At 43.8% G+C, this 114114-nt stretch carries 125 protein-coding genes, 3 pseudogenes and 1 riboswitch (2 of these 129 running past the window's edge); of the genes and pseudogenes, 78 read left to right on the top strand and 50 right to left on the bottom strand.

Annotated features, from left to right (window positions below):
- Positions 1-296: the 3' end of a glycosyltransferase family 2 protein gene (locus tag R7E29_RS19195; protein WP_258631588.1), read on the top strand. It extends 580 nt beyond the left edge of the window; the window shows 296 of its 876 coding nt (coding positions 581-876); the start codon falls outside the window, past its left edge; the stop codon is at positions 294-296.
- Between the two features lie 37 nt (positions 297-333).
- On the opposite strand, the gene cysN (R7E29_RS19190) is transcribed toward R7E29_RS19195, so the two are convergent.
- The 13 genes from cysN (R7E29_RS19190) to R7E29_RS19130 form a co-directional block, all read right to left on the bottom strand.
- Positions 334-1749 (bottom strand): sulfate adenylyltransferase subunit CysN, encoded by a 1416-nt coding sequence (gene cysN / locus R7E29_RS19190; RefSeq protein ID WP_054576847.1) that lies wholly within the window; start codon positions 1747-1749, stop codon positions 334-336.
- Positions 1750-1761: 12 nt separating this feature from the next.
- On the bottom strand, positions 1762-2391 hold the full coding sequence (gene cysC, locus R7E29_RS19185; RefSeq protein ID WP_132936690.1) for an adenylyl-sulfate kinase: 630 nt from the start codon (positions 2389-2391) through the stop codon (positions 1762-1764).
- A 2-nt stretch (positions 2392-2393) separates the two neighbouring features.
- On the bottom strand, positions 2394-3308 hold the full coding sequence (cysD, locus tag R7E29_RS19180; protein WP_049534422.1) for a sulfate adenylyltransferase subunit CysD: 915 nt from the start codon (positions 3306-3308) through the stop codon (positions 2394-2396).
- A gap of 29 nt (positions 3309-3337) precedes the next feature.
- Positions 3338-5074, bottom strand: a complete 1737-nt coding sequence (locus R7E29_RS19175) for an SLC13 family permease (RefSeq protein WP_318082890.1) — start codon at positions 5072-5074, stop codon at positions 3338-3340.
- Positions 5074-6318, bottom strand: coding sequence for a lipid IV(A) 3-deoxy-D-manno-octulosonic acid transferase (gene waaA, locus R7E29_RS19170; RefSeq protein ID WP_258457962.1), 1245 nt, complete (start codon positions 6316-6318; stop codon positions 5074-5076). The genes R7E29_RS19175 and waaA overlap by 1 nt, the downstream gene beginning before the upstream one ends.
- Complete coding sequence (gene waaF, locus R7E29_RS19165) at positions 6312-7367, bottom strand: lipopolysaccharide heptosyltransferase II (RefSeq protein ID WP_203345726.1); 1056 nt, start codon at positions 7365-7367, stop codon at positions 6312-6314. Before waaF ends, waaA begins: the two co-directional genes overlap by 7 nt.
- Entirely contained in the window at positions 7364-8086 is a 723-nt protein-coding gene (locus tag R7E29_RS19160; RefSeq protein ID WP_203345725.1) for a glycosyltransferase family 25 protein, read from the bottom strand. The genes waaF and R7E29_RS19160 overlap by 4 nt, the downstream gene beginning before the upstream one ends.
- A complete protein-coding gene (lpxM, locus tag R7E29_RS19155; protein WP_017634970.1) occupies positions 8083-9069 on the bottom strand; it encodes a lauroyl-Kdo(2)-lipid IV(A) myristoyltransferase in 987 nt (328 codons plus the stop codon). Before lpxM ends, R7E29_RS19160 begins: the two co-directional genes overlap by 4 nt.
- A 126-nt stretch (positions 9070-9195) precedes the next feature.
- On the bottom strand, positions 9196-10137 hold the full coding sequence (gene rfaD / locus R7E29_RS19150) for an ADP-glyceromanno-heptose 6-epimerase (RefSeq protein ID WP_046874091.1): 942 nt from the start codon (positions 10135-10137) through the stop codon (positions 9196-9198).
- A 141-nt stretch (positions 10138-10278) separates the two neighbouring features.
- On the bottom strand, positions 10279-12477 hold the full coding sequence (locus R7E29_RS19145) for a YjbH domain-containing protein (RefSeq protein WP_270054951.1): 2199 nt from the start codon (positions 12475-12477) through the stop codon (positions 10279-10281).
- Between the two features lie 2 nt (positions 12478-12479).
- Positions 12480-13241 carry a YjbG polysaccharide synthesis-related protein gene (locus tag R7E29_RS19140; protein WP_318082886.1) on the bottom strand — a complete coding sequence of 254 codons (762 nt, stop codon included), beginning with the start codon at positions 13239-13241 and terminating at the stop codon, positions 12480-12482.
- Positions 13238-13912 carry a YjbF family lipoprotein gene (locus R7E29_RS19135; RefSeq protein ID WP_262644793.1) on the bottom strand — a complete coding sequence of 225 codons (675 nt, stop codon included), beginning with the start codon at positions 13910-13912 and terminating at the stop codon, positions 13238-13240. The genes R7E29_RS19140 and R7E29_RS19135 overlap by 4 nt, the downstream gene beginning before the upstream one ends.
- 73 nt (positions 13913-13985) lie before the next feature.
- Positions 13986-14210, bottom strand: a complete 225-nt coding sequence (locus R7E29_RS19130; RefSeq protein ID WP_020904330.1) for a hypothetical protein — start codon at positions 14208-14210, stop codon at positions 13986-13988.
- 642 nt (positions 14211-14852) lie between these two features.
- On the opposite strand from R7E29_RS19130, the gene R7E29_RS19125 reads away from it, so the two are divergent.
- The 22 genes and pseudogenes from R7E29_RS19125 to R7E29_RS19045 all read left to right on the top strand — a co-directional run.
- Positions 14853-15368: a porin family protein gene (locus tag R7E29_RS19125; protein ID WP_017634964.1), complete on the top strand. Its 516-nt coding sequence runs from the start codon at positions 14853-14855 to the stop codon at positions 15366-15368.
- Between the two features lie 66 nt (positions 15369-15434).
- A complete protein-coding gene (locus R7E29_RS19120; protein WP_318082884.1) occupies positions 15435-18137 on the top strand; it encodes an SLBB domain-containing protein in 2703 nt (900 codons plus the stop codon).
- 122 nt (positions 18138-18259) lie between these two features.
- On the top strand, positions 18260-19255 hold the full coding sequence (locus R7E29_RS19115; protein ID WP_318082883.1) for a Wzz/FepE/Etk N-terminal domain-containing protein: 996 nt from the start codon (positions 18260-18262) through the stop codon (positions 19253-19255).
- A gap of 184 nt (positions 19256-19439) precedes the next feature.
- Positions 19440-20564, top strand: a complete 1125-nt coding sequence (gene wecB / locus R7E29_RS19110) for a non-hydrolyzing UDP-N-acetylglucosamine 2-epimerase (RefSeq protein WP_318082882.1) — start codon at positions 19440-19442, stop codon at positions 20562-20564.
- A 17-nt stretch (positions 20565-20581) separates the two neighbouring features.
- Positions 20582-21850, top strand: a complete 1269-nt coding sequence (gene wecC, locus R7E29_RS19105; RefSeq protein ID WP_318082923.1) for a UDP-N-acetyl-D-mannosamine dehydrogenase — start codon at positions 20582-20584, stop codon at positions 21848-21850.
- A 3-nt stretch (positions 21851-21853) separates the two neighbouring features.
- A complete protein-coding gene (locus R7E29_RS19100; RefSeq protein ID WP_318082880.1) occupies positions 21854-22813 on the top strand; it encodes a glycosyltransferase in 960 nt (319 codons plus the stop codon).
- Complete coding sequence (locus R7E29_RS19095; protein ID WP_318082878.1) at positions 22800-24086, top strand: UDP-N-acetylglucosamine 1-carboxyvinyltransferase; 1287 nt, start codon at positions 22800-22802, stop codon at positions 24084-24086. The genes R7E29_RS19100 and R7E29_RS19095 overlap by 14 nt, the downstream gene beginning before the upstream one ends.
- A gap of 1241 nt (positions 24087-25327) precedes the next feature.
- On the top strand, positions 25328-26350 hold the full coding sequence (locus R7E29_RS19090; protein ID WP_318082877.1) for a glycosyltransferase: 1023 nt from the start codon (positions 25328-25330) through the stop codon (positions 26348-26350).
- 5 nt (positions 26351-26355) lie between these two features.
- Positions 26356-27240 carry a UDP-N-acetylmuramate dehydrogenase gene (murB, locus tag R7E29_RS19085; protein ID WP_318082875.1) on the top strand — a complete coding sequence of 295 codons (885 nt, stop codon included), beginning with the start codon at positions 26356-26358 and terminating at the stop codon, positions 27238-27240.
- On the top strand, positions 27233-28471 hold the full coding sequence (locus R7E29_RS19080) for an oligosaccharide flippase family protein (RefSeq protein ID WP_318082873.1): 1239 nt from the start codon (positions 27233-27235) through the stop codon (positions 28469-28471). The genes murB and R7E29_RS19080 overlap by 8 nt, the downstream gene beginning before the upstream one ends.
- 13 nt (positions 28472-28484) lie before the next feature.
- Positions 28485-30128, top strand: a complete 1644-nt coding sequence (locus R7E29_RS19075; protein ID WP_318082871.1) for an alginate lyase family protein — start codon at positions 28485-28487, stop codon at positions 30126-30128.
- A gap of 3 nt (positions 30129-30131) precedes the next feature.
- The gene (locus R7E29_RS19070) at positions 30132-31367 is read left to right on the top strand and encodes a glycosyltransferase family 4 protein (RefSeq protein ID WP_318082869.1); all 1236 of its coding nucleotides are present in this window, start codon (positions 30132-30134) and stop codon (positions 31365-31367) included.
- A gap of 700 nt (positions 31368-32067) precedes the next feature.
- A complete protein-coding gene (gene tnpA, locus R7E29_RS23090) occupies positions 32068-32208 on the top strand; it encodes an IS66 family insertion sequence element accessory protein TnpA (protein WP_411912756.1) in 141 nt (46 codons plus the stop codon).
- Positions 32209-32261: 53 nt separating this feature from the next.
- Positions 32262-32408, top strand: coding sequence for an IS66 family insertion sequence element accessory protein TnpB (gene tnpB / locus R7E29_RS19065; protein ID WP_318082867.1), 147 nt, complete (start codon positions 32262-32264; stop codon positions 32406-32408).
- Between the two features lie 99 nt (positions 32409-32507).
- Positions 32508-32726 (top strand): IS66 family insertion sequence element accessory protein TnpA, encoded by a 219-nt coding sequence (gene tnpA, locus R7E29_RS23085; RefSeq protein WP_411912755.1) that lies wholly within the window; start codon positions 32508-32510, stop codon positions 32724-32726.
- 32 nt (positions 32727-32758) lie between these two features.
- Positions 32759-33031 carry an IS66 family insertion sequence element accessory protein TnpB gene (gene tnpB / locus R7E29_RS23080; RefSeq protein ID WP_411912754.1) on the top strand — a complete coding sequence of 91 codons (273 nt, stop codon included), beginning with the start codon at positions 32759-32761 and terminating at the stop codon, positions 33029-33031.
- Positions 33032-33113: 82 nt separating this feature from the next.
- Positions 33114-34484 (top strand): annotated as a pseudogene (tnpC, locus tag R7E29_RS19060) (IS66 family transposase).
- Between the two features lie 27 nt (positions 34485-34511).
- A complete protein-coding gene (gene tnpB / locus R7E29_RS23075; RefSeq protein ID WP_411912752.1) occupies positions 34512-34727 on the top strand; it encodes an IS66 family insertion sequence element accessory protein TnpB in 216 nt (71 codons plus the stop codon).
- A 151-nt stretch (positions 34728-34878) separates the two neighbouring features.
- Positions 34879-35475 (top strand): IS66 family transposase zinc-finger binding domain-containing protein, encoded by a 597-nt coding sequence (locus R7E29_RS19055; RefSeq protein WP_318082865.1) that lies wholly within the window; start codon positions 34879-34881, stop codon positions 35473-35475.
- Positions 35457-36206: pseudogene (locus R7E29_RS19050) on the top strand (IS66 family transposase). Before R7E29_RS19055 ends, R7E29_RS19050 begins: the two are co-directional and overlap by 19 nt.
- Positions 36149-36283, top strand: coding sequence for a transposase domain-containing protein (locus tag R7E29_RS23070; protein WP_411912751.1), 135 nt, complete (start codon positions 36149-36151; stop codon positions 36281-36283). Before R7E29_RS19050 ends, R7E29_RS23070 begins: the two are co-directional and overlap by 58 nt.
- 117 nt (positions 36284-36400) lie before the next feature.
- Positions 36401-36553 (top strand): annotated as a pseudogene (locus R7E29_RS19045) (IS5/IS1182 family transposase); the annotation flags it as partial.
- A gap of 47 nt (positions 36554-36600) precedes the next feature.
- Here the strand turns inward: R7E29_RS19045 and wecA are convergent.
- On the bottom strand, positions 36601-37680 hold the full coding sequence (gene wecA / locus R7E29_RS19040; protein ID WP_318082863.1) for a UDP-N-acetylglucosamine--undecaprenyl-phosphate N-acetylglucosaminephosphotransferase: 1080 nt from the start codon (positions 37678-37680) through the stop codon (positions 36601-36603).
- A gap of 355 nt (positions 37681-38035) precedes the next feature.
- Between wecA and R7E29_RS19035 the strand changes: the two genes are divergently transcribed.
- Positions 38036-38371, top strand: a complete 336-nt coding sequence (locus R7E29_RS19035) for a transposase (RefSeq protein WP_411912753.1) — start codon at positions 38036-38038, stop codon at positions 38369-38371.
- 31 nt (positions 38372-38402) lie between these two features.
- Here the strand turns inward: R7E29_RS19035 and R7E29_RS19030 are convergent, their stop codons facing one another.
- Positions 38403-38798 (bottom strand): hypothetical protein, encoded by a 396-nt coding sequence (locus R7E29_RS19030; protein WP_318082861.1) that lies wholly within the window; start codon positions 38796-38798, stop codon positions 38403-38405.
- Positions 38799-39271: 473 nt separating this feature from the next.
- Between R7E29_RS19030 and R7E29_RS19025 the strand changes: the two genes are divergently transcribed.
- On the top strand, positions 39272-40438 hold the full coding sequence (locus tag R7E29_RS19025) for a nucleotide sugar dehydrogenase (protein ID WP_318082859.1): 1167 nt from the start codon (positions 39272-39274) through the stop codon (positions 40436-40438).
- A gap of 68 nt (positions 40439-40506) precedes the next feature.
- A complete protein-coding gene (galU, locus tag R7E29_RS19020) occupies positions 40507-41385 on the top strand; it encodes a UTP--glucose-1-phosphate uridylyltransferase GalU (protein WP_042771721.1) in 879 nt (292 codons plus the stop codon).
- Positions 41386-41538: 153 nt separating this feature from the next.
- Here the strand turns inward: galU and R7E29_RS19015 are convergent, their stop codons facing one another.
- Positions 41539-42888 (bottom strand): MBL fold metallo-hydrolase, encoded by a 1350-nt coding sequence (locus R7E29_RS19015; RefSeq protein ID WP_318082856.1) that lies wholly within the window; start codon positions 42886-42888, stop codon positions 41539-41541.
- A 390-nt stretch (positions 42889-43278) separates the two neighbouring features.
- The gene (gene tpiA / locus R7E29_RS19010; protein ID WP_104975795.1) at positions 43279-44049 is read right to left on the bottom strand and encodes a triose-phosphate isomerase; all 771 of its coding nucleotides are present in this window, start codon (positions 44047-44049) and stop codon (positions 43279-43281) included.
- A gap of 270 nt (positions 44050-44319) precedes the next feature.
- On the opposite strand from tpiA, the gene R7E29_RS19005 reads away from it, so the two are divergent.
- A complete protein-coding gene (locus R7E29_RS19005) occupies positions 44320-44667 on the top strand; it encodes a 5-carboxymethyl-2-hydroxymuconate Delta-isomerase (RefSeq protein ID WP_017820736.1) in 348 nt (115 codons plus the stop codon).
- A gap of 162 nt (positions 44668-44829) precedes the next feature.
- A complete protein-coding gene (locus tag R7E29_RS19000) occupies positions 44830-45252 on the top strand; it encodes a DUF805 domain-containing protein (RefSeq protein WP_005384868.1) in 423 nt (140 codons plus the stop codon).
- A gap of 57 nt (positions 45253-45309) precedes the next feature.
- Here the strand turns inward: R7E29_RS19000 and R7E29_RS18995 are convergent, their stop codons facing one another.
- The 3 genes from R7E29_RS18995 to glpX all read right to left on the bottom strand — a co-directional run bounded on the left by R7E29_RS18995 (position 45310) and on the right by glpX (position 47663).
- Positions 45310-45660, bottom strand: coding sequence for a DUF3135 domain-containing protein (locus R7E29_RS18995; protein ID WP_064353565.1), 351 nt, complete (start codon positions 45658-45660; stop codon positions 45310-45312).
- Between the two features lie 160 nt (positions 45661-45820).
- On the bottom strand, positions 45821-46441 hold the full coding sequence (locus R7E29_RS18990; RefSeq protein WP_005379532.1) for a helix-turn-helix transcriptional regulator: 621 nt from the start codon (positions 46439-46441) through the stop codon (positions 45821-45823).
- 214 nt (positions 46442-46655) lie between these two features.
- On the bottom strand, positions 46656-47663 hold the full coding sequence (gene glpX, locus R7E29_RS18985) for a class II fructose-bisphosphatase (protein ID WP_318082854.1): 1008 nt from the start codon (positions 47661-47663) through the stop codon (positions 46656-46658).
- A 348-nt stretch (positions 47664-48011) separates the two neighbouring features.
- Here glpX and zapB point away from each other — a divergent pair, with 348 nt between their 5' ends.
- On the top strand, positions 48012-48254 hold the full coding sequence (gene zapB, locus R7E29_RS18980; RefSeq protein ID WP_005379536.1) for a cell division protein ZapB: 243 nt from the start codon (positions 48012-48014) through the stop codon (positions 48252-48254).
- 135 nt (positions 48255-48389) lie between these two features.
- On the opposite strand, the gene rraA is transcribed toward zapB, so the two are convergent.
- From rraA to R7E29_RS18965, 3 genes are all read right to left on the bottom strand, one after another.
- A complete protein-coding gene (gene rraA / locus R7E29_RS18975) occupies positions 48390-48896 on the bottom strand; it encodes a ribonuclease E activity regulator RraA (RefSeq protein ID WP_005379537.1) in 507 nt (168 codons plus the stop codon).
- 76 nt (positions 48897-48972) lie between these two features.
- Positions 48973-49890 (bottom strand): 1,4-dihydroxy-2-naphthoate polyprenyltransferase, encoded by a 918-nt coding sequence (locus tag R7E29_RS18970; protein ID WP_213911472.1) that lies wholly within the window; start codon positions 49888-49890, stop codon positions 48973-48975.
- A gap of 128 nt (positions 49891-50018) precedes the next feature.
- Entirely contained in the window at positions 50019-50822 is an 804-nt protein-coding gene (locus R7E29_RS18965; protein WP_169644245.1) for a hypothetical protein, read from the bottom strand.
- A gap of 408 nt (positions 50823-51230) precedes the next feature.
- Here R7E29_RS18965 and R7E29_RS18960 point away from each other — a divergent pair, with 408 nt between their 5' ends.
- Positions 51231-51887 (top strand): inovirus Gp2 family protein, encoded by a 657-nt coding sequence (locus tag R7E29_RS18960; RefSeq protein ID WP_046874062.1) that lies wholly within the window; start codon positions 51231-51233, stop codon positions 51885-51887.
- A 375-nt stretch (positions 51888-52262) separates the two neighbouring features.
- Here the strand turns inward: R7E29_RS18960 and R7E29_RS18955 are convergent, their stop codons facing one another.
- From R7E29_RS18955 to radC, 4 genes are all read right to left on the bottom strand, one after another.
- The gene (locus R7E29_RS18955) at positions 52263-53420 is read right to left on the bottom strand and encodes a hypothetical protein (protein WP_318082851.1); all 1158 of its coding nucleotides are present in this window, start codon (positions 53418-53420) and stop codon (positions 52263-52265) included.
- Entirely contained in the window at positions 53417-54208 is a 792-nt protein-coding gene (locus tag R7E29_RS18950; protein ID WP_152913541.1) for a helix-turn-helix transcriptional regulator, read from the bottom strand. The genes R7E29_RS18955 and R7E29_RS18950 overlap by 4 nt, the downstream gene beginning before the upstream one ends.
- Before the next feature lie 148 nt (positions 54209-54356).
- The gene (locus R7E29_RS18945; protein WP_140362774.1) at positions 54357-54788 is read right to left on the bottom strand and encodes a DUF2787 family protein; all 432 of its coding nucleotides are present in this window, start codon (positions 54786-54788) and stop codon (positions 54357-54359) included.
- Positions 54785-55258, bottom strand: a complete 474-nt coding sequence (radC, locus tag R7E29_RS18940; protein WP_064353570.1) for a RadC family protein — start codon at positions 55256-55258, stop codon at positions 54785-54787. The genes R7E29_RS18945 and radC overlap by 4 nt, the downstream gene beginning before the upstream one ends.
- A 403-nt stretch (positions 55259-55661) precedes the next feature.
- On the opposite strand from radC, the gene R7E29_RS18935 reads away from it, so the two are divergent.
- Positions 55662-55886 carry a hypothetical protein gene (locus R7E29_RS18935; RefSeq protein WP_140374189.1) on the top strand — a complete coding sequence of 75 codons (225 nt, stop codon included), beginning with the start codon at positions 55662-55664 and terminating at the stop codon, positions 55884-55886.
- A gap of 163 nt (positions 55887-56049) precedes the next feature.
- Here the strand turns inward: R7E29_RS18935 and hslU are convergent, their stop codons facing one another.
- The 5 genes from hslU to priA all read right to left on the bottom strand — a co-directional run bounded on the left by hslU (position 56050) and on the right by priA (position 62378).
- The gene (gene hslU / locus R7E29_RS18930; protein WP_017633435.1) at positions 56050-57381 is read right to left on the bottom strand and encodes an HslU--HslV peptidase ATPase subunit; all 1332 of its coding nucleotides are present in this window, start codon (positions 57379-57381) and stop codon (positions 56050-56052) included.
- 23 nt (positions 57382-57404) lie between these two features.
- Positions 57405-57956, bottom strand: coding sequence for an ATP-dependent protease subunit HslV (gene hslV / locus R7E29_RS18925; RefSeq protein WP_005383176.1), 552 nt, complete (start codon positions 57954-57956; stop codon positions 57405-57407).
- Between the two features lie 115 nt (positions 57957-58071).
- On the bottom strand, positions 58072-58620 hold the full coding sequence (gene ftsN / locus R7E29_RS18920; protein WP_025998522.1) for a cell division protein FtsN: 549 nt from the start codon (positions 58618-58620) through the stop codon (positions 58072-58074).
- A gap of 222 nt (positions 58621-58842) precedes the next feature.
- Entirely contained in the window at positions 58843-59871 is a 1029-nt protein-coding gene (gene cytR / locus R7E29_RS18915) for a DNA-binding transcriptional regulator CytR (RefSeq protein WP_257978021.1), read from the bottom strand.
- A 302-nt stretch (positions 59872-60173) separates the two neighbouring features.
- Positions 60174-62378, bottom strand: coding sequence for a primosomal protein N' (priA, locus tag R7E29_RS18910; protein WP_205390687.1), 2205 nt, complete (start codon positions 62376-62378; stop codon positions 60174-60176).
- Between the two features lie 295 nt (positions 62379-62673).
- Here priA and rpmE point away from each other — a divergent pair, with 295 nt between their 5' ends.
- The 29 genes from rpmE to rplQ all read left to right on the top strand — a co-directional run bounded on the left by rpmE (position 62674) and on the right by rplQ (position 77010).
- Positions 62674-62895: a 50S ribosomal protein L31 gene (gene rpmE, locus R7E29_RS18905; protein ID WP_005379546.1), complete on the top strand. Its 222-nt coding sequence runs from the start codon at positions 62674-62676 to the stop codon at positions 62893-62895.
- 455 nt (positions 62896-63350) lie between these two features.
- Complete coding sequence (gene rpsJ / locus R7E29_RS18900) at positions 63351-63662, top strand: 30S ribosomal protein S10 (protein ID WP_004410492.1); 312 nt, start codon at positions 63351-63353, stop codon at positions 63660-63662.
- A 14-nt stretch (positions 63663-63676) separates the two neighbouring features.
- Positions 63677-64306: a 50S ribosomal protein L3 gene (gene rplC, locus R7E29_RS18895; RefSeq protein ID WP_005379555.1), complete on the top strand. Its 630-nt coding sequence runs from the start codon at positions 63677-63679 to the stop codon at positions 64304-64306.
- 17 nt (positions 64307-64323) lie between these two features.
- Positions 64324-64926 (top strand): 50S ribosomal protein L4, encoded by a 603-nt coding sequence (gene rplD / locus R7E29_RS18890; protein ID WP_005379556.1) that lies wholly within the window; start codon positions 64324-64326, stop codon positions 64924-64926.
- Positions 64923-65225, top strand: a complete 303-nt coding sequence (gene rplW, locus R7E29_RS18885; RefSeq protein WP_004398471.1) for a 50S ribosomal protein L23 — start codon at positions 64923-64925, stop codon at positions 65223-65225. The genes rplD and rplW overlap by 4 nt, the downstream gene beginning before the upstream one ends.
- Positions 65226-65240: 15 nt before the next feature.
- Entirely contained in the window at positions 65241-66065 is an 825-nt protein-coding gene (rplB, locus tag R7E29_RS18880; RefSeq protein ID WP_005383168.1) for a 50S ribosomal protein L2, read from the top strand.
- Positions 66066-66086: 21 nt separating this feature from the next.
- Positions 66087-66365, top strand: coding sequence for a 30S ribosomal protein S19 (gene rpsS, locus R7E29_RS18875; RefSeq protein ID WP_004394525.1), 279 nt, complete (start codon positions 66087-66089; stop codon positions 66363-66365).
- Between the two features lie 10 nt (positions 66366-66375).
- Positions 66376-66708 carry a 50S ribosomal protein L22 gene (gene rplV / locus R7E29_RS18870; protein ID WP_005383164.1) on the top strand — a complete coding sequence of 111 codons (333 nt, stop codon included), beginning with the start codon at positions 66376-66378 and terminating at the stop codon, positions 66706-66708.
- An 18-nt stretch (positions 66709-66726) separates the two neighbouring features.
- On the top strand, positions 66727-67425 hold the full coding sequence (gene rpsC, locus R7E29_RS18865) for a 30S ribosomal protein S3 (RefSeq protein ID WP_005383161.1): 699 nt from the start codon (positions 66727-66729) through the stop codon (positions 67423-67425).
- 11 nt (positions 67426-67436) lie between these two features.
- Entirely contained in the window at positions 67437-67847 is a 411-nt protein-coding gene (rplP, locus tag R7E29_RS18860) for a 50S ribosomal protein L16 (protein WP_005379577.1), read from the top strand.
- Complete coding sequence (rpmC, locus tag R7E29_RS18855; protein WP_005379576.1) at positions 67847-68038, top strand: 50S ribosomal protein L29; 192 nt, start codon at positions 67847-67849, stop codon at positions 68036-68038. The genes rplP and rpmC overlap by 1 nt, the downstream gene beginning before the upstream one ends.
- Positions 68038-68292 carry a 30S ribosomal protein S17 gene (gene rpsQ, locus R7E29_RS18850; RefSeq protein WP_140367210.1) on the top strand — a complete coding sequence of 85 codons (255 nt, stop codon included), beginning with the start codon at positions 68038-68040 and terminating at the stop codon, positions 68290-68292. The genes rpmC and rpsQ overlap by 1 nt, the downstream gene beginning before the upstream one ends.
- A gap of 162 nt (positions 68293-68454) precedes the next feature.
- A complete protein-coding gene (gene rplN / locus R7E29_RS18845) occupies positions 68455-68826 on the top strand; it encodes a 50S ribosomal protein L14 (RefSeq protein ID WP_004410450.1) in 372 nt (123 codons plus the stop codon).
- A gap of 13 nt (positions 68827-68839) precedes the next feature.
- A complete protein-coding gene (gene rplX / locus R7E29_RS18840; RefSeq protein ID WP_005379574.1) occupies positions 68840-69157 on the top strand; it encodes a 50S ribosomal protein L24 in 318 nt (105 codons plus the stop codon).
- A gap of 23 nt (positions 69158-69180) precedes the next feature.
- The gene (rplE, locus tag R7E29_RS18835) at positions 69181-69720 is read left to right on the top strand and encodes a 50S ribosomal protein L5 (RefSeq protein ID WP_005379573.1); all 540 of its coding nucleotides are present in this window, start codon (positions 69181-69183) and stop codon (positions 69718-69720) included.
- A gap of 17 nt (positions 69721-69737) precedes the next feature.
- Positions 69738-70043: a 30S ribosomal protein S14 gene (gene rpsN / locus R7E29_RS18830; RefSeq protein ID WP_004410442.1), complete on the top strand. Its 306-nt coding sequence runs from the start codon at positions 69738-69740 to the stop codon at positions 70041-70043.
- A gap of 29 nt (positions 70044-70072) precedes the next feature.
- Positions 70073-70465, top strand: coding sequence for a 30S ribosomal protein S8 (gene rpsH / locus R7E29_RS18825; RefSeq protein WP_005379572.1), 393 nt, complete (start codon positions 70073-70075; stop codon positions 70463-70465).
- Between the two features lie 13 nt (positions 70466-70478).
- Entirely contained in the window at positions 70479-71012 is a 534-nt protein-coding gene (gene rplF, locus R7E29_RS18820; RefSeq protein ID WP_005379570.1) for a 50S ribosomal protein L6, read from the top strand.
- Positions 71013-71021: 9 nt separating this feature from the next.
- Positions 71022-71375 carry a 50S ribosomal protein L18 gene (gene rplR, locus R7E29_RS18815; protein WP_005379568.1) on the top strand — a complete coding sequence of 118 codons (354 nt, stop codon included), beginning with the start codon at positions 71022-71024 and terminating at the stop codon, positions 71373-71375.
- Between the two features lie 14 nt (positions 71376-71389).
- Complete coding sequence (gene rpsE, locus R7E29_RS18810) at positions 71390-71893, top strand: 30S ribosomal protein S5 (protein ID WP_004745894.1); 504 nt, start codon at positions 71390-71392, stop codon at positions 71891-71893.
- A 7-nt stretch (positions 71894-71900) separates the two neighbouring features.
- The gene (gene rpmD, locus R7E29_RS18805) at positions 71901-72077 is read left to right on the top strand and encodes a 50S ribosomal protein L30 (protein WP_005379565.1); all 177 of its coding nucleotides are present in this window, start codon (positions 71901-71903) and stop codon (positions 72075-72077) included.
- A 5-nt stretch (positions 72078-72082) separates the two neighbouring features.
- Positions 72083-72517: a 50S ribosomal protein L15 gene (gene rplO / locus R7E29_RS18800; RefSeq protein ID WP_005383155.1), complete on the top strand. Its 435-nt coding sequence runs from the start codon at positions 72083-72085 to the stop codon at positions 72515-72517.
- A 20-nt stretch (positions 72518-72537) separates the two neighbouring features.
- A complete protein-coding gene (secY, locus tag R7E29_RS18795; protein ID WP_005379562.1) occupies positions 72538-73872 on the top strand; it encodes a preprotein translocase subunit SecY in 1335 nt (444 codons plus the stop codon).
- 38 nt (positions 73873-73910) lie between these two features.
- Positions 73911-74024 (top strand): 50S ribosomal protein L36, encoded by a 114-nt coding sequence (gene rpmJ / locus R7E29_RS18790; protein ID WP_000868186.1) that lies wholly within the window; start codon positions 73911-73913, stop codon positions 74022-74024.
- 149 nt (positions 74025-74173) lie between these two features.
- Entirely contained in the window at positions 74174-74530 is a 357-nt protein-coding gene (gene rpsM, locus R7E29_RS18785; protein ID WP_005383154.1) for a 30S ribosomal protein S13, read from the top strand.
- A gap of 18 nt (positions 74531-74548) precedes the next feature.
- On the top strand, positions 74549-74938 hold the full coding sequence (gene rpsK / locus R7E29_RS18780; protein WP_001118870.1) for a 30S ribosomal protein S11: 390 nt from the start codon (positions 74549-74551) through the stop codon (positions 74936-74938).
- 27 nt (positions 74939-74965) lie between these two features.
- Positions 74966-75586 (top strand): 30S ribosomal protein S4, encoded by a 621-nt coding sequence (rpsD, locus tag R7E29_RS18775; RefSeq protein WP_005383146.1) that lies wholly within the window; start codon positions 74966-74968, stop codon positions 75584-75586.
- Positions 75587-75610: 24 nt separating this feature from the next.
- Positions 75611-76603 (top strand): DNA-directed RNA polymerase subunit alpha, encoded by a 993-nt coding sequence (locus R7E29_RS18770; RefSeq protein ID WP_005383143.1) that lies wholly within the window; start codon positions 75611-75613, stop codon positions 76601-76603.
- 26 nt (positions 76604-76629) lie between these two features.
- The gene (gene rplQ, locus R7E29_RS18765) at positions 76630-77010 is read left to right on the top strand and encodes a 50S ribosomal protein L17 (RefSeq protein WP_005383141.1); all 381 of its coding nucleotides are present in this window, start codon (positions 76630-76632) and stop codon (positions 77008-77010) included.
- A 135-nt stretch (positions 77011-77145) separates the two neighbouring features.
- On the opposite strand, the gene R7E29_RS18760 is transcribed toward rplQ, so the two are convergent.
- Both R7E29_RS18760 and R7E29_RS18755 read right to left on the bottom strand, forming a co-directional pair.
- Positions 77146-77625 (bottom strand): DUF2780 domain-containing protein, encoded by a 480-nt coding sequence (locus R7E29_RS18760; RefSeq protein WP_017820297.1) that lies wholly within the window; start codon positions 77623-77625, stop codon positions 77146-77148.
- Positions 77626-77778: 153 nt separating this feature from the next.
- The gene (locus R7E29_RS18755) at positions 77779-78399 is read right to left on the bottom strand and encodes an FKBP-type peptidyl-prolyl cis-trans isomerase (protein ID WP_005383137.1); all 621 of its coding nucleotides are present in this window, start codon (positions 78397-78399) and stop codon (positions 77779-77781) included.
- Positions 78400-78631: 232 nt separating this feature from the next.
- On the opposite strand from R7E29_RS18755, the gene R7E29_RS18750 reads away from it, so the two are divergent.
- Positions 78632-79228: a LysM-like peptidoglycan-binding domain-containing protein gene (locus R7E29_RS18750; RefSeq protein ID WP_017820296.1), complete on the top strand. Its 597-nt coding sequence runs from the start codon at positions 78632-78634 to the stop codon at positions 79226-79228.
- 91 nt (positions 79229-79319) lie between these two features.
- Here R7E29_RS18750 and R7E29_RS18745 read toward each other — a convergent pair whose 3' ends face one another.
- Complete coding sequence (locus R7E29_RS18745; RefSeq protein WP_017820295.1) at positions 79320-79781, bottom strand: GNAT family N-acetyltransferase; 462 nt, start codon at positions 79779-79781, stop codon at positions 79320-79322.
- 142 nt (positions 79782-79923) lie between these two features.
- Between R7E29_RS18745 and dbpA the strand changes: the two genes are divergently transcribed.
- Entirely contained in the window at positions 79924-81303 is a 1380-nt protein-coding gene (gene dbpA / locus R7E29_RS18740) for an ATP-dependent RNA helicase DbpA (RefSeq protein WP_054576628.1), read from the top strand.
- A 54-nt stretch (positions 81304-81357) separates the two neighbouring features.
- Here dbpA and R7E29_RS18735 read toward each other — a convergent pair whose 3' ends face one another.
- Positions 81358-81936, bottom strand: a complete 579-nt coding sequence (locus R7E29_RS18735) for a Crp/Fnr family transcriptional regulator (protein WP_017820293.1) — start codon at positions 81934-81936, stop codon at positions 81358-81360.
- A gap of 97 nt (positions 81937-82033) precedes the next feature.
- Positions 82034-83995 (bottom strand): 2',3'-cyclic-nucleotide 2'-phosphodiesterase, encoded by a 1962-nt coding sequence (cpdB, locus tag R7E29_RS18730; protein WP_318082846.1) that lies wholly within the window; start codon positions 83993-83995, stop codon positions 82034-82036.
- 275 nt (positions 83996-84270) lie between these two features.
- Here cpdB and cobA point away from each other — a divergent pair, with 275 nt between their 5' ends.
- From cobA to cysC (R7E29_RS18705), 5 genes are all read left to right on the top strand, one after another.
- The gene (gene cobA / locus R7E29_RS18725; RefSeq protein ID WP_258634548.1) at positions 84271-85146 is read left to right on the top strand and encodes a uroporphyrinogen-III C-methyltransferase; all 876 of its coding nucleotides are present in this window, start codon (positions 84271-84273) and stop codon (positions 85144-85146) included.
- A 59-nt stretch (positions 85147-85205) separates the two neighbouring features.
- A complete protein-coding gene (gene cysD / locus R7E29_RS18720) occupies positions 85206-86114 on the top strand; it encodes a sulfate adenylyltransferase subunit CysD (protein WP_005379592.1) in 909 nt (302 codons plus the stop codon).
- Between the two features lie 18 nt (positions 86115-86132).
- On the top strand, positions 86133-87563 hold the full coding sequence (gene cysN / locus R7E29_RS18715; RefSeq protein ID WP_017633444.1) for a sulfate adenylyltransferase subunit CysN: 1431 nt from the start codon (positions 86133-86135) through the stop codon (positions 87561-87563).
- A gap of 251 nt (positions 87564-87814) precedes the next feature.
- The gene (locus tag R7E29_RS18710) at positions 87815-89539 is read left to right on the top strand and encodes an SLC13 family permease (protein WP_318082843.1); all 1725 of its coding nucleotides are present in this window, start codon (positions 87815-87817) and stop codon (positions 89537-89539) included.
- 24 nt (positions 89540-89563) lie between these two features.
- Complete coding sequence (cysC, locus tag R7E29_RS18705) at positions 89564-90181, top strand: adenylyl-sulfate kinase (RefSeq protein ID WP_005379598.1); 618 nt, start codon at positions 89564-89566, stop codon at positions 90179-90181.
- A gap of 89 nt (positions 90182-90270) precedes the next feature.
- Here cysC (R7E29_RS18705) and R7E29_RS18700 read toward each other — a convergent pair whose 3' ends face one another.
- The 7 genes from R7E29_RS18700 to R7E29_RS18670 form a co-directional block, all read right to left on the bottom strand.
- Positions 90271-91176, bottom strand: a complete 906-nt coding sequence (locus R7E29_RS18700) for a TIGR03899 family protein (RefSeq protein WP_318082841.1) — start codon at positions 91174-91176, stop codon at positions 90271-90273.
- A gap of 321 nt (positions 91177-91497) precedes the next feature.
- Positions 91498-91992 (bottom strand): DUF3299 domain-containing protein, encoded by a 495-nt coding sequence (locus R7E29_RS18695; protein ID WP_005379600.1) that lies wholly within the window; start codon positions 91990-91992, stop codon positions 91498-91500.
- A 4-nt stretch (positions 91993-91996) separates the two neighbouring features.
- Positions 91997-93256: an ABC transporter permease gene (locus tag R7E29_RS18690; protein ID WP_017820287.1), complete on the bottom strand. Its 1260-nt coding sequence runs from the start codon at positions 93254-93256 to the stop codon at positions 91997-91999.
- The gene (locus R7E29_RS18685; RefSeq protein ID WP_017820286.1) at positions 93253-93981 is read right to left on the bottom strand and encodes an ABC transporter ATP-binding protein; all 729 of its coding nucleotides are present in this window, start codon (positions 93979-93981) and stop codon (positions 93253-93255) included. The genes R7E29_RS18690 and R7E29_RS18685 overlap by 4 nt, the downstream gene beginning before the upstream one ends.
- 52 nt (positions 93982-94033) lie before the next feature.
- Positions 94034-94687 carry a zinc uptake protein ZrgA gene (gene zrgA / locus R7E29_RS18680; protein WP_158173619.1) on the bottom strand — a complete coding sequence of 218 codons (654 nt, stop codon included), beginning with the start codon at positions 94685-94687 and terminating at the stop codon, positions 94034-94036.
- 134 nt (positions 94688-94821) lie between these two features.
- Positions 94822-95121 carry a DUF2607 family protein gene (locus tag R7E29_RS18675; RefSeq protein ID WP_158173620.1) on the bottom strand — a complete coding sequence of 100 codons (300 nt, stop codon included), beginning with the start codon at positions 95119-95121 and terminating at the stop codon, positions 94822-94824.
- A gap of 227 nt (positions 95122-95348) precedes the next feature.
- A complete protein-coding gene (locus R7E29_RS18670) occupies positions 95349-95900 on the bottom strand; it encodes a YtfJ family protein (protein ID WP_005383122.1) in 552 nt (183 codons plus the stop codon).
- A 215-nt stretch (positions 95901-96115) separates the two neighbouring features.
- Between R7E29_RS18670 and R7E29_RS18665 the strand changes: the two genes are divergently transcribed.
- Entirely contained in the window at positions 96116-96316 is a 201-nt protein-coding gene (locus R7E29_RS18665; protein ID WP_005379612.1) for a DUF1107 domain-containing protein, read from the top strand.
- Between the two features lie 70 nt (positions 96317-96386).
- Here R7E29_RS18665 and msrA read toward each other — a convergent pair whose 3' ends face one another.
- Positions 96387-97025 (bottom strand): peptide-methionine (S)-S-oxide reductase MsrA, encoded by a 639-nt coding sequence (gene msrA / locus R7E29_RS18660; protein ID WP_005379620.1) that lies wholly within the window; start codon positions 97023-97025, stop codon positions 96387-96389.
- Between the two features lie 167 nt (positions 97026-97192).
- Here msrA and R7E29_RS18655 point away from each other — a divergent pair, with 167 nt between their 5' ends.
- Genes R7E29_RS18655 through R7E29_RS18640 form a run of 4 tightly spaced genes read left to right on the top strand, consistent with a single transcriptional unit; the run spans position 97193 to position 103470 of the window.
- Positions 97193-98905, top strand: coding sequence for an autotransporter assembly complex protein TamA (locus R7E29_RS18655; protein WP_005383121.1), 1713 nt, complete (start codon positions 97193-97195; stop codon positions 98903-98905).
- Positions 98902-102666 (top strand): translocation/assembly module TamB domain-containing protein, encoded by a 3765-nt coding sequence (locus R7E29_RS18650; protein ID WP_258631428.1) that lies wholly within the window; start codon positions 98902-98904, stop codon positions 102664-102666. The genes R7E29_RS18655 and R7E29_RS18650 overlap by 4 nt, the downstream gene beginning before the upstream one ends.
- A gap of 44 nt (positions 102667-102710) precedes the next feature.
- Positions 102711-103058 carry a gamma-glutamylcyclotransferase gene (locus R7E29_RS18645; RefSeq protein WP_054576638.1) on the top strand — a complete coding sequence of 116 codons (348 nt, stop codon included), beginning with the start codon at positions 102711-102713 and terminating at the stop codon, positions 103056-103058.
- 49 nt (positions 103059-103107) lie between these two features.
- Positions 103108-103470 carry a DUF2799 domain-containing protein gene (locus R7E29_RS18640; protein WP_017633454.1) on the top strand — a complete coding sequence of 121 codons (363 nt, stop codon included), beginning with the start codon at positions 103108-103110 and terminating at the stop codon, positions 103468-103470.
- 73 nt (positions 103471-103543) lie between these two features.
- Here R7E29_RS18640 and ppa read toward each other — a convergent pair whose 3' ends face one another.
- The gene (gene ppa, locus R7E29_RS18635) at positions 103544-104074 is read right to left on the bottom strand and encodes an inorganic diphosphatase (RefSeq protein ID WP_005379635.1); all 531 of its coding nucleotides are present in this window, start codon (positions 104072-104074) and stop codon (positions 103544-103546) included.
- A 127-nt stretch (positions 104075-104201) separates the two neighbouring features.
- The gene (fbp, locus tag R7E29_RS18630; protein ID WP_005383114.1) at positions 104202-105218 is read right to left on the bottom strand and encodes a class 1 fructose-bisphosphatase; all 1017 of its coding nucleotides are present in this window, start codon (positions 105216-105218) and stop codon (positions 104202-104204) included.
- Positions 105219-105530: 312 nt separating this feature from the next.
- Between fbp and mpl the strand changes: the two genes are divergently transcribed.
- From mpl to thiQ, 5 genes are all read left to right on the top strand, one after another.
- Positions 105531-106889, top strand: a complete 1359-nt coding sequence (gene mpl, locus R7E29_RS18625; RefSeq protein WP_054576639.1) for a UDP-N-acetylmuramate:L-alanyl-gamma-D-glutamyl-meso-diaminopimelate ligase — start codon at positions 105531-105533, stop codon at positions 106887-106889.
- Between the two features lie 5 nt (positions 106890-106894).
- Complete coding sequence (locus R7E29_RS18620) at positions 106895-107533, top strand: flavin prenyltransferase UbiX (protein ID WP_033906022.1); 639 nt, start codon at positions 106895-106897, stop codon at positions 107531-107533.
- Between the two features lie 37 nt (positions 107534-107570).
- Positions 107571-107707, top strand: a riboswitch (TPP riboswitch).
- 72 nt (positions 107708-107779) lie between these two features.
- Positions 107780-108772: a thiamine ABC transporter substrate binding subunit gene (gene thiB / locus R7E29_RS18615; RefSeq protein WP_054576640.1), complete on the top strand. Its 993-nt coding sequence runs from the start codon at positions 107780-107782 to the stop codon at positions 108770-108772.
- A 41-nt stretch (positions 108773-108813) separates the two neighbouring features.
- The gene (thiP, locus tag R7E29_RS18610) at positions 108814-110400 is read left to right on the top strand and encodes a thiamine/thiamine pyrophosphate ABC transporter permease ThiP (RefSeq protein WP_258631368.1); all 1587 of its coding nucleotides are present in this window, start codon (positions 108814-108816) and stop codon (positions 110398-110400) included.
- Positions 110400-111104 carry a thiamine ABC transporter ATP-binding protein gene (gene thiQ / locus R7E29_RS18605; RefSeq protein WP_005379648.1) on the top strand — a complete coding sequence of 235 codons (705 nt, stop codon included), beginning with the start codon at positions 110400-110402 and terminating at the stop codon, positions 111102-111104. The genes thiP and thiQ overlap by 1 nt, the downstream gene beginning before the upstream one ends.
- An 18-nt stretch (positions 111105-111122) precedes the next feature.
- Here the strand turns inward: thiQ and R7E29_RS18600 are convergent, their stop codons facing one another.
- Positions 111123-112070 (bottom strand): LysR family transcriptional regulator, encoded by a 948-nt coding sequence (locus tag R7E29_RS18600; protein ID WP_005379650.1) that lies wholly within the window; start codon positions 112068-112070, stop codon positions 111123-111125.
- 92 nt (positions 112071-112162) lie between these two features.
- Here R7E29_RS18600 and R7E29_RS18595 point away from each other — a divergent pair, with 92 nt between their 5' ends.
- Entirely contained in the window at positions 112163-113239 is a 1077-nt protein-coding gene (locus tag R7E29_RS18595; RefSeq protein WP_054576642.1) for an alkene reductase, read from the top strand.
- Positions 113240-113302: 63 nt separating this feature from the next.
- Here R7E29_RS18595 and R7E29_RS18590 read toward each other — a convergent pair whose 3' ends face one another.
- Together R7E29_RS18590 and R7E29_RS18585 are read right to left on the bottom strand one after the other, a co-directional pair.
- Positions 113303-113740 (bottom strand): universal stress protein, encoded by a 438-nt coding sequence (locus tag R7E29_RS18590; protein ID WP_017820275.1) that lies wholly within the window; start codon positions 113738-113740, stop codon positions 113303-113305.
- A gap of 45 nt (positions 113741-113785) precedes the next feature.
- Positions 113786-114114 carry the final stretch of a TRAP transporter permease gene (locus R7E29_RS18585; protein ID WP_017820274.1) on the bottom strand. 2251 nt of this gene lie beyond the right edge of the window, so 329 of the gene's 2580 nt are visible here — the last part of the coding sequence; its start codon lies off the right edge, out of view — the gene reads right to left on this strand; the stop codon is at positions 113786-113788.

The following is a 114114-nucleotide window of genomic DNA, read 5'->3' as shown; positions in this document are numbered from 1 at the left end:
TTATGTCTTCTGTAAAAGGAGGCGGAGTCTACTTACCTGAACCAATGTCTGTATATAGAATTAATCAAAAAGATTCTTTTTCAACAAGGATGTCCTCGTCCTCTCACGAAGATCAGAGAGACTTTTTGTTAGCAATGGCCAACAGTTTGGAGTCACTAAAACAAGACTTGGATGGAGTTAACTTAAAGTCATTTAGCAATCGAATAAGAAAATATAAAAAAAGAGCGCGAAAATCTCAGAGGAAAGCGATAAAGGAGAGGATCAGAAATCTAATATTCTCTAACCCTTCCCAATAAAATAGGTGAGCGATATGTTTATGGCTCACCTATTTATTTAGTTTATTTTTACACAGCCCCACTCTGGGAAGTGCTTACATACATAAGCATTGAGCTCTTTCTCTGCTTCTGAGTAAACACGAGCTGGTTCTTCAGTATGGTTTAATTGTATCGATGACACCATACCCGCGCCGACAGTCACGTTACTAATGCGGTCAATAATGATAAAAGCGCCAGTTTGAGGTAGCTGCTGATAAACATCCATTGCAACTTTATCGGTAAGCTTTATTGAGGCGAGTGCAATCTCGTTTAACTCAAGGCGCGTATTTTTATGATCATGCTGCTTAAGTGTATTGACATCAACCTTATGCTCAATTTGAGAAACCTTACCTGTACAGGTTTTAGTCGCAAATTTGAATAGGTATTCTTTATGCGTTTGCATCGGGGATTCATCCATCCAAACGATATGAGCTTGGTAAGCGTCTACAACCTCCGGAATGTTGTTGGAATGGACAAGCATATCGCCGCGTGACACATCGATTTCATCTTCAAGCGTTAGGGTGATGGCTTGACCCGGCATTGCTTCTTTTAGCTCACCATCGAAGGTAAAGATAGATTTGATGCGAGAAACTTTGTTCGATGGAAGAGCAGTAACCTCATCACCAACCTGTACAATGCCTGAAGCAAGGGTGCCACAAAAACCACGGAAGTTTAGGTTTGGGCGATTGACATATTGCACTGGGAAGCGCATGACTTCAGTGTTGATGTCTTGGTTAATCTTAACTGTTTCAAGCAGCTTCATTAATGTAGCGCCAGGGTACCAATCCATGTTCTCACTTGGAGTGACAACATTGTCGCCTTTTAGAGCAGAGATTGGCACAAAGCGGATATCCTTGATGTTGAAGTTCTTTGCCATATCTCGGTAATCGGCTTTGATTTTCTGATACACCTCTTGGCTGTAGTCCATCAGATCCATTTTGTTAACGGCAACGATAACGTGCTGAATTCCAAGTAGACTACAGATATAGCTATGACGACGTGTTTGCGTCTGGATACCGTGGCGAGCATCAACCATTACAATCGCAAGATCACAGGTAGAAGCACCCGTAACCATATTACGAGTGTACTGTTCATGTCCTGGAGTGTCGGCGATGATGAATTTACGCTTGTCGGTTGAGAAGTAGCGGTAGGCAACATCAATCGTGATGCCTTGTTCACGCTCGGACTGTAGACCGTCGACTAGTAGTGCTAAGTCGAACGCTTCATCTGTCGTATTGAACTTTTGAGAATCTTTTTCGATCGCAGCCATTTGATCTTCATAAATCAGCTTGCTGTCGTATAGTAGGCGACCAATCAGTGTAGATTTGCCGTCATCAACGTTACCACAAGTTAAGAAACGAAGTAGGTCTTTGTTTTCATGTACGTTTAGGTACGCTTCAATGTCTTTAGCGATAAGCTCAGAGCTATGAGACATAATGACTTCCTTTTAAATGTATTCTTTTTCAGTGAGCGCTTGAATCACTTGGTCGGCACACGCTTCGACAGACAGCTCAGCTGTCTTGATGTGAATTTCTGGAGATATAGGCGCTTGGTACTCAGAGTCGATGCCAGTGAAGTGTTTAATCTCACCTGCGCGTGCCTTTTTATACAGGCCTTTAGGATCTCTTTGCTCGCAGATTGCGAGTGGAGTATCAACAAACACCTCTAAAAACTCGCCTTGCTGCATTAACTGGCGCACTTGCTTTCTATCTGAGATAAATGGCGAAATAAACGCGGTCAGAACAATGTTCCCGGCATCGACAAATAGTTTAGCCACCTCGCCAATGCGGCGAATGTTCTCAATACGGTCTAGATCACTAAAGCCAAGATCTTTGTTTAGACCGTGGCGCACATTGTCACCATCAAGAAGGTAACTATGTTTACCTAACGCTAATAGCTTGCTTTCTACCGCGTTAGCGACGGTCGATTTTCCTGAGCCACTAAGTCCGGTAAACCAAAGTACAACAGGCTTTTGCTGCTTAAGCGCAACACGATCTTCATGAGTTACGCTGGTGTTATGCCAAACCACATCGTCACTCACAGACTCATTGTGCTTCTTTTGATACGGCGAGGTCATAGTTAGAAGTAACCCTCACGTTTCTTTTTCTCCATGGAGCCAGAGCTATCGTGGTCAATGGCACGGCCTTGGCGCTCAGAAGTGGTTGTAAGCAGCATCTCTTGAATGATCTCTGGTAGCGTTGTTGCTTGAGATTCAACCGCTCCCGTTAATGGGTAGCAGCCTAGTGTACGGAAGCGAACCATGCGTTGTTCTACCGTCTCCCCTTCACGAAGCTCCATGCGATCATCATCTTTCATGATCAACATACCGTCACGCTCAACGACGGGACGCTCTTTTGCAAAGTACAGGCTTGGAATCTCGATGCTCTCTAGGTAGATATATTGCCAGATATCCAGCTCAGTCCAGTTAGAAAGAGGGAATACGCGAATGCTCTCGCCTTGGTTTACTTTGCCGTTGTAGATATTCCAAAGCTCAGGGCGTTGATTTTTAGGATCCCAGCGGTGATGTTCATCACGGAAAGAGTAAACACGCTCTTTCGCGCGAGACTTTTCTTCGTCACGACGAGCACCACCAAAAGCAGCATCAAAGCCATGATTATCTAAGGCTTGTTTTAGGCCTTGTGTCTTCATGATATCAGTATGTTTTGAGCTGCCATGCACAAATGGGCTGATGTTCATCGCAAGCCCTTCTGGATTTTGGTGCACAATCAGCTTCATACCAAGCTTTTTCGCCATGTAGTCACGAAACTCAATCATTTCTTTGAATTTCCATGTGGTATCAACATGCATAAGTGGAAACGGGGGAATGCCAGGCGCAAAGGCTTTCTGCGCAAGGTGTAGCATCACTGAAGAGTCTTTACCAACAGAGTAAAGCATCACTGGGTTATCAAACTCGGCAGCTACCTCACGCATAATATGGATAGATTCTGCCTCAAGCTGCTTAAGGTGAGTCATTCGTTGTGGAGAAAGTTTCATTCCGGTCTCTCTTTGATTCGATGAGGGAGTTAAACGCCATAGATAGTTGTGATAGCCGTTAATACTAAACCGCTATACGTAATACTCATCGGCACCCCAATCTTTATATAATCCTTGATACAGTACTGACCTGCATTGTAAACCATTAAGTTGGTTTGGTATCCATATGGGCTAATAAAGCTTGCACTTGCGCCGAACGCGACAGCTAAAATATAGCTGTGAAGATTTGCATCTAGACTCGTCGCGAGGGCATAAGCAACGGGGAAGACTAAGGCCGCCGCCGCATTGTTGGTGACCAACTCCGTTAGCAATAAAGTGACCAAGTAAACCATGATAAGCCCTGACAATGGGCTCATAAATTCAGCTTGTTCTGTCATTGCGCTCCCCAGGAGGTCGACTGCTGTACTATTATCTAATGCCTGAGACAGCAAAAGTGCAGATGAAATTACTAGCCATATCTGGACTGGTAGCCTTCGTATAATTTCATTCGTTTTCAGTGCTCCAGTTAATAGTAGAACACCAAGCAACAAGATCAGGTTGTGCAGCAGTGGAGCTATCTTCATAGCTGCAAGAGCGATAGCACTAAAAAAGCCAAGAACAGCGATAATTTCTTGCGGTCCTTTGAGTAGCCTATCTGCTTTTAGCGCTTGGAGCTGTATAAAGTTTTTAGCGATGTTATTTCGCTGGTGATAGTCATCACCTACAGCGAGTACCAGATAGTCGCCAGCTCTTAAGGTAACTTCACCGAGCTTTCCGGAAACCGTGTGACCATCGCGTCGGATCGCGACCACTGCAGCGTTGAACATAGCGCGAAAGCCAATTTGTTTTAGGGTCTTATTTACTAAAGCACTTTCAGGGCGTAATACGACCTCTTTGAGATCATGACTTAGCCTTTCGCCTTTATGAGCAAAGAGTGATAAGCCCGTGAATTGATTCAATTGGGTTACTTTTCTAATCTCTCCACAGAATAATAGGCGATCATTTTCCTCTATTAACTCATGTGGTGATACTGGTGAAATAGTTCTTCCTTGGCGATGAATCTCGACTAAAAACAGAGAGTTTAGATTTCTCAGCCCGTTGCGCTGAATAGTTTTACCGATAAGTGGGGAGTTTGGTTCTACCTCAGCATCAATGAAATATTGAGCTTGAGTATCTGCTCGTTCAATGTTGCTAGGTAGCCAATGGCTAAGTAAAAACAGGGTGAGCCCGCACCCAAGTACAGCAATGCCGCCAACAAGTGAAAAATCAAAAAAGGAGAGACTAGGTAGCCCAGCATCGAGCACCATACTATTGACGATTAAATTCGTCGAAGTGCCGATCAGCGTTAGTGTTCCGCCAAGGATGGCAGCAAAAGATAGGGGAAGTAGCAGTTTGCTGGCTGGGTGAAGGGTATTGGCACGTATTGGGGCGATCATGGTGGAGACCACCGCTGTGTTGTTTAGAAATGCTGAAGACAATGTGGTTATCGAGAACAGTCGAACCCAGGTAGATTTATAGCTAGGTTTGATGACTAATTGCGAGATTCTACGAAGTAGTGAGGTCTTTTCTAAAGCTAGCGAGCAGATGATAAGTAGTACCAGCGTAAGTACGCCAGGATTGGCAATACTGCTAATGAGTTGCTCTGTCGATACGGATCTGCTGCTATATAAAACAAGCAAAACTACTCCAAAAACCTTTTCAGGTTTGTTTTGATACCTTGTGACAAGGGCAATTATTGCAATCACAAAAACGGTAATGACAAAGTAGGCTGAATGGGTCTGTGGCATTATTTAATTGCTTCAATTGTTTTTTGAGTCGAGTTTAAATAGCCTTGAATAAAATCACTCATTTGCTGAGAGTTACTATGTTGAAAGCGCTCTAGTACTTTACTCGCTAGCTGAGTTTTATCGGTAATGTCTATAATATTCAGAGCAATCATGTCTTCTACAATCGCTTTGAAGTTGAAGTAACTAGGGCCTGATATCACTGGAACGTTGAGTGCGACTGGTTCAAGCACATTATGTCCACCAACTTTATCCCCAAGCAAACTCCCAGCCATAAAGCAAACATCACTGGCACCAAGGAGAATCAGCATTTCACCCATAGTATCAGCAAGGTATACCTGTGTATCGGCGTTAACTATTGCAGCATTGGTTCTTCTGGTGCTATTGAAGCCGGAATTTTGGCAAAGCGCAAACACATCATCAAATCGTTCCGGATGGCGAGGAACCAAAATAAGTAATGCATTTGGATGAGATTTTAAAACTTGTCTATGTGCATCTAATACCTGTTCGTCCTCGCCTTTGTGGGTGCTAGCTGCAATCCAAATTGGACGATCCTTTCCAAGCTGGGCTCGAAGCTGCTGTCCTTGCTGTTTCACTTGCTCTGATATTTGAATATCGAACTTAATCGAACCAGTAACGGATAGTTTCTTTTTCTCAACGCCTAAGCGTTCGAAGCGCTCTGCATCTGAATCCGTTTGGCAGAGTACTTGAGTTAGGCATGGATGAAGCTGGTTAAAAAGCCGCTGTATTTTGGCGTAGTTCTGACACGATTTTTCAGATAGGCGAGCATTCACGACTGTTATAGGGATACCCGCTTTGTAAACATGGTGAAGCGTGTTTGGCCACAGCTCAGTCTCAATGATCAACATTTGTTTTGGTTGTACTGCTTTAAGAAAACCTTTGATAGCAAACCCAAAGTCAATTGGCATATAGCGGTGTTCAATTAAATCACCCAACTTAGCAATCTGTTCAGCTCCCGTACTTGTTGTTGTTGTAACTAGAATAGATTGTTCGGGGTTTTGTTCCTTAAGGGCTTTGATTAAAGGTGTTGCTGCTATGCTTTCACCAACAGATACGGCATGTATCCAAATAGGTTTGTCGTTGCTTTTTAACTTGGGGGTTATGCCAAAGTGCTCTTTCCAGCGAGAGCCGAACTTAGGCTTATTTGGTTTGCTCTTGTACAAACCAAACAAAAGCAGCGGTGACGCTAGGGCGAGTAGTAAGGTATAAATAATGCGAACTAACATGAGCTTATCGTAATGGCGTCAAGTTTTTGGATACTATCTAGCACTTGCTTAGGCGAAAGTTCTGTCAAGCACTTAAGGTGTTTGTACTGACATTCACGCTGGAAACAAGGGCGACAATCAATATCGGTATGAACAATCTCCACTTTTTCTGCGAGTGGGGGGGTGTACTTCGATGAAGTTGAGCCATACACGGCAACAACATTACAACCAACCGCAGCTGCCACATGCATTAAGCCTGAGTCATTCGCGACAACAGTCTTACATGCAGCAAGTAAGTCGACCGCTTCAATTAAGCTGGTTTGGCCTGCTAGAACGTGAATGTCCTCATGGAATTGCGTCGGAACAAGTGCGCGAATATTGTTACAAGTCTCTAAGTCCTTTTGAGAACCAAACAACCAGATTTGATGCCCAGAACGAGCCATTTGCGTCGCAACTTCAGCGTAGTGTGTTTCGGGCCATTTTTTGGCAGGACCAAACTCTGCTCCTGGGCACAGTCCAATAATTGGTTGGTCTTGCGTTAAGTTGAACTTTTTGAGCGTGGCTTGTTGCTCTGCTTCGTTGATTGCAAGGCGTGGGCGAGGTAAAGTTTCAAGCCCGCCAAGAGAGTTAGAATCCACCATTTCTGCTTTTGGATAAGCTAACGCTACATAGCGCTCTACCATGTACTGAAAAGACTTCATGTTAGGGCGTAAGTCATTCAATAAACCATAGCGCATTTCTCCTTTCCAGCCAGTACGAAGAGGAATGTTGGCAAACCATGGGATCAGTGCTGATTTCGCTGATTTAGGCAAGATATAGGCGTGGTCATATTGCTTTTCACGTAATGATTTACCAATTTCCCTGCGGCCTAATAAGTTAAACTCACCATGACCGATAGGCATTTCAATCGCTTGGTGGATTTCTGGCATACGATCAAGAATCGGTTTACACCATCCTGGAGCGATAACGTCAATTTGGCTATCTGGATGGCGTTGCTTTAATACGATATATAACGATTGCGACATTACCATATCGCCGACCCATGCAGGGCCAATGATTAAAATCTTCATGCTTTGTTTTTCCAGTATAGGAATTTCAAAATTGACTCATAAGTTCTAAAAAGTTCAGCGTATATTTTATTCGCAAGAGTCATTTTGGATTTATCTTTTCTTTTACCACCAATCGTCGAAGCAATCTCTGCTCTAGTAAAGAGATCTGGAGACACGCTGTAAACTTGAACACCATGTCTCCATGGTTTTTCCATGTAGTCATCGACTGGTTCAATAAACTCTTGAGCATGCATAACAAACTTTGAGGCTGCTTTAGGTGTGACGATATAAGCGGTGGTACCACAAGTGCCTGCTGAGTATCCCCCTAGCATATGATTATCATCAATAGGTACGATTGGGGTGAATACACGCTTCTGAGTGGCAGACAACTTGATGTAGTCATAATTAGAAGTCAATGGAAGGGTATATTCGAGTACTTGCTGCAGCCCCTCTACGGGGTCGACGTTGTCTTCTAAGATGACGAGCGGTTCATTAAGCTCAACACAGCGAACCCACAACTCGTAATGGCTTGCAAAACAGGCGACTTCACTGGTTTTTAATTGATACCCTTTGCGGCGTAGAGTAATGGTTGGACGACTTTTTTCTGAATGAAGAAAACGGTCAACAGAGCCATCTACTGCATCAAAAAATTCAAACGTAATGCCTTGTTGTTTTAACTTTTCTTCAATACGTTCTCGGCGATCTAGCGATCGAGCCAAGCTTACGACAAATACTTTCACTGTACTTTCCAGTCGCTGTTATATCTTGGTTTAAACAAATTGTAATAGTTATTGCCGTCTTCTTGAGAGTGCAGCAACTGTAGTACCCACATATATTGTTCGGGTTTATCACCGACAAAATATTCAATGGCTTCATTACAGGTACGAGCGTCTTGCTCTTCGCCTTTATCCAGCTCAAACGCTGGTAAAATCTCAATATCAAACGTACCATCTTCAGTGTTCATCGACGCAAATAGAGGCAGTACTTTTGAGCGTGATAGTTTCGCAATTTTGCCTAAACCAGGTAGTGTTGCTTTACGTGTAGCAAAAAAATCTACAAACACACTATGCTCTGGGCCGTGATCTTGATCGGGTAGATAATACCCTACATAGCCATCTCGAATGGATTTCAGAAAAGGCTTAATGCCACCTGAGCGTTCATAAACACGACCACCGTATTGGACTCTTTGCTTGTGCATCAGCCAGTCAGCAACATCATTCTTTTGTTTCTTCGCCATTGCAGACACTGGCATTCCCATTGAAGCGAGCAAGATAGCAGGCACATCAATTGCCCAAGAGTGGGGAACCATTAAAATCACATTTTCGTTGTTATCAATGTGCTGTCGTAAAATGTCTAGGCCGCGAATTTGGCAACGGTTCTGAAGCCACTTTGGTGAGCGTAAACTTAGTAACCCGAAGCGAAAAAAGAACATGGCTGCTGTGTAGAGTGTTTTTTCTATCAAAGCTTCACGTTCTTGGAACGACTTTTCCGGAAAACACAGCTCAAAGTTCACCCTCGCTCGGTGAGCTGGACCTTTGTGGGATTTAGACAGTTTTTTGGCTATGGTTTTCGCCAACCACTTTTGTAAACCCAGTGGCATTAATGATAAAGGTAAAAATAAGATAACACCTAACCACGTGCCCCAGTACTTAGGCGACAGAAAGTGGCGCTTAAACTCAGGGTTATATGCTTTAGGGTCGAAGTCATCACGTTTTATGGTCATGGCGTGTCTAGTTACCTATTCGTGTACGGGCGAAGTGGTTTAAATGAGAAAAAGATAGTTAGGAATGATACAGGCTATTGCACTTGAGTAAAGGTGGCAGGTTATGGTTCTACCACCTTGTGGTGCTTAACTGTTTTGGATAGTTAAGTATTCGGCAACGCCTTCTGCAACTGTCTTGAATTCAACATCACAACCTGCGGTGCGCAGTTTGGTCAGATCCGCTTGTGTGAATTCTTGGTAAGCGCCTTTTAGGTGCTCAGGGAATGGGATGGTTTCAATTTGGCCTTTGCCATGATGCTTGATAACTGCTTTTGCTACCTCTTCAAAAGATTCAGCACGGCCAGTACCACAGTTAAAAATGCCTGATACGCCGTTTTCTAAGAACCACAGGTTAACTTTACATACATCACCAACGTAAACGAAGTCGCGTTTGAATGATTCGCTGCCCGCGAACAATTTAGGATTTTCACCTGCGTTAAGTTGGTTGTTTAGGTGGAACGCAACTGATGCCATGCTACCTTTGTGGTCTTCACGTGGGCCATATACGTTGAAGTAGCGGAAGCCAGTGATTTGAGAAAGGGTCTCACCATGTTCTTCAGCATCTTGCCATAGGCGACGAACGTAGTTATCAAACTGCTGTTTCGAGTAACCGTATACATTCAGTGCGCCTTCGTATTCGCGTTCTTCAACGAAAGTCTCTGTATCGCCGTAAGTGGCTGCTGAAGAAGCGTATAGGAATGGAATCTCGCGATCTAAACAGTAATGCAGCAGCTCTTTAGAGTACTCGTAATTGTTTAGCATCATGTACTTACCATCCCACTCAGTCGTTGCAGAACAAGCACCTTCGTGGAAAATTGCCTCAATCGGACCAAAATCATCGCCCGCCATAATTTGGGTCAGAAAGTCGTCACGATCCATGTAATCTGTGATGTCCAGATCAACTAAGTTCTTAAACTTTTTACCATTTTTTAGGTTGTCGACAACCAGGATATCGTTAATACCAGTTTCGTTTAGTGCTTTAACAATGTTGCTGCCGATCATGCCAGCACCACCAGTTACGATGATCATAAGACTTCCACCATAGATTAAAATTTTCTCAGGAATTCTAGCAAGAAACAGAAATTAGCGCTATTGGAAGGAAAAGGAAAGGTATAGAGCACTTGGGGGAGGAATAAACAAAAGGGAGCCGAAGCTCCCTCAAGTAGGCTGTTATTTAGCGTTTGACGTATTTGGGCGTTGATACCAAGGATTACGCTCATCCGTCAGCTCAATCAAGCTGTACTTACGACCTAGCTTCTGACCGCCATCGCGAGTCAATGGTTGCCAGCTAAAGAACGCACGGTTGTTGCTTGGCTTAACGGTCATGATGTCGAATGGAATCGAAATGTAGAAGCCTTTAGTAAAGCTACCTTCACCGAATTCGTCAGCCGACAAATCACTGATTGATGCGAATGCACCTGCAATGACACCACTCTTGAACTGTTTAGATACATTCACTTGTGTACCGATATCACCCGCTAGGAACTGACCAACATCAACTTGAATCATCAAATCTTGTAGGAAATCCCATTGAGGGTAGTAATAACCCGACACAAAACCAGTAAAGCCTTTATCTACAACTTGGAACGGACGTCCATATTCTGGCACATTTTGCCATTTCTCATCGTAAACACCGAAGTAACTTTGTGGATCACGTTGAGAAATTAAGTTGACGTCAGCGCCAATCGCCCAGTTAGCTCCTTGTGGTCGGTAAAGAAACTCGGTACCGACTCCGGCAAACATGCTCTCCAGATAGCCCGCGTAGAATTGCTGGTCCATGGTATCTGAATACTCTTGGAACCAAGTTAACTGTAGGTTGGACATGGTTACCGCGTGTTCATTTTGATAAGCACGGAACATGGTACGTACACGAGGAATCGAAGTGCCGTCTGGTGGGGTGACGTAGTTAAACTTGTCGTAGTTGTTGTACCAATCCCAGTATAGCGAGCCACCAATTTCTAGGTTATCTGTCAGCCAGTAAGACGCGCTACCACTTAAACCGACACTGAACAGATAGAACTCTTCTGGGTTGCCCAAGGTCTGAGCCAGTTTTGGTGAGAAGCCCCAATCAAAGCGCTCAAAACCATCGTAAGCAGGTTTACCTTGCGGTTTATCGCTCGAGGTTGATGTTGCATCTTCGATATTTGGATTGATGTAGTTAACTTCTGCAAAGTCACGGTATTTCTCTTTGGAGATAACCGTTTGATCGCCGATCAGACCACGACTGCGTTCATTGATAGTAAAGGTATCAATGTTGTCTGGCATTTCGTTATAAAGGACTGCCGCCGCTTTTTCATGAGCTTCTTTGCGATCACGATACTTTTTCTGCTCGCCAACAACCGAAACGGTATTATCTTCAACATAGAGTTGGGTATTTTGGTAGCCAGCAATTTTATCCAGCTCCTCGGTAACACGTTCCCAATCTACATCAGACAGTTGTTCTGGTTGCTTGTCTTCAACTTCTGGTGTTGGTGTATCACGCCAGAAAGATGGCATATCATTGAAGTTAGTGTAAAGACTAACGCCAGCAACTAACGTATCTCCGCGCTCGTAGCTCAAGCGCAAATCTGCCATGTGTCCTAAACGATATAGAACACCAAAGTTCCAAGGCGTATGAGGTGTCATGTCTACACCACCACGTACCACTGGGAAATCTTCGCTGTAATCGTTGCTGTCGTATTCAAGCTTAAATCGCAGTGGTGCATGTAAAGTTTGATACTCGACACCACCAAAGAGTGCAGCAGGACCTTTGAACCAGCGTTCAAAATCAACACTACCGCCATTACCTTTAAAGTCTGAAGGGCGTTCACAGAAACTATCGGACAGCTTACAAGCTGGGTTGCTGATGTTGTCGCGCGTACCTAAGTAGCCCCAGCCCATACCTAAAGTGAAATCAAAGGTACCAAGGTTTGGGTTAGAGTAACGTTTTGTTGCAGCAATAAACTCACCATCAAAAAGGCCGGTACCTGCAAAATCACGCACACCAACAGAAAGCTCTGGCAGGTACTCGGATTCTTCTAACAAGCGAACTTTAAAGTCGATTCCCTTGTCGGTGTACTTGGTATCACCCGAAAAGCTCGGATCGTTACTGTAGAAAAGATCGTTCACCATGGTGTAACGAATGGTCGTTTCTAGCCATGGCATCACTTGCAAAGTCACATTGTAAAATAGGTACTCGTCGCTACCGGTAACAGCAAAGTTAAACTCGCCTTCAGGTGCCATACGACCTGTAGGCATCTGCATTAAGCCGACACCACCAAAGTCCATTTGTGATGGTTGCAATGGCGGTGCTTCGAAAGGTATGTCTTGAGCCCACACCAACGCTGGACCCATTAAAGAAAGGGATAAACTGGTTCTGATCAGGTTCATGTCTAGTTCTTCGATGAGGTTGGTTTACGTTGTGCAAGCAGAGCGACAATGTCTTTATCCATTTGTGATGTTTCGAACTCATCAAATGGGATGTACACCATGGTAAGTGGTGGTAAGTAATATTGAGTGGTTAACCAACTGCCATGGTGAGGATGAACGACCTTGCCATCCGGGTAAATTAGGATTGGCGGATAGGCGAGCTCACCAATGTCACTTGAACGTAGATTCTCGACCTGTTCATGCAGAGCGATACCCGCTTGGTTTTCTACCGCGTAGACTTTTTCTAAGTTACCCACATACAACACTTTCTCTTCACGTTTTGGTGCACTTAACGCAAGTTGACCTTGTAAAAGAGGGTTATCAAATTTATCCAGACGGATGCGATCAACATCAATAGCCGACAGCACGCGAGGTGCAAACTGGCTTCGTTGGATAAACTTGTAAAATGGGTGCGCAACTAAATTATGTTGAATCATTTGGTTTAACACCGAATTCTTTAAGGCAGTACTTCTTTGCACTGCTGATTCGGAATTATCAAATAGAGTCACAGCTAAAGGGTATTGCAGGGCGATTTGTTGTTCTTGTGCATGCTTAAGTACGCTCTCTAAACGTGCCGCTTGTTGGAATTGCAATGCTTTGCCCGTTCCGACAAGTTCTATATTGAGCGGTGGTGAGGTGTGATTTTGAGCTTGAACGGTAGTCGGTGTCGCCAGAATCGTTGCCGTTAAACTTAGGCTTAATAAAGATAGCAGTCGCTTATTCATGATTTGCTGTACCCTTTCAAAATCGTCAGTTCAACAGGCACCATGTTTGGACCTAAGTGTTGACGTGTTTTCACTACTTCTCCTTTACCGTTTACCCAGTATTGGTTCTCTACACTTTTTTCTAAGCTGGTAAACGTTACAACCTCGGTATAAACATCAGTAGAGGTAGATGAAATAGGGGTTATGACGGTTTCTTTACCTTGACGAGAACGTTGGACTTTAGCCGGGAACCCATAACGGTATTTGTCAGCCCAATCGTAAGAAAGAAAATATTGCATAGAGTGCGCTGAGTAGGCAGGAACGTTGCCATAAATACCCGCTAGATTGGTCGTTTGTAAACCAATGGTTTTAACAATATGTCCGTTCTCTGTTACTACCATTGCTTTGTCTGCACTGACCCACTTTAGTTGGGTATTACCAGTTAATGGGTTTTGCTCGGCGAAGGCTAACACTACAAAAACCTGTTTTTGGTTGCCTATTTTTAAGTAAGCACTGGCATAAGGTACCGCTTCAATCTCTTCTGGCGTTAGTTCGACATCGATGTAGTTGCCATAAGCTTCTTGGACTGTCGCCGAGACATCATTAAACTTTTGTGTACAGCCAAAGATTGAGCTCAGTAATGGTAGGGCAATAAGTAAGCGCATCCATTTTCGCGATAGAAAGGTGTTCATCATTCCCTCATTACAAATAAAATCGCCCTGAATAGATCAGGGCGATTGTTTCAATATCTACAAAACTAAAAAATTATTTAGTTACTGAAGTAGAAGTAGAAGTAGAAGTAGACGTTGAAGTTGAATCGCTGTCTGACGCTGCAACTGCTACTACAGTTACTGCTGCTGCTGCACCTACTGCTACTGCAGTTGTACCAGTTGCAGATGCTGCTGCTGTACCAGTAGTGCCAGCTTCAGTCGCTGCAAATGCAGTTGATGCGCTTAAAGCCATAAGAATAGCTAGAGCTGTGTTCTTCATTATTAATCCTTGTATTTCAGATTTTAAAACATCGATGTTTGGTCTGTTTAGAACATACCATTAGTCATTTTAGTTAAAAAACAATCAGCATGTAAATAGTTTCCTATGTGAATTTACCTAACGTTAAAGAAGGATTGTTGCAAAACTGAGAATTGAGAACTGCTTAGGTTTGATAGTTGTACTGAATCAAAATGCGCCTTCGACTGCGTTATTTCCGGTCACCTCTGAATTTACGCAAACGTTCACATTTTTTACTCAATGCATCCGTAATGGTGTTCTGTTTTAAGAGGCTGGCAGCCAGTGTTTTTCTCATTTGTGAGAATTTACGAGCCATAAACGGAAATCTGAGACGTTTTTGCCCCCTTGCCGTTTTGCGCTAATACATGCATAATTTGCCAGCTTTTGTGTTGCGTTTATAAAAGATTGTTTTTTTTGAACGGTTAGTCGCAAAAGTGAGGCTTAAAAAGAATATTTATATCAATAAACCGAATGAATCGGGAATCAGCGAACAGTGGCTAACGCGTAATGCCGCCGGGCGGTAGCGTGTAAACGCACAAGCGAAATTGACAAAAGTTAACAGACATTCACTGCGCGCGTCGTTCATAATGTGCAGCGGTCAGTCGACACCCAAGGAACACTTACGTGATTAATAAACGACCATGGCTAGGGGCGTTGAGTGCAATCAGCTTAGGCTTGTGCTCATTTTCTGCCTCAGCAGATTTTTATGCTGGTGCGTTAGTAAGTTACTCTAACGCTGAATTTCATCATTCCTCTTCTCCAGTAACCGAGGGAAACCCTTTCCTTCTTCAAGCGCAAGCTGGTTACTTCTTCAATGATTACCTCGCTTTTGAAGCACGTTACGGAACTTCTGTACAACGAGATAGCGGACTTGCACTAGATAGTCTTGCGAGTGGTTTTATTAAGTTGAATATGCCTGTCTCCGAGCGTGTAGCACTTTACGGACTTGCCGGTTATTCTAGTGTCCAGATCGACCAACAAAATGTAGGCTCTAATAAAGATCAAGGTTTTAGCTTTGGCTTGGGTATGCATTATGCTTTGGACAAGCAGAATGCAGTTGTTTTTGAGTTTGTTGATAGCACATCTGAAGACCAGGCACGCTTGAACGCACTTACTCTTGGCTTTCAACACCGATTTTAATTAAAGACCTAGCGCCTAGTTTTGTGGCTAGGATTTTTAACTCCTGACTTTAAATAGCGAATTATCATGCTCAAAGGATATTTCTCGATAGGTGCTTGCATTCTAGCAAGCCTATTTGCGCCGCTTACTAATGCGCAGACTCCAACCCCAGAACAAATTCAAATGTTTCAGAACTTGCCAGCTGACCAGCAACAAGCATTGGCGAGTAAGTATGGTATCTCTATTCCTTCCGGCGCTTCTTCTCAGCCAAGTAGTTATCAGAATCCTCAAGTGATTGAGCAACGCCCGGCTGCTAGTAGTGCTATTGAGGCAAAAGCTAACGACTCAGAAGACTCAGAAAAAGGTGAACAAGGTTTAAAGCGTTTTGGTCTAGATTTATTTGCAGGTTCACCTACGACGTTTGCACCAATCAGTGACGTACCTGTTCCGGCTGACTACACGGTAGGAGCTGGTGATGAAATCGTTATCCAACTTTTTGGTAAAGAGAACACGACGCATCGCCTTCGCGTTAATCGCGCTGGTATCATTAATTTTCCTTCTCTTGGTCCTGTTCAAGTAGCCGGCATGACATTCCCTGACGTGCGCGATTCTCTAAATCAGCGTGTAAAAGAGCAAATGATCGGGGTTCGCAGTGATATTTCGTTAGGTGAAATGCGTACCATGCAAGTTTTTGTTATGGGTGATGCCTTCAAGCCAGGTGCTTACACGGTTAGTGCACTAACCACAATCTCTCAAGCGATTTACTATAGTGGTGGCTTTAGTGAGAGTGGTGCCCTGCGTGACGTGCAACTTAAGCGTAATGGTCAGGTAATTCGTAAACTGGATATGTACGACCTGTTACTTAAAGGTGATGCGCGTAACGATATCCGCTTGCTACCAGGAGACGTGGTCTTCATCGGTGCACTGGGTAACACGATTTCGATTGATGGCGAAGTAAACCGTCCGGCAATCTATGAAATCAAACCAGGTGAAACCTATAAGCAAGCGATTCAAATGGCTGGCGGTTTTACGGCTAACGCTTATAGCGATCAAATCGAAGTGAAGCGCTACGCCGCTAAAGGTGCTCGCGATGCATTAACACTGAACTTTAGCCAGTCACATGCCCAACAAACCAAGGTTAAAAATGGCGATGCGGTTATTGTGCTTAAGAAAAATGAAGAACTGACCCGTTACGTACAAATTGAAGGTGATGTTCGTCATCCGGGCTTTATTGAGTGGAAGAGCGGTCTGCGAATTGCAGATTTATTCCAATCTGTTGATACCTCATTCAATTCTACTGCAGATGTAAACTATGCTGTCGTTGTTCGTGAGATTAACCCACAACGTGACATCGAGGTTTATCAAGTAAATCTTGCTAACGCGATTCTTTCGCCGAGCAGCAAAGATAACCTAAAGTTAAACTCACGTGACCGAGTGCTGGTATTTAACCGTTTCAATAATGAAGATTTAGATACCCTTGCAAATCAAGATACGGTTACGAAAGCGAAAACGCTTGAGCAAGCACAGTTTAAAGCCGAGCTGGATCAACAAAAAGAGCAAGAAGTTATGAGCTCTTCTGTTGCAATATCTTCAGCGACAGGCAATGTGTCGAAGGGGCTATCTTCAACTGAAGAATCAGAACAGCCGAAAATCATATTCCGTGGTAAAGAAATTACCAAAGAAGATTTTGAAGCATTAAAACAAAATACGCGCCGCACGTTACTTGCTCCTGTTTTGCTACAGCTTCAACAGCAATCGCGTTTGGGTTTGGCTCCGCAGATTGCAGAAGTCTTCGGTGAGGTAAAACACCCTGGGCGTTATCCAATCACCCCACGTATGACGATTTCTACCTTAATTGAAGCTGCTGGTGGTCTAACTTATAACGCATTCACCATTAACGCCGAGTTAGCTCGTACAGTAATAAATAGTAGAGATGAGCGCGCTTCTATTAATGTTGAGCGTATTGATTTACGCCAAGCAATCAAGGGTAGTTCCGCTGACGATGTCGTTATTGTTGGTCGTGATCGCCTAAACATTCTTGAGAAGCCCAACGTAACACTACAAAGCACGGTAACACTGCAAGGTGAAGTTCGCTTCCCAGGTACTTATACTGTTCGTCAAGGAGAGACCTTAGGCGAGTTACTTGAACGTGCTGGTGGTCTAACCGAATTTGCGCATCCGCAAGGGGCCATCTTTACTCGTGAGGCTTTACGCCTTAAAGAGCAAAAACTACTAAACCAATATGCCGCAGATATGCGCGCTGAAACCGCGAAGAAGACCTTCCGCGCAGACAGCAATATGAGCTCGGTGATTTCTGACCCAGATAAAACATTGAAGTTTGTTGAAGAGGCAAGCCGTAGTAAAGCTCTTGGGCGTATGGTTGTACAGCTGAATCGTATCCTTAAAGACGAGCGTTCTGCGGACTTTATGTTAGAAGATGGTGACTTCCTATTTGTTCCGACCTTCCGAAACACGGTTTCGATTATGGGCGAAGTTCAGGTACCAATTACCTACTTGTTGGATAACAAGCTAGATGTGGATGATTACCTGAACAAAGCGGGGGGCGCTAAAAAACAAGCAGACGAAGACCGTATCTTCGTTGTACGCGCAGACGGGTCGGTTTACAAACCAAGGTCGGGATACTGGTTTGGTAACAACCATGAAGAGCTAAAAGCTGGCGATACTATTGTTGTACCAATTGATACTGACTACCGTGATGCACTAAGCACCTGGACTGCAGCAACGCAGATCCTTTACCAAACAGGTGTAGCGATTAACGCGTTGAAATAACGTAAAAGAAAGGTCCTAGGAGCCTAGGACCTATTAATTATTTTATCGATCCTACCCATAGCCCTAGATTCAAATTTTGAATCTAGGATCTAGAACCTAGGATCCTAGGACCTAATACATTAATGGAACCACAAAAAGAACATCCACAACATTACCTACCGTACCCACCACACCGTCAGCAACCTGCAGATGACGAAATCGAATTGCGCGAGCTGCTCGGCGCATTGTGGAAAGGTAAGTGGATCATCATTGCGACTACCTTTATTTTCGCAGTCGGCGCAGTACTTTATGCGCTAAGCATACCAAACATTTACAAATCTGATGCGCTACTTGCACCTGCAGAAAGCTCTGGTGGTGGCGGTCTTTCAAAAATGGCAGGCCAACTTGGCGGCTTAGCGGCACTAGCTGGCGTTAACTTGGGCACAGGCGAATCTTCTCAAACGGATTTAGCTGTTCAGGTGATGAAGTCTCGTCAGTTTGTTGAAGCATTTATCAACAAACATGATTTACTTGTACCTTTAATGGCAGCAAAAGGTTGGGATTTAAAGAACAATAAGCTGATTCTGGATGAAGAGCTTTATAACCCTAATACTGGTGCGTGGTTGCGTGAACCTGATGGCTTACGTGGAACAACTCCAACAGCGCAAGAAGCGTTTGAAGTGTTTAGTAAAGAGGTTTTGAGCGTTAGTCAGGATAAAGAGAGCGGCTTATACACAGTATCAGTTAAAAACTACTCACCTTATATAGCTAAGCAATGGGTCAATTGGTTGATTGAAGACATCAATAAAGTGATGCGTGAGCGTACAATAGCGGAAACTTCACAAAACCTTGCATATTTGAACACTCAGTTACAAAAAACGGCAGTGGCCGATATGCAAAGCACGTTCTATAAGCTGATTGAAGAGCAAACCAAAAGCTTAATGCTGGCAGAGGTTCAAGAAGAATTTATCTTCAAAGTTGTTGATCCAGCTGTAGTCCCAGAGCTAAAAGACGGGCCGAAACGCGCACTGATTTGTGTCTTAGGGACATTGCTTGGTGGCATGTTAGGTGTGGCGATTGTACTAGTACGCTTTGCGTTTCGAAATGAAGATACAGAGGACCTAGGATCTAGGACCTAGGCTTTTGCATTACCTATTGGAACTAGTTTGGTAAAATAGGTGAAATCAAGATATTACAGTTAGATGGCAAAATGGAGTTGTCTCATATTGAATGAAAAGCCTCTCAGAGGGTGAAAAATCTGAGATGGCGAAGTGAGATAGCTCACGCATAAAACATATTTTAGAATTAAGATTAGGCTAGAAAATGTCCAGAAAAAAAGTCCTTACGGTGTTTGGTACACGTCCAGAAGCTATCAAAATGGCACCACTTGTTCATGCATTAGCTACAGATGAAAGGTTCGAAGCGAAGTGCTGCGTGACTGCTCAACACCGTGAAATGCTTGATCAAGTGTTAGAGCTTTTTGAAATTGTGCCAGATTATGATCTGAACATCATGCAAACGGGTCAAACCCTTAATGATGTCACTGCCCGTATTTTGTTAGAGCTTAAGCCTGTATTGCAAGAGTTTCAGCCAGATGTAGTGTTAGTGCATGGTGATACTGCGACCACATTTGCTGCAAGCTTGGCTGCTTATTATGAGCAGATCCCAGTTGGTCATATAGAAGCAGGGCTGCGCACTGGCAATATTTATTCACCGTGGCCAGAAGAAGCCAATCGCCGTTTGACAGGAGCGTTGGCTAAGTATCATTTTGCCCCAACGGAAACTTCAAAACAGAACTTATTGAAAGAGAACTTCGCAGAAGAAGATATTTCAGTGACGGGTAATACCGTAATTGATGCTTTGTTGATGGTACAAGATAAAATCCAATATGATTCCGAGCTTAATGAAAAGTTGCGTGCGGAATTTCCAATTTTAGACAATTCAAAGAAACTCATTCTTGTAACAGGGCATCGCCGTGAAAGTTTTGGCGGTGGGTTTGAGCGGATTTGTGAAGCTTTAGCCCAAACTGCAAACGCTCACTCAGATGTGCAAATTCTTTATCCTATGCACTTGAACCCTAATGTGCGTGAACCTGTTAACCGTATTCTAGGTGATATAGAGAACGTTTTACTTATAGAGCCTCAGCAGTATCTGCCCTTTATCTACTTGATGAGCCGTGCACATATTATCCTAACCGATTCGGGCGGCATTCAGGAGGAGGCACCATCACTAGGTAAACCAGTGCTTGTAATGCGAGATACTACTGAGCGACCTGAAGCTGTTGAAGCTGGAACTGTAAAACTCGTCGGAACAGGTGTAGAAAAGATTATGTCAAACTTACATGTACTTCTTACTGACAATAATGCTTACCAGGAAATGAGTTTTGCTCACAACCCATACGGTGATGGTAAAGCTTGTCAACGAATCTTGAACAAATTAATAAATTAAGTAGTGGTATTAATATTATGTCATTTGAAACAATTTCAGTAATTGGCTTAGGTTATATTGGCTTGCCCACTGCGGCGATGTTTGCGTCGCGCAAGAAAAAAGTGATAGGTGTGGATGTCAACCAACATGCAGTTGATACTATTAATCAGGGTAAGATTCACATTGTAGAGCCAGAATTGGACATGATAGTGAGTGCGGCGGTAACAGAAGGTTACCTGAAAGCCGTGACAGTGCCTGAGCCGGCGGATGCGTTTCTGATCGCCGTGCCGACTCCGTTTTTACCTTGTAAAGATGGTGAAATACCAGATCCTGACTTGTCTTACATTGAAGCAGCAAGTAAAGCTATTGCACCAGTTCTTAAAAAAGGTGACTTAGTGATTCTGGAATCAACCTCTCCAGTGGGTGCAACAGAGCAAGTGGCAGCCTGGCTGTCAGAAACACGCCCTGATCTCAAATTCCCGCAAACGGCAGGTGAAGACGCTGATGTGAATGTTGCGCACTGCCCTGAGCGTGTACTTCCTGGTCACGTTGTACGTGAATTAGTAGAAAACGATCGTGTGATTGGTGGTTTAACATCGAAATGTTCAGAACGCTCTGTGGAGCTTTACAAAACATTTGTTCAGGGTGAGTGTGTTATCACTAACGCTCGAACTGCTGAGATGGCAAAGCTTACAGAAAATAGTGCTCGTGATGTACAAATAGCATTTGCCAACGAGTTATCTGTGATTTGTGACAAACTAGGCATTGATGTTTGGGAGCTAATTGCACTTGCAAATCGCCACCCGCGTGTAAATATTCTACAACCAGGACCGGGAGTTGGAGGGCATTGCATTGCGGTCGACCCTTGGTTTATCGTATGTAAAACCCCAGATCAAGCTCAACTCATTCATACAGCAAGAAAGGTGAATGATTCAAAACCAGATTGGGTTGTAGATAAAGTCAAGTTATCTGTTGCGAATTATCTACAATACAATTCAGATAAGACGGCTAAAGAAGTAACAATAGCGTGCTATGGACTAGCATTTAAACCCGATATTGATGACCTAAGGGAGAGCCCTGCTTTAAGTATCGTGCAAAAATTATCTGATACTCTTACAGGACGTATTTTAGCGATAGAGCCAAATGTTGAAATGTTACCAGAAAACATTTCTGAAAATGTTGAATTAGTTAGTCTTGAATTCGCTCAGAAAAATGCTGATATACATGTTATCCTAGTTGACCATCAACAATTTAAGGGACAGAAATTTAATTCTGACTATGTGGTCGATACAAAGGGTTTAAACTAAGATATGAATAGAGAAGCTGTATGCTTTGACGAAAAAGAACGCGATGGGTCAGTGACTATAATATCGGTTTATTATAATAGAGAAAAATCTGTTGATGAATCCGTTAATAGTCTCATTAATCAAAAGTATAACAACTACAAAATAATATTAGTTGATGACGGTTCTACTGACAATACTTTTAATGAACTGAAGAAGTTTGAATCTGAAAATTGTATAGTTTACACAAAAGAAAATACAGGTTTTGTAGACTCTATCACTCGAGCAATTGATAGCACTAACTCTGAGTTTATCGCAATTCATGGTTCGGGGGATATTTCATACGATGAAAGGATAGAAAAACAGGTCGAAGTCTTTCGTAAATATAGTCAAGTAGGAGTTGTTGGTGCACACTGTGAAGTTTATAACGAGATAACCAAGCAAGTCTCACTATTCAACATTAAATCAGGTTTAATTCCAGATTGTGAAACAGAGCTTATTAAGAATAACTTCCTTACTCAGGGTGAAGTTATGTTCAGAAGATCTGTTTATGACGATGTCGGTGGATACAGTTCATTATATACATTTGCCCAAGACTATGATCTTTGGTTAAGAATGTCTAAGGTCACAGAGTTCTATGTTATTCCGAATGTGATTTATCGTAGGATTTCAAAACCAGACGGTGTAAGTGGTAATATATCAAAGCTAGTTATGCAACAGTATCTTGCAAGTTTTGCTCGACGAAATAGAAGCAAAGATATATATAACCAAGAGCACTTACAACTTGCTATTCATAAGGTAGATCATAAGTTTAGAAAGTTTATGTTAAGACAAATAGCAAAATCCCACACGCGTAAAGTAAGTAAATCTGATATGGACGTATTGGAAAGGTTTCTAAGTTCAGAGTTTGGTAAGTTATTTTCTAAGCTTTCATTGCTATCAATTAAGATAACTCAAAAGTTAAGGTTCAAACATGGCGCTATATAATGATAAGCTAACAATTGTTGGAGGTCAGATTCCTCGTGGAGATGTCATTGTCAGTGGGGCAAAAAACTCGGCAACACGTTTGCTAGCTGCTTCATCTATCTGTGATACTCCTGTAAAATTGACAGGTTATCCGACAAATTTAGTTGACTCGAAGCATAAGCAACGTTTCCTGCAAGCCAATGGTGCAAAAGTAGAATGTTCTGAAGACAGTATACTTGCAGATTATTCGAACTATCTATCGGTTGATTTAGATGACTACTTCTTTCCCATAAGAACCACTTATCTCCTTGTAGCTGGCCAGTTAAAAAAATCAGGAATAGCACGAATCCCCTACCCTGGTGGCTGCAATATTGGTGCTAGAAAATATGATATGCATATAATGGTTTGGGAATCATTTGGTTGTGTAGTCACAGAAAAAGAAAACCATATTGAAGTTAGAGCTCCAGATGTTATCCTGGCTACCAATATAGCGTTTCCAATTTCGACAGTTGGTGGAACGGAAAATGCGCTTCTTTGTGCAAGTATAGCCGAAGGTACAAGTATAATAACAAATGCCTATATTACTCCTGAGATTGAAGATTTGATTGCATTTTTAAATCAATGTGGTGTTGGGGTTAGCGTTATTGGCGGCTCTGAAATACATGTGAAAGGCTCACCTTATATATCAGGAGGGGAGTATAAGGTAATGGCTGATAGGATAGAAGCTATCACATGGATCGTTTACGCTGCATTATCTGGGGGAAGCATAACTGTTCATAATGTACCTTTCGATAGCATGACAATCCCCTTGATGCATCTTAAAAACTGTGGACTTGATTTTTATCAAAACACAGACTCGATACATGTTAGTAGCAATTGTTTTAAAAATGGTATACATAGCTTTGAAGTTGCATGTGGTACTCACCCAGGGATAATATCTGATATGCAACCTTTCTTTGTTATGCTTGCTTTAGTAGCAAAAGGCATATCTAGAGTACATGACTTTAGATACCCAGAAAGAGTAACTTATGTTAAAGAATTAAATAAATTGCTTGAAAATGAAGTAGCTTACGAAAATGGTTTAATTACCATAACTGGAGATAACAAATTTATTTCAGGTGAAGCTAACTCAAGTGACCTCAGAGGAACGATGGCTGCAGTTATCGCAGGTTTGTGTGCTAAAGAAGGAACAACCACAATAAACGGTGTTTCAATGGCTTTACGTGGATATAATGATCTACCTCAAAAATTAAAGACACTTGGAGTTGAGGTTACCTACTCTGATTCAGAATAGTGATTCTTAGTTGATATTAACTCATAGCCACTTACTCGTAAGTGGCTTTTTTGCAATTTTCGCAGAGATGAAATTGAAATTTTCAAAACTAGAAACTTCAAACCTTTTGTTCAATGTCTACATTTCCTTTTCGATATTATTCCTAGTAATTAGCAACCTTATTGCGCCGCTATTAGGGAAATACCCTTTATATATTGTCTTAGTAACTGTTATTACAGGTTTATGCTTTGCTCCATATTTATTTAATATAAAAAGAGCAAAGGTGGCGACTTTCTATTCATTGATGGTGTTGTCTTGTTGTTATCTGTGGATGCTTATAGTTATATTTTTTCACTCTGATTATGTAGATATTACTGGTACTAATGCTATAAAACATCATCTATATCTAATTGGGGCCATACCTTTTTTTGTTATTGTTGGTTACCATGCAGTTAAGTCAATAGAACTTAATCAAGGACTTTCCAGTTTAGATAAGATTTCCTTTTTTATTACAGCTACTATACTGTTATCTAACGTGAACTTTTCTTATTTTCGAATAGAATACGAGAAGTTTTTAGGAGCAAAGTCCATTTACCTTGTTTTAGGGGATCTAGTTGCTTTACAAGGTCTATACTACCTAATTAAAACAAAGAGCTACAAATTTACAATTTATGTTATCTACTGTGCTCTAACTTTTTACGTAACCTCGCGAACCAGTATGTTCTTTTTTGCATTTGTAGGTTACTTATACTTATTAAGAGTTAGTGTGACAAAGTCTATTTTATTGGTTTCAAGCTTTGTCGGAAGCTTTCTATTTTTACTTCTTATCCTCAAGTTAGACTTTAGTAATATGGGGTATACCATATCTCGAATGGTTGGCCTGTTTATGGGTTTTGAAGATAACTCCCAATCAGGCAGGAATGAAATATTAACCGTTCAATATTCAGATGTTACGTCAAATATATTTTTTGGTAATTTTGGCGGTCAACTTAGATACTTTGGGGCTTGGAATTATTATATTCATAGCGCATTATCTTACGTGAGACAGTTTGGTATAATTTGGTTTTCATTCTTCATATCACCAATATTTATATACGTATATTCAATTTTTAAAAGAAAGATAAAGTCAGAGTGGAGTTTTAATACAGCAAACCAATATTCAGTCTTTTGTATGTTATTTATAATTTTGATATCAGCCTTTTCAAGGTCATACATGTACCCTCATCTATTTATAATATTTGGGATTATTCTCAGAGGTCTTTATGTCAAAAGTACTAATGATCGGTAGTTTTACCGGTGTTAATGGTCAACTAGGTGGGCAGATCACGAAGAGTAAATTTTTCTTCGATCTACTCAAAAGAACAAATTTTTTTACAAAGGTAAGAAAAGTAGATTGTTCAGCTAGCAAGGTTAAAGTATTGGCTAGTTTATTAATGTATATACCTGTGTCAGATAGAGTATTTATTGGTTTAGGCAGAAATGGGATGCCTACGCTTGGATTGTTGTCATTAGTTTGGTGCAAAATCTTTAGAAAAAATGTTAGTTATTTAGTTATTGGTGGGTGGCTTGGTGAAATTTTGAAGAATAAACCTTTTCTTCGATGGGCATATTCAAATTTTGACGGGATACTTGTTGAAACTATTTCATTAAAAAATCAACTAAATGAGCTTGGTCTAAATAATATAACCGTATTCAGTAACTACAGGGATAGTGGAGATTATATTCCAATTGAGAAAAAAAACATTAACTTTGATAACCCTATTAAGACGATATACTTCTCGAGAGTAAATTCTGATAAAGGTATATACAGAGCGATAGATGCCGTACAAAAATATAATAAGAAATTCCCAGGTTCTATTTATTTAGATGTCTATGGTCCGTTAGAAGGGATAGAAGAAGAGCATATAAAAAGCGATATGGTGACTTATAAGGGAGTTGTGGATGGAACAAAAGTAAATGTATATGAGCTCCTTGAGTGTTATGATTGTATGCTATTTCCAACTAAACATGAAGGAGAAGGTTTTCCTGGAGTAGTTGTTGAGTCTTTTATTTCCGGAGTGCCAGTTATTGCAAGTGATTGGAAGTATAACTCTGAAATAATATCAAATGGCGTAAATGGCCTCATTTTTTCACTTCATGATAAGGATGGGTTATATAGAAGTATTTGCCAGCTTTTTTCTGATGAGAAATACTACAATAACTTAAGGAAGATAGCTATTCTTAGTGGTGAAAAATTCAAAGTAGAAGAAGCTGAACGAGTGTTGAATAACTATTTGGTAGGGTGAGTTATATGTTAGGAAGAGATATTACCACGTGGAAGGTGGGTGGTAAGGTTAATGACTATGAGGAAGTTTCTTCAATAGATAGCCTAAAAAAAGTAATTGGAAATAACCCATTGGTCTTAGGTAATGGTAGTAACCTACTTTTTAACGATGATCATGTAAAGAGAAAAGTAATCAAATTAAAAGGCGACTTTGATAATATCGAACGGATTGGTGATGAGCACATTGTCGGGAGTGGTATTTGGATGCCAAGACTTGTGCGCCATCTTTCTAAAGAAGGTTTTGGTGGACTTGAGCATTGTGTAGGTATACCGGCAACTTTAGGCGGTTTAGTCTTTATGAATGGAGGAAGTCAGAGGAAATCTATATCAGAATATCTTTTGTCAGTTACTGTCATGAATCAAGACGGTCAATGTGAAGTAATCGAAAAGGACGATTGTTTGTTTTCTTACAGGAGTTCGGTGTTTAAGAATAAAAATGTAGTAATTATATCCGCACGTTTTTCTTTTCCAAAGATCCGCAGCAATGAAAACAGAAGTGAACTATTAGAAATTTTATCAAGTAGAAGAAAAAAATTTCCACGAAAGTTACCAAGTTGTGGCTCTGTCTTCTTGTCAACAAAGGAACTATTTGAATCAGTGGGAGCTCCCGGATATGTCATAGAGCGCCTAGGTCTAAAAGGTAAAAGTATAGGGGATGCCCAAATATCCCCACTTCATGCAAATTTCATTGTCAACAATGGTAACGCTAAAGCCAAAGAAATAGTGTCTTTGGTTCAGCTAATAAATGAACACGCGTTTAGAGAATATGGTATTAAATTGAAAAGCGAGGCGTTATTTGTTGACATCGAAGGAGAGCTTACGCCTTTGGATAAGGTTAGTATAAGTGAATAGGAATATTTTCTACTCAATTGCTACAAAAGTGTTGGCTTCTGGGTCAGGTTTTTTACTGACAGTCGTTTTAGCACAAGGGTTAACAGTTGAAAATAGGGGGATTCTTGCTGCTGTCTTAGTTTTGCCAATGATTCTTATTTCCGTTTTTGAAGGTGGAGTAAGACAATCTGTTACTTATTTAGTCGGAAAGGGAGAGTCCAGAAATGATGTAATCTCTTCAATGTTTATATTTTGGATGTTATCATCCTTACTTTCATTTCTTGTATGCTATCTTTGTTTACTAAGGTATGTTCCAGAAATAGGTATATTTGATAGAGTTGTTGTAGCTCTATTTATGCCAGTTAATTTGATGATCAACTTGTCAAGAGGGTTTTTATTAGGTACTGAAGATATCAAAGTTTATAATTACAGTATACTTATTCAAAAGATAACTTTAGTCTTTTTTGTTTCCTTAATTTTTTATTTTGGAAAAATTGATGTAGGATTTATTTTGATTTGCTATCTTGTATCATATTTTTTTTGTGCTGGCACAGTTTTTACGATATTAGTTAGACAAATAAAGAAAACAAAATTTTCGCTTTCGTTCTCGGTTGATATATTTATCAAATTGATAAAATTTGGTGCTATTTTTGGTGCTGCTCTTACGCTGATTCAGTTGAATTATCGTATTGATACTATTTTTATTAAAGAGCTTTCTGATGATTTACAACTAGGTTACTATTCTGTTGCTAGTCAATTTGGCGAGCTATTGTGGCAAGTACCAGCTGCTGTTTCAGTTGTTTTATTTTCTAGATCTAGCGCTACAAAAGTGAATGACCATGTTTTCATTAGAAAAGCCCTCAGTATTATCAAATTAGTTTTTGGTTTCAGCGCTGTCATAAGCTTGCTTCTATTTTTCTTCTCAGAAAAATTATTCGTTCTATTCTATGGAGCGGACTATAGCCCTTCATCTTTAGTTTTGGTATATCTTCTACCTGGCTTATTGTTCATGATCCTGTTTAAAATGCTCTATGTCATATTGGCCGGTGATGGTGCTCCAATTTTGGGAATAATTTCCGCGTTACCTTCCTTAGTTGTGAATTGTGTTTTGAACTATTACCTTATACCAGTTCATGGAGCTATAGGCGCCGCGATTTCATCCAGTATTAGTTATACCATATCGGCTTTGATTATGGTTGTTCTTTTTTCTCTTAAAACTGGGTTAAAGCCAAGTTTTAAAACTGAATTTTAGTAGAGGTTTAACCATGAAAAACTCTAGGTGGAATAAGATTCTAAGACTAATAAATACTGTTAAGTATCTAAGGTTTATTCAAATATTTAATCGAATATATAGAAAGGTTGCTGTTGTTACTATCAAGTTTGATTCTGAATATAAAGTAAATGAAAAATTCTATACTATTTGTCATCATAATACGACAGCTAAAGTAGTTTCAGATGATCTTGACTTTAATTTTTTGAATAGAACTTCAAAAATTGAATCATGGAATGATGCTAAATTTGAAAAATTATGGCTTTATAATCTTCATTATTTTGATTATCTAAATTCAAATGATTGCAAAAATAATACTCTAAAGTATAAGAATATAGTTGAAAGTTGGATTGACAAAAACCCCCCTTGTGTTGGTAATGGCTGGGAGCCCTATCCTACATCTTTAAGAATTGTAAACTGGATTAAATTCATATCATCTTCAAAACATTTAGATAGACGTAATCTTGATAGTTTATATATTCAAGCGAAGGTGTTAAGGCAAACATTAGAGTATCATTTATTAGGCAATCATCTTTTTTCTAACGCTAAAGCCCTTATATTCGCTGGTTCTTTTTTTTCTTCTCCTGAATCCAACGAGTGGTTAAGAAAAGGGCTGAAAATATTGGACATTGAAATTCATGAGCAGATTCTAAAAGATGGAGGCAACTTTGAATTAAGTCCAATGTATCATAATATAATGCTAGCTGATATGCTGGATTTGTATAACTTAGCCAAATCTGAAGTAAACTCTCAATTGACTGCTAAAATCGAATCTTGGAAAGTTCTAATTGAGGGAATGATTACTTGGTCAGTCAGGATGTCACATCCTGATGGCGATGTTTCGTTTTTCAACGACTCAACTACAGGGATTGCTCCATCACTAGATTGGTTGCTTGATTATTCAAATAAACTTGGCATCAAACTTTCTCCAATTGAAAATTCAGGTAGTATGAGTCACACATATTTAAAAGACTCAGGTTACTTGGTTGTTGTTGATAAAAATATAAAAGCAATTTTAGATGTAGGTAAAATTGGACCCGATTACATCCCTGGGCATGCTCATGCAGATACACTATCTTTTGAGATAAGCCTCTTTGGTGAGAGAGTTTTTGTCAATTCAGGTATTAGCGAATATGGTTTATCGAAGGAAAGACTGAGGCAGAGGAAGACTTCTGCTCATAACACAGTAGAGGTTGACCTCGAAGATTCTTCAGAAGTATGGGGTGGGTTCCGAGTTGCAAGACGAGCCTACCCTTCAAAAGTTAAAATTAATAACACAAATAATATTTTATCTGTAAATTGTAGCCATGATGGGTACAAACGGCTTAGTGGTAAGGTAACTCATTTAAGAAAGTGGTCTTTTTCACGTAATGAGGTTTGTGTTTCTGATCAAATTATTGGCGGGTTCAACTCTGCAATATCAGTATTACATCTCCATCCAACTGTAAAGATTGAGGTTGTTTCAAAAAATGAAATGTCATTACAATTATCTTCTGGAAATACAGTATTAATTAGATTTTCCTCTCCATTTTATGTTGAAGATTCAACTTGGCATCCTGAGTTTGGTCTGTCTATACCTAATAAACGGATTGTTATAGATGTATCAAATGGTTACTCAGACTATACAATCGGATTTTAAATCATGCATATTTTATTTTTAACAGATAACTTTCCACCAGAGGGGAATGCACCTGCAAGTCGAACATATGAACATGCTGTAAGGTGGGTTCAACAGGGTCATCAAGTAACAATAATTACATGTGCACCAAACTTCCCGGAAGGAAAGGTCTTTGAAGGCTATAGTAATAGATTATATAGCTCGGAGAACTTAGAGGGGATTAAAGTTGTCAGAGTCAAAACATATATTACTGCTAACGAGGGTTTTATCAAACGCACGCTCGATTACTTATCTTTTATGTTCAGTGGCTTTATTGCAAGCCTTTTTCAAAGGCGAGCGGATGTAGTCGTTGCTACTTCTCCTCAGTTCTTTTGCGCTTGTGCTGGTTGGGCAGTATCGGTCGTAAAAAGAAGACCATTTATTTTTGAGCTAAGAGATATATGGCCTGCTTCTATTACAGCTGTAGGGGCAATGAAAGATAGTAAAGTTATTCGTTTACTGGAAAGTCTTGAATTATTTCTGTATAGGCGAGCAGACGCAATTGTTTCTGTTACTAATTCTTTCAAAGAGGAGCTTATTAAAAGAGGCGTTGATGAAAGTAAAATAGAAGTCGTTAGAAATGGTGTAGATTTAAATTGTTACAAGCCTCAGATTAAAGATAAGAAGTTGACAGTATCTTATGATCTTACAAATAAGTTTGTTGTCAGCTATATAGGCACTCATGGTATGGCACACGGTTTGGAGCATATTGTCACAGTGGCCGAAAGGTTAAAAGATCATGATGGTATAAGATTTTGTTTTGCCGGAGGGGGAGCGTCTAGAGAAAAAATCGTCAAATTGGTTAAAGATAGAGGCTTATCAAATGTTGTATTAATAGACAGACAACCAAAAGAAACGATGCCTAAGCTATGGTCTACTTGTGATGTGTCATTGGTTCCATTGATTAACAATAGCTTGTTTTCAACGGTTATTCCGTCTAAGATTTTTGAATGTATGGCAATGGGTATACCAACGATCATGAGTGTGCCGAAAGGGGAGGCTACTTCTATCTTATTAGAATCAGGAGCTGGCTTAGCAGTTGATAGTGAGAATGTAGATGAAATAGTTAACGCTATTCTGACACTTTATAATGATCCTGTTCTGTATGATCAATATAGACGGAACAGTTTGTCTGCTGCTAAGAATTTTAGTCGAGATGTTTTAGCCAATGATTTATTATCTGTATTATGCTCTGTGCATTATAGAAATAAGGATGTGTAGTTTTATTATTATCTTTGGTTAATAAAATAGCCACAATAATTTTTGTGATTTATTCAATGCTTATTTATAAGAATTAGACTTTAATAATTTTCGTTTTCGTTCAAGGGGGTTGTATATTTCAAGTGTTCAATAAACGTGCTTGATTATTCGATAATTACAGAAGTGTGAATTTAGCACTGATTCTTCAACAGAGATAAATGTCCGCGCAGAGCACGATCCAGTTCGTGACAGTCGGGTATGACATCGAATAATGTGCATTAGTGTGACTACCAAGGGAGACTGACGGTATCATTACCAACCGACTTTGCCGTAGTCACACTAGCTGCGATATTCCAAGTTGGCAACTCAGCCGACTTGGGAAGCAGCTCTAGCTTAGCCAGTCTCATGCTGCTGTATTCATGTTTTCTCTCAACCATATATACCTGACGTCATTAGGGCTGATTTCCACAGAGTATTTGACTTTTAACTGCCGTGAGACTTGAACCTGACCCAAGTGAGGGCTTTGCAAGCTAAACTCTGTGAGAGTAAGCGCCCATTTAGCCACACATTTCCCCAAGTAAAATCAAATAATATTGGTATAGGTCTTCTATCAAGGAGCTATACCATGACTCATAAAGATAAGAGTCATCTCTGGCAAGAGCGCCTTCAGCAGCAAAAAGACAGCGACAGCACTATCAACGACTGGTGAGCGCAACAGCAGCTGTCCGTACTGACCTTCTACTATTGGCAGAAGAAACTCGCTACGCCCAAAAAGCAAAGCAAAACCATCATCGTTCCTTTGCCAACACTCACTCCGCAAAGCCCGATTGTCATCGAAACGCCAACAGGCTACCGGGTTTAAGTTAGCAATGAATCGCTACTCGACTTGCTCCCTCAGTTGTTAAAGATGCTCCCATGATTACGTCACTAAGGAGCCAATTCAACCTCGCCACTGGTGTGACCGATATGCGTAAGTCACTCAACACACTCGCTCTGTTAGTTGAAGATGTGTTGGCGCTCGACTCTATCGGTCCACATTGGTTTGTTCGGGTAAGCGCTTAATAAACCCCACATACCAATAATGCCGACGCTTTGACATAGTGTCTTTTTCAATGGAGGCATTATAAACCAAGCACAAAACGCGCGCACTGGACATCCGTCATCGAGCAACAAAAGCAAAGTCAGCTATCTATCAAGCAGTTTTGCGAAGACAACGGTATTAGCTATCAAACCTTCTTCTACTGGTCTAAGCGACTGCGCTCCCCTGAGACAGTGCAGAGTTGCCAGCGGCGCTCAGTCCCGCACAAATCAAACATTGGGTCGATGTGTTGCAATGACACATTCCGGCAAGGTCTTTCTGGTTTCTGGTTTCTGGTGTGACCGATATCCACAAGTCCATTGATAGGTTGTAGCTGATTGTCGCCGATCAACTGAACATGGATCCGTTCAGCGAAGCCTGGTTCATCTTCTGCAATCGCGGACTCGATAAACTCAAAATATTATTTTGGGATACCAACGGGTTTTGGCTTTACTATCGCCGTTTGGAGAAAGGCACTTTCAAGTGGCCACGTCCGAACTCCCAGGGCGTGATTGTTATCAGTAAACCGAAGCTTCACTGGTTGCTCTCTGGGCTCTCACTCGAGAGCAGCAAAGCCCATCGGCCCTTACATGGGCTGGAAGTGTGACGCCAGATACTGATCGTCACTTTGCTCTTGAACGATCCTAGCCGCTACACTGGGCATCATTCCATGCTGTAGATGACACCCAATGACCGACTTCCCTGACGATGTAGAACAACTTAATGCCATACTGCTAAAACTCGAACAGGAAAAGCAAGCTATGGCGGAAGAAGTCGTGGCCCTGAAAACCCAGGTGCAATTACTTGTTGAGCAACTCAACCTCAGCAAATCCAAACGCTTTGCTTCCCAAAGCGAAAAGGTCGCCAAAGGTACGTTTAACGAAGCGGAACAGCAAGACGCGTTACCTTCCTCACCCAAAGCGCGCAAAAAACCGGCCGTAAGCCACTGCCTGCCGACCTCACGCCTTAAATGTCCCGTACTTGGACGGCTGTGACGCGCTGTTACACGAATGCGGCAAGGAAGTCAGCGAAACCCTGAAAATCCTGCCTCAGCAAGTGAGTGTCATCCGCCACGAGCGCACCAAGTATGCTTGTCGCCAGTGTGAGCAAACAGCAGAAACCAGCAAAGTAGTCACCGCCCCGAAACCGGTGAGCATGATCCCAAAAAGCCTTGGCAGCGGCGAGGCCTTCGCCACCTTCGTCACCGCCAAATACGTCGATGTGCTGCCGCTGTACCGTCAGGTCGATATCCTCTACGTTCCGGCATCGATATCAGCCACGCCACAGGTGTTGAGAGAAGAAGACAGGCAAGCGCAATCCAAATCCTATATGTGGGTCTATCGCAGCGGCGAGTTCACCCCCAATCCTGTGGTGATTTACGACTATCACCCCAGCCGAGCGGGCGCGTGTGTGCGCGAGTTCCTTGGTGATTACCACGGTTATCTGTTGTCCGATGGTTACAGTGGTTATGACACCGTAGACGGTGTCACCCAAGCCGTGTGCATGGCACATGTCCGTCGCAAGTTCACGGACGCGCAAAAGGCATCCCCTTCGAAAAACGCAGGGAAACCCGAAAAAGCCCTGACGTACATCGCCAAACTGTACGGCATAGAGAAGCGAGCCAAAAACCTGTCGCCCGAAGCACGCCAACAGATGAGGATACAAGAAAGTCTGCCCATTCTGAATGACTTAAAAGCGTGGCTGGGTAGCCTGAATATCTTGCCCAAAGGATCATTGGGCCAGGCCATCACCTACGCCAGAAATTAATGGCCCAAACTGCTGACTTACCTGGAAGGTGGACATATCAGCATCGACAACAATGTGACAGAGCGGGATATCCGGCCGTTCACGACAGGCCGAAAAACTGGATGTTCTCAACGTCAGTCGGTGGCGCGAAAGCCAATGCGAATCTGTATAGCTTGGTGATGACCTGTCGGGCCAATGACATCAATCCTTACTATTACTTCCGGCTTCTGTTCATCGAATTACCGAAGCGTTCACTCGCCGATGACATGTCGGATCTGATGCCGTGGAATATTGATCTGAGTAGCGTTGACTGAGGCTTCACTGGTTTACTTACCGCTTACGTGTTCGGCAATCGTGGGCGTGACAAACTAAATATTATTCAATGGGATACCAATGAGTTCAGGTTCCATTATCGGCGGTTGGAGAAAGGACGGTTCAAATGGCCAACCCGCCCCAAAGACACCGTCGCACTCGAGGTGACGGCGAGACAATTACGTTGGGTGCTCGGTGGATTAAACTGGCAAAATGCCGTTGCTCAGAGCTGCGAATCGGTTTGAATTATTGTAAAAAAGTAATAAATCATGCATATGTTTATGTTTTTAATATACTTAATGTATGGAAAAGGAACTCAGCAAGCCTTGCGGGCATCACCCCAGAAATCCAAGCGTACATCGATAGCTTGGTTGAAAACACATCGCATGCGGATATGTGGAAACAATTTCGCCGTGCTCAGGACAAGCGTATCTTCCTCAGAGTGTAAAGTTCCCAGCACAAGGTTACTCATTCAATGAGGCTGAGCAACTTAACGATGCCCCTGTTGACAATGATGAGCCTGAAACCGAAACCATCATCTACACTCTTAAAAGAGGCCGCAAACCTAGCAATCTAGATTTGTCTCGTGAAGTGATTGAGCATGATTTACCGGACAGTGAAAAAGTCTGCGATTGCTACCAAAGCTCACTACAAGCTATCGGCGTAGAAACGTCAGATCAGCTTGAGATCATTCCTAAGCAACTCAAAGTGCTTCGCCATGAGCCTAAAAAGTACGCTTGCCGTCACTGTGAGCAACAGGGCACAGGTAGCAAAGTGGTTAATCAGCAGCCATTACCAGGAAATATCGCCACAGCTGGGATCTTAGCAACCTTTGCTGTAAGCAAATATGTAGATGGCTTCCGCTCATCGTATAGAAAAAGAGCTGTTCCTAGTGGGCTTAGATATCCAACGTACCACTCCGGCGAACTGGATGATCAAAACTGCCGAACTCTTGTCTCCCATTTATTAATGCCTTGCACCAAGCTTTACTGAAAGAGCCAGCTATCCATGGTGATGAGACGACGCTTCAGGTTCTCAAAGAACCCAATAAGAAAGCGGAAAATAAGTCTTATCTGTGGGCCTATGCCAGTCCAGAGCACAGCCTAACGCCAGTTACTTTATTCGAGTATCAACCCAGACGAGAACATAACTACCCTAAGCAGTTCCTCAACAAATATGCTGGAAGCATTATGGCGGATGGCTATTCAGCACGGCGAATGTTGGATAACGTTCAGCATCTGGGTTGTTGGGCTCGTGTCAGAAGTAAGTTCAAAGATGCATTAGATCTGAGTCCTAAAATAGCGGGACAGGCTAAGCTGGCACTGAGCTATATCCCAAAGTTGTACACTGTAGAGAAGAAAGGCAAAAACTTATCTTCTGATGAACGATGCCAGCTCCGGCAAAAAGAGGCAGTTCCAATACTCACCGCCTTCTACGCTTAGCTAGACAAAGCCGCGGCAAACCTACTTCCCAAAAGTGCGATGGGAAGAGCGGTCGGTTATGTGCTTAACCAATGGTCCTATCTTAAGAGATATGTAGGACATGGGCTATACCCGATTGATAATAATCGGCTTGAGAGATCCGTCCAGTGGCCGTTGGTCGAAAAGCGTGGTTGTTCAGCGACACACAAAGTGGCACCAACGCCAGTGTTGTATTGTTCAGTATCGTGCAGACTTGCCGAGCAAATAATGTTGAACCTTGTGCTTATCTACGGCACGTACTGACAGAGTTACCGCAACGAGAACCGAGTTGTGACGTCAGTGACCTTCTGCCATATAGCAACAGACCAGCTAAAAGCTAGGTGGGTGGAAATACCCGCTTACAACTTTTTCTTACTTTTGTTAAGGAACATGGTGGAGAAACGGTAATTGTTAAACGCAATTACGGGCAAGATATAGACAAAGCCAGCATGGATTAGTGTCTATACAAGTATCGTCACTTGGAAGAAAATGCTTTTGCGAGAATTAAGCATTATTGAGCAATTTCAGGTAGATATGACAAGCTAGAAAGGAATTATGCCAGCATGTTATCGCTAGCATTTATGTTAATGTGGCTACCGATGTATTGCTGAATACGAAATGTAGAGCAAAGATCAACACGCCCTAGTCTTTAAGTCGATTAAGAGCTTGAACCTTGCGCTTGAGTTGATTTACCAAACTTGCTTCTTAAATAGCTAGTAATGCGCCACACATAAGCCAGAGTTGTTGCGTAGCCAACAAAACACCCAATGAATAAACCAAACATTACTACTTCAGGAAAGATGGCATTTTCACCATAGATACCGAAAGCGGCAAAGGCTAAAGCAATGGTGCAAATAGCGACTAACGTTTGGCGTGGGCCAAGGCCTAAGCGCTGGAAGATATGGTGCAAGTGCTCTCGGTCAGGTTTAAACGGTGAATCCCCACGGCGTACACGGCGGATCATGATCGCAGCCATGTCCATCAGTGGTAGCGCGATAAGCCAAAGCGCGGTAACTGGGCGCATTAGTGGCTCTGTTTGTTCCGCCTGGCTAACACCAAGAAGTAGCCAAATCACGGTAAAGCCGATCATCATGCTGCCCGCATCCCCCATAAACACTTTTCGCTCGCGGCCTAAAATTCCTAAGTTCATGAAAATGTAAGGTAGCATCGCGACAATAATGACTATACATAAGTAAGCGGCGCCATGTTGGCTGTCGACTTGCAATAAATATGCAAGAGCACCAAGAGTGACAATCGAAAGTCCACCGAGTAAGCCATCAATCCCATCGACCATATTAAACGCATTGATTGCGCCAATGACTGCAAAAATGGTCATAATGGTGCCTAACCATCCGAGAGATATCTGGCCTAATCCGAACATATCTCCAAGGCTATGAAGTTCAATGCCAGCGACTTTCATCATCACAATAGAAAGTAGAGCTTGAACACCCATACGGATTTTAAAACTCAGATCGATTTTATCGTCAATCGCGCCGGTAATGGTCAAGATACAAATACATAATAAGTATAACCAACTGTGTTCAATCGTATCGGGTTTGAATGTTAGATACTGTGCGAGAACTAAACAGATTGAAATGCCGCCAACTAACGGCACTGCACCATCATGTAGTTTTCTTGCATTTGGTTTGTCGACCAAACCAATTTTTTTTGCCACTTTACGCATTAAGAACAGCGTGGTAAAAGAAGAAAAGAAGATAAAACTAAGCTCTAGAAACATAAACTGCCAACAAATTATTTTTAATTATAACGCGGTGATTCTAGCCTAAATGCAATAATTTCAAAAGATCGGATTTGTAACAGCTGTGAGGCATTACGCTATTCTTATTAAATAGTTGAGAGCTTTCTTGCTCAGAGGTTATTTCTCTGCGAAAAATCATCACTATGGCGACCATCGTAACTTACCAGAGTGTTGTTAAAATATTCCTAATCTCGCTAAGGCTCGCGATGTATGGACTCCCTCCCGAAGGAGGGAGCTAGAATTTATGGTTTCAAAGCCTAAATCTAAGGAGTCCATACATGAAAAAGTCTACTACTATCCAATGCTTTAGGGCTTTATCTTTCGTTAGGAGCCACTGGCGGTAACTTCAAAAAATGGTCGAGAGGCTTCGGCTTGTATTGGACTTACTCCAAAACAGCATCGTACTGGAGGAAGAGTTACCCTTTTGGGTATCAGCAAAAAAGTTGGACAGAAGAAGTTACGTTCAAGCTTGATACAGGGAGCGTTTGCTGTTGCGAAGGTTGTAGATAAACGAGAGCCAAGGAATGTTAAAGAGACTTGGCTCAAGTCACTGATTCAGTGTGCAGGGTTAATGAAAGCCGCGGTTGCTTTAGCAAATAAGACCAGAAGAACAGCTTGGGCACTGCTTCATTATGGCAGTGAGTATCAAGTGCCTCTAACTTACGAGTAGTAACTAAATTTCGCAAGTATAGATTTAGCTGCTAGGCAGCATGTTTAAATGAAGTAGAGTACTGAGTGTCATGTTTCAGCATAGGCCATGCAGTGCGTATGCTTTTATTCGCTAACGCGACAGCAGCTCTTCTTAGACCAGCTCTAACTATCAAGGTTTTTAGCCAAGTCTCCTTACCATTTTTAGGCTCTCGATACTGAAGCAGTCCAACGGATAGTGCACCTTGGATGAGATTTGCACGCAGCCTTTTGTTTTCTATTTTCTTACTAATACCAAGCATAGTTGTGACATCTCCAGTACTGTACTGCTTTGGTGTTAAACCAATACAAGCAGAGGCCGAGATCATTGATAGGGCCAATCCCTTCAGTTCAAGTAGTTTTTTGCACTCTGAATGCAAGTTGATGTAGTAACTCAATTCTTTTTTCAATCTAAACTTTTTGTTCTGAAAGCCTTGGTGCAAGTTATACATATGGTGCAAATAAAGGCGCAATATATCAGGAAGTTCACTATCGCCATTTTCTAAAGTTTGCGGGATGGTTCCCGATTAAAATTTCTGTTTGTACTCAAATTTTAGCTCCTTCTTGGAGGGGGAGTCCATACATCGAACAACTAGGGACGAGGTGATTAAGAATCTACTGAAAGAGAGCGAATCCACTAAGGTGTTAATCGAAATGAATCAGTACGCTGATAATAGATTCCTAGTCTCGCGAAGACTCGTTGGAATGACACAATTGGTGATGATGTGCTTTTCTGTATTCTTTCTTCAAATAACTTCCTCAAAACCCATATTAATCCCCAAACCTCCAAAAACTCTTTTTAGGGCTCTAAGCCCCTAAGACCCTAGGATCTTTACTACAAATTCTGATATTCTTTAGCAAAAATAAAATGAAGGATTAATCCATGAAAATTGCAGTTGCTGGGACCGGCTATGTTGGGCTTTCCAATGCTATGTTGTTAGCACAAAACCATGAAGTGGTTGCAGTAGACATCATCGAAGAAAAAGTGGAAATGTTGAACTGTAAGCAATCACCAATTGTGGATGCTGAAATTGAACATTTTCTTGCGACGAAAACACTAAACTTTGTGGCTACGTTAGATAAAGAACAAGCGTACCAAGGTGCTGAATATGTGGTGATTGCAACACCTACGGATTACGATCCGCAAAGCAACTATTTTAATACTTCTTCCGTTGAGGCGGTGATTAAAGATGTGATGGCGATTAACCCAGAAGCGGTAATGGTAATCAAGTCTACCGTGCCAGTGGGTTATACCGCGCGCATTAAAGAAGAATTGGGTTGTGAGAATGTCATCTTCTCCCCAGAGTTCCTGCGTGAAGGTAAAGCGCTTTACGATAACCTTCACCCATCTCGTATCATTGTCGGTGAGCGTAGCGAACGTGCAGAAATGTTTGCAGGTTTGTTAGTTGAAGGTGCGGTTAAAGAAGATATCCAAGTTCTCTTTACTGACTCTACTGAAGCGGAAGCGGTTAAACTGTTTTCTAACACTTACCTTGCTATGCGTGTCGCATACTTCAATGAACTAGACTCTTATGCGGAGGCGCATGGTTTAGATGCTCGTCAGATCATTGAGGGCGTAGGTTTAGACCCGCGTATTGGCAACCACTACAACAACCCATCCTTCGGTTACGGTGGGTACTGCCTTCCAAAAGACACCAAGCAGCTGCTTGCTAACTACCAAGAAGTGCCAAACAACATCATCGGTGCGATTGTGGATGCAAACCGTACTCGTAAAGACTTTGTGGCGGAGTCAATCCTCAAGCGTGAACCAAAAGTTGTGGGTATTTACCGTCTAATCATGAAAGCGGGTTCTGATAACTTCCGCGCTTCCTCTATCCAAGGCATCATGAAACGCATCAAAGCGAAAGGCGTTGAGGTCGTAGTGTATGAGCCTGTACTGAAAGAAGAAGATTTCTTTAACTCTCGAGTGATTAAAGATCTGAACGAATTCAAACAAAGTGCGGATGTGATTGTTTCTAACCGCATGGTGGAAGAGTTAGCTGACGTTGCGGATAAAGTTTACACGCGTGACTTGTTTGGTAGTGATTAAATTTTTAGTATAACGATAATATATGGCCCTCATGCATGAGGGCTTTTTTACAGTTGGTGAATTTAAAAATGATTAAAAAATGTCTTTTTCCTGCAGCAGGCTACGGTACTCGTTTTCTACCTGCAACAAAATCCATGCCGAAAGAAATGATGCCGGTAGTCAACAAACCATTGATTGAATATGGTGTTGAGGAAGCGATAGAAGCGGGCATGGATGGTATGTGTATTGTCACTGGTCGTGGTAAGCACTCTTTGATGGACCACTTCGATAAAAACTATGAGTTGGAGCATCAAATTTCAGGAACAAGCAAAGAAGCACTGTTGGACGATATCCGTTCTTTGATTGATTCAGCGAGTTACACATACATACGTCAGCGTGAGATGAAAGGTCTTGGTCATGCTATCTTGACCGGTCGTGAGTTGGTGGGTGATGAGCCATTTGCTGTTGTACTGGCAGATGATCTTTGTGTGAATGAAGAGCAGGGCGTATTAGCGCAGATGGTTGAGCTTTACAAGCAGTTCCGCTGCTCTATTGTTGCGGTTCAAGAAGTTCCTGAAACTGAGACCCATAAATACGGAGTGATTGCTGGTGAGATGATCAAAGATGACATCTTCCGAATTGATAACATGGTAGAGAAGCCAGAACCGGGCACAGCACCAAGTAACTTAGCAATTATTGGTCGCTATATCTTAACGCCAGATATTTTTGATCTTATCGAAAATACAGAACCAGGCAAAGGTGGAGAAATCCAAATCACTGACGCATTGATGCAACAAGCTCAATCTGGTTGTGTTATCGCTTATAAATTTAAAGGTCAGCGTTTTGACTGTGGTAGTGTAGAAGGTTACATCGAGGCGACAAACTACTGCTACGAGAACCTATACAAAAAAGCGTCTAGCGCTGAGCTTGCTAAAACACCAACCGTAAAGGTTGCTGAACCTGCATAGTTGTTCAGTCTCGTTACCAATGTGCTTTAACATGGCTTTCTGACGTACAAAGCTTAGTTAAAGCACGTTGATATTCAAATTCTTATGCTGTTTTCACTCATTAACAATAAGTAAGAACTAGACTGTATCGTTCTAATGTCTGCTGATATTAGTTTAATACACCACCTCAATTCCCTCTGCTTCCAACTTTTCTCCTAACTCTTTTTTTGCTTCTTTCTCTCCATGTATCAAATGCACGGCTTTTGGTTGTGCTGGAATACCAGTAACAAACTTCAATAAATCGCTTTGGTCTGCGTGTGCAGAATATCCAGAGATGGTATGGACCAGCGCGTTGGCTTCGATTGGTTGGTTACCGATATCCACCGTGTGGCTGCCTGATTGGATTTCTCGACCTAAGGTTCCTTGCGCCTGATAACCCGCAAACAACACATCATCTCTCTCATCCGGTAAGAGTGCTTTTAAGTAATTGACGATTCTTCCACCTTCGCACATACCGGATGCCGCAACGACAATCGCAGGTTCATCGGTGGAGGCTAGTCGATTTATTAATGCTTGATGTTCTCGATGGGTTTCCACAGTAATGCATTGTTCAAAGGCGAGGGGATGACGATGATTGTTGAGCTTTTGCTTTGCTTCTTTTCCCCACAGTTTTTTGAAACGGCGGTAGGTCTTCGTGACTCCTTTCGCAAGCGGTGAGTCTAGGATGATTGGCAAAGAAGACGACAAGTTGCGTTGGTGAATCAGTTGCTCAATATCGAATAACAGCTCCTGCGTACGTCCTACGCTGAAAGCTGGGATCAGAATTACACCACCGTCTCGCAGTGCGTGATCGATAATGGCGTTCAAGCGCTCAGTTCGAGTGGCTGCGTCTTCATGCTCTTTGTTGCCGTATGTGGACTCGATGAACAAATAGTCGGCACGCTTTGGCGGCATAGGATCGGGTAAGAGCGGGGTATTGGACGGACCTAGATCGCCGGAAAATACGATGATTTCATGATTGGGAAGTTTGAATTCCACGTAAGCGGAACCAAGAATGTGCCCCGCAGGCTGAAAGCGTAGGTAACATTGCTTACCAAGTTGCAGCCATTGTTGGTAGTCATGGGGTCTCAGCTGTTTTTTAATGACATTGAGGACTTGTTGACTCTGATGGAAGTTCAAACCCAGTTGCAGCTTTAATCCATCTTCTAGCATGAGCGGTACCAGTTCGGCTGTTGCTTTGGTGCAGTAAATGGGGCCTTTAAATCCAGCAGCCAGTAACCAAGGTAGGCGTCCAATATGATCGATATGAGTATGAGTCAGGACTAATGCTTTGATGTGTTTAACCGGAAACTCAATATCCAATGATGCCCTGCGGTTGCCAAAATGGATGTCTTTGCCTTGGAAGAGTCCGCAATCGATCAAGATGCTACCGTGTGGCAGTTTCAATTCATGACAAGAGCCAGTGACGGTATGTTTCCCACCATGGTGAATCACACTGGCGATGTCTGATATGGGTGTTGTCATGTCGATTGCTCCTCCTTGAGCAAGCATAGGTCAATACTAAATCTTGAGGGTAGGGTAAGTGAATAGAGTTCGTTGGTTGGATGGAATTGAGTGGGAATAATCGGAAGTGCGATTAGGTTCTTTGTTTTGATGTAAGGCGTTTTTCGTTACTTAACTTTTGGTTTGACACATGCGGTTAGTAGATTCCTGATGTCGCTTAGGCTCCTCGGAATGACGGGACTCTTATAGATTATTTCTGTTGTTTTGCTGGTTTGATTTGGGTGTGTGCGGAGAGTAGATTCCTGATGTCGCTTAGACTCCTTGGAATGACAAAACTCATTAGATCGTAAGCAAACAAAAAGGGATGCATGATGCATCCCTTTGTTATTTCTACTCTCAGTAAAAACGAGATTAAGCTTTTGCTTTAGCCGCTGCTTTAGCGATTGCTGCGAAGCTTTTCGCGTCTAGAGAAGCACCGCCAACTAGAGCGCCGTCGATGTCTGGTTGTGAGAAGTAAGCCTCAGCGTTTTCTGGCTTAACAGAACCACCGTATTGGATGATTACTTGTGCTGCAACCGCTTCGTCTTTCGCTGCGATTAGTGCGCGGATAGAAGCGTGGATGCGTTGTGCATCTTCAGCTGTTGCTGCTTTACCAGTACCGATAGCCCAGATTGGTTCGTAAGCGATGATTGCGCCGTTTAGAGCTTCAACACCGTAAGTGTCTATAACTGCGTTGATTTGACGTGCGCATACAGCTTCAGTTTCGCCAGCTTCGTTTTGAGCTTCAGATTCACCGATACAGAAAACAGGAGTTAGACCGTTTTCTTTTAGGAAGTTGAATTTCTTAGCGATGAACTCGTCAGATTCGTTGTGGTATTCACGACGCTCTGAGTGACCGATGATGATGTGAGAAGCACCGAAGTCTTTCAGCATTTCTGGAGACATGTCGCCAGTGAAAGCACCGCTGTTATTTAGGTCAGTGTTTTGAGCACCTAGGATGATCTTGTTACCGCCTTCAACAATTAGACGCTCAGCCAGATCTAGGTAAAGTGCAGGTGGAGCTACTGCTACGTCAACACCTTCAACGCCTTCAAGCTCAGCGTTAAGACCAGTTAGCAGCTCAGTTACCATTGCTTTGCTGCCGTTTAGTTTCCAGTTACCCATCACTACAGGACGACGCATAGGAATATCTCCCTTATTTTTAATGTAAATAGTCTATTAATGTAAAAAATCTACGTAGGAATATAACAGAATAATGTGAACAGATCATGATTGGCGTCATGTCTTGTCCGGCTTTCTTCACTGATTCGACCAAGCATCGATCCTGTTATTTTTGTTAAAAGCAATCGATTGGTGATCGCGTAGACAGAATGATAGTTCATTTCTCGGAAATCGCTGGCTAGATTGGTATTACTACGCACTGAATTTATTCTGTTGTAGAAAGGAATCAAAATGCCAAACTTAGTTTTAGAGTATTCAAATTCGGTGGAAGAACGCGTCAATGTTCAGGGGTTGTTGGAGGATTTACATAAAACGGCGTTAGAAAGTGGCCTTTTTGAACTCGCGTCGGTGAAATCTAGAACGCTCCGTTGCCACAATTGGTTAATAGGAGAGGAGGGAGATAGCCTCGACTTTATCCATATCAACTTTGATTTGTTATCTGGTCGCTCCCAAGAACAAAAGCGAGAACTGTCACGAGCCTTGATGGCGACTCTTCAAGAGCAAGCCAGTCACGTGCACAGTTTAACGGTCAATATCCGAGACATGGATATAGATAGCTTCCAAAAGGTAGTGAACTAGGTTGCGCTTAATTACCTGAGAATAGCGAGGGGTTATTGTTACGAATTCTCAGCCTGGCTCTGCTTGTAGTAAGGTCGTTGTGGGCACCCAAGCTATCGGTGTCCTTTCCAAACTATATCGACTCGGCTAATCTATAACCTTTCTACTTTGGGGTAAAATTTGATGTCGACTAAAGAGTTACTGTTTTCTTTTCAAGGACGTATAAACCGTAAAACCTACTGGATTTGGAACGTAATTTACTATGTGTCCATTTTAGGCTTTGGTGCCGGTATCAGCCAACTGCTTCCTACTCTCTCCTATGTGCTTCTTCCTATTTTCTTGGTGGTTCTGTTGATCCCTGATTTGGCGATAACCACCAAGCGTTGGCATGACCGCAACAAATCGATCTATTGGCTAGCACTGAATATTCCGTTGATTATAGGACGAATTGCCACGCCAATGACTAGCCCTGCCGCGCAAGAGCCGTCGACCCCACAGATGTTCGTCGCTTCCATTTCTCTGATTTGTGGTTTATGGATTCTAATTGAATGTGGTTTCTTAAAGGGGACATCAGGACCAAACCAATATGGCCCTGAGCCGGAATAAGTATAGCTCTATGTTTTGGAATAAGACTCTAGGGTTCTAGAGTCTTATTCCTGCCTTTTAGTAAAAATCATCCCTATCTTTAAACGTATTTAAGCTAATCACATCCGCGTTTTGAGTCGGTGCTACTTCCCCTTCTAGTGCTGCTTTGAACTTCACGACCTGTTTTTGCAACTCGTTCATCAATACCACATTGGTGTGATGAGGGTTTTTACACGTGCTGATGACTCTATCAATGTGGCTTTGTTGAGCCCACAATCTTTCTTTCATATTTTCTGATGCGCTCTCGATCATCTCTTTCGCCATCTCATGACGAAATTGCTCAAAAGCTTCGGGATCTCGCTCTGCCATTCGAACCATCTCATCGAATGGAGGAAGAGTTTGGGATGAGGTATGACGTAGAGTAGACATCGATGCTCTCCAAATCCTTATGGAAATTGCCTTTAGTTACTAAAAGCCTATACCACTAGAAAGAGGAGAGAGGATGAATTCTTCAGCCGTCTCACTTATAAGAGAAGCTTTCAAGCCTGAGATTGAATAAGTGCGGCATGTCGATGTTTGGTTGTGGTGGTTACTGCAGTTGTTGGATGCGGTAAACGCAGCGTCTTTGGCCGCTAATGATGTGTTCGGTACGCTCTACTTTGGTGTCACGTCCAAGTAAAGACTGAAAGACACTTAATTCTGACTGGCACAAGCTTGGGCAGCGAGTTGCGGCTTTACAAATCGGACAGTGATTTTCGATCAAGATGAATCCGTTCTCATCTTTCTCGAGCTCTGCCATATAGCCTTCTTGCTCTCTTAACGTGACGAGTGTTTCTAGTTTGCTTTGCAGAGAGTCGCATTGCTCAAGATGCTGACGATAACTTTGTAACGTGAGTTTTTCCCTTTCTGATGTGACTTTTTCCAGTCCATCTTTGCCAAAGATATGTTCGACAGCTTCTATAAACTGAATGGTCAACTCACCGTGACGGTCAGCAAATTGCTCATGACCTTTTTGAGTGAGAGACCAATGACGAGCAGGGCGACCAACTTTTACTTTTACGTCATGGATAGAAAGAATGCCATCATCTTCTAAACTTTGCAGGTGCTGACGAGCCCCCATGGTTGTCATACCTAGCTCAGAGGAGAGTTGTTTTGCAGTGACGGAACCATCACGCTTAACGATTTGCAATATCCTATCTACGGTCTTCATATACCCACCATTTATACGTCAGTAGATATTATGCTCGATAGGGTTAGTAAAGAAAAGTGTTGACTTAATTTGAGTGTGGATTTGTAGGTGCTATGTTTATGCGAACCAATATATACACTCTGAACAGTGAGAAACGAGGTGATTCAGAATCTATTGTCCGGTTACGCGGAAAGAAAGGCTCAAACTCAGACTGAGCGAGAGCCTCGAGAAATGCTTAAAGAATAATATCGCGTACTTCTGGATCTTTACGATCTAAGTAGTGAGTCGATTTGATGCGGCGAATAGTTCGGCATCGACCGCGCACGAGCAGCGTTTCTGTGGTTGCAATATTGCCTTGACGAGAGATACCTTCCAGCAAGTCACCTTTAGTGATGCCTGTAGCTGAAAATACCACATTGTCGCTACGAGCCATGTCTTCCATTTTGAGGACGACATTCGCTTTTACGCCCATTTCATCGCAGCGTTTTAGTTCATCTGCACCGTAAATGCGGTTTTCTTCAGTATCACCTTTTACTTCGTGACGAGGAAGCAGGCGACCATGCATGTCACCGTCTAGCGCTCGAATTACCGCTGCTGATACAACCCCTTCTGGCGCACCGCCAATACAGTACATCATGTCCACTTCACTGTCTGGCATACAAGTCAGAATAGAGGCAGCCACGTCACCATCAGGCACCGCAAAGACACGTACGCCCATTGCTTGCATTTCTGCAATAACGTTATCGTGGCGAGGTTTCGCAAGGGTAATAACGACTAGGGTATCAAGTGTCTTGTTCAGGGCTTTTGCTACGTTCTCTAGGTTCTCTTTTAACGGCTTTTCTAAGTCAATTACGCCTTTTGCACCAGGGCCAACAACCAGTTTTTCCATGTACATATCTGGCGCTTTAAGAAAGCTGCCTTTCTCACCTGCGGCAAGTACGGCTAGTGCGTTCGATTGTCCCATTGCCGTCATACGCGTTCCTTCAATCGGGTCGACTGCAATATCCACTTCATCACCACCAATACCAACTTGCTCACCAATGTACAGCATTGGCGCATCATCGATTTCACCTTCACCAATGACAATTTCACCACTGATATCTGTTTTGTTCAGTAGCGTGCGCATAACTTCAACAGCTGCGCCATCGGCTGCGTTTTTATCGCCACGGCCAAGCCATTTGTAACCAGCCAGAGCTGCACCTTCAGTCACACGGGAAAATGCCATTGCTAAATCGCGTTTCATGATGTCTCCAAGTAAGCAAGAGGGAAGAAGAATTTGCGCGGCGATTCTATCACAAGGTCGAGTAAACGTTTGCCTTTTTGCGAGGCTTTTACTTTATCTAACTTGAATTTGATCAATACTTAGGGCGATTTTCAGCGTGGCGGGACGCAAAATCCTTGCTCAAAAATGATTCGGCGACAAGAAAAGTCAGCGTTTAGTGAGATTGCGCTGATTTTTTGACCGAATGATGCAAAATATCGAATATAGTGAGTGTTTCTCATCGCGACGCTGAGTAGAATGAACCTTATATAGGTTAGGTGTGCATCAATCTCGCACATCGTCCCAACGGAATAACATAGGTAGGCCAAGATGTCTTTTGAAGTACTAGAACAACTAGAATCTAAAATTCAAACTGCAGTTGACACAATCACTCTTCTTCAGATGGAAGTCGAAGAGCTGAAAGAAGATAAAGCTAAACTTGCGGAAGAAGCGAACGAGCTTCGCTCTCAACGTGAAGAGCTAGAGCAAAAAGCACAACAAGCACAGCAAGAGCACGCACAATGGCAAGAGCGCATTCGTGCACTACTTGGCAAAATGGACGAAGTGGAATAATTCAGCTTCTTCATTCCAAATTAAAAACACCCGCGTTAAGCGGGTGTTTGTGTTTTAGGGAAGTAGAAAATGTTAAGATAAGGCTAGGCGCTGATAGCTAAGAGAAGACCTTATAACTTAGACACCTAAGACTCGCTATGCTTCTTCATCCAACTCTAAATCAATATTCAATGGTTCTGGCGACAGGATAATTCCGGTGCTATCGGCATAAATATAATCTTCAGGTAAGAAGCTGACGCCGCCAAAGTTGACTGGTACATCCAATTCGCCAATACCCTGGCTGGTCGCTCCAACAGGAATAGAAGCGAGGGCTTGAATGCCTAAATTCATATCTTCAAGTTCATCGACTTCACGAACACAGCCGTAAACGACAATGCCTTCCCACTCGTTTTCTTCCGCAATGGTTGCGATTTCTGCATCGATAAGGGCTTTACGTAGGGAACCGCCACCGTCAATTAACAAAACGCGACCAAGTCCATCTTGCTCTAATGTCTCGCGGATCAACGAATTATCTTCAAAACACTTGATGGTGGTGATTTGCCCGGCAAATGAAGCGCGACCGCCAAAGTTACTGAACATTGGTTCAACCACATCTACCTGGTCGAGGTAGATATCACAGAGTGCTGAGGTATTGTATTCCATAGCGTACCTTTCTAAACAGAAATTGGTTGTCTTTGAGTATATCTAGGCATTAAGTCAATGCAATGACAATCCTTTTTTAACTTACTAGAGTTTGAGCTACCACAATTGTTGCAAACAAAACGTTGGTGACTAGAGAGCATTTCACGATGACTGGCATCATTGGTGCTATCTGAGCGGGCTTTTGTGTATGCCAAACCGCTTTACCATGATCGGCCACGAAATAAATACTAAGTAAAAATGGCAAGCTAATCCAAACGGGTTTGTCTTGAATTAACAAGTAAGCCGCAAAGGCAAGGATAGCTCCGCCAAGTAAAATAAAGTGGTACTGTTTGGCTTTACGTTGACCTAAGCGTACCGCCACCGTGCGTTTACCACACTCTCGGTCGTTCTCTATATCACGCATATTGTTGATATTGAGTACTGCAACGGCGAGTAAACCGCAGCCTAAAGCAGGTAAGAATAGCGTGGTGTCTACGTGACCGGTATGCAAGAAGTAGGTACCGGATACGCCGAGTAGACCAAAAAACAAGAACACTGATATATCGCCAAGCCCCACGTAACCGTATGGTTTACTACCCATGGTATAAGCAATGGCTGCGAGAATGGCCAAAATTCCCAACCCGATAAAAGTGACAATGCTTTCCAGTGAACTTAGTGAATAGAAAACTAACATCAAGCCTGAGATAGCGGTCAGAACGATGTTAAAGATAATTGCCTGTTTCATCTGTTTCGCACTTACAGCGCCTGACTGCATCGCTCGTAATGGGCCGAGGCGTTTGTCGTTATCTGTACCTTGAACGGCATCGCCATAGTCGTTTGCCAGGTTGGACAGAATTTGCAGCAATGTCGCGGTTACGAAAGCCATGATGGCAATTGTCAGTGAAAAATGACCTGCCGAGTAGGCGAGTACGCTACCAGTTAAGATAGAGACCAATGCCAGAGGTAATGTTTTTGGACGAGCGGCTTCAAGCCAGATCTGTAGAGATTGTTTCATGGAAATTTCGTGCTAGTAACCAATGTGCCCAGTATAGACATAAATTTTTATGTACACTATTAACTTAAATCAAATAGGAGACGATTAAGTAAACTAATATGAGTATTAAAAGCAATACAGCGAGATTCCTATAGCCTTAAGTATTCATTATTTATGAGTGATTCTATAACTTTATTTCTTTTCATGTTTTTTGAAATTGATATAGCTTTAAGTTTTTCATTGCTGCTTTCAGATAAGTTTATACAATATTGCTTTTTAGATTGAACTTTATCTCTAAACTTCTTTTGATCCCATGCCTTTTTTATCCTTTTAATAGTGATTTCTCTTTTGTTCTCTTCAATTGCATCAAAAAAAGCGATAATGAAATCTTTCAGGTCTTGCGTTGAGTTTTTATTATTCCAAATGTATTTAATAACCAAAGGCTCATGTTTAAGTATGTAGCTCCATGCCCACTTTATTTTTTCTTCATCATCTTTCAACCATGAAATGATCTCAGTTTTATCAAGTGATAAATACCACTTTCTTACAATACCCCTCTCTAGTTCAATATGGCTATGTTTGCTTCTATTTACCTTTCTTATATATGATATTACCCAGTCTACTCTTTCTTTAAAACTGCTTCCATTTGGATTTAATGATAGTTTTCCTGATAGTTTTTTTTGAATATAAAACCATGAAAAATTACAAAATCTTTCATTTTTTCGTATTTCATTTTTTATGTATAAAATTGAATTGTATTTTTCTTCTATTTTCCCGACAATCCTTTTGCAATCTTCAAATGAATATGATTTAAGAGCAGCATTTATTATACTTTCATTTTCTTTAATACTTAATGATTCTTCCCATACTGCTCTAATACCATGTGTTGATAGCTGGTTAGTATAGAACTTTCCCATGTTTTCATCTTTAATCATTACATCGTAATCTTCCATAATTAAACCCTCTTAAATAGTAATTTTTATCAGCCAGTATCTTACATTTACTACAATGTAGTTTCAATCTGCTCAACCTTTATCTTTCAAAACTACAATGTAGTTTTTTCAGTGATGTAAGTTAAAAGTTGATAGTCACTAATCATTCATGGTTGTAGCTAACTTCAGAGTCGCTCTGTCGCATGTGTTGTACAGGGGGCTTAGAATTAACGCTTACTAGATATGTTGGTATGGTTAATATACATAAATACATACATAATTAAATATATAGTTAACCGTACATACTCACTTAACTAAGTACTTATATCCTATACACTCTACCTCAGTAGAATTGGTATGCTCTCCTTAAATACCATGTATTAAATAACACAGTAATTCATATCTTTGGATGAATACCAAAGAGAATGAATGATGACTTATACTTACAAAGGTTTAGAGGTTCTTTATCCGGTCGATCAACTCAATACACACTATCTAGATCGTATTATATTAACCATGTCTAAAGTATTAAAAGACTATAAGAGAGTTCATGCGTTAAGACTGGATCTGAGACTTCCTGTTTCTGACAGTGAAAAAGACATACTTTTCAGAGATGAGATTTTGAACAATACATTTAATCAAAAAAATATCATTAAACGATTCTTTGAATCCTTGAAGGCAAAAATAAAAGCGCAAGAAAAAAGAATGAAAGCGAGTGGTAAAAGGGTATATCCATGTCACCTACGGTATGTTTGGTGTAGGGAAAGGAATAAATCTACAAATGACCACTATCACCTTGTCCTGTTTTTTAATAAAGATAGATATTGGAGTAGCGGTTATAGAGATAATGAAGAAAGTTTAGCAAGACTCATTATGGATGCATGGAATAGCGCACTAGGAGAGTGTGTTGATAATGCAGATAGGTTGGTTCAACTTGTTTATAAAGGTACGCATTATTTAGAACAAAATAAATACGACTTCGAGAACAAATACCAGGCCCTCTTTACAAGACTCAGCTACTTTGCCAAAAATAGAACGAAGCATTATGGTGAAGGAAAACGTTGCTTTGGAACTAGTCAGGGATGATAGCTAATATTAATCTGCTCATCTGTTTAGTATTTCGAAACGTGATTGCTCTATAAATTGATTATAAGTGTAGAGATAACTGGAAAAGCACATGGTCTCTTAGGTTCAACCTGCCATTCGGGGTATGCTAAATAAGCACGCAGCATTCGGTGGTACGGTCATGCACTGTTGGTAGATTGGCCTCGATAACATCAGTAGTGTTAATGATATCCGTCCTCAGGACCCTACGTCTGTGTCAGTGTAAATGCCGTCTCACGTACTTAGTTATTCATGTATTATTTCTGAGTACGCTTCGTTGTGCTCCATAATGACATTGGGAGTCTGACAAAAAAATAGGAAGCTAGGCCTCCTATTTTTTCGATCTGCTGAAGATTACTATTTGGTTAGATTTACACATGCCTTCCATGGAAAGTTAGCAGGTGCAGGCTTTACTGTATTAACCGTAACGCAGTCTTCGAATGACTGACCTTCAAAGTCTACATCCGTTAGACGATACCAAATACTAACGCCAGTATCAGTGTATTCAATTGATGCGATTTCACCGTGCTGGAATTCACCAATAACTTCGAATGTCATAGGACGACCTTGGTAGTCGATAGCCCATGCACCAGCTGGACGTAGTCCTCCGATTTCATCAGAGCCGATATTAACACCGCCAGTGTAAGCAAACACAGGTAAGTCTTTGTTAGGTAACACGCCGTCACCATCAACATCGATAAAGTAATCTACGTGTGGAATATCAAAGTCTAGACCGTTGTCTGCGTAGTACTTCTGAGTGTTCTCGTAAGCTGCTGTTTTGTACAGTGCTAGGCTGTACTTGGTCAGAGCTTGTTTCATTTCTTCAAACTGAACGGAGTTAGGTTCTAACAATACCTGACCAATTTTCTCGATTTGTTGCTCTAACGTGAGTCCGTTTTCGGTTGCCATAGTTAAAGTACTTGCAGAGATCACGAGTAGCACAGTGCTGGTATCGCCAGCGTTAGAAAGGTTGACGTTATAGAAGTTAATGCCACCTGCCCATTGCTCAGGATCATAACTGTAAAGGCTTAGCAGCTCAGCGGTCGCCTCATGCACCGCCTCCTCAAAGGTCTGTCCGGCTTGTACCTTTGCCATGATACTTGCTTTCATGGCCGCTGTAGCAACATTGAAGTTCACTTGTGTCGTTGCGTTCATATCGACAAAAGCGCTCATGCGCATCTGCTCATCACTTTTTCCTGTCAGCTCATTAAAGTAATTCCCCTGTGCAACGAGCTCGACATAAGGCGTATTGAATCGCTCATTCATGTTGTAATTACCTTCATAGTCCTCTATTTGAGTGGTGTAAGAGATGTCGGTCTTTTCTAAGTCTTGGTTAAGTTCATATGTGGTGACGACTGAACCAGGCTGTAGAGGACCTTTCTGTACTGCACCACCAAATTGATATGATTGCCCTGAGTCGTTATTGTCACGCCCGCCAGAAGAGCCGCCACATCCGATTAAGGCGAAAGGAATAGTAAAGAGAGCGATGGTAAGTAGGGGTTTAGATAGGTTCATTCTATTTCTCCATAATAAGTTTTAGAGGGTACTATTTTGTTTAATTCAAGATGAGAGTCAGCGATATCAAACAGCTCTTTAACTTCAGACGAGAGCAGAGTCGCATCTGTTTGAAGCTCAAAGCGAAAGCTCGACATCGTGGCCTCCTGGATGTTGCAAAGAGGTAAGGTGTTCAACTTGGTATGCGTGTGTGTACGCCAAACGAGATAAGGGCTGCCGTGATGGAGTACGAGACTTATTGGTTGAACGTTAGTTAGGCGTAGAGTGCCGTCTCCTTTGTTTATCTTTAATGAGATAAGACGTTGTTGAAGTGTCGCTAGACATACAATCTGAAAAATTTGGATATCGACTTGAGCGTGTTTACTCAATGGGGTTGGGGCTGTGATAGGAACTTTGGATGACCAATGATTTTGAATGTTATTGATGTCTTCAGGAGTTATGTTCGAAAGGAGGTCATCTAAGAGTGGAGCAAGGCTGCTAGGCAGATGATGCTTGGTTGACTCGATGAGCCAATAGATCAATACCGCTTCGTGAGCCGTCGTGCTCATCTTCAGAGTTTCGGTTTTTTGGTAACCAAAGGGTTTGTCTCTATCATCCACCATTACATTGGGAAACATGGCACAGATAGCGGACAGATTACGTTGGATAGTACGCAAGGAGCGCTCTAAACCAAGCGGGGACAGTTGAGCTTGAATTTGCCTGGCGGTGACTTTCTTATTGTAAGGAATAAGGTTGTAAATCGCCAAGATAAGCTCAAGGTGATACTGAGTTTGGTTAGGTTGCGTCATGGTCAGTTCAACAAGGTTCGTTCTGTTGGGTATGACAATATCAAAAAGGCGCGACAAAGCTTGTCGTATCAATACTTTAAGCGGAAATGATACGACGCAATTTGTCACGCCTGCGTCATGAAGTGTCGTGATTAAGGGGGACAGAGGCTTACTTTCCAACGATGGATAAATCGATATCGTCAAAATCCATGCTTGAAAGATGTCGAGCGAACGTTTTCATCCATACCTGAAGAAGGTCGATTACTTCTGGATGTTCAAGGTTTACCGCCCCTGTATCGGGCTGATAACACCATCCCTTGGCAAGATGAAAGTACAGTTCAGGCTGAACGTTGAGCGCGCTCTCAAATGGGTAAGAAAAGCTGATAAAGAAGACAATCTGCCAGGGCTCTGAATTTGCAGTGCGTTGGAACTGCACTTCAACAGGGTGAATGCCTCGGCCATGGCGGTAGTAGCTTAATTGGCGGCAAGTCAAGAGCAACTGTTTGGCATTGTCAGGTAAAGAGTACCCCTTCAATAGCTTCTCCAACTGCTGACGCAATTGTGGCGCTAAAGAAACACCACCATAAATAGTGTTGATCATATCCACCCCTTTTCTGCAAACGAGACACTACTTTCTCCCACAACGATATGGTCAAGCACCCTTACATCCACTAACGCTAAAGCGTCGATAAGCTTGCGTGTGATACGCCTATCCGCTTGAGATGGGGAAGGGTCACCAGAAGGGTGGTTATGCGCCAGAATGACTGCCGCTGCATTCACTTCCAAGACGCTTTTGACGACCTCGCGCGGATAAACGCTGGCGGAGTCAATGGTGCCTTTAAAGAGTGATTTAAACTCGATGACACGGTGCTGGTTATCAAGTAGTAGCAGAGCGAAAACCTCGTGCTCCGCGCTGGCTAGTTTGAATCGAACATACTCTTTGGTTGCTTCAGGGTTACAAAGGGCATTACCTCGAACGTAGCGGTTAGCTAGGATTTCAGCAGCATGCTCTAGGATTTCATTTTCTTGGTGTTTCTTTTGTTTATGGTAGTGAAGGTTATCGGTCGGCATAGGTCCTCCAAGAGTGAAACGATAGGAACTTCACTAAGAGGACATATATCTGAAAATAATTGATTCCAAGGGAAGTTGGAAAGAATTCTAAATGTTTAACAACTAAGTAAGTTTTCAGAGAACATTTAATTTTGAGCTTAGACTATTTAGTTCTGGCTATGTTGAAATTGCTGTTACCTACTTTGACTTAGGAGACGGTTCAATAATGGAGAGATAAAAGTTGTGAAGTGAACGATAGAATTAAGTTCACCTAATAAGAGTACGGATGTTGGAAATTTATAAATATATATCATTTGATGCATACGGTGCTCTTGTTAGATAACGAGACGTTGCAAAGTTTGTTTTTCCATAAAAAGGGTTGCCGAAGGCAACCCTTTTTCTACTTATTAATAATGGAGTTTTTATGTCTTTGTATCAAACGCTTGGTAGGGCTATTACTGGAACAGCGAGTGTTGCAGGTGTGATCGCTGCTGCGCCAGTATTTGGTCCGAAAGGAACTATTACATCTAGTGGTGTTGTTGTGTCTGTTTTAGTTGGAACATCAGCAGCATTGCTTGACCAAACAGTGCAATCCACATCTTTGCAAGACCTTACTGTCAAACCTAACGAGCATTGTGACGAACTATAAGCTACAAAATCTTAGGTAGATAAAGAAAGCCATTACACAGTGTCATCCCTATTAAAAGTGGCGTGACGGTAATGGCTTAAATGAACTTACATTAACCAAATGAAAGTTTCCAAGTGTGCACATTTACACAATGTAATTCACTAGGCTAATTGAATCTTACTATTTATAGGATAAATCGGCTTAGATCTTCATCTTCAATCGTATCGCCTAGGCGCGCTTTCACGTAAGCGGAATCAATAACGAATTTAGCGCCAGATTGCTCCGCTGCGTCGTAAGAGATTTCATCCATCAAGCGTTCCATTACCGTGTGTAAGCGACGAGCACCGATGTTTTCTGTGCTTTCGTTGACCGTCCATGCCGCTTCCGCGATTTGCGTGATGCCGTCTTCTGTGAACTCGATGTCCACATCTTCCGTTTTCATCAACGCAACGTACTGCTCTGTTAGAGAGGCTTTCGGCTCTGTTAGAATACGTTTGAAGTCGTTGCTGCTTAGTGCTTCTAGCTCAACACGAATTGGTAGACGACCTTGCAACTCTGGGATCAAGTCAGACGGTTTTGCCACTTGGAATGCACCAGATGCAACGAACAGAATGTGGTCTGTTTTTACCATGCCGTGCTTGGTTGATACTGTGCTGCCTTCAATTAATGGAAGTAGGTCGCGCTGAACACCTTCGCGTGAAACGTCTGGGCCTGAGCTCTCACCGCGTTTACAGATCTTGTCGATCTCATCGATAAATACGATGCCGTTGTTTTCAACGTTGAAAATCGCTGCTTCTTTTAGCTCTTCTTGGTTTACCAGTTTCGCCGCTTCTTCTTCCGCTAACGCTTTCATTGCGTCTTTGATTTTCAGCTTACGTTTTTTCTTAGTGTCGCCAGCGAGGTTTTGGAACATGCCTTGCAGCTGGTTAGTCATCTCTTCCATACCAGGAGGCGCCATGATCTCTACGCCCATTTGTGGTGCGGCTACGTCGAGTTCAATTTCTTTATCGTCTAGTTGGCCCTCACGCAGTTTCTTACGGAAGATCTGGCGAGTGTTAGAAGACTCTTCCGTTTGCTCTGCTTGACCCCAGCTATCACGTGCCGGTGGCAGTAGCGCATCAAGAATACGCTCTTCCGCTTGCTCTTCTGCGCGGAACTTCACTTTTTCCATCGCTTGTTGATGCGTCATTTTTACCGCGACATCTGTTAGATCACGGATGATGGTTTCAACTTCTTTACCAACGTAACCCACTTCGGTGAATTTTGTCGCTTCAACTTTGATGAAAGGGGCATTTGCCAGTTTTGCGAGGCGTCGTGCGATTTCGGTCTTACCAACACCAGTAGGACCAATCATCAAGATGTTTTTGGGCGTCACTTCGGCACGCAAGTTTTCTTCAAGCTGCATGCGGCGCCAGCGGTTACGAAGTGCAATCGCAACCGAACGTTTGGCTTTTTCTTGACCGATAATGTGGCGGTTCAATTCATGAACGATTTCGCGAGGCGTCATTTCAGACATATTCTTTCCTTACTTCGTTACGATTACGCGGTTGGTTTTTCAGGCTCTACTGTTGAGTCTAGCTCTTCTACCGTGTGGTGATGGTTAGTGAAGACACAAATATCACCCGCGATATTGAGAGCTTTTTCCGCGATCTCACGAGCATCTAGATCTGTGTTTTCTAGTAGGGCGGTTGCTGCTGCTTGTGCGTAAGCACCACCAGAGCCAATCGCAATCAGGTCGTGTTCTGGCTGTACGACATCACCATTACCGGTAATGATTAACGATGCGGTTTCGTCGGCAACGGCAAGTAAGGCTTCGAGCTTGCGCAGAGCACGATCGCTACGCCAGTCTTTGGCTAGCTCAACTGCTGCTTTGGTTAGGTGACCTTGGTGCATTTGCAGTTTGCTTTCGAAGCGCTCAAAAAGGGTGAAGGCATCCGCAGTACCGCCGGCAAAGCCCGCTAGTACTTGGTTGTTGTATAGGCGGCGAACTTTGCGCGCATTACCTTTCATTACGGTATTGCCTAGAGATACTTGGCCATCACCCGCGATGACGACTTTATTATTTCGACGTACAGATACAATGGTAGTCACAGTCGACCTCTTGATTATTTCTCTTTGGATTTAATTCAGTATATGGGGGAGGAGAAATGGGGATTCAAGGGGGCAAAAAGAAAGGCCCTAGGATCTTAGCTCCTAGGGCCTGAGTTTAAAGATTTTCTTTCCAAATCGCGCACGGCTCGATTTTCGCGCGTTGCAGTTTATGACGGTCACGTTCTGCATCACGTTTGAACTTATACGGACCTAGTACCACGCGATACCATGAACTGCCTTCTTTCTTACGAATCTTGCTCGACATCCCTTGGAATGCGATTGCAAGCTTGCGCTCTTCTGCTTGTGCCTGGGTTTTGTACGCGCCACACTGCATGATGTAAGGAATTTTAGAAACTTCAATTTCTTTGGCCACAACTTCAACTTCACGTTTCGGTAGTGACTCAACATATTCCCATTTTTCTTCTGGTGGTGGCGGCAAATCTTTTTTCGGTTTTGGTTTACTGACAGTGGTTGTTGGCTGTTTCACTACAGGCTGTTTAGGCTCTGGATCGCTACTCAAAAGGTAAAGACCATAGCCAAAACTACCCACTAGCAAGATAGCGAGCAGACCACTACGCCAAGGCTTTTTTCTTATCGGCGGCTGTTTTTTTGTCGACTTTTTTGGGGCGCCTCGCCCCCGTCTTACATAATCTCTATTTGCCACGGTTATTTCTGGTCATCAAGGATTCTTGCAAATATGTTAATCCAGAACGAGTTGAGAAAACACCCTATTGATAGAATCTTGATAGCTAAAGCGCGACAACGCCCGAGTATAGGGGTGTGTTTCAGTTCTCGCTTATATTTATTCAGGGATACACAAAAAGCAGGAGGGTAAATAAAAAGCGGCGCCTTAGCACCGCTTTAGGGATGAATACTAATCTTTAGGTTAAGGGCGCTGTGGTGGCGCTGCACTTCCGCGAATGACGAGATTAGTTTCAAGCAGACGCGAGCCTGAATGCACGTCGTGGCCTTTTAACATCTCGAGCATCATTAGCATTGCTTGTCGACCAATCTCATAGCGAGGCTGAGAGATAGTGGTCAACGGTGGATCGCAGTACTGAGCGAAGTTAATGTCATCAAAGCCCACAACAGAGAGATCTTGCGGGACTCGTAAGCCAAGCTTTTTCGCTTCCTGAATTGCGCCGATGGCCATTGTGTCACAGTGACAGAAAATAGCCGTTGGTGGCTCTGGCAATTCGAGCAGTTTACGAACGGCTTTTGCTCCGCCATCAAAAGAGAATTCAGTAATGACACTATATTGTGGATCTTTATTGATGCCGGCACGGCGCAGGGCTTGTTGGTAGCCTTGTTGGCGGAACTGACACAATATTGCTGTATCTGGTCCAGAGATTTGAGCAATGCTTTTATGACCTAATTGGGTCAGGTAATTCACCGCTTCAAATGCTGAGGTCAGGTTGTCAATATGTACTGTCGGAAGCTCGAGTTCAGGCGCAAATTCACACGCCATTACCATCGGAGGTAAGTTCTTTTGTTCTGGCTTACTGACATCGAATGGTAGATCTGTACCAAGCAGTAGCATTCCATCTGCCTGCTTAGTAAATACGAGATTAACGAAAGAGCTTTCGCGTTTCTTCTGTTGTCCGCTATCGCCCAGAAGGACTAGATAGCCATGTTCCATGGCTGCATCTTCAATACCGCGAATAATTTCAGAAAAATAAGGATCACAGATGTCGGGAACGATAGTAACAATGGTTTTTGATTCGTTTCTACGTAAGTTACGCGCTAATGAGTTTGGAGAATAACCCGCTTCAAGTACGGCTTCTTCTACTCTCTTTCTTGTAGAAGAAGAGACCTTCTCTGGATTCATTAAGGCTCGAGATACCGTAGCCGTAGACACTCCCGCAAGCTGGGCAACATCCTTCATTGTCGCCATAGTTTTTAACCTCTCATTTATTTTTTGCCAAGGTGACGTTATTCCGGTTTGAAATCAGAGTAATCAACCGAGTTAGAGCTGTGTTTGCTCTTCGCTCAGTTCGTGTTAACGAGTGGGAAAATGGATTCTTCACCGCGATATCAATTTATGGGAATAGTCATTGTTTTAATTTAAGCCTGTGCAAACAAGTCACTTTAGACTTTTCTAATTTGGATAGTCTATTCATTTCTAAAGTGAAAGTTACGGTCTGTTTAACAAAAATTGCAATCTCGGTGTGATTTTGGTCACATTAAATGGTAATTCATTACATAGTTAAACGTTTGCTAGCTGAGATCTTGTGGTTCTATGTCTAAATTCCAGCGTACTTTCTTAGCATTTGGCAACAACTCAATAGCAGGTTTGGCACTGGTTAATAACTTTTGCATCAATGAACGATGTTGAGTTTGTAGTAATAGTTGCCAGCGGTATTTACCAGCCCGCTTAGCCAAAGGTGAAGGAGTTGGGCCTAATACCATACAAGAATCATCGAACAGAGGGTGTGACTCTAACGTAAAACGAACCTGACGCAGGAAGTCTTCAACTACCTCACTTTGGTTTGCCTCTGCTTTGAAAAGAGTCAAGAAACTATAAGGCGGAAGCTGAGCCAGTTTGCGTTCTTCCAGAGCAGTCATAGCAAAGTGGCGATAGTCTTTTTGAAGCAGGGCCTGCAGCAAGCTGTGCTCAGGATGGTGGGTTTGCAGGATAACCTCGCCAGGTTTACTTGCGCGGCCGGCACGACCTGCGACCTGAATAAACAACTGCGCTAGTCTCTCGGAAGCGCGGAAGTCGCTACTATAGAGAGAGCCATCAACATCCAAAAGAGCAACGAGCGTTACATTTGGAAAATGGTGCCCCTTAGCCAGCATTTGGGTGCCAATCAGAATTTGATGTTCACCTTTACGAATTGATTCAAGGGCATCTTCCAAACTACCTTTGCGACGTGTGCTGTCTCTGTCGATGCGAATAGCGTTGTATTCTGGAAATAACTGAGCCAATTGTTGTTCGAGTTGTTCCGTTCCTACGCCGACGGTAACCAATTGAGTTGAACCACACCCCTGACATTGATGAATCACCGGTTGTTGTGATCCGCAGTGATGGCAGCGTATTTCGTTGCTGTAATGGTGGAACGTATAGTACGCATCACAGCGTTTACATTCTGCAATCCAACCGCATTCATGGCACATCAAAGCGGGCGAAAAGCCTCGACGGTTAAGAAACAACATCACTTGATTGCCTGCTTTTAAATGCTTGCGCATCTCGGCAATCAGTTGGGCAGATAAGCCACTTTCTAAATACTGACCTTTTACATCTAACACTTTATTGGTGGTTGGTACGGCAGAGCCAGCTCGTCGGGTTAGTGTTAAATGGTGATACTTGCCTGACAGGGCATTGTGCAATGTCTCCAGTGCAGGTGTGGCTGAGCCCAGGATAATCGGTACTTGCTCTTTATGGGCGCGCATGACAGCAACATCACGAGCGTGGTAACGCAAGCTGTCTTGTTGCTTATAAGAAGCGTCATGCTCTTCATCCACGATAATAATCCCCAAATCAGCAAAAGGTGTGAGCAGGGCTGAACGAGTGCCAATGATGATTCCCGCTGCTTTATCCCTGGCAGAAAGCCAAGCGTTAAGTCGCTCGGTTTCATTCAAACCTGAATGAATCACGTCTACCGGGACATTAAATCGATGCTTAAAGCGGTTGATGGTTTGGGGCGTTAGACCGATCTCAGGTACTAAAACTAATGCTTGTTTCCCTTGCTCTAAAACTGGCTTGATAAGGTTTAAGTAAACTTCTGTTTTACCAGAGCCAGTTACTCCCTCTAATAAATAGCAAGCAAAACCTGTTTGGCTATTTACACTCGCAATAGCCAGCGCTTGTTCGTGGTTGAGCTTTGGCTTCTCGACGTCGCATTCAACGTGCTGTCCCCACTGGGTGATTGCAGGCTTCTTCTCGATACGTTCAATCCAGCCTTTCTCTTCTAAAGACTTTAGTACTGTTGAGGCTATCTCTTGGTCGACAAATTCCTGGTGAGGCAAAGCGCAGTTAACCAACATTTGCAAGACCTTCTGTTGTTTGACCGCTCGACGATCAAGCCCTTGCATCAGCTTGTCTTTACCGGATTCGGTAATTTGCCACTCTTGTAGCGTCGCAAAATCTGCAGGCTTTCCTTTACGTAGAGCTGCTGGCATCGCATTGTGTAGCGTATCTCCAAGTGGGTATTGGTAGAACTGGCTGCACCAATTTAGCAGAGAATAAAGCGTCTCTGGCCATATCGGTTGGGAGTCTAATACCGCTTTGATTGGCTTAAGCTGATCTTTAGGAAAGTCGGAGTGGTTTACCATTGCGGTGACGATGCCAACTAACGTTTGACGTCCAAAAGGTACGGATACGCGCCCGCCAATGATCGGAAACAGGTGCCCCGGAATGGCGTAATCAAATTGTTTGTCGAGCGGAACGGGTAATGCCACTCTAGCAATGGTTGGGCGCATAAATTTTTAGCTATTAAAAAGAGGGAAAGGAAATGAGAGTCTATTAAAATCGGTATGGAAATTCGAGTAAAGCAATATGATTCAGCGTGAATCGTGCCTCCATGATTAGTCTGGCTAAAAAAGTGGCGAAAAAGTTGCCAAATGTGTTGATCCGAGCAATGTGATTCTTTACTATATCGCGCCTTGAGATATGGCTTCGGCAATTAGTTGATGCGGTATCCCATTTTATTATTAATTGCGTGTGGTGTGCGGCTTAGATTCGTATAGCGACACGGCCTACTATTGAGGTTATCCCATGAAAGCTGGTATCCACCCAGAATACAAAGCAGTAAAAGCGACTTGTTCTTGCGGCAACTCTTTTGAGTTCAACTCTACTCTAGGTAAAGAGTCTATCCACCTAGACGTATGTGACAAGTGTCACCCATTCTACACTGGTAAGCAACGTATCGTTGATACAGGCGGCCGTGTTGATCGCTTCAACAAGCGTTTCGGTGCACTATCAAGCGGTAAGAAATAATAGCAGCCGCTATTACGATTACAGTTTAGAAAAGGACGCTTCGGCGTCCTTTTTGTTTAATGGCTACCAAGCGAAGAGGCATGTATAGGGTTTGGAATAGTCTCGATTATTTTTCACTCAGTGCTTGCAACCTAAAGTGTGATCTGTATAATGCAGCGCACTGGTTAAGCCAGTTGTGAACCAATGAGCAGTGAGGAGCGAGCAAATCTAAGGATTTGTGAGGTAATGTATACTCAGCTTATGTTCGCGGTTAATACAATTAGCTATCTTTTCTTCGGAAAAACTATCCTCAAAGGTGACTTTGGCATATAGGGATAGTTAATCGAAAATTAACTGACAATGCGTCCTAATCTTGGATGCTACGGTTTCACATAAATCAATCGGCATTCTCTCGTCTTGACGAGTTTGAGTGGCGATATTGTTTGTGTAATTTATTAAATTTGGAGCTCTGTCTCATGCAGAACCAACGTATCCGTATCCGCCTAAAAGCTTTCGATTACAAACTAATCGATGCTTCTACAGCGGAAATCGTTGAAACAGCTAAGCGCACTGGCGCACAGGTTCGTGGTCCAATCCCACTGCCAACTCGTAAAGAGCGTTTCACAGTTCTTATCTCTCCACACGTTAACAAGAAAGCACGTGACCAGTACGAAATCCGTACTCACAAGCGTCTAATCGACATCGTTGAGCCAACAGACAAGACTGTTGATGCTCTAATGCGTCTAGACCTTGCTGCGGGCGTTGACGTTCAAATTAGCCTAGGTTAAGGGAGATTAGAAGTATGATTGGTCTAATCGGTCGTAAAGTGGGCATGACCCGCGTATTTACTGAAGAAGGCGTTTCTATCCCAGTAACAGTTGTTGAGGTTGAAGCTAACCGTGTTTCTCAAGTGAAAACTCTTGAAACTGACGGCTACGCAGCAATCCAGGTTACAGCTGGTTCTAAGAAAGCTAACCGTGTAAACAAAGCTGAAGCAGGTCACTTTGCTAAAGCTGGCGTTGAAGCTGGTCGCGGTCTTTGGGAATTCCGTTTAGAAAACGGCGAAGAGTTCGAAGTTGGTTCAGAACTAACTGTTGAACTATTCAACGAAACTAAGAAAGTAGACGTTACTGGTACATCTAAGGGTAAAGGTTTCCAAGGCGCTGTTAAGCGTTGGAACTTCCGTACTCAAGATATGACTCACGGTAACTCATTGTCTCACCGTGCTCCTGGTTCTATCGGTCAATGTCAGACTCCAGGTCGCGTATTTAAAGGCAAGAAAATGGCAGGTCACATGGGTGCTGAGCGTGTAACGACTCAAAACCTAGAGATCGTACGTGTTGACGCTGAGCGCAACCTGCTTCTTATTAAAGGTGCAGTCCCAGGCGCAACTGGCGGCAACGTGATCGTTAAACCAGCTGTTAAAGCATAACGTCTCAGGAGTAAGTAATGGAACTAATGGTTAAAGGTGCCGATGCACTAACTGTTTCCGAAACTACTTTCGGACGTGAGTTTAACGAAGCTCTTGTACACCAAGTAGTTGTTGCGTACGCAGCAGGTGCTCGTCAAGGTACTCGTGCTCAAAAAACACGTTCAGAAGTTTCTGGCGGTGGCGCTAAGCCATGGCGTCAAAAAGGTACTGGCCGTGCGCGTGCTGGTACAATCCGTAGCCCAATCTGGCGTACAGGTGGTGTTACTTTTGCTGCGAAACCACAAGATCACAGCCAAAAAGTAAACAAAAAAATGTACCGTGGTGCTATGAAGAGCATTCTTTCTGAGCTTGTTCGTCAAGAGCGTCTAATCGTTGTTGATAACTTCTCAGTTGAAGCACCAAAGACTAAAGAGCTAGTTGCTAAGCTTAAAGAGCTTGAGCTAACTGACGCTCTAATCGTGACTAGCGAAGTAGATGAGAATCTATTCCTAGCTGCTCGTAACCTATACAAAGTTGACGCACGTGATGTTGCTGGTATCGATCCAGTATCTCTAATCGCGTTTGACAAAGTTGTAATGACTGCAGAAGCAGTTAAGCAAGTAGAGGAAATGCTAGCATGATCACTGAAGAGCGTATCCTAAAAGTTCTACGTGCACCGCACATCTCTGAAAAAGCAACTATGGCAGCTGAGAAAGCGAACACTATCGTTTTCAAAGTAGCTAAAGATGCGACTAAAAAAGAGATCAAAGCAGCTGTAGAAAAGCTATTTGAAGTTGAAGTTAAGTCTGTAAATACTCTTATCACTAAGGGTAAGACCAAACGTCAAGGTCTACGCCAAGGTCGCCGCAGCGACGTTAAGAAAGCGTACGTTACTTTGAAAGAAGGTCAAGATCTTGACTTCGTTGGCGGCGCGGAATAACAGGAGTAGTTAAAAATGGCTATTGTTAAATGTAAGCCGACTTCCCCTGGTCGTCGTCACGTTGTTAAAGTTGTTAACGCTGACCTACACAAGGGCAAGCCATACGCACCTCTTCTAGAGAAAAACTCTAAGAACGGTGGTCGTAACAACAAGGGTCGTATCACAGTACGTCACATCGGCGGTGGTCACAAGCATCACTACCGTGTAGTTGACTTCAAACGTACTAAAGATGGTATTCCAGCGACAGTTGAGCGTCTTGAATACGATCCAAACCGTAGCGCAAACATTGCTCTAGTTCTTTACAAAGACGGTGAGCGTCGCTACATCCTAGCACCTAAAGGTGTTGTAGCTGGTGATGTTATTCAGTCTGGTGTTGATGCACCAATCAAAGCTGGTAACACTCTACCAATGCGTAATATCCCAGTAGGTTCAACAGTACATAACGTTGAACTTAAGCCTGGTAAAGGTGGTCAGCTAGCTCGTTCGGCTGGTGCTTACGCTCAAATCGTTGCTCGCGACGGTGCGTACGTAACTATCCGTCTACGTTCTGGCGAGATGCGCAAAGTTCTTTCTGAAGGCCGTGCAACAATCGGTGAAGTTGGTAACTCTGAGCACATGCTACGTGAACTTGGTAAAGCAGGTGCATCACGTCATCGCGGTATCCGTCCAACGGTTCGTGGTGTTGTAATGAACCCGATTGACCACCCACATGGTGGTGGTGAAGGCCGTACTTCTGGTGGTCGTCACCCAGTATCTCCTTGGGGTATGCCTACTAAAGGCTTCAAGACTCGTAAGAACAAACGCACTGACAAGTACATCGTACGTCGTCGTAACAAGTAATCTATATAAAGAGGAATCGCCATGCCACGTTCTCTCAAGAAAGGTCCTTTTATTGACCTACACTTGCTGAAGAAGGTAGAGAAAGCGGTGGAAAGCGGAGACAAAAAGCCTATTAAGACTTGGTCCCGTCGTTCAATGATCATCCCTACGATGATCGGTTTGACCATCGCTGTCCATAATGGTCGTCAGCACGTACCAGTATTTGTAACTGATGAAATGATCGGTCACAAACTGGGTGAATTCGCACCAACACGCACTTACCGCGGTCACGCTGCGGATAAGAAAGCTAAGAAGCGCTAAGGAGTAGATAATGGAAGCAATTGCTAAACATAACTTTGCTCGCATTTCGCCTCAGAAAGCTCGCTTAGTTGCGGATCTAATCCGTGGTAAATCTGTTGACCAAGCTCTAGAAATCCTAACGTTCAGCAACAAAAAAGCTGCTGCACTAGTTAAGAAAGTTCTAGAGTCTGCTATCGCTAACGCGGAGCACAACGAAGGTGCAGATATTGACGATCTGAATGTCGCAAAAATCTTTGTAGATGAAGGCCCAACCATGAAGCGTATTATGCCTCGTGCTAAAGGTCGTGCGGATCGTATCTTGAAGCGTTCAAGCCACATCACTGTTGTTGTAGCAGATCGCTAGAGACTAGGAGAGTAAGCAATGGGTCAAAAAGTACATCCAAATGGTATTCGTCTAGGCATCGTTAAGCCTTGGAATGCTACATGGTTTGCTAACACCAAAGATTTCGCTGACAACCTAGACGGCGACTTCAAGGTACGTCAGTTCCTTACAAGTGAACTGAAAAAAGCGTCTCTATCACGTATCGTTATCGAGCGTCCTGCTAAGAGCATCCGTGTGACTATTCACACTGCTCGTCCAGGCGTTGTTATCGGTAAGAAAGGTGAAGACGTTGAGAAGCTACGCGCAGCTGTAGCTAAAATTGCAGGTGTACCAGCGCAAATTAACATCGCTGAAGTACGTAAGCCTGAACTAGATGCGCAACTTGTTGGTGACAGCATCGCGTCTCAGCTAGAGCGTCGTGTTATGTTCCGCCGTGCTATGAAGCGCGCAGTACAAAACGCAATGCGCCTAGGCGCTAAAGGTATCAAAGTGGAAGTAAGCGGTCGTCTAGGCGGCGCTGAAATCGCACGTTCAGAGTGGTACCGTGAAGGCCGTGTGCCTCTACACACTCTACGTGCTGACATTGATTACGCAACTTCTTCGGCTCACACTCAATACGGTGTGATCGGCATTAAAACTTGGATCTTCAAAGGTGAAATCCTAGGTGGTATGCCAGCAGCTAACGCTGTAGAGCCTAAAGGCGACAAGCCTAAGAAGCAGCGTAAAGGCCGTAAGTAAGGAGTCGACAGATGCTACAACCTAAACGTACTAAGTTCCGTAAGGTTCAGACTGGTCGTAACCGTGGTCTAGCTAAAGGTACTGATGTAAGCTTCGGCGAATTCGGTCTTAAAGCTGTTGGCCGTGGTCGTCTAACTGCTCGTCAAATCGAAGCGGCACGTCGTGCAATGACACGTCACGTTAAGCGTCAAGGTAAAATCTGGATCCGTGTGTTCCCAGACAAACCAATCACAGAAAAACCACTTGAAGTTCGTCAAGGTAAGGGTAAAGGTAACGTTGAGTACTGGGTAGCCCAAATCCAACCTGGTAAGGTTATGTACGAAATGGGTGGTGTACCTGAAGAATTGGCACGTGAAGCGTTCCGTCTTGCGGCACGTAAACTGCCTTTCAAAACTACATTTGTAACTAAGCAGGTGATGTGATGAAAGCACAAGATCTACGCGAGAAAAGCGTTGAAGAGCTTAACGCTGAGCTAATGAATTTGCTACGTGAACAGTTCAACTTGCGCATGCAAGCTGCGACTGGTCAGCTACAGCAAACTCATACTCTGAAAGCTGTACGCCGTGATATCGCACGTGTGAAAACTGTTTTGACTGAGAAGGCAGGCGCATAATGAGCGAAGTAAAACGTACTCAACAAGGTCGTGTAATCAGCGACAAGATGGACAAGTCTATCACTGTTGCTATCGAACGTTTCGTAAAACACCCAATCTACGGTAAATACGTAAAACGTACGACTAAAGTACACGCACATGACGAGAACAACGAGTGTGGCCTAGGCGACACAGTTGAAATCGCAGAGTGTCGTCCACTGTCTAAGACTAAGTCTTGGACTTTGGTAAAAGTTCTAGAAAAGGCGAAGATTTAATCTCGTTAATTCTATGAAACTAAAGCGGCTCCAAAATATTTTTGGAGCCGTTTATTTTTTGACTACCCAATCACAAAAAAGGGTGGTACAATTCGCGTCCCTTTTAAAGAGGCAGCCCGACCCGTGATGGGTCTAGTTATTAATATTTAGCGGAGCACTAACATGATCCAAATGCAAAGTATGCTGGACGCAGCTGATAACTCAGGCGCACGCAGCGTAATGTGTATTAAGGTTCTGGGTGGCTCTCACCGCCGTTATGCACATATCGGTGACGTCATCAAAGTTACTGTGAAGGAAGCAATCCCTCGCGGTAAAGTTAAAAAAGGTGATGTTCTGAAGGCGGTGGTAGTGCGCACCCGTAAAGGCGTACGTCGTCCTGACGGTTCTGTCATTCGCTTCGACCGAAATGCTTGCGTATTGCTAAACGACAATACTGAGCAACCAATCGGTACACGTATCTTTGGTCCTGTGACACGCGAACTTCGTGGCGATAAGTTCATGAAGATCGTTTCACTGGCTCCAGAAGTTCTGTAAGGAGCACGTAGAAATGGCAGCTAAAATCCGTCGTAATGACGAAGTAATCGTTCTTGCTGGTAAAGACAAAGGCAAGAAAGGTAAAGTAACTAAGGTTCTAGCAACTGGTAAAGTTATCGTTGAAGGTATCAACCTAGTTAAGAAACATCAGAAACCTGTTCCAGCTATGGGTATCCAAGGCGGTATCGTAGAGCAAGAAGCAGCTATCGACGTTTCTAACGTGGCTATCTTTAACGCAGCTACTGGTAAAGCTGACCGTATCGGTTTCCGTTTTGAAGACGGCAAAAAAGTTCGTTTCTTCAAGTCTAACGGCGAAACCGTTTCTAACTAATAGAAGTAATTTGGAGTTCTACTATGGCGAAACTGCATGATTACTACAAGTCGTCTGTAGTCGCTGAACTGACCAAACAGTTCGGTTACACAAGCGTCATGCAAGTCCCTAGAATCGAGAAAATCACCCTAAACATGGGTGTTGGTGAAGCAATCAACGATAAGAAACTGCTAGAAAACGCAGCGTCTGATATGGCAACGATCTCTGGTCAAAAGCCACTTATCACAAAAGCGCGCAAATCTGTTGCAGGTTTCAAAATCCGTGAAGGCTACCCTATCGGTTGTAAAGTAACCTTGCGTGGCGAACGTATGTGGGATTTTCTTGAGCGTTTAATTAACATCGCTCTTCCACGTGTACGTGACTTCCGTGGTGTTAGCGCTAAGTCTTTTGACGGTCGCGGTAACTACAGCATGGGCGTTCGCGAGCAAATCATCTTCCCGGAAATCGACTTTGATAAAGTTGATCGAGTACGCGGTCTAGACATCACTATTACGACGTCTGCTGGTACTGATGAGGAAGGCCGTGCTCTGCTGGCTGCCTTTAACTTCCCATTCCGTAAGTAAGGTGAAGGGTTACTGTTATGGCTAAAAATTCAATGAAAGCACGTGAAGCAAAACGTGCGAAGCTAGTAGCTAAGTTCGCTGAAAAGCGTGCAGCGCTAAAAGCTATCATCAGCGATGTAAACGCATCTGAAGAAGATCGTTGGAACGCGGTTCTTACACTGCAATCTCTTCCACGTGATTCAAGTGCATCACGTCAGCGCAACCGTTGCAACCAAACTGGTCGTCCACACGGTTACCTACGTAAGTTCGGTCTAAGCCGTATTAAGGTTCGTGAAGCTTGCATGAAAGGCGAGATTCCGGGTCTTCGTAAGGCTAGCTGGTAATTGCCACTTAATCATTTGGAGTAAATCATATGAGCATGCAAGATCCGATTTCGGATATGCTGACCCGCGTTCGTAACGGTCAGGCAGCAAACAAAGTTGCTGTAAAAATGCCTTCTTCAAAGCTTAAAGTTGCAATTGCTGCACTACTAAAAGCTGAAGGTTACATCGTTGACTTCGCTGTTGAAGGCGAAGCAAAACCTGAGCTAGAAGTTACACTTAAGTACTTCCAAGCTAAACCAGTAATCGAGCAACTTAAACGTGTTTCTCGTCCAGGTCTACGTGTTTACAAGAAGAAAGATGAACTTCCTTCTGTAATGGGTGGTCTTGGTATTGCTATCGTTTCTACTTCCAAGGGTCTTATGTCAGACCGCGCTGCACGTAAAGCAGGTCTTGGTGGTGAAATCATCGCTTACGTAGCTTAATAAGGAGTAGACTATGTCTCGTGTTGCAAAAGCACCTGTCGCTATTCCAGCTGGCGTAGAGGTGAAACTAAACGGCCAAGAAATCACTGTAAAAGGTGCGAAAGGCGAACTAACTCGCGTTCTTAACAACGCAGTTGTAATCGCTCAGGAAGAAAATAACCTGACTTTCGGTCCTAAAGAAGGTGTTGCTAACGCATGGGCTCAAGCAGGTACTGCTCGCGCTCTAGTTAACAACATGGTTGTTGGTGTTACTGAAGGCTTTACTAAGAAGCTAACTCTTAAAGGTGTAGGTTACCGTGCTGCTATCAAAGGCAACGCTGTAGGTCTAACACTAGGCTTCTCACACCCAGTTGAGCACGAGTTGCCAGCGGGTATTAAAGCTGAATGTCCAAGCCAAACTGAAATCGTGATCACTGGTGCTGACAAGCAGCTAGTTGGTCAAGTTGCGGCTGACATTCGTTCTTACCGTGAGCCTGAGCCATACAAAGGCAAAGGTGTTCGTTACGCAGATGAAAATGTGCGTACTAAAGAAGCTAAGAAGAAGTAAGGTAACACTATGGATAAGAAAGCATCTCGCATCCGTCGTGCTACACGTGCACGTCGTAAGATTGCAGAACTGGGTGCGACTCGCCTAGTTGTACACCGTACTCCTCGTCACGTGTACGCACAGGTTATCGCGGCTAACGGCTCTGAGGTTATCGCAGCAGCTTCTACTGTAGAAAAAGCGATCCGTGAGCAAGTGAAATACACTGGTAACGTTGATGCAGCTAAAGCAGTGGGTAAAGCTATTGCTGAGCGCGCTCTAGAGAAGGGCGTAACTGCAGTTGCATTTGATCGTTCTGGTTTCCAATACCACGGTCGAGTAGCGGCGCTAGCAGAATCTGCTCGCGAAGCTGGTCTGAAATTCTAAGGTAGGGTTGGAAGATGGCTAAAGAACAACAAGTTCAAGCGAATGATTTGCAAGAAAAGCTAATCGCAGTTAACCGTGTTTCTAAAACGGTTAAAGGTGGTCGAATCATGAGCTTCACTGCACTAACAGTAGTTGGTGACGGTAACGGTCGTGTAGGTTTCGGTTACGGCAAAGCTCGTGAAGTACCTGCAGCGATTCAAAAAGCAATGGAAAAAGCGCGTCGTAACATGACTACGATCGCTCTAAACGAAGGCACTCTTCACCACCCAGTGAAAGGTCGCCATTCGGGCTCTAAAGTTTACATGCAGCCTGCTGCAGAAGGTACTGGTGTTATCGCAGGTGGTGCGATGCGTGCAGTACTAGAAGTTGCTGGTGTACACAACGTACTATCTAAAGCGTACGGTTCTACGAACCCTATCAACATCGTTCGTGCAACGATCGATGCACTAGGTAGCATGAAGTCACCAGAAATGGTTGCTGCTAAACGTGGTCTAACTGTTGAATCTATTTCGGAGTAAGAACACCATGGCAACTATTAAAGTAACTCAAACTAAAAGCTCAATTGGTCGTCTGCCAAAGCACAAAGCTACTTTGCGCGGTCTAGGTCTTCGTAAAATCAACCACACAGTAGAACTTGAAGATACTCCGTGTATTCGCGGTATGATCAACAAGGTTTACTACATGGTTAAAGTTGAGGAGTAATCAGAATGCGTTTGAATACTCTAGCACCGGCTGCTGGCGCGAAAACTTCTGCGAAGCGAGTAGGTCGTGGTATCGGTTCAGGCCTAGGTAAAACTGGTGGCCGTGGTCACAAAGGTCAAAAATCACGTTCTGGCGGCAGTGTTCGTCCAGGTTTCGAAGGCGGTCAGATGCCTCTGAAACAACGTCTACCAAAATTCGGTTTCACTTCTCGTAAGAGCCTAGTGTCTGCTGAAGTTCGTCTAGCTGAGCTAGCGAAAGTTTCTGGTGACGTAGTTGATCTAAACAGTCTTAAAGCTGCTAACATCATCACTAAGAACATCGAATTTGTAAAAGTTGTTCTTTCTGGTGAAATCAACAAAGCAGTGACTGTTAAAGGTCTACGTGTGACTAAAGGCGCTAAAGCTGCAATCGAAGCTGCAGGCGGTAAAATCGAGGAATAATCTCGAGGAACGAGGTACAGATGGCTAAGAAACCAGGACAAGATTTTCGTAGTGCTCAGAGCGGCTTAAGTGAACTAAAGTCGCGCTTGTTATTCGTAATTGGTGCACTTTTAGTATTCCGAGCCGGCTCTTTTGTGCCGATTCCTGGTATTGACGCTGCTGTACTTGCCGATTTGTTCGAACAGCAAAAAGGTACCATCGTTGAAATGTTTAACATGTTCTCCGGTGGTGCTCTTGAGCGTGCATCTATATTAGCATTGGGCATCATGCCGTATATTTCGGCATCTATTGTTGTCCAATTGCTAACTGTAGTTCATCCAGCGTTAGCTGAACTCAAAAAAGAGGGTGAAGCAGGCCGTCGTAAGATAAGCCAATACACACGCTACGGCACGCTTGTACTTGCAACCTTCCAAGCTATAGGTATTGCAACTGGCCTACCAAACATGGTCGACAATCTGGTTGTTATCAACCAAACCATGTTTACGCTAATTGCTACCGTAAGTTTAGTAACCGGTACCATGTTCTTGATGTGGTTAGGTGAACAAATTACAGAGCGCGGAATTGGTAATGGTATTTCGATACTAATTTTTGCAGGTATTGTTGCTGGATTGCCTTCTGCAATCGGTCAAACAATCGAGCAAGCGCGTCAAGGTGAATTGCATGTACTTCTTCTGTTGCTAATCGCGGTATTAGCTTTTGCAGTAATTTACTTCGTTGTTTTCATGGAACGTGGTCAACGCCGAATCGTCGTTAACTATGCGAAACGTCAACAAGGTCGTAAAGTATTTGCTGCGCAAAGCTCGCACTTGCCTCTTAAAATTAACATGGCAGGTGTAATTCCAGCGATTTTTGCATCAAGTATTATCTTGTTCCCAGGAACATTGGCTCAGTGGTTTGGTCAAAACGGTGAGAGCAGCGCGTTCGGTTGGTTAACTGACGTGTCTTTGGCTCTTAGCCCAGGTCAACCGTTGTATGTAATGCTTTATGCAGCAGCAATTATCTTCTTCTGTTTCTTCTACACGGCGTTGGTTTTCAACCCACGTGAAACAGCAGATAACTTGAAGAAGTCTGGTGCATTCGTACCCGGTATCCGCCCAGGTGAGCAGACAGCGAAATACATTGATAAAGTAATGACACGTCTAACCCTTGCTGGTGCACTGTACATTACCTTTATCTGTCTGATTCCCGAGTTCATGATGGTCGCGTGGAACGTACGTTTCTACTTCGGCGGTACATCGCTACTAATCGTAGTTGTTGTAATTATGGACTTTATGGCACAGGTACAGACTCATCTGATGTCTCAACAGTATGATTCTGTGTTGAAGAAAGCGAATCTGAAAGGCTACGGCCGTTAATCCGGCGGTAGACTCAGTTTCATTTACGGAGTTTAGCAATGAAAGTTCGTGCTTCCGTTAAAAAAATCTGCCGTAACTGTAAAGTAATCAAGCGTAACGGTGTCGTTCGCGTGATTTGCAGTGAGCCAAAGCACAAACAGCGCCAAGGCTAATTAGCAGAAATTTTTACTTGAAAATGAAGGTTGGGTCGAGTATATTCCTCGGCCTACCTTTTGCGTGCAAAAGAAGTAGTATTCCGCAGCGTATCCATAACGGGCTTTGCTGCGGCTAATTCTTTTATAGAAACACTTAGGAGTGAATAATGGCCCGTATAGCAGGCATTAACATTCCTGATCAGAAACATGCAGTAATCGCTCTAACAGCGATCTACGGCATCGGTAAAACTCGCTCTCAAGCTATCCTAGCTGAAGTGGGTATTGCTGAAAATGTTAAGATCAGTGAACTAACTGAAGAGCAGATCGATCAACTGCGTGATGGTGTAGCTAAGTACACTGTAGAAGGTGATCTACGTCGTGAAGTATCTATGAACATCAAGCGTCTTATGGACCTTGGCTGTTACCGTGGTCTTCGTCATCGTCGCAGTCTACCACTACGTGGACAGCGTACTAAAACCAACGCTCGCACCCGTAAGGGTCCGCGTAAGCCGATCAAGAAATAATCGGGAAGGTAGAGTACAATGGCTAAACAACCAACTCGCGCTCGTAAGCGCGTACGCAAGCAAGTTGCAGATGGCGTTGCGCACATCCATGCTTCTTTCAATAACACAATCGTAACCATTACTGACCGTCAAGGTAACGCTCTTGCATGGGCTACTGCAGGTGGTTCTGGTTTCCGTGGTTCTCGTAAGTCTACTCCGTTCGCTGCACAGGTTGCTGCTGAGCGTTGTGCTGAAATGGCTAAAGAATACGGCCTAAAGAACTTGGAAGTTATGGTTAAGGGTCCTGGTCCAGGTCGCGAATCTACTGTTCGTGCACTAAACGCCGCTGGTTTCCGCATCACAAACATCGTTGATGCTACACCAATCCCTCATAACGGTTGTCGTCCACCTAAGAAACGTCGCGTATAACGTTTCTAGGACAATTGGAGAAGAATCATGGCAAGATATTTGGGTCCTAAGCTGAAGCTTAGCCGTCGTGAAGGCACTGACTTATTCCTTAAGTCTGGTGTTCGCGCGATCGATACCAAGTGTAAAATTGATAACGCACCAGGTGTACACGGCGCTCGTCGCGGTCGTCTATCTGAGTATGGCGTTCAGCTTCGTGAGAAGCAAAAAGTGCGTCGTATGTACGGCGTTCTAGAAAAACAATTCCGTAACTACTACAAAGAAGCTGCTCGCCTAAAAGGCAACACTGGTGAAAACCTACTTCAGCTTCTTGAAGGTCGTCTTGATAACGTAGTTTACCGCATGGGCTTTGGCGCAACTCGCGCAGAAGCACGTCAGCTAGTTAGCCACAAAGCTATCCTAGTAAACGGTAAAGTTGTAAACGTTCCTTCTTTCAAAGTAGCGGCTAATGACGTTGTTTCTATTCGCGAAAAAGCTAAACAGCAAGCTCGTATCAAAGCAGCTCTAGAAGTTGCTGAACAACGTGAAAAACCAACTTGGATTGAAGTAGATGGTGGCAAGATGGAAGGTACATTCAAGCGTATGCCTGAGCGTTCTGATCTATCAGCTGACATCAACGAACAATTGATCGTCGAGCTTTACTCTAAGTAAGGTTTAAACTAAAGAGAGGACACAATGCAGGGTTCTGTAACAGAATTTCTTAAGCCACGTCTAGTTGACATCGAACAAATCAGCTCGACTCACGCAAAAGTAACTCTTGAGCCATTAGAGCGTGGCTTTGGTCATACTCTGGGTAATGCACTTCGCCGCATCCTTCTATCTTCTATGCCAGGTTGTGCTGTAACAGAAGTAGAAATTGAAGGCGTACTTCATGAGTACAGTACGAAAGAAGGCGTTCAAGAAGATATTCTTGAAATTCTTCTAAACCTTAAAGGTTTGGCTGTGCGCGTTGCCGAAGGCAAAGATGAAGTGTTCATTACTTTGAACAAATCAGGCTCGGGCCCTGTGGTTGCAGGTGACATCACCCATGATGGTGATGTAGAGATCGCTAACCCTGAACACGTAATTTGTCACCTAACGGATGACAACGCTGAGATCGCAATGCGTATCAAAGTTGAACGTGGTCGTGGTTATGTTCCAGCTTCTGCGCGTATCCATAACGAAGAAGACGAGCGTCCTATCGGTCGCCTACTAGTAGATGCTACTTACAGCCCAGTAGACAAAATTGCCTACGCTGTAGAAGCAGCTCGTGTAGAACAGCGTACTGATCTAGACAAGCTTGTTATCGATATGGAAACAAACGGTACTCTAGAACCTGAGGAAGCAATCCGTCGTGCAGCTACAATCCTAGCTGAACAATTGGATGCATTCGTAGATCTTCGTGATGTACGAGTTCCTGAGGAGAAGGAAGAGAAGCCAGAATTCGATCCGATCCTACTGCGTCCTGTAGACGATCTTGAACTAACAGTTCGCTCTGCTAACTGTTTGAAAGCAGAAGCGATTCACTACATCGGTGATCTAGTACAACGTACTGAGGTTGAGCTACTTAAAACGCCTAACCTTGGTAAAAAATCTCTTACTGAGATTAAAGACGTACTTGCGTCACGTGGTCTGTCTCTGGGCATGCGCCTAGAAAACTGGCCACCTGCATCAATCGCTGAAGATTAATCGATACTAGTTAGAAGGATTAGGTCATGCGCCATCGTAAGAGTGGTCGTCAACTCAACCGCAACAGCTCACATCGCAAAGCGATGTTCAGCAACATGGCTAGCTCTCTAGTACGTCATGAAGTTATCAAGACTACTTTGCCAAAAGCAAAAGAGCTACGTCGCGTAGTTGAGCCTTTGATTACACTAGCTAAGACTGACAGTGTTGCTAACCGTCGTCTAGCATTTGCACGTACTCGTGACAACGAAGTAGTTGCAAAACTATTTAACGAACTAGGTCCACGTTTTGCTGCTCGTCAGGGCGGTTACACTCGTATCCTAAAAGCTGGCTTCCGTGCTGGTGATAAAGCTCCAATGGCTTACATTGAGCTTGTAGATCGCCCAGCTGCTGAAGAAGCTGCTGAGTAATCAGTTCGTAAGAACGAGAAAGCCGAGCATTAGCTCGGCTTTTTTGTATCTGTAATTCAGTAAACCTTTATATCCAGCCTGCATTTATTTCAACCCATGCAGACTGGCAATTTAAAAAGTGATTATCACTTACGCTTATTTACTAGTATTCCACAACCCGCCCAACGAACTTAGAAGCCCTTCGCTAGCGCCTTGCTTGTTCAAGTAATCCAAGATTACTGGAGCAAACTGACTGATCATAGATGGGTCTAAACCTAACGTATCGAATGCACTTTTTACTGCACTGATATTCTCAATATTTCCTAGTAAGCTTTGTGCTCCTTGCAAGTTTGAAAGTCCAGGAATCAAAGACTGTAACTCACTACTATTTTCTTGCGAAAGCTGGCTTTGAGCCAAAGCGAGTAGTGCACCACTGCCTCCGGCTGCTTGCTCAGTGGATACTGGTAATTGGCTAGTTAGCATGTCTGTTAATGGAGACGACTCGGTGTTCAAGCTGCTGCCGACCATGTCCATCAGGCCACTTTCTTTACTTTTTTGAGTGACTGAATCTAAGAATGCGTGCGCACTACCAATGTTGATTGATAGGAGTGCTAGAGTTAGGAGTGTTTTACGCATAGTACCTCCAAAGGTTGAGCGTTTTTTAAAAGTGATTTTATTTTTAAAGGCTATCAGAGTGAAAGGTTCAGAGGTGAGAAAGTCTATTCAGTTTAGACAAAAAAACGGCGCTAGTGCGCCGTTTTATTTAATCATAATTGAAAATGGTTTCAATTAGATAATATCTAATAGTTCTACTTCGAAAACTAAAGCTGCAAATGGAGGGATAGCCGCACCAGCGCCACGCTCACCGTACGCAAGATCTTGTGGTACGTATAGCTTCCACTTAGAGCCAACAGGCATTAGTTGTAGTGCCTCTACCCAACCTTTGATTACACCTGTAACAGGGAATTCAGCAGGTTGACCGCGAGATACAGAGCTATCGAATACAGTACCGTCAGTTAGCTCACCGTGGTAGTGAACGCGAACTGAGCTTTCTGCTGTAGGAACTGCACCAGTACCTTCAGAAATGATTTCGTACTGAAGACCAGAGTCTAGAACGTTAACTTCAGGTCGTAGAGCGTTGTCTTTTAGGAACGCTTCGCCTTCTGCTGCCGCAATTTTTGCTGCTTCTTGGCGAGCTGTTTCTGCACGAGTGTGAAGTTCTTGTAGTGCTTTGTTGATTTCATCAATTTCGATTGATGGCATGTCACCAGTTAGTGCTGTTGCAATACCTGCTGCGATAGCATCAACGCTAAGACCTTCAAGACCAGAGCCTGCAAGTTGCTGACCCATTTGCAGACCAATGCCGTAGCTTGCTTTTTGTTCTGCAGTTTCAAATTTAATTTCAGACATGAATGTCGCTCTTATTAGGAGTGATAAAGGTAACAGGATATCAGTTTCGAGCTTAGGTTTAAATGATTGCGACTGAATGCTTAATTGAGGCGGCCAGGTTGTGACTTATCTCTTACTCCAAGTGAAATTTCTGCTAATTTAATCCCAATTCCATTTTAGTTTGGTGAAAAACATATACTCTCCGCGTCGGTATTTTTATACTGACCGTAGAAGTATTAAGGGACTCATTACAATGAATCGTCGCAGAAAGAAAAAGCAGCAAGTCGACTATGTCGAATTGGTTAAACAAAAATTCGCTGCTATCGACTGGAAGCAGCCGTTCAACAAAGAGCAATGGTTGGAGCGTATACAGCCTGTTAAGCAGTTTTGGTTGCGTCTGCCTAAATTTCATCAGCGTGCTTTGATGGTCTTAGTGCCATTGATTCTGGTACTCCTTGTTATTCCTTTGCCAAATAAAACAGATCAACCAGTTGAGCAGACTGAGGTCGATCATCAACGCGTAGCGATTGAGCTGAACGCGCAGAGTTTAAGCCAGCAGAGAACCTCTCAGAACTCTGGACCGAAATCTGAAGACTGGAAAGAGTACACGGTTAAAAATGGTGATACATTAGCGCAGGTTTTCAGAAGTAATCAGCTCTCTATGGCGGATCTTAGCGCTCTGGTCAAAATAGAAGGCAGTGATAAGCCGCTAAGCCAAATAAAGCAGGGACAGTTGATTCGCTTTAAGCTTAGTGACGAAGGCGAGTTAGATATGCTACAGCTGGAAAAAAGCGGGCGGTCCGTTATGTTTTTCCGTTTGTCGGATGGGACCTTTGGGCGTAACAAGTAAACGCTTCAAATGAAAAGACGCGAATATATCGCGTCTTTTTAGTTAGTTTTTTAATTCGATTAGTTTTCATAGTAACCAATCGAATTGAAACTTATAGCGCTACGGATTCTTTCCGCATATCCACATGAGGGATACCATCTTCAAGGTAGCACTCTGAGATAACCTTGAATCCATGACTTGCATAAAACTGGATGAGGTGTTCTTGAGCACCTATATCTATTGTCTGCCCTGGCCATAATGTTTCGCATTGTGCCAATGCCTTGTCCAATAACTTATGACCTAAGCCACCGCCTCGCGCGGTCTGCTTTGTCACCACTCGACCAATACTCACATTGTCATACGTAGTGCCTGCGGGCAGTAATCGTGCGCAAGCAACCAGTTCATCACCGTGATAGCCTATTAGATGATAAACGCCTTCGAGTGTGTCCTTACCATCAAGTTCAGGATAAGGGCAGGTTTGTTCAACAACGAATACATCCACACGCAATTTCATCATTTCATACAGCTGTGTGGTTGTTAGCTGAGCAAAGGGCAAAGTAATCCAAGTGAGCATGTTGTCATCCGTAATGAGAATAGAGTGACTGACTTTACTTTGTTTTGAGCTCATACTCATTAACAAAGGTTAATTAGCACTGGTTTTCCCACCAAATCTGGTGATAATGTGCCCTCTTTCCATCTCACCTGAGGATATCCCCGTGAGCAAACAAACATTCGATCAAGTAGGGCTTAACCCAGCGTTACTTGCCACACTTGATTCCCTGAACTATACCCACATGACGCCAATTCAAGCTTTGAGCTTGCCTGCAATCCTAAAACATCGTGATGTCATCGGGCAGGGTAAAACGGGCTCAGGTAAAACCGCTGCATTTGGTTTAGGGGTTTTATCGAACCTCAACGTCAAACGCTTTCGTGTCCAGTCATTAGTATTGTGTCCAACGCGTGAGCTTGCAGACCAAGTAGCGAAGGAAATTCGTACTTTAGGTCGCGGCATTCATAATATTAAAGTGCTTACTCTCTGCGGTGGGATGCCTATGGGGCCACAAATTGGTTCGCTGGAGCATGGTGCGCATATCCTAGTTGGTACTCCTGGTCGTATTTTGGATCACCTTGAAAAAGGCCGAATTGATCTTAGCGAACTGAATACCTTGGTGCTAGATGAAGCTGATCGCATGTTGGACATGGGTTTCCAAGACGCATTAGATGCAATCATCGATGCAGCGCCAAAGCAGCGTCAAACTCTACTTTTCAGTGCTACTTTTCCAGAAAAAATTGAGCAAATTGCGCAGCGTATAATGCAGACACCGGAAGTGATTAAGGTGGAATCGACGCATGATACCTCAAGCATTGCGCAGTACTTCTATAAAGTTGAAGGCTCGGAAGCACGTGATGAAGCATTGGCGAATTTGCTGCTGACTCACCAGCCAGAGTCCGCGGTGGTTTTTTGTAATACCAAAAAAGAAGTGCAAAGTGTCGCAGATGAGTTGCATCACAAAGGATTCAGCGTTATCGATATCCATGGGGACTTAGAGCAGCGTGAACGCGACCAAGCATTGGTGCAGTTTGCTAACAAGAGTGTGTCTATCCTTGTTGCAACAGACGTTGCAGCGCGTGGTTTGGACGTTGATAATCTTGATGCTGTCTTTAACTTTGAGCTATCGCGCGATCCTGAGGTTCATGTGCACCGTATTGGTCGTACAGGTCGTGCGGGTAGTAAAGGTTTAGCGTTCAGCTTTTTTGGTGAGAAAGACGGTTTACGTGTAGCTCGTATTGAAGAATACCTAGAGATGGACGTGGTACCAGCAACATTGCCTGCCAAATCAAATCAGCAGCCATACCAAGCGAAGATGGTGACGATTAACATTGATGGCGGTAAGAAACAGAAAGTACGACCGGGTGATATTTTAGGTTGTCTGACAGGAAAAAATGGTATTCCAGGCTCTCAAGTCGGAAAGATCCATCTGTTCCCTGTGCGCGCTTATGTTGCCGTCGAAAAGTCTGTGGCTAAAAAGGCTCTACAAACCATTAGTAAAGGCAAGATGAAAGGGCGCCAGTTCCGGGCGCGAATTCTTAAATAGCTCAAATAGCAGAGAAAAAGCTCTTCGTTTGAAGAGCTTTTTTCTTTTTTGAGTTTATTTGAGAGTGTGATCTTTGGTTAAGCGTGCTTTGATTCGACTCAAACTGATTGGTGTAATGCCCAGGTAGGCCGCAATTTGACTATCGGTAATACGTTGCTTTAAATCTGGGTAATGAGCGCAAAATAATTGATATCGTTCCTCTGGAGAGTAGAGCAACATAAAGCGTTCTTTATTCTCTTTATTAACCAGTTGGTTTTCGAGTAGCTTTAAGTAAATGGCGTGCTTTTCTGCTCGCCAGTGATGCAACGTTTCAATTGGCAAGCAAAATAGCTGACAAGCGCTCAGCGTTTCCAATAAGTAAGGCGAAGGTTGGTCCTTTATTATGCTCTCAAACCCGATAACCCAGTCCTTCTCCCAATAAAATTCTTTACTGAATTCTTTGCCGTGCTCAGTAAGATAGCTTGCGTGGCATAACCCCTCAATGATGAAGTAAAGGTGTGAGCTAAACTCCCCTTGGTGATTAAGAATGTGGCGTGTAGGCAGTTCGAGCAACTCACCATTTTCAATAAGTTGGTTTGCTTCTGTCTCTAAAAAGCCATGTTTGACTAAGTCTGAAAAAAGATCGCTGTGCATGTGATAACTCAGAAACGGTTTTCTTTATTTTAACGGGTTTTATTGATAACAAAAAAGCGGCTCATGAGAGCCGCTTAGTGTTGCTGTCAAATCAACCTTATTTATTCAAATCGATTTGATAAATCGCGAAACCAATGTCATCTGTTGACACGCGCTTCATTGGGTATTGTCCTTTCTCTTTGATGAATTGCGCCGCTTTATCGCTAGGGGAGGTTTCGAAACGAATATCTAGCTTGTTATCGGACTTAATCGGTGCGAAAGACCAGTTGTTGTCAGCGCTTGGTGTCACTTCTCCTTTTTCTTCACTCACGCGAGAAATATAAGTGGCGACGACAGAGCGGTTTTCATCTGGTGCGTCAAATGCAATGAAATCTGGGCCTGTACCAGGGAAAGTATTGCTATAAGCACGGTAGTTATTGGTTGCGATGATGAAATCTTGCTTCGGATTGACAGGCTTACCATTGAACGTCAGGTTCACAATACGCTGAGAATCCGGATTAATCACTTTACAATCCGCATCGTACTTCGGCGGTTGGGTAACGTCGATTTGGTAGTTAACCCCATCAATAACATCGAAGTTGTAAGTACGGAAATTATCCCAATCAATCAAAGATTGCGGTTTAGGATTGTTGATGTCGATGTGGTTGAATTGACCCGCACTGCACTCTAGCCATTCGCGAACTTCTTTACCTTTCACTTTCATCGCAACCAAGGTGTTTGGGTATAAGTAAAGATCGGCCGCATTACGGAAGGTGAGCTGACCGGATTCTACTTCTGTAAAGTTATTCGGATCGTTCTTACGACCGCCGACTTTAAATGGTGCTGCCGCACTCAGTACTGGAATGTCAGAAAGGTCTGGGTCGCCTTGAATAAAGCGTTCTACGTAGTCTTTCTGAGCAAGGTTAACGATTTGAATGGTGGGGTCGTCCTGCACTAATGCCAAGAAGCTGTACATGACATCATTTGCTTTGCCGATTGGTTGGTTTACAAATTCACGAGTGCCTTTGTGATCATCTTCTAACGCTTTCACAATATCTTCATCGGCTTTAGCTAATGACTTCTTATTTACTTTATCGAAGATAGGGCGTGCTTCTGCTTGGCCTTCGATGACTTGCCATCTGCCGTCTTTCTCTTTCAGCATCAAATCCATCACACCTACGTGACTTCCCCAGCGACCCGGCATCACGGACGTTATACCATTGATGGTCCCTTTATCTATATCAACACCAGGTAGGTTTGCGAAGTCTTTCCCTGGGAAGACTGCGTGAGAGTGGCCAAAAGCAATTGCATCAATACCTTCAACTTCTGTGAGGTAGTAAACAGAGTTTTCAGCGCCTAGCTTGTATGGATCAGTAGAAATGCCCGAGTGTGGAATCGCCACAATCACGTCTGCGCCTTCTTTCTTCATTTGAGGAATCAGTTTCTCTGCTGTTTCCTTAATGTCTTTAGCAAAGACTTTGCCTTCTAAGTTCTTCTTATCCCACACCATAATTTGTGGTGGTACAAAGCCGATGTAACCCACTTTTATTTGATGCGCTTCGCCGTTTGTGTCTTTAAATGTGTGAGTTTTGATGAGGTAAGGCTTGAAGTAATGCTCACCGGTTTGTTTATCAAATACGTTTGCGTTGATGTAAGGGAAGTTTGCCCCCTTCAACGTCTTTTGTAGAAAATCTAAGCCATAGTTGAACTCATGATTGCCAATGTTGCCCACATCGTAGTCTAGCTGGTTCATCGCTTTGTAGACTGGGTGCACGTCGCCGGGATTAATCCCCTTTGCTGCCATGTAATCGCCCATTGGGCTGCCCTGAATTAAATCACCGTTATCTACTAGTACCGAGTTTTCTGCCTCGGACTTAGCTTGTTTCACTATTGTTGCTGCGCGACTTAAACCGATTTGCTGTGATGGTTGGTCTTTGTAGTAATCGTAATCCATCACGTTGGTGTGAATGTCGGTGGTTTCGATAATACGAAGCTTGATGGTATCGGCCATTGCTGGGCCAGCAAGCGTTAGCATGCCACTTAAAACTGCGAGGGAAATAGGATGAACTGCCACTTTCATTTGGTGCTCCAATTCAATGATAAGGGGAAATCGTACTGCGTAATGTATCAAACACAGGTGCAACTCGATGATAAAGATACAGAAAACTGTGAACATTAATCAGTTTACTGAACCTTATTCATATTAACCGCCGACTTTTTCACGCTTTTGAATGAGACCAAACAAAAACTTCTTAGCAGATTTTTGAATAAAAAATGAAATTTTAGAATTTCAGGTAATATAAACGCCCCGCCATAATGCTTGCATAACGATATCAATGGACGATGAGCAAGCACATGGCAACGAACGATTCAGTCACTTCTTTTCCTAAACCAAAGCCCCGGTTAGTTTCTGACAACCCAGTCGCTGGTGTTACTCGTTTTGCAAAGCAATCGCTACAGCCTGGTGAAGTCGCCTTAGTCGGTGCAGGACCAGGCGATCCTGAACTTCTGACGGTGAAAGCACTGAACTGCTTGCAGCAAGCTGACGTGGTTTTGTACGACTACTTGGTGTCTGAAGAAATCATGGCATTGATTCCAAGCGATACGATTTTGGTGTGCGTTGGGAAGCGAGCTGGGCATCACAGTGTGCCGCAGGAGAAGACGAATCAGCTTTTGGTGGATTTTGCCAAGCAGGGCTACAAAGTAGTGCGCATTAAAGGTGGGGATCCGTTTGTATTCGGTCGTGGTGGTGAAGAGTTAGAAGTGCTTGCTGATGCCGGCGTTCGTTTTCAAGTTGTCCCTGGCATTACCGCAGCAGCTGGCGCAACCGCTTATGCTGGTATTCCACTGACTCATCGTGAGTATGCGCAATCGGCCATCTTTGTGACTGGCCACTTGAAAGAAGAAAGTGATGAGATGGATTGGTCCACGTTGGCGCGTGGGAATCAGACTTTAGTGATCTACATGGGGCTGATGAAATCACACTATATTCAGAATCAACTCATTAAGCATGGCCGTTCAGCGTCGACTCCGATTGCCATTATTGAGCGTGGCACGCAGATTCAACAAAAAGTATTTACGGGAGAACTCTCCCAACTCTCTGATTTATCGAAGGAAGCACAATCGCCATCTTTGATTGTTGTCGGAGAGGTAGTGCGACTGTCTCAAAAGTTAGACTGGTTTTTGTCTAGTACTGAATTCAACAAAAGTGCTATTGCCAACTCCATATAATTTCAGACCAAAGATTAGAGACGTAATGCGCCTTCAAGCTTAAAAAGGAAATACAAAACATGGACCAACAACGTTTAACTCACCTTAAACAACTCGAAGCGGAGAGTATCCATATTATCCGCGAAGTTGCGGCTGAGTTTGATAACCCAGTCATGATGTATTCGATTGGTAAAGACTCATCAGTGATGCTGCACCTTGCGCGTAAAGCTTTTTACCCAGGTAAGATTCCATTTCCATTGCTGCATGTCGACACCGATTGGAAGTTCCGCGAGATGATTGAATTTCGTGATCGTACCGCGGCCAAATACGGCTTTGAGCTTTTGGTTCATAAGAATCCAGAAGGTCTAGCCATGGGCTGTAGCCCGTTTGTTCATGGTTCTTCTAAGCACACTGACATCATGAAGACTCAAGGCTTAAAACAAGCGCTGAACAAGTACGGTTTTGATGCGGCCTTTGGTGGCGCGCGCCGCGACGAAGAGAAATCACGGGCGAAAGAGCGCGTGTATTCATTCCGCGATAAGAACCATACATGGGACCCTAAAAACCAACGTCCTGAGCTATGGAAGACGTACAACGGTCAGGTTAATAAGGGGGAGAGCATTCGTGTATTCCCGCTGTCTAACTGGACTGAGCTTGATATCTGGCAATACATCTATTTAGAAAACATCGAGATCGTGCCGCTTTATCTCGCGGACAAACGCCCAGTTGTTGAACGCGATGGCATGCTGATCATGGTTGATGATGATCGTATGGAGCTTCAACCGGGTGAAGTGATTGAAGAGAAGAGTGTGCGCTTCCGTACCCTTGGTTGTTATCCATTGACCGGGGCCATCGAGTCTGAAGCGAACACTTTAACTGGCATTATTGAAGAGATGCTGGTGGCAACGTCGAGTGAGCGCCAAGGCCGAGCGATCGACCACGATCAGTCAGGATCGATGGAGCTTAAGAAACGTCAAGGTTACTTCTAAAGGATCTAAGGAAAGATAATGAACAGTGCAGTTGAAGCTCAATTAGCCGAGCTTGGTATCGAAGGCTATTTAACACAACACCAGTACAAGTCGTTACTTAGATTCTTGACTTGTGGCTCGGTGGATGACGGTAAAAGTACATTAATCGGTCGCTTACTCCATGACTCAAAACAAATTTATGAAGATCAGCTAGCGGCAGTGCACTCAGACAGCCAACGTGTGGGCACCACGGGTGAAAAACCTGACCTTGCGTTGTTGGTCGATGGCTTACAAGCTGAGCGCGAGCAGGGGATCACGATTGATGTGGCTTACCGCTATTTCTCGACGCAGAAACGTAAATTCATCATTGCAGATACTCCTGGACACGAGCAGTACACACGTAACATGGCTACAGGTGCATCGACTTGTGACTTAGCTGTGATTCTGGTTGATGCACGTAAGGGCATTCTCGATCAAACTCGTCGTCACTCTTTCATTTCCAACCTGTTGGGTTTGAAGCACTTTGTTGTGGCGATCAACAAGATGGACTTAGTGGATTACTCCCAAGAGCGCTTTGAAGAGATCCGCGATGAGTATCTGAAGTTCTCTGAGAATCTGACTGGGGATATTGATATTCAAATCATCCCGATCTCAGCTCTTGAAGGGGACAATGTTGTGGATAAAGGCCAAAACCTGACTTGGTTTAAAGGCCCATCATTGCTTGAGCTTCTTGAAACGGTCGATGTGGATCAAGAAAAAGGCGCGGGTGAATTCCGCTTCCCTGTGCAATACGTTAATCGTCCTAACCTCGATTTCCGTGGTTTTGCGGGGACCATTTCTTCTGGTTCGATCAAAGTCGGTGATGCCATTAAAGCATTGCCATCGGGTAAAACGTCAACTGTGGCTCGTATTGTGACCTTTGATGGTGATATCGAAGAAGCTCGTGCCGGATTAGCTGTCACTCTGACGCTAAGCGATGAGATCGATATTAGCCGTGGCGATTTGATTGTTCTAGATAATGCTCAAGTGGAAACCACAAACCATTTGCTTGCCGATGTGGTGTGGATGACAGAGCAACCCCTGCAACCGGGTCGTGACTATGACATCAAAATCGCAGGTAAGAAAACCGTAGGTCATGTTGAAGCGATTCGTCATCAATATGACATTAATAATCTCTCGACTCATAGCTCGGCAGAGCTGCCATTGAATGGTATTGGTTTGTGTGAATGGTCTCTTAATGAGTCAGTCGCGCTGGACAATTATCAAGACTGTGCAGATACCGGTGGCTTTATCATTATCGATCGTCTGACAAACGTGACGGTTGGTGCTGGCATGGTTAAAGAGAGCCTCGCCGTGGTTGAGCGCGATTTGACGGACATCTCTGCGTTTGAAGTTGAGCTTAATGCGCTTGTCCGTAAACACTTCCCACACTGGGAAGCAAAAGACGTCAGCCAGTTTCTGAAAAAGTAACTGGCTTACCCAAGTACGATAATTTCAGGCTCTGTTTGCTGTTGTACTTGGGGCGTCGCTACCTAACTGAATTGCGAAATGTCGTTAGGTATTCTCCTAATACCAGAGTGCTTCGGTGGAGCCCAAGAAAACCGAGCATTCTGATGTTCTTTTCGCTTGCGCTGATTTTTGTCTGTTTACTCGTTTGTCGGTGATTCATGGATAAATGAGTCGTTGTTGTGCTCTTTAGGGCTATTTGGTAAGGAAAGGCTATGTGGGAACAAGGGTTTGTGTTAGCGATTTTGCTTGGCATTATCACTTGCTTGCTTGTCACGAAAATTAAGCCTAGTTATGTCTTTGCGGGTGCCGCTTTTATTGCATTCATGGCTGGGATGATGGATTCAGCCACTATCGCATCCAATTTTACCAACTCTTCATTGTTAACCCTGGTTCTATTGATTCTTGCATCCTGTGCTCTAGAAAAAACACTGCTGATCAGTTGGGTGAGCCGAAGTATCTCTGAGGGCCAGTTAGGCAGCGTGATTGCTAAGCTCGGTGTGTCGACCGCCTTGCTTTCTTCATTTACGAATAATACCGCTGTGGTTGTCTCATTGATTGGGGCGATTAAGCGTAATCAGCAGCATGCACCTTCGAAATTACTTATTCCCTTGTCTTACGCCGCCATTTTTGGTGGCACGTTAACTTTGATTGGTACGTCGACTAACTTAATCATCAACAGCTTTGTCGAAGACGCAGGCTTACCGAGCCTGAGCTTTTTTACACCCACGATGATAGGTTTGGCTGTGCTGGTGGGAGGGATGCTGATTCTTATCCCGCTCAGCTACTTGCTACCGAATTATGATGATCAAAACCAAGAAGATTTACCTTACTTTCTTGAGTCTCGCGTTGAGCCAGGCTCACCGTTAGTTGGGCGTACGATCAGCGAGAATAATTTACGTGCGCTGCGCAAACTGTTTCTTGCAGAAGTGGTGCGCGATGGTGTTACTGTTTCTTCTGTGGGACCGGATTTTGTGCTCAATGCAAAAGACCGCCTGTTATTTTGTGGCGATGTTGAGAGCGTCGCGACCCTGCAAGAAATTCCGGGCCTCAAGTTGTTTGGTCAGCAGCACTTAAATGGGCAAAACTTTATCGAAGTTGTGGTGAGCTCGTCGGCGACGTTTTGCTACAAAACCCTCAAAGAGAGCCGATTCCGCGACCGATTCGATGCCGTTGTTGTGGCGATTCGCCGAGGCCACGAACGCCTAGAAGGTGGCTTGGGTAGCATTACCTTAGCGCCAGGGGACACGTTAGTTCTGGTTCCAGGCAAGCGTTTTGAGTCTGAACGCCGAGCTCATCGTAAAGAGTTTGTTTTAGTGCATGACTTGGACTCTAGCGCTCGGCTTGATACTAATAAGTCTTCTATTGTATTACTGGGCTTTACAGCCGTAATTGGATGCGCTCTATTAGAGTTAGTACCGATTATTAAAGGTCTAGCTGCGTACCTTATCGCGCTTATTGCGTTTGGTATTGTGCAGATTTCAGAACTGCGCCGCCGTTTTCCGATTGATATCGTCGTGATTGTCGGTTCCGCTTTGTCTATTGCTCAACTGATGATCTCTTCTGGATTGTCAGAAAGAATGGGAGTGATGTTTATTGAAGCGTTTAATGGCTGGGGAGTATTTGGTGCCTTGGTGGCGACTTATATCATGACATTGGTACTCACTGAATTGGTGACAAACAATGCCGCGGCTGCGCTTTCTTTTCCTATCGGCTATAGCATGGCGGTGGGTTATGGCGTGGATCCGATGCCATTCATCATGGCGGTTTTGTTCGGCGCGAGTGCGAGCTTTATCTCTCCCTACGGTTACCAAACTAACCTGCTGGTGTACAGCGTAGGAAATTACAAATTGACCGACTACGTGAGAATTGGAGTGCCAATTTCGATTGTGTACTCTGTATTAGTACTTACTTTGATCCCGGTCTTTTTCCCGTTTTAATTCCGATATTTACAAGGATACGTTATGACTGCCGAAACGACGGTAAAAGATGAAAACATTGTTTGGCACCAGCATTCGGTTGATAAACAGTTTCGTGCTGAATTAAAGAAGCAAAAACCTGCCGTATTGTGGTTCACTGGTTTATCTGGAGCGGGTAAATCAACCGTAGCAGGGGCGTTGGAAAATCGCCTTGCAGCATTGGGTTACCACACCTATTTATTGGATGGTGACAATGTACGACATGGTTTGTGTAGCGATTTAGGTTTTTCTGAACAGGACCGTCGCGAGAACATTCGTCGCATTGGTGAACTGGCGAAGTTGATGGCAGATGCGGGTTTAATTGTTCTGTCGGCGTTTATTTCACCGCATCGTGCAGAGCGGAAGTTAGTGCGCGATTTATTGCCAGAAGGCGAGTTTATCGAAGTGTATGTCAATGCATCTCTAGAGGTTTGCGAAGGTCGAGATCCTAAGGGTTTATACCGTAAAGCCCGTGCGGGAGAGATTCCTAATTTCACTGGTATTGATTCGGAATATCAAGCGCCAGAGAACCCTGAAATCGATTTGCCCGCGGGAGAAAAGAGTGTCGATGAGCTGGTGGATTTGTGCTTAATCGATCTTAAACAACGCGGTGTGATCCGATAAAAAAGCATTTAGATCATAGGTGACCTAAAGCTCTTTGAGCAGCTGGAGAAGTATTTGGCTCATAGGTAGTCAAATGCTTCTCAAGCTGGCTAGACGGTATGATGAACCGTACTTTTAGCTTCACTATGGACACTAAATCTATGATTTAACAGTGCAAGCATTTGCTCGTAGTATTCGGCATGTGGTTTGTTTCCGAGCAAGGTGCAGAGCTCATTGCCTGTGGGTGTGAAGCGGTAATATAAAAGGCGGACACCTTTACTGTTTACGTTCAGTGACAAGTTTTTACCTTGGTAGGTGAGGACCAACGGTGTCTCGATACTAATTTCGCCAGATTCAAGTTCGGCACTGTGCAGCAGCCCTAATTCAATTAAGAGCAACAAGCTTGAATACGGCAGTTGAAAACTTCCCATATTTAGGCTGTTGGCGACGTCTCGCTTGCCGAAGCTAAATATGCCTCCTTGCGCTTTGTAACCAATCAGCAGTTTTCTGCTGTGATCCCCTCCAAAACTGCACGCTAAAGAGGCGGCTCTTTGCAGAGTTTGTGCTTCCTTTGGTGACATATCCTTGAGGGTTTTCAACGCTTTCATGGATGTTGAACCCGGATTGGTCACTTCACGCTTCATCACTTGAGCCCATAGCTTTTGCATCGCGCTGTTATGGATGTCTTGAGCCATCTCAAAAAATCGATGCAACCAATCTTGGTCCGGCTCTCCCGCTGTCTCATCTCGGCATGAACTGTGCGCTAATTTTAAAATCTGTTCTAAGTTTTTTTGTCGCTGTTCTTGGCGTCTTTGCTCTCGCAATTGGGCTCTTTCAAACGCAGATTTGGCTGGCGGGCCGGTTTGCAGTAAGGCGTCAAGACCGTGTATTTGGGCAATGGTTTTTACCTTACTAGCACTGTCTTTTATGTAGCCTTGTTTCTTTTCTTGTTGCGTATTTTTTTTTGTGTCTGACTGATGTTCGATGACAACAGGTTGCTTTGTCGGGTCTGCCATTCGTTTTCCTACCAAGAACTGCGCGGTTCGCACGTTTAAATTTACACCTTATCTGACCAAGCGACCAGACAGGAGTTCTCAGTTTTTGAACGAATAGGGCTATTCAAAATGATAATGAGTTGTTAAAATTGTTATCGTTATTTTGGAGGGGCTATGAAGTTCTCAGAAGCAGGTAAACTCAAAAAGCACCTGTCGATAGCGTTTCTTTTGGTTATTTATGTGGGCGTATTAGCGTATTTATCTCGTTATATCGTGTAGCACAAAGCTAAAAAGGCGCCAGTGTGACGCCTTAGGTGTAGCGAGGCTTATCGACGACTTAAATTACATATCGTCGTAGGCTTCTATTTCTGATCCCTCAATAACGTAAGCCGTTTCTGCTAGTTCGTGGTTTATCGTCTCGGTTTTCAACGTTCCAACCACATATATAACATCCCACAACTCTTGAACAGGCGCGCCTTTCGGAAACTTCACGTAAATGATCTGGTTTGGAGGCGGTGGTGGCACGTGAATACAAGCTCCAAAGTATGGCACTAATAAAAACTCGGTGACGGTATCGGCATCACCTTCAAGTGGGATAACAAACCCTGGAATTTTAACTTGGCTTCCGTTCAGTTCTGGTCGAACGTTACCAATCTTGGACTGCTGGGCTGCGCCACCACTGTGATCAGATGCAGGCATGCCTATACTGTCGAACAATTTACGCTCTTTTTCTGGAACAAGGTCAATCCAGTCAAGCTTCAATGGTTCTTCGCTGGCCATAACAGGCGCTGTGAATGCGACGACCAGCAAGCAACTTGCGAGTATTTTTTTCCACATTTTATTAAATCCTTATTGTCATTCCGTCACTCAGTGACTGTCGGTAGGCGCGGAGTGCGGGAATGAAACCAATCACAATACCAGCGCATTGTACGAAACCTAATAGCATCCACTCATAAGTAGATAAGATGCTTAAGGTGAGATGTATTCCATAGTGCTGTTGGATGATCGGCTGCGCGATAGCAAGAATGGCATACAGCCCAGTAACGCCAGTAATAATACCAGCAGCAGTAAGCAAGCTGGCTTCACTAATTAAGAGTGAGAAAACATGACGAGGCCTTGCTCCCATGGCACGCAAAATCGCCATTTCACGGCGGCGTTCCTGTAGGCTAGTTAATAGACTGCTTAACATACCTAACAACCCTGCGATCACGACAAAACCAGATACTGCCATTAGGGCTTGCTCTGCAACCGACATCATTCCCCATAACTCATGCAACGCAACGCCGGGCATAATGGCGCTGAGCGGCTCTTTGGGGTAGGTGTTAATTTGTCTTTGCAGGGCGAAAGTTTGAATACGAGATTTCAAACCAACGAGCATAGCGGTAATTTGTTTGGGCTGAAAGTCTCTGTTTTTGAGATCTTGTGCCTTGGGTGTCGGGCCCAAACGCGCACCACTTTCCCATCCGACGTGAATGGCTTCGATGGCTTCCAATGATACATGGACAGTTTTGTCGACTGGTGTTCCTGTAGGTGCAAGGATACCGACAACTTTAAATGGCAGATTGTCATGACGGCTAAAGCCAACGTCGCTAATGCCGTGGGCAATGATGATTTCGCTACCGATATCATAACCAAGTTGTTTAGCGACATCAGAACCTAGCACGGTTTCAAATAAACCATGGAATTCTCTACCCTTGCTAAATGTTAGTGGTTGCTTACTTCCAAACTTGTAATGCTCAAAGTAACTGTGATTGGTTCCCATAACTCGGAAGCCTTTATGCGAGTCGCCAAGCGAGATTGGAATAGCCCAATCGACTGAACGATGATTGGCAAACTCTTGGTAGCTTTTCCAATCGATGTTGTTGGTCGCATTACCAATACGAAACACAGAATAGAGCAATAGGTTCACTTGCCCAGAGCGTCCACCAATAATGAGGTCAGTGCCTGAAATTGTATTAGCGAAGCTATCCTTGGCTTGAGTTCGGATACGCTCGACGCCCAAGAGGAGTACCACTGAAATCGCAACGGTCATGATGGTTAGAATTGCCGTCGCTTTGCGGTTCATCAAGCTTTTCCAGGCGAGCTTTACAACAGCACTCATGATATGGCTCCTAGGCTAGATACTTGATTAATGTCGGGTAGATTGAGCGTGCGATCGAATAAGGGTTCGAGTGTTGGGTCGTGGCTAACGAATACCAGTGTGGCATTGGCTTGATTCGCTTGCTCCATAAGGAGCTCAATAAATGCTTTACGATTGTCATAGTCTAAAGCTGAGGTTGGTTCGTCAGCGATCACTAACTCTGGATGTCCTATCAGAGCTCGAGCCGCAGCCACACGTTGTTGTTGACCAATACTCAATTCAGAGACAGGGCGTGTATGAAGCTCGTTTGGCAGGTGCAGTCGTTCTAGTAGGGCCTGAGCCTGTTCATTTAACGTTTGAGATGAGGCACCTAAATGGGCACGGTCACGTCGTATTTTACTGAACTGACATGGCAATAATACGTTTTCAAGTACGTTAAGGTACGGCAATAAATTGAACTGTTGAAAGATGTAGCCAATATGATTGGCGCGAAAGCGGTCTCTCTGACTGGCACTTAAACTAGCAAGGTCAGTATCGAGTACAGATAGAGAGCCTGAAGTTAATGTGTTAATCCCCGTCAACAAAGCGAGCAAGGTCGATTTACCGCAGCCACTTGGACCTTTGATAAACACATGCTCGCCTTGTGTAATGTGTAATTTAGGGATGTGGATGGTTGCGTTGATTGAACCGGGCCAGAAAAATTGGGCATCCTCTAGCTCGACAACATTTGGTGTGGTTTCAGTCATATTAAATCACCAAAGCTTTGGCGTGTAAGTAGGTACTTACACGCCACTCGTGTTATTTGATTACGATTTGGGTGTTATCTTTGCTTAATTTAATTGCTGATTGCATGGTATCAGTGAATATATTGACGCTGATGGACTCTGTAGTTGGGAACTGGTTAAACCAATCGGTTTGGATTTGGCTAAGCTGATTAACTTGTTCGCAACTGAAGCGATATTGCACCGAAAATTCACCGTGACCGCCATGATCGTGCGCCTCATCATGATCGTCATGGTGGTCATGTTTATCATGATGTTCATTATGATCATGGTGTTCGTGCCCTTCATGATCGTGATGTGCATGGTCATCATGGTCGTGCTCACTATGATCATGTTCCTCATGAGTTTCGCTTAGGTTGTGGCTCACGTAAGCTTCTTCAACATTACAATCAGCTTGTGAGTTAATAGCGAACAATGCGTTGCTGTCTTCGAGTGTAGCGACGGCTTGTTTAAGCGCTTGCTCTTGTTGCGCGTTTTTTGGAGCATGTTCGAAACCCACAACATCAGCTCCAGGAGCTGTGATCTCTACTAACAGATCTTTGCCATCTTGGGCGATATTAAACTCGACGTGACCATGCACATGAGCACCATGCTGGCGGTATTCGTTTGCATTCGCTGCTGTCGATAAAGTGAGGCCAATAGCAAGGGCTAAAACGTGTTTTGATGACATTGTATTTTTCCTAATTTTACTGGCATTAACCAAAGGCGGTATTGCTCAGATTCGAGTTTCACTAAGTTATTGTTCCCTGACACACTAGGTGCGGAAATGAACTCAATAATTTTGAGTGTGGAATAGTTTGGAAATTAAGCAAAATAAGGAGGGGCACGAGCAGCGCCAAGAATTTCTTCGCCGTACACGAGATGCAAAAAAACATGATGATGCTGGGCGCGCGTAAAAGTCGGTGTAGAGAGGGTTGGTTGTACCTTTGCTATACCGTGCTGAACCCCAGAAAATAATTGGCAATGATGATGGGTATGATGGTCGGGCGTCAGATCGACTTGATGGAGTACAACCGCAAAGTTCCAAGCGATCAGCAACGCAACACTGAAAAATAAAGCAGTGCGATACCAATATCTTAGTGTTTTTTGCTGGTGGTGGTACATCTGAGCTCCTCTTACCGACTGTTATAATATAACACCCATAATGAATAAAAGTTCACTCTTTTGTTGGCTAGCAGAAAAATTTAACTCAACACATACGTGCCGAAAAATATTGGTAATACTCTCTGATGGAAGTGTCGCACTTATAAAGAGCAGAGTTATCACTGCCCATGCTTCTAATCAAATTCATATAGCTCCTTACAACAGGAACAAGGAGCCATTCAATGAAGCTAGATGTTCTGTTTAATAAGCTCAATGACTTTTGTTATCTCATCTTGCTCAAGTGCGCCCTCTTTGACAAACAGAACTTTGCCCGTTTTGTCTTGAACAATAATGGCCGAGCTTTCTTCTTTCAGGTCCCAAGTATTAGCAACTACGCCATTTTCATCAAGAACCATGGATGACCAAGGAAACTCTTTTTTGCTGTCTTGAGCTGAAGACTTCACGAAAGAGCCTGTCCCCCAAATTGCATCATCTTGGTTGATGATAGTCGTCGTCTGGTAGCTTTCTTGTGGAAAATTTGCCGCTGTTATTGCCGACATTAAAGGGGCATTCATCTCTTTTGAACTGCTACGGCCTGCGATGGCTTGAATAACACGAACTTTGCCTTGCATATGTTGAGTTGCCCAGGGTTGGTATGCAACGCCTTCGCCTTGTAAAACAATCTCGCCGTAAGCGGCAACATTGACAGGAGGAACGCTTTTTCCTACTGACAAGTTGTGTGCAAAGGTCAAGCTTGGCGTTAAGGCCAGTAGTAGAGGTAGGAGAGTCTTAGTTTTCATATTGTTATATTCCGTACGAGGTTTGGAAGCTTCCAGTATATATCCAGATCTTAGAAATTTGTAGGACCGTTTATAACATTTATTTAACGTATGGAGTGGTGTAATCTTGCGTTATATTTAGAATTTGCTAAAATGAGTTCCGTCGCAAATTGCGCATTAAGATTGCAGAGGAAAAATAAGCAATCCGTGTTTTCTCAAAGGAATTGAGGTGAGTTATGCTACGTGAGTTTGCTGTATATCGACCATTACAAGTGGCCCGTTTTGTTAAAACGTTGTTCAAAGGTCAGTTTTTTATTGTTGGGGTTGGCTGTTTTCAGTTCGACAATGGCAAAGTGTTACTACCTGACGTCAACGATCATAAAAGGCTCACCATCTTTAAAGAAGTCAACCAAGTGATAGCATCATTATCGGCTTAGTTAGCTTGGTACCCACTTAGATTTAGAAAAGAGCGACCATATCGGTCGCTCTTTTTGTTGCTAGTTAGGTTTATCCTTGGAGGCTTGGTGGGAAGCAAACTCCCGTTCCTCCGATGCCACAGTAACCATCAGGGTTTTTCGCCAAATATTGCTGGTGGTAGGTTTCCGCAAAGTAATACGGACCTGCTGGTTGTATTTCGGTGGTGATGTTCGCGCGTTGCTCTTCTTGCAGTGCTTGCTGATACAAGAGTTTCGATTTCTCTGCGCTCTCGAGCTGCTCCGTCGAATAAGTGTAAATTGCAGAACGATATTGAGTACCTAAGTCGTTACCTTGACGCATTCCCTGAGTTGGGTCGTGTTTTTCCCAAAAAACAGCCAGTAGCTTTTCTAATGAGATGACGCGTTCATCGAAAACGACTCGTACGACTTCTGTATGACCCGTTTTACCTGTACAGACCTCTTCATACGTGGGATTGGGTGTGTACCCCCCAGCGTAACCGACCGAAGTAGATACAACGCCGTCGAGTTGCCAAAATACGCGCTCAGCGCCCCAAAAACAGCCCATTCCGAGCAAAATCTGCTGTTGGTGTGACGCAAGAGGCGCCTTTAGGTTAGATTTATTTACAAAATGATGATCGTCAATCTGCATTGGTTGATCTCTACCTGGCAAGGCATCTTCTATACTGATCAATGTTTGTTTGTTGAGCATGGTATTTGTCCTTCAATACGTGTCTTAAATTTGCGAACTTTTTCATTTCGTCTGTATCTGATGCTGTGATGACATAGACCGCGTTAAACCTATTAATATTACAGACTTAGAATCTAATTGGCGTTATCATTATTTACGTTTACTTAACCTCATTCAGCCATAAAAGCATGATAAAAAAAGCTCTCCCCACCATTGTTGGCCTGTTTGCCTTTTCTCATGGTGCCTATGCCGATGTTTCTTTGACTTTGAAAGGCATTGATGGCGCTTTAGAAGAGAATGTCAGTGCGTATCTATCATCTATTCCAGAGAAGGATTACTCCACTTCTCTGCGTTTTCAAGCGAGATTAGATCAAAGTATCACTGAAGCGCTTAACGCGCTTGGGTATTATCATGCAAAAATTTCATACTCTATTCCTGAAGCGAATGATGAGTTAATTGTGCTCATCAAGCCGGGCTTGCCAGTGAAAGTGAAAGTCATGGATGTGGTCATCACTGGAGAGGCCAAGGACGATGAAGAGTTTGCAAAACTTATTGAGCGCTCTCCGCTCAAAGTTGGTCAAGTTTTGAATCAAGGCCAATACGACAGCCTTAAGTCAGGCATTCGTAACTTGGCGCTTCAGCGTGGTTACTTCAATGGTGAGTTTACGCTAAGTCGATTAGAGGTTATCCCTGATCTGAACGAAGCTAATGTCCGTTTGCACTACAGCAGTGGAATACGTTTCAATTTTGGCGACGTTTCTTTTATTGGCAACCACATCTGGGAAGACCGTGTCGCATCACTACAACCTTTTAAAGAAGGGGACCCATACAACGTTTCGAAGCTGGGCGAGTTTAACCAGAAGCTATCAAATACGGAGTGGTTTTCCTCAGTTTTTGTTGAGCCTGAATTGGATAGGCTTGATGATGGCCGAGACTTGCCAATTAAAGTGTCTTTATCTCCTGCTTCGAAGAATCAGATCGAGACGGGTATTGGTTACTCAACGGATGTTGGCGTTCGAGGAACGTTGAAGTGGAAGAAACCTTGGGTGAGCTCCCGAGGACACAGTTTCAACACTGCTTTATCCCTATCTAAGCCAGAGCAAACCGTGACTGCTTCTTACAAAATTCCTTTAGAAGATGTCGCTAACGATTATTATCAAGTTCAATATGGGCTTAAAAACCTAGACAACCGTGACACGCAGAGTATCGAGTCTAACCTTGCAGTGGAGCGTCATTGGTTAGCAGACGGTGGTTGGCATAATACCGTTTATGTTCGTCATTTGTACGAGAGCTTTACGCAAGGTTTACAAGATGATGAATTCAACTTCGTACTTCCAGGTGCGACATTTTCTCGGACTAGGGTTCGAGGGGGCAATATGCCAATGTGGGGAGACAAGCAAAGCATCACTATTGAGTATGGTGATACCGCTATGCTTTCTGAAACTAGAGTGCTCCGCTTAATTGGCTCGACATCTTGGATTCGTGGTATTGGAGAGAATCATCGTGGTTTGTTCCGCTTAGAAGGTGGTGCGAATATTACCGATGAACTTGAAAAACTATCACCGTCGCTGCGTTTCTTCGCTGGTGGTGACAATAATATTCGTGGTTACGGCTATGAATCTATTTCACCTGTGGATGAGAGTGGTGCTTTGACGGGTGGTAAATACATTGTTAGCAGTACATTAGAATATCAATATCGTGTTTATGGAAACTGGTGGGCTGCAACGTTTTACGATATTGGTGATGCGTTTAATGAAACACCAGATTGGAAATCAGGTGCTGGTGTTGGTATCCGCTGGGCGTCTCCGGTGGGCCCTGTTAGTTTTGATTTTGCATGGGGGTTGGATGCAAAACCAGAACGAGAGTTTCGTATCCACTTCTCATTGGGGCCTGAGCTATGATCAAAATGATGTTTAAGTGGACCAAATGGCTGTCGCTCAGTTTGATTGGTCTATTGCTGTTGCTCATCATTATTGTCGCGACAGTTTTGTTTACCCACCCAGGCCTCAAATTTGCCTTGTGGGGAGCTGAAAAAGCATTACCACAATTGCAGATTGAAAAAGTGCAGGGTTCATTGTTTCCTCGCTTCGAACTGCATAACGTCAGTTTTGTCGATGAGTCTTTGAATATCGACGCCAAAGTCGAGCGTTTAGCTTTGGCAGTGAACTTCCGCTGTTTCTTTGACCCTAAGGTCTGTGTCGATGAGTTAAGACTGCAGGGGCTTGACTTTAAGATGCCAGAGCTACCGCCAGCAAGCGAGGAGCAAGAGGAAACACCACCACTGCGTTCTATCAGTACGCCAGTGCCAATTTTTGTTAATAAAGTCAGCTTTAATGACATCAATGTCAATGTGCTGGGCAATCAAATTGATTGGCAAACATTCTCGACCGCTTTGTCGATGCAGGGTGATCGTTTGGTGATCGCACCTACCGCGTTGAAAGACATTAATGTGGCTTTAGCACCAAGTGAGGCTGAACCTGAAGCGGCTGCCGAGGAGCCGAAAGAAACTGACGTTACGCCGCAAGATATTGTGTTACCCGAAGTATGGATTCCACTGACGGTTGAAGCGCGTCGTCTTGATATTCACAATTTCAAACTGGCGGGTGAAACGCCAGTGATCGTCAATCATCTTGGTTTGGTTGCAAGAGCAGGCGGTGAACGTGTTGATGTCAAAACGTTAGAGCTCGACATGCCAGAAGTGGAAGGCAAGTTGAGCACACAAGTGACGCTTTCTTCTGATTACCCTATCAAAGCGCAATTGGACGCGTTAGTGAAGCAAGCGGATGCGAAGGGACAAAAACTGTCGCTTTCGGTCTCGGGTTCGGTTGGTGATTTGTCACTAAATGCTACGCTTTCTGAGCTTGTACAAGCGGAGATCAAAGGTGATATTCAACCGCTTAAAACACAGTTGCCGTTTGATGTCGCGATTAAAAATGTACAGGCGCAATGGCCGCTATTTGGACAAAGCGATTACCAGGTTTCTGTACCAAGCTTGGCGGCAAAAGGCTCACTTGATGGCTACGAAGTCGCATTAGAAACCAAAGCTTCGGGCAAAGATATTCCCGCCGTTGATGTCGCACTAAACGGCAAAGGTACGCTAGAGCAAATTGACCTCGAAAGCCTTGTAGTGAAAACCTTAGGGGGCGAACTCTCTGGGAAAGTCATGGCCAATTGGGCCGCGCCAATCAACTGGCAAGCTGACTTGAACCTGAAAAACATTCAACCAGGTTTACAATGGAAAGAAGCTGAAGGGGATATCAGCGGTAACCTTTCGACTTCGGGGTCGTTAACAGAACAAGGCGGTTGGCAAGTCAGTTTGCCTAAGTTAGACATTGACGGCATTTTGCGAGGGTATCCGCTGAATGTTGAAGGGCAACTTGAAGCGTCTGATAAAAACGGCAAAGGCGAAGACATCCAACTTACCACTCAGGGTTTAGCGCTTTCTCATGGTCCAAACCAACTCAGTGCAAAGGGTAAGATCGATAAGCAAATTCTGATGGATGTTGAGGTTAACTTCCCTGATTTTGCGAAAAGTGTTCCGGATCTTGCAGGTAAAATGCAAGGTAAAGTCGCACTACGTGGTAGCTTGAAAGAACCAGACATCAATCTTGATCTCGCTTTAAATCAGATAAACTGGCAGCAACAGGCGAACGTAGAAACGATCACCTTAAAGGGTGATGTGAAGCCTCTGCCAGCACCAAAAGCGAACATAAGCCTTATTGCGAACAACATTACCTATGACGACATAAAAGTTGATAGTGCTGACCTTGAAGTCTCTGGGGATGAAAAACTGCATCAACTGACGCTCGATGTAGTGTCTGACCTGGTGTCGACCAGTTTAGAAATTGAAGGGACATTCCAGCAGAAACCAGAAATGATTTGGGATGGGGCGCTGCGCCGCTTGACGCTGAGCTCGCAACAAGGCCCGTGGGCGTTGCAAAAATCGACCGCGGTGAAGGTCAATATCGACAAACAGATCGCGAACGTTCAAGCGCATTGTTGGTTGCAAGCGGAGTCGAGCGTATGTCTAACCGAAGACATTAGTGTCGGTAAGAGTGGCCAGGCGAAGTTAGCCATCAATGATTTTGATTTTGACCAAATCAAACAATTCCTGCCGCCAGAAACCAAGCTGCAAGGCTCGGTTAATGCACAGGCTTTTGCTAAATGGGCACCAGAGAAAAAGCCTGAAGTAACCTTAAGTCTCAATATGCCAAAAGGCCAAGTTGAACAAGCGTTTGAACAGCCAATTAAAGTCGGTTGGGAAAGCTTCAACTTTAAAGCAGCATTAGCGAAAGACAAGCTTGATGCCGAGTGGCTATTTGATGTGAAAGATAACGGTGACTTGTCTGGTAAGGTTTCTTTACTGAATGTCTCGTCTGAAAAGCCCACTATTGATGGTAAGGTTTCACTCTCTACGTTCCACTTGGACTTCTTGGCACCGTTGATTGGTGAGTACAGCTTGTTTAAAGCAAACATGAATACTGACCTAGCGATATCAGGTGACGTTATGCATCCGAAGGTGAACGGTCAGTTCTTGATTGACCAAATGAAGCTACAGGGTGAAGTCACACCGATAGATATAAACTCAGGGCAGGTCGTCATCAACTTTAAAGGCCATCAAGCGGACTTGGATGCCGGAATTTTAACCCCGGATGGTGAGTTGAACGTTACCGGTGATGCCGACTGGCAGGACTTACAGAACTGGCGCACTAAAGCGCGTGTATTTGCTAAAGAGCTCAATGTTGATTTGCCTCCAATGGTAAAAATCAAAGTGGAGCCTGACATGACAATAGATGTGACCCCTCAGCTTGCGAAAATTGAGGGTGATATTAATTTGCCATGGGGCAGAATTGTCGTCGAAGAGCTTCCACCAAGTGCGGTAGGCGTATCGAGTGATACCGTTATTCTCGATAAAAACTTGCAGCCAGTGGACGATGTGGCTGCGATGCCGTTTGATGTGGAAACGAACATCAACATTAAAATTGGTGATGACTTCCAACTTGCCGCTTTTGGTTTAAAAGGTGGGTTGAAAGGGAACCTAAACGTGACACAAAAAGACAAAGGTCCTTTCATCGTTGGTGAAGTGAATGTTGTCGACGGTTCTTATCGTTCGTTTGGTCAGGACTTATTGATTAAAGAAGGTAAGATTCTGATGAATGGTCCACCAGATCAACCTTACTTGTCTATCAAAGCGATTCGTAATCCAGACAATACCCAAGATGATGTCATTGCGGGGGTACAAGTGTCAGGCCCAGCATCTGATCCGAGTATAGAAATTTTCTCAGAGCCCGCGATGAACCAAGCCAATGCACTTTCTTATCTACTTCGTGGTCAAGATATTGATGGTGAAGCCGGTGGTAATGCAATGACAACTACCTTAATTGGTTTAAGCTTGGCGAAGAGTGGTCGTGTGGTTGGTGAAATCGGTGAAGCCTTTGGCGTACAGGATTTACAGCTGGACACTGCTGGGTCGGGCGATGACTCGCAAGTGACGGTGAGTGGTTATATTCTGCCAGGTTTGCAGGTGAAATATGGTGTCGGCATCTTTAACTCCCTAGGTGAGTTCACTGTGCGTTACCGATTGATGCAAGACTTGTATTTAGAAGCGGTATCTGGTGTAGATAGCGCCGTTGACCTACTCTATCAGTTTGAGTTCGATTAAAGTGCTTTAACCTAAGCATACACAGTCATGACTAAGGAGTGGTTATGCAGCATTTGATTTTTGTCTACGGCACGTTACGCAAGGGAGAGTACAACCATCAGTATTTGCGCTCGGCGCAGTTTCTTGGTTTACATGAAACGGATGCTCAATTTGCAATGTATGACTTAGGCCCTTATCCAGCGTTGTCTGATGGGCAACGCTCGATTCAAGGTGAAGTGTATCTGATTGATGATGAAACCTTATCCGAGCTAGATAAGTTGGAAGATGTGCCAGTGGAATATCGCCGAGAGAGCATCGTTACGCCGTTTGGCCAAGCTTGGATCTACTTATATCAAGATACTGAGCAATTAACCGAAGAAATCGCTTCCGGCGATTGGTGTCAAAAGGTGTGAGCTATACTGACATTATCAATAGCAACGAGCTAAACACTAAGGAGTCACGATGAAAGCATTCGTAATTGGAGTAATGGCGTTGCTTCTTGCTGCATGCGCACAAACAACACTACCGACTTCGAATAATGTGACCGATTGGCAAGTGTTTGGTAAGCAGTCAGCTTTAGATGGATTACGGGAGTTATCTGAGGAGCGAATTGCGAAGCTGGATGATGTTAACCATGCGACGCCAGAACTGATAATGGCTTATCAAGCGGGTTACCAGCAAGGCAAACAAGAGTATTGTGAGCAAAGTGCTTATATGCTCGGTGTTATCGGGCGGCCGTATTTTGGCATTTGTGATGATGTTGACCCCTTCTTTCAACATGACTACGACGCTGGACGAATGTCTTCAGCAGGCGCACCTATCTAGTTGACACAGGTAAGATGAAAGCAAAAGAGCTGCCCTAGAGCAGCTCTTTTTAATTTTGTATCAGCAGTGATGCTTATTTTTTCTGAGCTCGCTCGTAAGATTCTAGGATTTCAGCTTTGGCGGCAGCAACATCTGCCCAACCATCCACTTTCACCCATTTGCCTGCTTCAAGCTCTTTGTAACGCTCAAAGAATTGCGTGATCTGCGCTTTCAGTAGTTCTGGGATATCGTCCACATCTTGGATGTGCTCGTACTCTTTCGAGATTTTTGAGTGGGGAACCGCAAACACTTTTGCATCTTCACCCGATTCATCTGTCATCTTCAAAACGCCAACAGGACGGCAGCGAATGACTGAACCTGGCATGAGTGGGTATGGTGTTGGTACCAATACGTCGACTGGGTCGCCATCAAGAGACAGGGTATTGTTCACGTAGCCATAGTTGCATGGGTAGAACATTGGTGCAGACATGAAACGGTCGACAAATACAGCACCAGAGTCTTTATCTACTTCGTACTTGATTGGATCTGCATTTGCAGGAATTTCGATCACGACATAGATATCTTCAGGCAGCGACTTGCCTGCTGGTACATGGTTTAAGCTCATTAGAATATTCCTTTTCATTAACGATGAGTCACACAAAAGCGGCTTCATCTGATGATAAATTCGCGTTTCACTTTAGCGACAAAAACGCGGCAGGTAAACACCTGCCGCGTTGGACAAAGGTCTGAAATTATTCTTCGTCGCGGTGCAGTTCAAGGAACTCTTCAACTTTGCGAACCATGTTCTTCGAACCCACAAAGAAAGGTACACGCTGGTGCAACTCAGTAGGCTTGATGTCCATAATGCGATTCACGCCGTCCGATGCAATGCCGCCAGCTTGCTCAATGAGGAATGCCATAGGGTTACATTCGTAAAGCAGGCGTAGCTTGCCTTGTGGGTGGCTTTGTGTGCTTGGGTAAAGGTAGATACCACCTTTCAGTAGGTTGCGGTGGAAATCAGCAACCAGCGAGCCAATGTAGCGAGAAGTGTATGGGCGACCGTCTTCTGGCACGTTTTCTTGGCAGTACTTGATGTACTTCTTCACCCCTTGAGGGAAACGAATGTAATTACCTTCGTTGATGGAGTAGATCTTACCATCATCAGGAATCATCATGTTTTCATGAGAAAGACAGAAGCTGCCGATAGATGGGTCGTAAGTAAAGCCGTTTACGCCGTTACCAGTTGTGTATACCAACATGGTGGAGGAGCCGTAAATCACGTAGCCCGCAGCCACTTGCTTGTGACCAGGTTGTAGGAAATCTTCTTCAGTTGGTGGAGTACCGATTGGAGAAACACGACGGTAAATCGAGAAGATAGTACCAACAGAGACGTTCACATCGATGTTAGAAGAACCATCAAGTGGGTCCATCAGTACTACATATTTGGCGTTTTGGTTGAGTTCTTTATTGAACGCAACTGCTTCGTCTTCTTCTTCACTGGCAACGCCACACACTTGATCACGAGCTTCAAGCGCGGCTTTGAACTTATCGTTCGCGTAAACATCGAGCTTTTGCTGATCTTCACCTTGGACATTTTCCGTGCCTACAGCACCAGTGATATCACCGAGACCCGCTGCGTTGATTTCGCGGTTAACGATTTTTGCAGCTAAACGAATGGAGGCTAAAAGGGATGATAGATCACCGCTAGCGTGGGGGAAATCCGCTTGTTTTTCGACAATGAACTCGCCTAGGGTGCGCAGTCCTGACATGGTTAATCCTTACATTTTCATTTCATTGGGGGTAGTGCGCAAGTGAGCATCTCTTTATGGATGTTAAACGATTGCGCTGGATGTAAGTTTAAGTCGCAGATCTTTTTAATGGTAATGAAGTAACTGTTTGAGATCTCAATTTATTTGTAGACTTGTTTGAGGGATTCATCAGTAAGCAAGAGGTTGTACAGTCTGTGTTCAACCTTGTCATATTTGTGAAAGGGACTGCAAGAAGAAGGCTAAAGTCACTCGCTTTTCAGGCGGTAATCGCGATAATGAAAGCATTAAAAAACGCATTACAAGGTTTAGTTTATGCACATTCATATCTTGGGTATCTGTGGCACATTTATGGGCGGCGCAGCGATTCTAGCGCGCCAATTAGGACATAAAGTCACTGGTTCTGATGCCAACGTTTATCCGCCAATGAGCACACTGCTTGAGTCTCAAGGTATTGAAATTATTGAAGGCTTTGACCCGTCTCAACTCGACCCTCAACCAGATCTTGTGGTGATTGGTAATGCGATGAGCCGTGGCAACCCTTGTGTCGAGCATGTGCTCAACACTAACATGCGTTACACCTCTGGCCCGCAGTGGCTCAACGAGTTTTTGCTGCATGATCGTTGGGTATTGGCGGTATCGGGTACACATGGGAAAACGACCACGTCGAGCATGCTTGCTTGGATACTTGAAGATTGTGGTTATCAACCGGGTTTCTTAGTCGGTGGGGTACTCGGTAACTTCGGAGTGTCTGCTCGTTTGGGTGAAAGTATGTTTTTTGTCGTTGAAGCGGACGAATATGACAGTGCTTTTTTCGATAAGCGTTCTAAGTTTGTGCATTACCATCCTCGCACTTTAATCATGAACAATCTTGAGTTTGATCATGCTGATATCTTCGATGATCTAGAAGCGATCAAGCGCCAATTCCATCATTTAGTGCGAACTGTACCGGGCAATGGATTGATCTTAGCGCCGAGAAAAGATCAGGCGTTAGCGGATGTATTAGAGCGTGGCTGCTGGACTGAAAAACAGTTCTCTGGTGAGAATGGTGGCTGGCAAGCGCACAAATTAGTGCTTGATGGCTCAAAATTTGACGTTGCGTTGCAAGGCGAGAAGGTTGGTACCGTCGAATGGAATTTGGTGGGTGACCACAATGTGGATAATGCGCTGATGGCAATCGCTGCTGCACGACATGTTGGAGTCACTCCGGATCTTGCTTGCCAAGCATTAGGGCGTTTCATCAATACCAAGCGCCGTTTAGAGCTGAAAGGTGAAGAACAAGGTGTGACGGTTTACGATGATTTTGCGCATCACCCAACGGCAATTGAACTTACTGTCGGTGGTTTGCGTAACAAGGTAGGTGAAAAACGCATCCTAGCTGTGTTAGAGCCGCGTTCTGCCACCATGAAGCGTGGCGTACACAAAAACACACTTGCAGAGTCACTACACAGTGCAGATGAAGTCTTCTTGTTCCAGCCAGATAATATCGAGTGGTCTGTGCAAGACATTGCCGACCAATGCAAACAGCCAGCGTTTGTCGATGCGGATATAGATAACTTTGTAGCCAAGATCGTCGAACGTGCGCGAGCAGGTGACCAAATTCTAGTCATGAGTAATGGTGGCTTCGGTGGTATTCACGGAAAACTTCTTGAGCAGTTAAAACAAAAAGCCTGATTGATATGCAAAACAAAACACAACCCTCTCACAAAAAAGCCATCACGTTGGCATTAACGGGGGCTTCTGGTGCTCCCTACGGCCTTCGTCTTTTAGAATGCTTGGTTGCGGCGGATTATCATGTCTACGTTCTGATTTCTTCGGCAGCTCGTGTTGTGATGGCAACCGAGCATAATCTTAAGCTGCCAAGTGGTCCAGAAGCAGCGCAGCAAGCATTGGTAGAGCACCTGAACTGCAATCCCGATAACATCACCGTTTGCGGTAAAGATGACTGGTTCTCACCGGTTGCGTCTGGTTCTGCTGCACCAAAGCAAATGGTGGTTTGCCCATGTTCTGCGGGAAGCGTTGCAGCGATTGCGCATGGTATGTCAGATAACTTGATCGAGCGGGCCGCTGATGTGGTAATGAAAGAGCGCGGGCAGCTGTTGCTCGTGGTTCGCGAAACACCATTTTCAACGCTACATCTGGAGAACATGCACAAACTGTCGCAAATGGGCGTCACCATCATGCCAGCAGCTCCAGGCTTCTATCATCAGCCAAAGAGTATTGAAGACTTAGTGGATTTTATGGTGGCGAGAATTCTTGACCACTTAGGTATTGAGCAAGGTTTGGTGCCTCGTTGGGGTTATGACCAGCGCTCGTGAGCTGATTGTGTAACCACTCAAATACCTTTACAATCCATCCAACTCATCGGGGAGCAAACCCATTTAGCATTGAGTCAATCAATGCATTGGGGCGCTGAGACCTAAGTGTTTAACTAGGGACCCGTATTACCTGAACCAGATAATGCTGGCGTAGGAATTGAGTCTGGATATTGGAAGTCCTTAATAGCCGCCTCAAACCCTGTGCCGCTCAACTTATTTCTCTGAAATACTCATGGAGAGCGAGCAGTGAAACCCACTCTAAATCTGATTGCCCTAGCTGCAATCACCTCTACTTCAGCGTTTGCCGCTGAAAACACATTAACCATCTATACCTACGACTCTTTTGCCGCAGATTGGGGGCCGGGTCCTAAAATCGAGCAAGCTTTTGAAGCAAAATGTGGCTGTGACGTTAACTTCGTAGCGTTGGACGATGGTGTGTCGATTCTGAATCGTCTTCGTCTTGAAGGCGGTAATAGCAAAGCGGACATCGTATTAGGTTTGGATAACAATCTGATGGCAGAAGCGAAGAAAACCGGTCTGCTTGCCGAGCACAATGTGGATACGGCCAACACAGTGTTACCAAACGGCTGGAGCGACACGACGTTTGTACCGTACGATTACGGCTACTTCGCGTTTGTGTACAACAAAGAGAAACTGGCTAATCCGCCGAAAAGCATGAAAGAGCTGGTGGAAACGCGCGACGATCTGAAAGTGATTTACCAAGATCCGCGGACTTCAACGCCGGGCCAAGGCTTAATGCTATGGATGAAATCTATTTATGGCGACGATGTGACGCAAGCGTGGCAGAAGCTAGCAAGCAAAACCGTAACGGTTACGAAAGGTTGGTCTGAGGCGTATTCTATGTTCCTCAATGGTGAGTCCGATTTAGTGCTTTCTTACACCACCTCACCTGCGTACCACTTAATTGCGGAAAACGATTCGAAGTTTGCGACGGCGAATTTTGCTGAAGGCCACTACATGCAAGTTGAAGTCGCCGCCAAAGTGAAAGGGGCAAAAAATTCAGAACTTGCTGATCAATTTATGAATTTCATTTTAAGTGATGAGTTCCAATCGGCGATGCCAACGGGTAACTGGATGTACCCAGTCACTGACGTTGAGTTACCTAAAGGTTTTGAAACTTTGAGTGTTCCAAGCAAGTCGTTGAGCTTTAGTGCTGATGAAGTGGCAAAAATGCGTAAGTCTTGGATTCGCGAATGGCAAAGCGCATTGACGTTTTAGCTGACGTTTCCACCCTCATCTGAATGAGATAGGTTTTACCTTTGAATTCTGTTCCAAAAATAGGTTTAGGGGTCGCGATGATCATCGCGACCTTTGTTATTTCTGCCCTAGGTGCTTTGATTGTTCAAGCCCCTTCACTTGATGTGTCTGTGGTATGGGGCGACCCGTACTATCAACATGTCACCAAGTTCAGTTTCTACCAAGCGTTTCTTTCCACATTGCTCAGTGTTGGCTTTGCCATTCCAGTAGCGCACGCACTTTCGCGTCGCCAATTTATTGGTAAATCATTACTGCTTAAGCTGTTTGCATCGACACTGGTTTTGCCGGTTTTGGTTGGTGTTTTTGGGCTGTTAGCGATTTATGGCAACAGTGGTTTGTTGGCGCAGTGGTTGCAAAGTTTCGACACTAAACTGCCATTCTCTATTTACGGTTTGAACGGCATTTTACTCGCCCATGTGTTCTTTAATTTACCTTACGCGGCACGATTGCTTCTGCAAGCCTTGGAGTCTATTCCTGCCGAGCAGCATAAGCTTTGCGCGCATCTTGGGATGAGCCATTGGGATAAGTTTCGCTGGGTAGAATGGCCGCGTTTAAGGCAGCAGCTTCCCCACGTTTGTGGGTTGGTGTTTATGTTGTGCTTTACCAGTTTTGCCACTGTAATGGCGTTGGGGGGCGGGCCAAAATCCACCACCATTGAATTGGCCATTTACCAAGCGATTAAGTTTGATTTTGATTTACAAGCTGGGGCGTTATTGGCGCTGTGGCAGATGCTGTTATGTGGACTGCTTGCTATTGGTGTGCAGAAGTTAACAAGGCCTGTTTCTATCAGTGCTGGAAGCACATCGGTACAGCAATATTTAACGAAGGATCATGGGTGGTCAAAAGCTTGGGATAGCTTTTGGATCATAGGTGCCTTTTTACTGGTAATACCGCCGTTATTGATGGTGTTACTGAGTGGCATCAACCAACAAGTTTGGACAGTATTAACCGATGAGCGTTTTTGGTTTGCGCTATTGAACTCCCTCAAAGTCGCCTGTGTCGCTAGCGCGCTTGCGGTCGCTGCAGGGGTGTCCATACTATTGACCAGTCGCCGTTGGCGGTTGCAGTACAAAAACACGCGAGCCGATCAGATAGAGTTAATCGGCACCATTATTTTGGTGACTCCAGGTCTGGTGATTAGCACCGGTTTATTCTTACTACAGCGCGCATTTACCGATGTTTTTAGCTTGGCATTTTTTGTCGTGATTTTGGTGAACGGTTTGATGGCTTTGCCTTACGTGATCAAAACGCTAGCGCAGCCAATGCTGCACATTGAACAACAGTATCAGTATGTATGTGCCAGCTTAGGCATGCGTGGCTGGCAACGGTTTAAAGTGGTGGAGTGGCAGGCGCTACGCAAGCCGTTTGCACATGCGTTTGCGATCAGCTTTATGTTTGCAATAGGGGATTTAAGTGCCATCGCACTGTTTGGTGGACAAGAGTTTCGTACCTTACCTCTGTATTTGTTCCAGTTGCTTGGCAGTTATCAGATGGACGCAGCTGCGGTGGTATCGGTGACCCTATTGTTGTTGAGTGTGGGCTGTTTTGCCTTGATTGAGAAAGTATTGAAAACGAAGGAGAGAGCGTAATGTTAGTGTTGGATGATGTGCAGTACACCTACCAACGTGAACTGTTTCGTTTTGACTTAACGATTGAGCAAGGACAGATTGTATCGCTGATGGGACCAAGTGGGGCAGGGAAGTCAACCTTGCTGGCGTTGGTGGCAGGATTCATCCATCCTGACCGTGGTGATATTTGTGTTGATGGTGAGTCCATTGTGCGTAAAGAGCCTTATCTGCGTCCGTTCTCTATGTTGTTCCAAGAGCACAATTTGTTTGCTCACTTATCGGTGCGTGACAACATCGGTTTGGGCTTACACCCGGGGCTAAAGCTCACGGTGGACCAAAATCGTCAGATTGAACAAGCCGCGCAGCAAGTTGGTGTTGCAGAGTACCTCGACCGTTTGCCAGAGCATCTTTCTGGTGGCCAGCGTCAACGTGTTGCCTTAGCGCGTTGTTTTGTTCAGCCTCATCCCATGTGGCTATTGGATGAGCCGTTCTCGGCGCTTGATCCGGTGTTGCGTGAAGAGATGCTGAGCTTGGTAAAAAAACTCGCAGCAGAACGGGGAATAACCGTATTGATGGTCACGCACCATTTAAGCGATGCCAAAGCGATTGCCAGCCACTTTGTGTTTGTGGCAGATGGTAAAGTGGAAGCCGCGGGTGATATGTCTGCATTGAGTGAACAGCATGCTAGTGAGAAGCTTGCGGCATTTATCCGAGCAGCATGCTAGTGCCTGATAGTTGCTAGGTTATGCTTCTCCGCAACACAAACCATGCCGAGGGCCAAATTCAAATTGAGATCTTAAGCTCATGATATGGTCAATCATTGCTTGTACACGCCGTGGGCGGTTTGCTCCAGGACGATAGACTAAATAAATAGGCATTGGTACCGTGTGCCATTGCGGTAACACTCTGACTAAGGTGCCACTTTCTAGCTCTTGCGTCATGTTCTGCACAGGTAAGTTCGCGATGCCTAGTCCTTTAAGTGCGCCTTTTAATATTGCTTCTACAGTTGTACTTGAGAAGTTACTGGTTATTGAAACATTGACGGTATTATCGTGTGAGATCAGCGTCCAAGGCCCTATTTCTGAAACATATTGATACCTCAAACAGTTATGTTTTGTCAGGTCTTCTGGCGTTTCAGGTACGCCGAACTCAGCTAAATACTCAGGGCTAGCAGCCAGGACTCGAGTGGTATAGCCTAATTTTTTTGCGATTAATCGATCATCAACTATCTGACCGACTCTAATTGCCATATCAAAGCCGTGTGAAAACAGATCAACAAAATCGTTCGATGCTTCTAACGCAATTTGTACTTTTGGCCATTGTTTTAAAAATGGCAAAAAGATGTGTTCCGCCATATACGCATCCAACGCTGGTGGCGCGGAAATACGCAGCCGGCCTTGGATCTGTTGTTCCATCTCCTGTACGTCATGGCCAATTGAGTGGAATTCCTCAACTAAGCTTGCAGCACGCTCTAAAACCATTTGGCCAGCTTCGGTGATCACTAACTTTCGGGTTGTGCGCTCTAGGAGTTTGGCTTCAAAGTGTTGTTCGAGTTTGGTTATGGCTTTACTAACAGTAGATTTTGGTAGGTTTAACTCCAGCGCGCACTTGGTTAAGCTCAGTAGTCGACAGCTTGTGACAAAGATAGAAAGCGTTCTAAAGTCAATTGTTTCTAAATTGCGAACAATCACTTTCAATTATCCATATTGTTTCAATATTAATCTGATTATAGTCTGGCACCTCATCCTTAGCCATCAAGTTATTGTCATTTGAGGTAAACACCATGTCCAACTCTGTAGACTTATTTTCTCCTATCGAACTCGGTCAATTAGCATTAGATAACCGTGCCATTATGGCGCCTTTAACGCGAGCTCGTGCTGGCGCAGACCATATTCCTAATGACCTTATGGTTGAATACTACGCTCAACGTGCGAGTGCCGGACTTATCATTGCTGAATGCACCATGGTGATGGAAGGTACGTCTGCTTTCATGGCAGAGCCGGGCATTTACAACGAAGAGCAAATCGCAGCTTGGAAAAAGGTAACGGATGCGGTTCATGAGAGAGGCGGTAAGATTGTACTGCAAATTTGGCATGCGGGACGAGCTTGTCATCCTGATCTGAATGAAGGAAAAACACCTGTAGCGGCGAGCGCATTGGCTATTCGTGATGAATTAGTCCATACCCCTTCGGGTAAGCAAGCATATACGGTACCACGAGCACTCGAAGTGGATGAGATAGCTTCCATTATTGCGGCGTTTAAACAAGGTGCAGAAAACGCCAAGAAAGCCGGCTTTGATGGGGTCGAGATACATGGCGCCAATGGTTATCTTATTGATAACTTCCTTCGTGACGGCTCAAATTTACGTACCGATGAATACGGTGGCTCGGTTGAAAATCGTGCTCGATTTTTACTTGAAATAGTGAAAGAAGTCGTTGAGGTGTGGGGACCTGGAAGAGTCGGTCTGCGCACATCTCCGCTAAATGGATTTAATGACATGAAAGACAGTGATCCAGTTGGTTTGGTGCGTTACTTAGCAGAGCAACTTAATTCTTTCGATCTTGCTTATTGGCACGTGATGCGTGCGGATCTGAAAGGCGTACAAAAAGCAGATGTTCTCAAGCCAGCACGCGAAAACTATCAAGGTCACTTAATGGCGAACGTGGGCTACAGTGCACAAGAAGCGGCAGCAGCAATTGCAGAAAACAAAGTTGATGTGGTCGCATTTGGCGTTCCCTTTATCGCAAACCCAGATTTAGTTGAGCGATTTAAGAAAAATGCACCTCTTAATGAGGCGAAACCAGAACACTTTTATTTGGGTGGAGCAGAAGGTTATACCGATTACCCAGTGATGGCATAACCCTTACTTGTTTCATATAAAAAGGACGCTAATGTTAGCGTCCTTTTTCGTTTCTGTATTTACTTAGCCTTGCGGTTTTACGACCATCACATTGATTGGAGAATATTCCACAACCTTACTCGCGACGGAGCCAAGCATTACTTTATTGATTTTAGAGCGCTTGTGACTTGGCATAATGATGAGATCAGCGCCTAAACGTTCTGCATAATCAAGAATGGTCGCGTAGGCCTTGCCTTCAGCAACATGCACTTGGTAAACCACATCTTCAGCAATATGCTCATTAGCGAAAGCTTTTAGTTGCTGCTTCACGTCTTGCTTCATTTTGGCTGCAGCATCTTTCGGAAAGTATGTGGCAACCATCGACATGTGAATACCAGGTAGTACCGTCAGAAGATGGATTTGAGCATTTGCTTGCTTTGCCTGCCAAACCGCTAGTTCAACCGCTCGGTCTGAAAAGCCTTGGTCATTTAGATCAACCGGAACAAGAATTTGTTTGTACATTCAATGTCTCTCATTAAGGCCCCTTTATCCTCGGGGCCAAATCGGTTATGCGCTCAATTGTTCCTTACGAGCACGACGTTTTTGGTTCATTGCAAGCACCAGCAAAATCATTAAGCATGGTACAAACACCCACTCTTTCATCGGACGGTCTGCATCCTGGATAACCCACTTGATTTCCCAATCAAAGTCGATACCTGCGGACTCTGCTGGACTACCAAATTCAACCATATCGACAATCATTTTGTTGTCACTTTCGGTCAGCATCAGACCCATAGATGAAATACGTGCGTCTGCTGTTGTCGCACTGTCTTCGAATGGAAGACGAACCGTTTTCTCAATGTAGTCGCCCTCAAGGTTTTCACCGGCAACACGTA

Origin of the sequence: Vibrio sp. Vb1729 (assembly GCF_033338655.1) — a bacterium.
GTDB lineage: Bacteria > Pseudomonadota > Gammaproteobacteria > Enterobacterales > Vibrionaceae > Vibrio > Vibrio alginolyticus.
The sequence above is the reverse complement of the archived record's forward strand: the minus strand, read 5'-3'. Positions and strand labels throughout refer to the sequence as shown.

Coding starts and splice junctions, on each gene's coding strand:
- cysN (WP_054576847.1), bottom strand. CDS start 1,749: ATGTCTCATAGCTCTGAGCTTATCGCTAAAGACATTGAAGCGTACCTA.
- cysC (WP_132936690.1), bottom strand. CDS start 2,391: ATGACCTCGCCGTATCAAAAGAAGCACAATGAGTCTGTGAGTGACGAT.
- cysD (WP_049534422.1), bottom strand. CDS start 3,308: ATGAAACTTTCTCCACAACGAATGACTCACCTTAAGCAGCTTGAGGCA.
- R7E29_RS19175 (WP_318082890.1), bottom strand. CDS start 5,074: ATGCCACAGACCCATTCAGCCTACTTTGTCATTACCGTTTTTGTGATT.
- waaA (WP_258457962.1), bottom strand. CDS start 6,318: ATGTTAGTTCGCATTATTTATACCTTACTACTCGCCCTAGCGTCACCG.
- waaF (WP_203345726.1), bottom strand. CDS start 7,367: ATGAAGATTTTAATCATTGGCCCTGCATGGGTCGGCGATATGGTAATG.
- lpxM (WP_017634970.1), bottom strand. CDS start 9,069: ATGACCATAAAACGTGATGACTTCGACCCTAAAGCATATAACCCTGAG.
- rfaD (WP_046874091.1), bottom strand. CDS start 10,137: ATGATCATCGTAACTGGTGGTGCTGGCATGATCGGCAGCAACATTGTT.
- R7E29_RS19145 (WP_270054951.1), bottom strand. CDS start 12,477: ATGAACCTGATCAGAACCAGTTTATCCCTTTCTTTAATGGGTCCAGCG.
- R7E29_RS19140 (WP_318082886.1), bottom strand. CDS start 13,241: ATGAATAAGCGACTGCTATCTTTATTAAGCCTAAGTTTAACGGCAACG.
- R7E29_RS19135 (WP_262644793.1), bottom strand. CDS start 13,912: ATGAACACCTTTCTATCGCGAAAATGGATGCGCTTACTTATTGCCCTA.
- R7E29_RS19130 (WP_020904330.1), bottom strand. CDS start 14,210: ATGAAGAACACAGCTCTAGCTATTCTTATGGCTTTAAGCGCATCAACT.
- R7E29_RS19120 (WP_318082884.1), top strand. CDS start 15,435: ATGCTCAAAGGATATTTCTCGATAGGTGCTTGCATTCTAGCAAGCCTA.
- R7E29_RS19115 (WP_318082883.1), top strand. CDS start 18,260: ATGGAACCACAAAAAGAACATCCACAACATTACCTACCGTACCCACCA.
- wecB (WP_318082882.1), top strand. CDS start 19,440: ATGTCCAGAAAAAAAGTCCTTACGGTGTTTGGTACACGTCCAGAAGCT.
- wecC (WP_318082923.1), top strand. CDS start 20,582: ATGTCATTTGAAACAATTTCAGTAATTGGCTTAGGTTATATTGGCTTG.
- R7E29_RS19100 (WP_318082880.1), top strand. CDS start 21,854: ATGAATAGAGAAGCTGTATGCTTTGACGAAAAAGAACGCGATGGGTCA.
- R7E29_RS19095 (WP_318082878.1), top strand. CDS start 22,800: ATGGCGCTATATAATGATAAGCTAACAATTGTTGGAGGTCAGATTCCT.
- R7E29_RS19090 (WP_318082877.1), top strand. CDS start 25,328: ATGTCAAAAGTACTAATGATCGGTAGTTTTACCGGTGTTAATGGTCAA.
- murB (WP_318082875.1), top strand. CDS start 26,356: ATGTTAGGAAGAGATATTACCACGTGGAAGGTGGGTGGTAAGGTTAAT.
- R7E29_RS19075 (WP_318082871.1), top strand. CDS start 28,485: ATGAAAAACTCTAGGTGGAATAAGATTCTAAGACTAATAAATACTGTT.
- R7E29_RS19070 (WP_318082869.1), top strand. CDS start 30,132: ATGCATATTTTATTTTTAACAGATAACTTTCCACCAGAGGGGAATGCA.
- tnpB (WP_318082867.1), top strand. CDS start 32,262: ATGATTACGTCACTAAGGAGCCAATTCAACCTCGCCACTGGTGTGACC.
- wecA (WP_318082863.1), bottom strand. CDS start 37,680: ATGTTTCTAGAGCTTAGTTTTATCTTCTTTTCTTCTTTTACCACGCTG.
- R7E29_RS19025 (WP_318082859.1), top strand. CDS start 39,272: ATGAAAATTGCAGTTGCTGGGACCGGCTATGTTGGGCTTTCCAATGCT.
- galU (WP_042771721.1), top strand. CDS start 40,507: ATGATTAAAAAATGTCTTTTTCCTGCAGCAGGCTACGGTACTCGTTTT.
- R7E29_RS19015 (WP_318082856.1), bottom strand. CDS start 42,888: ATGACAACACCCATATCAGACATCGCCAGTGTGATTCACCATGGTGGG.
- tpiA (WP_104975795.1), bottom strand. CDS start 44,049: ATGCGTCGTCCTGTAGTGATGGGTAACTGGAAACTAAACGGCAGCAAA.
- R7E29_RS19005 (WP_017820736.1), top strand. CDS start 44,320: ATGCCAAACTTAGTTTTAGAGTATTCAAATTCGGTGGAAGAACGCGTC.
- R7E29_RS19000 (WP_005384868.1), top strand. CDS start 44,830: ATGTCGACTAAAGAGTTACTGTTTTCTTTTCAAGGACGTATAAACCGT.
- R7E29_RS18995 (WP_064353565.1), bottom strand. CDS start 45,660: ATGTCTACTCTACGTCATACCTCATCCCAAACTCTTCCTCCATTCGAT.
- R7E29_RS18990 (WP_005379532.1), bottom strand. CDS start 46,441: ATGAAGACCGTAGATAGGATATTGCAAATCGTTAAGCGTGATGGTTCC.
- glpX (WP_318082854.1), bottom strand. CDS start 47,663: ATGAAACGCGATTTAGCAATGGCATTTTCCCGTGTGACTGAAGGTGCA.
- zapB (WP_005379536.1), top strand. CDS start 48,012: ATGTCTTTTGAAGTACTAGAACAACTAGAATCTAAAATTCAAACTGCA.
- rraA (WP_005379537.1), bottom strand. CDS start 48,896: ATGGAATACAATACCTCAGCACTCTGTGATATCTACCTCGACCAGGTA.
- R7E29_RS18970 (WP_213911472.1), bottom strand. CDS start 49,890: ATGAAACAATCTCTACAGATCTGGCTTGAAGCCGCTCGTCCAAAAACA.
- R7E29_RS18965 (WP_169644245.1), bottom strand. CDS start 50,822: ATGGAAGATTACGATGTAATGATTAAAGATGAAAACATGGGAAAGTTC.
- R7E29_RS18960 (WP_046874062.1), top strand. CDS start 51,231: ATGATGACTTATACTTACAAAGGTTTAGAGGTTCTTTATCCGGTCGAT.
- R7E29_RS18955 (WP_318082851.1), bottom strand. CDS start 53,420: ATGAACCTATCTAAACCCCTACTTACCATCGCTCTCTTTACTATTCCT.
- R7E29_RS18950 (WP_152913541.1), bottom strand. CDS start 54,208: ATGACGCAACCTAACCAAACTCAGTATCACCTTGAGCTTATCTTGGCG.
- R7E29_RS18945 (WP_140362774.1), bottom strand. CDS start 54,788: ATGATCAACACTATTTATGGTGGTGTTTCTTTAGCGCCACAATTGCGT.
- radC (WP_064353570.1), bottom strand. CDS start 55,258: ATGCCGACCGATAACCTTCACTACCATAAACAAAAGAAACACCAAGAA.
- R7E29_RS18935 (WP_140374189.1), top strand. CDS start 55,662: ATGTCTTTGTATCAAACGCTTGGTAGGGCTATTACTGGAACAGCGAGT.
- hslU (WP_017633435.1), bottom strand. CDS start 57,381: ATGTCTGAAATGACGCCTCGCGAAATCGTTCATGAATTGAACCGCCAC.
- priA (WP_205390687.1), bottom strand. CDS start 62,378: ATGCGCCCAACCATTGCTAGAGTGGCATTACCCGTTCCGCTCGACAAA.
- rpmE (WP_005379546.1), top strand. CDS start 62,674: ATGAAAGCTGGTATCCACCCAGAATACAAAGCAGTAAAAGCGACTTGT.
- rpsJ (WP_004410492.1), top strand. CDS start 63,351: ATGCAGAACCAACGTATCCGTATCCGCCTAAAAGCTTTCGATTACAAA.
- rplC (WP_005379555.1), top strand. CDS start 63,677: ATGATTGGTCTAATCGGTCGTAAAGTGGGCATGACCCGCGTATTTACT.
- rplD (WP_005379556.1), top strand. CDS start 64,324: ATGGAACTAATGGTTAAAGGTGCCGATGCACTAACTGTTTCCGAAACT.
- rplW (WP_004398471.1), top strand. CDS start 64,923: ATGATCACTGAAGAGCGTATCCTAAAAGTTCTACGTGCACCGCACATC.
- rplB (WP_005383168.1), top strand. CDS start 65,241: ATGGCTATTGTTAAATGTAAGCCGACTTCCCCTGGTCGTCGTCACGTT.
- rpsS (WP_004394525.1), top strand. CDS start 66,087: ATGCCACGTTCTCTCAAGAAAGGTCCTTTTATTGACCTACACTTGCTG.
- rplV (WP_005383164.1), top strand. CDS start 66,376: ATGGAAGCAATTGCTAAACATAACTTTGCTCGCATTTCGCCTCAGAAA.
- rpsC (WP_005383161.1), top strand. CDS start 66,727: ATGGGTCAAAAAGTACATCCAAATGGTATTCGTCTAGGCATCGTTAAG.
- rplP (WP_005379577.1), top strand. CDS start 67,437: ATGCTACAACCTAAACGTACTAAGTTCCGTAAGGTTCAGACTGGTCGT.
- rpmC (WP_005379576.1), top strand. CDS start 67,847: ATGAAAGCACAAGATCTACGCGAGAAAAGCGTTGAAGAGCTTAACGCT.
- rpsQ (WP_140367210.1), top strand. CDS start 68,038: ATGAGCGAAGTAAAACGTACTCAACAAGGTCGTGTAATCAGCGACAAG.
- rplN (WP_004410450.1), top strand. CDS start 68,455: ATGATCCAAATGCAAAGTATGCTGGACGCAGCTGATAACTCAGGCGCA.
- rplX (WP_005379574.1), top strand. CDS start 68,840: ATGGCAGCTAAAATCCGTCGTAATGACGAAGTAATCGTTCTTGCTGGT.
- rplE (WP_005379573.1), top strand. CDS start 69,181: ATGGCGAAACTGCATGATTACTACAAGTCGTCTGTAGTCGCTGAACTG.
- rpsN (WP_004410442.1), top strand. CDS start 69,738: ATGGCTAAAAATTCAATGAAAGCACGTGAAGCAAAACGTGCGAAGCTA.
- rpsH (WP_005379572.1), top strand. CDS start 70,073: ATGAGCATGCAAGATCCGATTTCGGATATGCTGACCCGCGTTCGTAAC.
- rplF (WP_005379570.1), top strand. CDS start 70,479: ATGTCTCGTGTTGCAAAAGCACCTGTCGCTATTCCAGCTGGCGTAGAG.
- rplR (WP_005379568.1), top strand. CDS start 71,022: ATGGATAAGAAAGCATCTCGCATCCGTCGTGCTACACGTGCACGTCGT.
- rpsE (WP_004745894.1), top strand. CDS start 71,390: ATGGCTAAAGAACAACAAGTTCAAGCGAATGATTTGCAAGAAAAGCTA.
- rpmD (WP_005379565.1), top strand. CDS start 71,901: ATGGCAACTATTAAAGTAACTCAAACTAAAAGCTCAATTGGTCGTCTG.
- rplO (WP_005383155.1), top strand. CDS start 72,083: ATGCGTTTGAATACTCTAGCACCGGCTGCTGGCGCGAAAACTTCTGCG.
- secY (WP_005379562.1), top strand. CDS start 72,538: ATGGCTAAGAAACCAGGACAAGATTTTCGTAGTGCTCAGAGCGGCTTA.
- rpmJ (WP_000868186.1), top strand. CDS start 73,911: ATGAAAGTTCGTGCTTCCGTTAAAAAAATCTGCCGTAACTGTAAAGTA.
- rpsM (WP_005383154.1), top strand. CDS start 74,174: ATGGCCCGTATAGCAGGCATTAACATTCCTGATCAGAAACATGCAGTA.
- rpsK (WP_001118870.1), top strand. CDS start 74,549: ATGGCTAAACAACCAACTCGCGCTCGTAAGCGCGTACGCAAGCAAGTT.
- rpsD (WP_005383146.1), top strand. CDS start 74,966: ATGGCAAGATATTTGGGTCCTAAGCTGAAGCTTAGCCGTCGTGAAGGC.
- R7E29_RS18770 (WP_005383143.1), top strand. CDS start 75,611: ATGCAGGGTTCTGTAACAGAATTTCTTAAGCCACGTCTAGTTGACATC.
- rplQ (WP_005383141.1), top strand. CDS start 76,630: ATGCGCCATCGTAAGAGTGGTCGTCAACTCAACCGCAACAGCTCACAT.
- R7E29_RS18760 (WP_017820297.1), bottom strand. CDS start 77,625: ATGCGTAAAACACTCCTAACTCTAGCACTCCTATCAATCAACATTGGT.
- R7E29_RS18755 (WP_005383137.1), bottom strand. CDS start 78,399: ATGTCTGAAATTAAATTTGAAACTGCAGAACAAAAAGCAAGCTACGGC.
- R7E29_RS18750 (WP_017820296.1), top strand. CDS start 78,632: ATGAATCGTCGCAGAAAGAAAAAGCAGCAAGTCGACTATGTCGAATTG.
- R7E29_RS18745 (WP_017820295.1), bottom strand. CDS start 79,781: ATGCTCACTTGGATTACTTTGCCCTTTGCTCAGCTAACAACCACACAG.
- R7E29_RS18735 (WP_017820293.1), bottom strand. CDS start 81,936: ATGCACAGCGATCTTTTTTCAGACTTAGTCAAACATGGCTTTTTAGAG.
- cpdB (WP_318082846.1), bottom strand. CDS start 83,995: ATGAAAGTGGCAGTTCATCCTATTTCCCTCGCAGTTTTAAGTGGCATG.
- cobA (WP_258634548.1), top strand. CDS start 84,271: ATGGCAACGAACGATTCAGTCACTTCTTTTCCTAAACCAAAGCCCCGG.
- cysD (WP_005379592.1), top strand. CDS start 85,206: ATGGACCAACAACGTTTAACTCACCTTAAACAACTCGAAGCGGAGAGT.
- cysN (WP_017633444.1), top strand. CDS start 86,133: ATGAACAGTGCAGTTGAAGCTCAATTAGCCGAGCTTGGTATCGAAGGC.
- R7E29_RS18710 (WP_318082843.1), top strand. CDS start 87,815: ATGTGGGAACAAGGGTTTGTGTTAGCGATTTTGCTTGGCATTATCACT.
- cysC (WP_005379598.1), top strand. CDS start 89,564: ATGACTGCCGAAACGACGGTAAAAGATGAAAACATTGTTTGGCACCAG.
- R7E29_RS18700 (WP_318082841.1), bottom strand. CDS start 91,176: ATGGCAGACCCGACAAAGCAACCTGTTGTCATCGAACATCAGTCAGAC.
- R7E29_RS18695 (WP_005379600.1), bottom strand. CDS start 91,992: ATGTGGAAAAAAATACTCGCAAGTTGCTTGCTGGTCGTCGCATTCACA.
- R7E29_RS18690 (WP_017820287.1), bottom strand. CDS start 93,256: ATGAGTGCTGTTGTAAAGCTCGCCTGGAAAAGCTTGATGAACCGCAAA.
- R7E29_RS18685 (WP_017820286.1), bottom strand. CDS start 93,981: ATGACTGAAACCACACCAAATGTTGTCGAGCTAGAGGATGCCCAATTT.
- zrgA (WP_158173619.1), bottom strand. CDS start 94,687: ATGTCATCAAAACACGTTTTAGCCCTTGCTATTGGCCTCACTTTATCG.
- R7E29_RS18675 (WP_158173620.1), bottom strand. CDS start 95,121: ATGTACCACCACCAGCAAAAAACACTAAGATATTGGTATCGCACTGCT.
- R7E29_RS18670 (WP_005383122.1), bottom strand. CDS start 95,900: ATGAAAACTAAGACTCTCCTACCTCTACTACTGGCCTTAACGCCAAGC.
- R7E29_RS18665 (WP_005379612.1), top strand. CDS start 96,116: ATGCTACGTGAGTTTGCTGTATATCGACCATTACAAGTGGCCCGTTTT.
- msrA (WP_005379620.1), bottom strand. CDS start 97,025: ATGCTCAACAAACAAACATTGATCAGTATAGAAGATGCCTTGCCAGGT.
- R7E29_RS18655 (WP_005383121.1), top strand. CDS start 97,193: ATGATAAAAAAAGCTCTCCCCACCATTGTTGGCCTGTTTGCCTTTTCT.
- R7E29_RS18650 (WP_258631428.1), top strand. CDS start 98,902: ATGATCAAAATGATGTTTAAGTGGACCAAATGGCTGTCGCTCAGTTTG.
- R7E29_RS18645 (WP_054576638.1), top strand. CDS start 102,711: ATGCAGCATTTGATTTTTGTCTACGGCACGTTACGCAAGGGAGAGTAC.
- R7E29_RS18640 (WP_017633454.1), top strand. CDS start 103,108: ATGAAAGCATTCGTAATTGGAGTAATGGCGTTGCTTCTTGCTGCATGC.
- ppa (WP_005379635.1), bottom strand. CDS start 104,074: ATGAGCTTAAACCATGTACCAGCAGGCAAGTCGCTGCCTGAAGATATC.
- fbp (WP_005383114.1), bottom strand. CDS start 105,218: ATGTCAGGACTGCGCACCCTAGGCGAGTTCATTGTCGAAAAACAAGCG.
- mpl (WP_054576639.1), top strand. CDS start 105,531: ATGCACATTCATATCTTGGGTATCTGTGGCACATTTATGGGCGGCGCA.
- R7E29_RS18620 (WP_033906022.1), top strand. CDS start 106,895: ATGCAAAACAAAACACAACCCTCTCACAAAAAAGCCATCACGTTGGCA.
- thiQ (WP_005379648.1), top strand. CDS start 110,400: ATGTTAGTGTTGGATGATGTGCAGTACACCTACCAACGTGAACTGTTT.
- R7E29_RS18595 (WP_054576642.1), top strand. CDS start 112,163: ATGTCCAACTCTGTAGACTTATTTTCTCCTATCGAACTCGGTCAATTA.
- R7E29_RS18590 (WP_017820275.1), bottom strand. CDS start 113,740: ATGTACAAACAAATTCTTGTTCCGGTTGATCTAAATGACCAAGGCTTT.